This is a genomic window from Nocardia sp. NPDC050412 (assembly GCF_044458825.1).
In the GTDB taxonomy this organism is placed as follows: domain Bacteria; phylum Actinomycetota; class Actinomycetes; order Mycobacteriales; family Mycobacteriaceae; genus Nocardia.
In genome coordinates this window covers 134436-249778 of record NZ_JBITIJ010000007.1, presented here as the reverse complement: position 1 = coordinate 249778, position 115343 = coordinate 134436, and the positions used below count along the sequence as shown (strand labels likewise).

91 protein-coding genes and 1 pseudogene (2 of these 92 cut by a window edge) are annotated in these 115343 nt (G+C 65.9%); 26 read left to right on the top strand and 66 right to left on the bottom strand.

Features of this window, described 5'->3' with window-relative positions:
- On the top strand, positions 1-187 hold the end of the coding sequence (eccE, locus tag ACIBI6_RS21290) for a type VII secretion protein EccE (protein WP_396957451.1). The gene continues 1463 nt to the left of window position 1, outside the view; the window shows 187 of its 1650 coding nt (coding positions 1464-1650); its start codon lies beyond the left edge, outside the window; it ends in the stop codon at positions 185-187.
- 49 nt (positions 188-236) lie between these two features.
- Here the strand turns inward: eccE (ACIBI6_RS21290) and ACIBI6_RS21285 are convergent, their stop codons facing one another.
- The gene (locus ACIBI6_RS21285; RefSeq protein ID WP_364346200.1) at positions 237-797 is read right to left on the bottom strand and encodes an NAD(P)H-dependent oxidoreductase; all 561 of its coding nucleotides are present in this window, start codon (positions 795-797) and stop codon (positions 237-239) included.
- Between the two features lie 132 nt (positions 798-929).
- Here ACIBI6_RS21285 and ACIBI6_RS21280 point away from each other — a divergent pair, with 132 nt between their 5' ends.
- Positions 930-1766 (top strand): NAD(P)H-binding protein, encoded by an 837-nt coding sequence (locus ACIBI6_RS21280; RefSeq protein WP_396957450.1) that lies wholly within the window; start codon positions 930-932, stop codon positions 1764-1766.
- A 473-nt stretch (positions 1767-2239) separates the two neighbouring features.
- Here the strand turns inward: ACIBI6_RS21280 and ACIBI6_RS21275 are convergent.
- Both ACIBI6_RS21275 and ACIBI6_RS21270 read right to left on the bottom strand, forming a co-directional pair.
- Positions 2240-3223, bottom strand: a pseudogene (locus ACIBI6_RS21275) (NAD-dependent epimerase/dehydratase family protein); the annotation flags it as partial.
- 40 nt (positions 3224-3263) lie between these two features.
- The gene (locus ACIBI6_RS21270) at positions 3264-4073 is read right to left on the bottom strand and encodes an S-methyl-5'-thioadenosine phosphorylase (RefSeq protein ID WP_396957449.1); all 810 of its coding nucleotides are present in this window, start codon (positions 4071-4073) and stop codon (positions 3264-3266) included.
- A 74-nt stretch (positions 4074-4147) separates the two neighbouring features.
- On the opposite strand from ACIBI6_RS21270, the gene ACIBI6_RS21265 reads away from it, so the two are divergent.
- Positions 4148-4363 carry a hypothetical protein gene (locus ACIBI6_RS21265; RefSeq protein ID WP_396957448.1) on the top strand — a complete coding sequence of 72 codons (216 nt, stop codon included), beginning with the start codon at positions 4148-4150 and terminating at the stop codon, positions 4361-4363.
- A 98-nt stretch (positions 4364-4461) separates the two neighbouring features.
- The gene (locus tag ACIBI6_RS21260; protein WP_396957615.1) at positions 4462-4815 is read left to right on the top strand and encodes a metal-sensitive transcriptional regulator; all 354 of its coding nucleotides are present in this window, start codon (positions 4462-4464) and stop codon (positions 4813-4815) included.
- Between the two features lie 3 nt (positions 4816-4818).
- Here the strand turns inward: ACIBI6_RS21260 and ACIBI6_RS21255 are convergent, their stop codons facing one another.
- The 5 genes from ACIBI6_RS21255 to ACIBI6_RS21235 form a co-directional block, all read right to left on the bottom strand.
- Positions 4819-5724 (bottom strand): TAXI family TRAP transporter solute-binding subunit, encoded by a 906-nt coding sequence (locus ACIBI6_RS21255; protein WP_396957447.1) that lies wholly within the window; start codon positions 5722-5724, stop codon positions 4819-4821.
- Entirely contained in the window at positions 5724-7148 is a 1425-nt protein-coding gene (locus tag ACIBI6_RS21250; RefSeq protein ID WP_396957446.1) for a sensor histidine kinase, read from the bottom strand. Before ACIBI6_RS21250 ends, ACIBI6_RS21255 begins: the two co-directional genes overlap by 1 nt.
- A gap of 37 nt (positions 7149-7185) precedes the next feature.
- Positions 7186-7845, bottom strand: a complete 660-nt coding sequence (locus ACIBI6_RS21245; RefSeq protein WP_062983355.1) for a response regulator transcription factor — start codon at positions 7843-7845, stop codon at positions 7186-7188.
- A 46-nt stretch (positions 7846-7891) separates the two neighbouring features.
- The gene (locus tag ACIBI6_RS21240) at positions 7892-9313 is read right to left on the bottom strand and encodes an MFS transporter (protein ID WP_396957445.1); all 1422 of its coding nucleotides are present in this window, start codon (positions 9311-9313) and stop codon (positions 7892-7894) included.
- 289 nt (positions 9314-9602) lie between these two features.
- A complete protein-coding gene (locus tag ACIBI6_RS21235; protein WP_396957444.1) occupies positions 9603-10427 on the bottom strand; it encodes an LLM class F420-dependent oxidoreductase in 825 nt (274 codons plus the stop codon).
- A 187-nt stretch (positions 10428-10614) separates the two neighbouring features.
- On the opposite strand from ACIBI6_RS21235, the gene ACIBI6_RS21230 reads away from it, so the two are divergent.
- On the top strand, positions 10615-11061 hold the full coding sequence (locus ACIBI6_RS21230) for an Hsp20/alpha crystallin family protein (RefSeq protein ID WP_364346186.1): 447 nt from the start codon (positions 10615-10617) through the stop codon (positions 11059-11061).
- A gap of 137 nt (positions 11062-11198) precedes the next feature.
- On the opposite strand, the gene truA is transcribed toward ACIBI6_RS21230, so the two are convergent.
- The 8 genes from truA to infA all read right to left on the bottom strand — a co-directional run bounded on the left by truA (position 11199) and on the right by infA (position 16321).
- The gene (truA, locus tag ACIBI6_RS21225; RefSeq protein ID WP_396957613.1) at positions 11199-12065 is read right to left on the bottom strand and encodes a tRNA pseudouridine(38-40) synthase TruA; all 867 of its coding nucleotides are present in this window, start codon (positions 12063-12065) and stop codon (positions 11199-11201) included.
- Positions 12066-12373: 308 nt separating this feature from the next.
- Positions 12374-12901, bottom strand: coding sequence for a 50S ribosomal protein L17 (gene rplQ / locus ACIBI6_RS21220; protein WP_364346184.1), 528 nt, complete (start codon positions 12899-12901; stop codon positions 12374-12376).
- 126 nt (positions 12902-13027) lie between these two features.
- A complete protein-coding gene (locus ACIBI6_RS21215) occupies positions 13028-14086 on the bottom strand; it encodes a DNA-directed RNA polymerase subunit alpha (protein ID WP_040686662.1) in 1059 nt (352 codons plus the stop codon).
- 107 nt (positions 14087-14193) lie between these two features.
- Positions 14194-14799: a 30S ribosomal protein S4 gene (rpsD, locus tag ACIBI6_RS21210; protein WP_327095488.1), complete on the bottom strand. Its 606-nt coding sequence runs from the start codon at positions 14797-14799 to the stop codon at positions 14194-14196.
- Between the two features lie 20 nt (positions 14800-14819).
- Positions 14820-15233: a 30S ribosomal protein S11 gene (gene rpsK, locus ACIBI6_RS21205; protein WP_014349147.1), complete on the bottom strand. Its 414-nt coding sequence runs from the start codon at positions 15231-15233 to the stop codon at positions 14820-14822.
- Positions 15234-15244: 11 nt separating this feature from the next.
- Positions 15245-15616, bottom strand: a complete 372-nt coding sequence (gene rpsM / locus ACIBI6_RS21200; protein WP_040686660.1) for a 30S ribosomal protein S13 — start codon at positions 15614-15616, stop codon at positions 15245-15247.
- Between the two features lie 220 nt (positions 15617-15836).
- Positions 15837-15950 carry a 50S ribosomal protein L36 gene (rpmJ, locus tag ACIBI6_RS21195; RefSeq protein WP_040686659.1) on the bottom strand — a complete coding sequence of 38 codons (114 nt, stop codon included), beginning with the start codon at positions 15948-15950 and terminating at the stop codon, positions 15837-15839.
- Between the two features lie 149 nt (positions 15951-16099).
- Entirely contained in the window at positions 16100-16321 is a 222-nt protein-coding gene (gene infA, locus ACIBI6_RS21190; RefSeq protein WP_003418601.1) for a translation initiation factor IF-1, read from the bottom strand.
- A 905-nt stretch (positions 16322-17226) separates the two neighbouring features.
- Between infA and ACIBI6_RS21185 the strand changes: the two genes are divergently transcribed.
- The gene (locus tag ACIBI6_RS21185; RefSeq protein ID WP_396957443.1) at positions 17227-22221 is read left to right on the top strand and encodes an AAA family ATPase; all 4995 of its coding nucleotides are present in this window, start codon (positions 17227-17229) and stop codon (positions 22219-22221) included.
- Positions 22222-22590: 369 nt separating this feature from the next.
- On the opposite strand, the gene ACIBI6_RS21180 is transcribed toward ACIBI6_RS21185, so the two are convergent.
- Positions 22591-23565 carry a helix-turn-helix domain-containing protein gene (locus tag ACIBI6_RS21180; RefSeq protein WP_364346177.1) on the bottom strand — a complete coding sequence of 325 codons (975 nt, stop codon included), beginning with the start codon at positions 23563-23565 and terminating at the stop codon, positions 22591-22593.
- A gap of 100 nt (positions 23566-23665) precedes the next feature.
- Between ACIBI6_RS21180 and ACIBI6_RS21175 the strand changes: the two genes are divergently transcribed.
- Together ACIBI6_RS21175 and ACIBI6_RS21170 are read left to right on the top strand one after the other, a co-directional pair.
- Positions 23666-24097, top strand: a complete 432-nt coding sequence (locus tag ACIBI6_RS21175) for a VOC family protein (protein ID WP_396957442.1) — start codon at positions 23666-23668, stop codon at positions 24095-24097.
- Positions 24098-24141: 44 nt separating this feature from the next.
- The gene (locus ACIBI6_RS21170; protein ID WP_364346173.1) at positions 24142-24588 is read left to right on the top strand and encodes a DUF4254 domain-containing protein; all 447 of its coding nucleotides are present in this window, start codon (positions 24142-24144) and stop codon (positions 24586-24588) included.
- Between the two features lie 142 nt (positions 24589-24730).
- Here the strand turns inward: ACIBI6_RS21170 and ACIBI6_RS21165 are convergent, their stop codons facing one another.
- Positions 24731-25231: a DUF4254 domain-containing protein gene (locus tag ACIBI6_RS21165; protein WP_364346171.1), complete on the bottom strand. Its 501-nt coding sequence runs from the start codon at positions 25229-25231 to the stop codon at positions 24731-24733.
- 174 nt (positions 25232-25405) lie between these two features.
- Here ACIBI6_RS21165 and ACIBI6_RS21160 point away from each other — a divergent pair, with 174 nt between their 5' ends.
- Entirely contained in the window at positions 25406-26215 is an 810-nt protein-coding gene (locus tag ACIBI6_RS21160) for a GntR family transcriptional regulator (RefSeq protein WP_364346169.1), read from the top strand.
- A gap of 30 nt (positions 26216-26245) precedes the next feature.
- Positions 26246-26851 carry a GNAT family N-acetyltransferase gene (locus ACIBI6_RS21155; RefSeq protein WP_396957441.1) on the top strand — a complete coding sequence of 202 codons (606 nt, stop codon included), beginning with the start codon at positions 26246-26248 and terminating at the stop codon, positions 26849-26851.
- Here the strand turns inward: ACIBI6_RS21155 and eccCa are convergent.
- Genes eccCa through eccD form a run of 3 tightly spaced genes read right to left on the bottom strand, consistent with a single transcriptional unit; the run spans position 26833 to position 33794 of the window.
- Positions 26833-30882, bottom strand: coding sequence for a type VII secretion protein EccCa (gene eccCa / locus ACIBI6_RS21150; RefSeq protein WP_396957440.1), 4050 nt, complete (start codon positions 30880-30882; stop codon positions 26833-26835). The two genes, ACIBI6_RS21155 and eccCa, sit on opposite strands and share 19 nt — an antisense overlap.
- A 15-nt stretch (positions 30883-30897) precedes the next feature.
- On the bottom strand, positions 30898-32322 hold the full coding sequence (gene mycP, locus ACIBI6_RS21145) for a type VII secretion-associated serine protease mycosin (RefSeq protein WP_396957439.1): 1425 nt from the start codon (positions 32320-32322) through the stop codon (positions 30898-30900).
- On the bottom strand, positions 32319-33794 hold the full coding sequence (eccD, locus tag ACIBI6_RS21140) for a type VII secretion integral membrane protein EccD (RefSeq protein WP_396957438.1): 1476 nt from the start codon (positions 33792-33794) through the stop codon (positions 32319-32321). Before eccD ends, mycP begins: the two co-directional genes overlap by 4 nt.
- 272 nt (positions 33795-34066) lie before the next feature.
- Between eccD and eccA the strand changes: the two genes are divergently transcribed.
- Entirely contained in the window at positions 34067-35887 is a 1821-nt protein-coding gene (gene eccA / locus ACIBI6_RS21135; RefSeq protein WP_364346529.1) for a type VII secretion AAA-ATPase EccA, read from the top strand.
- A 5-nt stretch (positions 35888-35892) separates the two neighbouring features.
- Here the strand turns inward: eccA and eccB are convergent, their stop codons facing one another.
- Positions 35893-37398 carry a type VII secretion protein EccB gene (eccB, locus tag ACIBI6_RS21130; protein WP_396957437.1) on the bottom strand — a complete coding sequence of 502 codons (1506 nt, stop codon included), beginning with the start codon at positions 37396-37398 and terminating at the stop codon, positions 35893-35895.
- 259 nt (positions 37399-37657) lie between these two features.
- Between eccB and eccE (ACIBI6_RS21125) the strand changes: the two genes are divergently transcribed.
- Positions 37658-39388: a type VII secretion protein EccE gene (eccE, locus tag ACIBI6_RS21125; RefSeq protein WP_396957436.1), complete on the top strand. Its 1731-nt coding sequence runs from the start codon at positions 37658-37660 to the stop codon at positions 39386-39388.
- 93 nt (positions 39389-39481) lie between these two features.
- Here eccE (ACIBI6_RS21125) and ACIBI6_RS21120 read toward each other — a convergent pair whose 3' ends face one another.
- From ACIBI6_RS21120 to ACIBI6_RS21050, 15 genes are all read right to left on the bottom strand, one after another.
- On the bottom strand, positions 39482-39772 hold the full coding sequence (locus ACIBI6_RS21120; protein ID WP_364346155.1) for a hypothetical protein: 291 nt from the start codon (positions 39770-39772) through the stop codon (positions 39482-39484).
- Between the two features lie 48 nt (positions 39773-39820).
- Positions 39821-40123 carry a WXG100 family type VII secretion target gene (locus tag ACIBI6_RS21115; protein WP_364346153.1) on the bottom strand — a complete coding sequence of 101 codons (303 nt, stop codon included), beginning with the start codon at positions 40121-40123 and terminating at the stop codon, positions 39821-39823.
- Between the two features lie 67 nt (positions 40124-40190).
- Positions 40191-41033, bottom strand: coding sequence for an ESX secretion-associated protein EspG (locus ACIBI6_RS21110; RefSeq protein WP_396957435.1), 843 nt, complete (start codon positions 41031-41033; stop codon positions 40191-40193).
- Positions 41030-42064 (bottom strand): PPE domain-containing protein, encoded by a 1035-nt coding sequence (locus tag ACIBI6_RS21105; RefSeq protein ID WP_396957434.1) that lies wholly within the window; start codon positions 42062-42064, stop codon positions 41030-41032. Before ACIBI6_RS21105 ends, ACIBI6_RS21110 begins: the two co-directional genes overlap by 4 nt.
- A 29-nt stretch (positions 42065-42093) precedes the next feature.
- Positions 42094-42426, bottom strand: a complete 333-nt coding sequence (locus ACIBI6_RS21100; protein ID WP_396957433.1) for a PE family protein — start codon at positions 42424-42426, stop codon at positions 42094-42096.
- 25 nt (positions 42427-42451) lie between these two features.
- Positions 42452-43735, bottom strand: a complete 1284-nt coding sequence (locus ACIBI6_RS21095) for a hypothetical protein (protein ID WP_396957432.1) — start codon at positions 43733-43735, stop codon at positions 42452-42454.
- A gap of 2 nt (positions 43736-43737) precedes the next feature.
- Positions 43738-44049 (bottom strand): type VII secretion target, encoded by a 312-nt coding sequence (locus ACIBI6_RS21090; RefSeq protein WP_396957431.1) that lies wholly within the window; start codon positions 44047-44049, stop codon positions 43738-43740.
- 138 nt (positions 44050-44187) lie between these two features.
- Entirely contained in the window at positions 44188-44487 is a 300-nt protein-coding gene (locus ACIBI6_RS21085; protein ID WP_364346146.1) for a YbaB/EbfC family nucleoid-associated protein, read from the bottom strand.
- 27 nt (positions 44488-44514) lie between these two features.
- The gene (locus ACIBI6_RS21080; protein ID WP_396957430.1) at positions 44515-44856 is read right to left on the bottom strand and encodes a hypothetical protein; all 342 of its coding nucleotides are present in this window, start codon (positions 44854-44856) and stop codon (positions 44515-44517) included.
- Positions 44857-44868: 12 nt separating this feature from the next.
- Positions 44869-45654, bottom strand: a complete 786-nt coding sequence (locus tag ACIBI6_RS21075; protein WP_396957429.1) for an ESX secretion-associated protein EspG — start codon at positions 45652-45654, stop codon at positions 44869-44871.
- Positions 45651-47465, bottom strand: a complete 1815-nt coding sequence (locus tag ACIBI6_RS21070; protein WP_396957428.1) for a hypothetical protein — start codon at positions 47463-47465, stop codon at positions 45651-45653. Before ACIBI6_RS21070 ends, ACIBI6_RS21075 begins: the two co-directional genes overlap by 4 nt.
- Before the next feature lie 88 nt (positions 47466-47553).
- Positions 47554-48132 (bottom strand): hypothetical protein, encoded by a 579-nt coding sequence (locus ACIBI6_RS21065; RefSeq protein WP_396957427.1) that lies wholly within the window; start codon positions 48130-48132, stop codon positions 47554-47556.
- A 377-nt stretch (positions 48133-48509) separates the two neighbouring features.
- Positions 48510-48695 (bottom strand): hypothetical protein, encoded by a 186-nt coding sequence (locus ACIBI6_RS21060; protein WP_396957426.1) that lies wholly within the window; start codon positions 48693-48695, stop codon positions 48510-48512.
- A gap of 62 nt (positions 48696-48757) precedes the next feature.
- Complete coding sequence (locus tag ACIBI6_RS21055; protein WP_396957425.1) at positions 48758-49078, bottom strand: hypothetical protein; 321 nt, start codon at positions 49076-49078, stop codon at positions 48758-48760.
- A gap of 24 nt (positions 49079-49102) precedes the next feature.
- Positions 49103-50410, bottom strand: coding sequence for a hypothetical protein (locus ACIBI6_RS21050; RefSeq protein WP_396957424.1), 1308 nt, complete (start codon positions 50408-50410; stop codon positions 49103-49105).
- 330 nt (positions 50411-50740) lie between these two features.
- Here ACIBI6_RS21050 and ACIBI6_RS21045 point away from each other — a divergent pair, with 330 nt between their 5' ends.
- Positions 50741-52057: an MFS transporter gene (locus ACIBI6_RS21045; RefSeq protein WP_396957423.1), complete on the top strand. Its 1317-nt coding sequence runs from the start codon at positions 50741-50743 to the stop codon at positions 52055-52057.
- 91 nt (positions 52058-52148) lie between these two features.
- Positions 52149-52814 (top strand): response regulator transcription factor, encoded by a 666-nt coding sequence (locus ACIBI6_RS21040; RefSeq protein WP_364346126.1) that lies wholly within the window; start codon positions 52149-52151, stop codon positions 52812-52814.
- On the opposite strand, the gene ACIBI6_RS21035 is transcribed toward ACIBI6_RS21040, so the two are convergent.
- Positions 52811-54418 (bottom strand): hypothetical protein, encoded by a 1608-nt coding sequence (locus ACIBI6_RS21035; RefSeq protein ID WP_396957422.1) that lies wholly within the window; start codon positions 54416-54418, stop codon positions 52811-52813. The two genes, ACIBI6_RS21040 and ACIBI6_RS21035, sit on opposite strands and share 4 nt — an antisense overlap.
- A 257-nt stretch (positions 54419-54675) precedes the next feature.
- Between ACIBI6_RS21035 and ACIBI6_RS21030 the strand changes: the two genes are divergently transcribed.
- A complete protein-coding gene (locus ACIBI6_RS21030; protein ID WP_396957421.1) occupies positions 54676-55572 on the top strand; it encodes an SAM-dependent methyltransferase in 897 nt (298 codons plus the stop codon).
- Positions 55573-55591: 19 nt separating this feature from the next.
- Here ACIBI6_RS21030 and ACIBI6_RS21025 read toward each other — a convergent pair whose 3' ends face one another.
- From ACIBI6_RS21025 to ACIBI6_RS21005, 5 genes are all read right to left on the bottom strand, one after another.
- Complete coding sequence (locus ACIBI6_RS21025; RefSeq protein ID WP_364346120.1) at positions 55592-56245, bottom strand: hypothetical protein; 654 nt, start codon at positions 56243-56245, stop codon at positions 55592-55594.
- A 123-nt stretch (positions 56246-56368) separates the two neighbouring features.
- Complete coding sequence (locus tag ACIBI6_RS21020; protein WP_396957420.1) at positions 56369-79186, bottom strand: hypothetical protein; 22818 nt, start codon at positions 79184-79186, stop codon at positions 56369-56371.
- 16 nt (positions 79187-79202) lie between these two features.
- Positions 79203-79718, bottom strand: a complete 516-nt coding sequence (locus tag ACIBI6_RS21015) for a YbaB/EbfC family nucleoid-associated protein (RefSeq protein ID WP_364355376.1) — start codon at positions 79716-79718, stop codon at positions 79203-79205.
- A gap of 10 nt (positions 79719-79728) precedes the next feature.
- The gene (locus tag ACIBI6_RS21010) at positions 79729-80043 is read right to left on the bottom strand and encodes a hypothetical protein (protein ID WP_364355379.1); all 315 of its coding nucleotides are present in this window, start codon (positions 80041-80043) and stop codon (positions 79729-79731) included.
- Between the two features lie 150 nt (positions 80044-80193).
- Positions 80194-81105, bottom strand: a complete 912-nt coding sequence (locus ACIBI6_RS21005) for a cupin-like domain-containing protein (protein WP_396957419.1) — start codon at positions 81103-81105, stop codon at positions 80194-80196.
- A gap of 237 nt (positions 81106-81342) precedes the next feature.
- Between ACIBI6_RS21005 and ACIBI6_RS21000 the strand changes: the two genes are divergently transcribed.
- The 3 genes from ACIBI6_RS21000 (at position 81343) to ACIBI6_RS20990 (ending at position 85329) form a co-directional block, all read left to right on the top strand.
- Positions 81343-83097 (top strand): hypothetical protein, encoded by a 1755-nt coding sequence (locus ACIBI6_RS21000; protein ID WP_396957418.1) that lies wholly within the window; start codon positions 81343-81345, stop codon positions 83095-83097.
- Positions 83098-83139: 42 nt separating this feature from the next.
- A complete protein-coding gene (dtd, locus tag ACIBI6_RS20995) occupies positions 83140-83571 on the top strand; it encodes a D-aminoacyl-tRNA deacylase (RefSeq protein ID WP_364355388.1) in 432 nt (143 codons plus the stop codon).
- A 255-nt stretch (positions 83572-83826) separates the two neighbouring features.
- Entirely contained in the window at positions 83827-85329 is a 1503-nt protein-coding gene (locus tag ACIBI6_RS20990) for a hypothetical protein (RefSeq protein ID WP_396957417.1), read from the top strand.
- A 51-nt stretch (positions 85330-85380) separates the two neighbouring features.
- Here the strand turns inward: ACIBI6_RS20990 and ACIBI6_RS20985 are convergent, their stop codons facing one another.
- Genes ACIBI6_RS20985 through ACIBI6_RS20975 form a run of 3 tightly spaced genes read right to left on the bottom strand, consistent with a single transcriptional unit; the run spans position 85381 to position 88861 of the window.
- A complete protein-coding gene (locus ACIBI6_RS20985) occupies positions 85381-86673 on the bottom strand; it encodes a glycoside hydrolase family 130 protein (protein ID WP_364355394.1) in 1293 nt (430 codons plus the stop codon).
- Entirely contained in the window at positions 86673-87683 is a 1011-nt protein-coding gene (locus ACIBI6_RS20980; protein ID WP_364355397.1) for a glycosyltransferase, read from the bottom strand. Before ACIBI6_RS20980 ends, ACIBI6_RS20985 begins: the two co-directional genes overlap by 1 nt.
- Positions 87680-88861, bottom strand: a complete 1182-nt coding sequence (locus tag ACIBI6_RS20975; protein WP_364355400.1) for a glycosyltransferase — start codon at positions 88859-88861, stop codon at positions 87680-87682. Before ACIBI6_RS20975 ends, ACIBI6_RS20980 begins: the two co-directional genes overlap by 4 nt.
- 246 nt (positions 88862-89107) lie before the next feature.
- On the opposite strand from ACIBI6_RS20975, the gene ACIBI6_RS20970 reads away from it, so the two are divergent.
- Complete coding sequence (locus ACIBI6_RS20970) at positions 89108-90199, top strand: glycosyltransferase family 4 protein (protein ID WP_364355403.1); 1092 nt, start codon at positions 89108-89110, stop codon at positions 90197-90199.
- 17 nt (positions 90200-90216) lie between these two features.
- Here ACIBI6_RS20970 and ACIBI6_RS20965 read toward each other — a convergent pair whose 3' ends face one another.
- Together ACIBI6_RS20965 and ACIBI6_RS20960 are read right to left on the bottom strand one after the other, a co-directional pair.
- On the bottom strand, positions 90217-90711 hold the full coding sequence (locus tag ACIBI6_RS20965; protein WP_396957416.1) for a DUF5994 family protein: 495 nt from the start codon (positions 90709-90711) through the stop codon (positions 90217-90219).
- On the bottom strand, positions 90708-91091 hold the full coding sequence (locus ACIBI6_RS20960; protein ID WP_364355409.1) for a DUF5994 family protein: 384 nt from the start codon (positions 91089-91091) through the stop codon (positions 90708-90710). Before ACIBI6_RS20960 ends, ACIBI6_RS20965 begins: the two co-directional genes overlap by 4 nt.
- Before the next feature lie 354 nt (positions 91092-91445).
- Here ACIBI6_RS20960 and ACIBI6_RS20955 point away from each other — a divergent pair, with 354 nt between their 5' ends.
- On the top strand, positions 91446-92174 hold the full coding sequence (locus ACIBI6_RS20955) for a TetR/AcrR family transcriptional regulator C-terminal domain-containing protein (RefSeq protein ID WP_364355411.1): 729 nt from the start codon (positions 91446-91448) through the stop codon (positions 92172-92174).
- An 11-nt stretch (positions 92175-92185) separates the two neighbouring features.
- Here the strand turns inward: ACIBI6_RS20955 and ACIBI6_RS20950 are convergent, their stop codons facing one another.
- Both ACIBI6_RS20950 and ACIBI6_RS20945 read right to left on the bottom strand, forming a co-directional pair.
- Positions 92186-92599 carry a DUF5994 family protein gene (locus tag ACIBI6_RS20950; RefSeq protein WP_364355413.1) on the bottom strand — a complete coding sequence of 138 codons (414 nt, stop codon included), beginning with the start codon at positions 92597-92599 and terminating at the stop codon, positions 92186-92188.
- Complete coding sequence (locus tag ACIBI6_RS20945) at positions 92565-93350, bottom strand: TetR/AcrR family transcriptional regulator C-terminal domain-containing protein (protein WP_364355416.1); 786 nt, start codon at positions 93348-93350, stop codon at positions 92565-92567. The genes ACIBI6_RS20950 and ACIBI6_RS20945 overlap by 35 nt, the downstream gene beginning before the upstream one ends.
- Before the next feature lie 368 nt (positions 93351-93718).
- Between ACIBI6_RS20945 and ACIBI6_RS20940 the strand changes: the two genes are divergently transcribed.
- Together ACIBI6_RS20940 and ACIBI6_RS20935 are read left to right on the top strand one after the other, a co-directional pair.
- Positions 93719-94945 (top strand): fatty acid desaturase family protein, encoded by a 1227-nt coding sequence (locus ACIBI6_RS20940; RefSeq protein ID WP_396957415.1) that lies wholly within the window; start codon positions 93719-93721, stop codon positions 94943-94945.
- Positions 94946-95031: 86 nt separating this feature from the next.
- The gene (locus ACIBI6_RS20935; RefSeq protein WP_396957414.1) at positions 95032-95868 is read left to right on the top strand and encodes a class I SAM-dependent methyltransferase; all 837 of its coding nucleotides are present in this window, start codon (positions 95032-95034) and stop codon (positions 95866-95868) included.
- Between the two features lie 535 nt (positions 95869-96403).
- Here the strand turns inward: ACIBI6_RS20935 and map are convergent.
- From map to rpsH, 9 genes are all read right to left on the bottom strand, one after another.
- On the bottom strand, positions 96404-97201 hold the full coding sequence (map, locus tag ACIBI6_RS20930) for a type I methionyl aminopeptidase (RefSeq protein ID WP_364355425.1): 798 nt from the start codon (positions 97199-97201) through the stop codon (positions 96404-96406).
- Positions 97202-97207: 6 nt separating this feature from the next.
- On the bottom strand, positions 97208-97753 hold the full coding sequence (locus tag ACIBI6_RS20925; RefSeq protein WP_364355428.1) for an adenylate kinase: 546 nt from the start codon (positions 97751-97753) through the stop codon (positions 97208-97210).
- Positions 97750-99072 carry a preprotein translocase subunit SecY gene (gene secY / locus ACIBI6_RS20920; RefSeq protein WP_364355431.1) on the bottom strand — a complete coding sequence of 441 codons (1323 nt, stop codon included), beginning with the start codon at positions 99070-99072 and terminating at the stop codon, positions 97750-97752. The genes ACIBI6_RS20925 and secY overlap by 4 nt, the downstream gene beginning before the upstream one ends.
- Before the next feature lie 135 nt (positions 99073-99207).
- A complete protein-coding gene (gene rplO, locus ACIBI6_RS20915) occupies positions 99208-99651 on the bottom strand; it encodes a 50S ribosomal protein L15 (RefSeq protein ID WP_062983140.1) in 444 nt (147 codons plus the stop codon).
- A 1-nt stretch (position 99652) separates the two neighbouring features.
- Positions 99653-99832, bottom strand: coding sequence for a 50S ribosomal protein L30 (gene rpmD, locus ACIBI6_RS20910; RefSeq protein WP_062983142.1), 180 nt, complete (start codon positions 99830-99832; stop codon positions 99653-99655).
- Positions 99832-100497, bottom strand: coding sequence for a 30S ribosomal protein S5 (gene rpsE / locus ACIBI6_RS20905; protein WP_364355436.1), 666 nt, complete (start codon positions 100495-100497; stop codon positions 99832-99834). Before rpsE ends, rpmD begins: the two co-directional genes overlap by 1 nt.
- 31 nt (positions 100498-100528) lie before the next feature.
- Entirely contained in the window at positions 100529-100936 is a 408-nt protein-coding gene (gene rplR / locus ACIBI6_RS20900; protein ID WP_364355439.1) for a 50S ribosomal protein L18, read from the bottom strand.
- A gap of 2 nt (positions 100937-100938) precedes the next feature.
- On the bottom strand, positions 100939-101478 hold the full coding sequence (gene rplF / locus ACIBI6_RS20895; protein ID WP_364355442.1) for a 50S ribosomal protein L6: 540 nt from the start codon (positions 101476-101478) through the stop codon (positions 100939-100941).
- A gap of 14 nt (positions 101479-101492) precedes the next feature.
- The gene (gene rpsH, locus ACIBI6_RS20890; RefSeq protein WP_327095437.1) at positions 101493-101891 is read right to left on the bottom strand and encodes a 30S ribosomal protein S8; all 399 of its coding nucleotides are present in this window, start codon (positions 101889-101891) and stop codon (positions 101493-101495) included.
- A gap of 275 nt (positions 101892-102166) precedes the next feature.
- Between rpsH and ACIBI6_RS20885 the strand changes: the two genes are divergently transcribed.
- The gene (locus ACIBI6_RS20885) at positions 102167-104956 is read left to right on the top strand and encodes an ATP-binding protein (protein ID WP_396957413.1); all 2790 of its coding nucleotides are present in this window, start codon (positions 102167-102169) and stop codon (positions 104954-104956) included.
- A gap of 161 nt (positions 104957-105117) precedes the next feature.
- Here the strand turns inward: ACIBI6_RS20885 and ACIBI6_RS20880 are convergent, their stop codons facing one another.
- The 4 genes from ACIBI6_RS20880 to rplN are packed head-to-tail and all read right to left on the bottom strand — an operon-like array spanning position 105118 to position 106558.
- A complete protein-coding gene (locus ACIBI6_RS20880; RefSeq protein ID WP_188829844.1) occupies positions 105118-105303 on the bottom strand; it encodes a type Z 30S ribosomal protein S14 in 186 nt (61 codons plus the stop codon).
- Between the two features lie 2 nt (positions 105304-105305).
- Positions 105306-105869, bottom strand: a complete 564-nt coding sequence (rplE, locus tag ACIBI6_RS20875; RefSeq protein WP_062983164.1) for a 50S ribosomal protein L5 — start codon at positions 105867-105869, stop codon at positions 105306-105308.
- 1 nt (position 105870) lies between these two features.
- Positions 105871-106188, bottom strand: coding sequence for a 50S ribosomal protein L24 (rplX, locus tag ACIBI6_RS20870; RefSeq protein ID WP_396957412.1), 318 nt, complete (start codon positions 106186-106188; stop codon positions 105871-105873).
- Position 106189: 1 nt separating this feature from the next.
- Positions 106190-106558, bottom strand: a complete 369-nt coding sequence (gene rplN, locus ACIBI6_RS20865; RefSeq protein WP_040686591.1) for a 50S ribosomal protein L14 — start codon at positions 106556-106558, stop codon at positions 106190-106192.
- Between the two features lie 346 nt (positions 106559-106904).
- On the opposite strand from rplN, the gene ACIBI6_RS20860 reads away from it, so the two are divergent.
- Positions 106905-108950 carry a M13 family metallopeptidase gene (locus ACIBI6_RS20860; RefSeq protein WP_396957411.1) on the top strand — a complete coding sequence of 682 codons (2046 nt, stop codon included), beginning with the start codon at positions 106905-106907 and terminating at the stop codon, positions 108948-108950.
- Between the two features lie 98 nt (positions 108951-109048).
- On the top strand, positions 109049-111085 hold the full coding sequence (locus tag ACIBI6_RS20855; protein WP_396957410.1) for a M13 family metallopeptidase: 2037 nt from the start codon (positions 109049-109051) through the stop codon (positions 111083-111085).
- Positions 111086-111178: 93 nt separating this feature from the next.
- Here the strand turns inward: ACIBI6_RS20855 and ACIBI6_RS20850 are convergent, their stop codons facing one another.
- Positions 111179-111529: a hypothetical protein gene (locus tag ACIBI6_RS20850; protein WP_364355458.1), complete on the bottom strand. Its 351-nt coding sequence runs from the start codon at positions 111527-111529 to the stop codon at positions 111179-111181.
- Positions 111530-111802: 273 nt separating this feature from the next.
- On the opposite strand from ACIBI6_RS20850, the gene ACIBI6_RS20845 reads away from it, so the two are divergent.
- Complete coding sequence (locus tag ACIBI6_RS20845) at positions 111803-112786, top strand: ABC transporter substrate-binding protein (RefSeq protein ID WP_396957409.1); 984 nt, start codon at positions 111803-111805, stop codon at positions 112784-112786.
- On the opposite strand, the gene ACIBI6_RS20840 is transcribed toward ACIBI6_RS20845, so the two are convergent.
- Both ACIBI6_RS20840 and ACIBI6_RS20835 read right to left on the bottom strand, forming a co-directional pair.
- Entirely contained in the window at positions 112710-113840 is a 1131-nt protein-coding gene (locus ACIBI6_RS20840; protein ID WP_396957408.1) for an MAB_1171c family putative transporter, read from the bottom strand. The genes ACIBI6_RS20845 and ACIBI6_RS20840 overlap by 77 nt on opposite strands.
- Positions 113841-113884: 44 nt before the next feature.
- A protein-coding gene (locus ACIBI6_RS20835) for an MFS transporter (RefSeq protein WP_396957407.1) crosses the window boundary here: on the bottom strand, positions 113885-115343 show its 3' portion. The gene runs 311 nt beyond the window's last position; the window shows 1459 of its 1770 coding nt (coding positions 312-1770); the start codon falls outside the window, past its right edge — the gene reads right to left on this strand; its stop codon occupies positions 113885-113887.

Below are 115343 nucleotides of genomic sequence, written 5' to 3'. Positions count from 1 at the left end.
AGATCCGATGGGCTGGCCCGCGACTCGGCCGGACCTGTCGATTCACCAGCCGGGGGCCATCGGGAACCATGTGGTGCTGCGAACCGGAACCGCCCAGGTCGACCTGACCCTGGTCTCCATCCCCCGCGAGGCAACATACATCGGCCACCCCCGCGGCCGCCGCGCGATGGCAGACAGCGCGCAGTAGTCCCGTTGCCATGATGCTCGCGACAGATTGTGTCGGGAGAGGTGTGGGTTCAGCCGGGGTAGGGGTTGGTGGTGCGTGCTTCTCGCAAAACGCGTGCCCACCAGGTCAACTGGCGGATCAGGCGGTCGGCGGCGTCGATGGCGGCGCCGTCTTGGGTGTTGCCTGATTTGTCGAATTGCTTTTTGGCCTGGTGGAAGCTGACGGTTTCGCGGATGGAGACCATGTGGATTTCGGCGACCACCTGACGGAGTTGTTCGACGGCCCGCAGGCCGCCGGACAGACCACCGTAGGAGACGAAGCCGATGGGTTTGGCGCGCCATTCGTGTTTCGCGGTGTCGAAGGCGGTCTTCAGGGACGCGGGGTAGCCATGGTTGTACTCGGAAGTAATGGCGACGAAGGCGTCGGCGGCGGCCAGGCGCTGGCGGTAGGCCTCGACCTCGGCGGTGACGGTCAGGTCCGTCGGCAGCGGGGTGGTGAGGAGATCGATGACGCCGGTGTCGAATTCGGGGGTCGCCCGGAGCGTGCGCAGGAACCAGTCCGCGACCACCGGAGCGAATCGCTCCGGGCGCGTGCTGGCCACGATGACCTCTAGCCGTAGCGGAGTATCCACTGCGCGAGCCTAACTCGGTGTGCCGACGGTACGGTCGAGGCGGATGCGGCGATCTCGATTTCATTCGCGGGGATCGGTCGATGATTCCGAATGATGGACGGGGCAACCCGGTGCGACTCTGGAGGAGACGGCATGATCCTGGTGACCGGCGCGACCGGCAATATCGGCACGGAACTGGTTGCGGCACTGAGTGACTCCGGCGCAGACGTGCGCGCGCTGGTCCGCGATCCGGCACGGGCGCAGCTGCGCGCCGGTGTCGAAGCGGTGACGGGTGATCTGAATCGGCCGGAAAGCCTGACCGAAGCCCTGGACGGGGTCACCGGAATGTTCCTGCTGCCGGGCTATGCCGACGCCCCCGACCTGCTCGCCCGCGCGAAAAAGGCGGGCGTCCAGCGCATCGTCCTGCTTTCGGGTGGTTCGGCGGCACTCGAGGATATGAACAATGCGGTCTCCGCGTATATGACGCAGGCCGAGCGGGACGTGCGCGAATCCGGCCTGGCGTGGACCTTTCTGCGCCCGCGCTCGTTCATGTCGAATGCGCTGCGCTGGCTGCCGCAACTCGAACAGGGCGATGTGATCCGCGCCCAATTCCCCGACGTACCCGTCGCCGCAATCGATCCCGCCGATATCGCGGCCGTCGCGGCGGTTGCCCTGACCAGCGACGGGCTGGCCGGGCGTATTCTCGATCTGACCGGCCCGCGAGCGCTCGTGCCCGCCGATCAGATCGCTGTGCTCGCCGAAGTGCTCAACCGGCCGCTGGTCTGCCAAGGCTTGACGAATGCGCAGACGCGGGCCGAACTCGAGGCCTCAATGCCGCAGCACTACGTCGACGCATTCTGGAGCTTCTTCGTCGACGGCACCCTCGACGAATCCCAGGTCTACCCCACCGTCCACGAGGTGACCGGCCGAGAACCGCGCACCTTCGACCAGTGGGCCCGCGCACACGCCGACGCCTTCGCCGAGGCGTGATCGATCGCAGTATTCGACCTGAATACAGTCCGTCCCGAACGACGCGTACCAAATGGGCCGCTCCGGAACCGATGACGTCGTAGCGCCGGGCAGATGCGCGACGCCCAGCGAGTCCGCCCAAGGCAATGCCCGCTTGCTGGACGGTCCAACGCGTCAGTCGCGAACACGGCGCTGAGGCGCAACCGCAATCACATCGGCGAGCCCGCTCCGGCCTCCGGTTTCGCCAACTCAGGCTGGGACGGCGGCGCCGCCACGTCCCGCCCGCCACCCTCTACCGCTGGCTCCGGTCCGGGGGCGGTCGTCTTCGCGTTCGGCACCGGAGCGTCCGGGCGGGCTTCGGGTCGCACGATCGGCGCGGCGGGCCGAGGTTCCGGATGAACCCGATGCTCGGGTGTGGTCGGAGGATTCGGGGCGGCGCGCACGTGTAGTGGGGCGGATTCCCGTTGGGGTGTGGTGGGCTCGACTGCGGGAGCGGCGAGTTCGGCCAGGCCTTGGGTGGGTGAGATCCGGGCGGTGAAACCCAATGTGCGCCTGGCTCGTTCGGGGTCTGCGGCCAGGTGGCGAGCGTCGCCGAGGTGGTAGCGGCCGGTTACTACGGGGGCGGGGCCGCCGCGGGCTTTGGCCATGATCGAGGCGACCTCCCACATGGTGACGGGGTGGCCGGAGGCGATATTCAGGGGGACGAAGCCGGGTGGGCGGCGGTCGACGGCGGCTACGGTGGCGGCCACGATGTCATCGACGTGCACGACGTCCCTGACCTGCCCGCCGTCCTCGCCTACCAAGGGCGGGCGGCCCTGGTCCAGTGCGGTGAGGAAGTTTCCGATGAAGCCGGTGCGCGCGCCCTCGCCGTAACCGTTGTGGTAGCGCAATGCCGTGACGGCCGCGCCCGTGGCCAAACCCCAAGCCAGCGCATAGTTTTCCTGCGCCAACTTGCTCGCACCGTAGAAGCCGCGCGGACGCAGCGGCGCGTCCTCGGTGACCGGCTCCCAGGTGAGCAACTCGCCGGTGCGCGGCGCCAAGTGGTCGAACATGCCGCGGTCCAGATCGGCCCGCCGCCGAAGTCCCGGATAGAACGGCCCGCTGTTCATCCCGCGATAGCGCCCCTCGCCGTACACCACGACGGACGAGGCGAGCACCAGATGACGTATCTTCGCCCGCCCCATCACATCGAGCAGCACCGCCGTCCCGAGATCATTGTTCGCGGCGAACACCGCCGATTCGGGTCCGGATGTGACGGCGGCAAGGTGACAGACCGTATCGATGCCATGCAGCAACGGCTCGAGCGCATCGGCATCGCGCACGTCCACCCGCGAAACGCCCTCCGGCACTTGCACATCCGCCCCGAGTAGATCGACCCCGAGTAGATCGACCCCGACCACCTCGTGCCCGGCGGCGGCCAGCGCCCGCCGCAACCGCGCCCCGACGAACCCGGCTGCCCCGGTGACCAGCACTCTCATCGCATCAGCACCCCGCGTTTCGGCTCCGAACCAACTTGATTCACGGTAGTTCGAACGGTAGTGATACTCCCGCATGGACACGGCAACGTTCGCAGGTATCGGTTCCGGTGACCGCCGAAACCGAGCGCCTGATCAGCTCCTTGAACGGTCCCAGGTTCTTCTTGAACTCGGCGAAGACCTCGACCGCGTGCACACCGCCACCCTCCTCCAGTCCGGCATCCAAATCGGTCACCAAAGCGACTGCGGCATAGCACATTTCGAGTTCACGGGCGAGCACGGCCTCGGGATGTCCGGTCATATTCACCAGCTCCCAGCCCTGTGCGGCGAACCACCGGCTCTCGGCCCGGGTGGAGAAGCGCGGGCCCTGTACCACGACCATGGTGCCCGAAGACTTCATCGGCAGCGCATCCGTGGCGGATTTCGTTGCCGCGGAGCGCAGTTCGTCGCAGTACGGGTCAGCGAAGGAGACGTGCACGCCACCGCCGTCGAAGTAGGTCTGCGAACGGCCGGAGGTCCGGTCGACCAGCTGATCCGGCACCGCCACGGTCCCCGGCCCCCAGTCCGCGCGCAAACTGCCGACCGCGCACGGCGCGAAGATCCGCCGCACCCCGATCGAGCGCAGCGCCCACATATTGGCCAGGTAGGGCAGTGTATGCGGCGCGAATTCGTGCTGTTTGCCGTGTCGGGGCAAGAAGGCCACCGGGCGACCCTCCACTTCGCCGACCGCGATCGGCGCGCTGGGCTTGCCATAGGGTGTCTCGACCTCGACGGTGGTCGCCTCGTTATCGAAGAAATCGTAGAAGCCACTACCGCCGATCACGGCGAGCGCGGGCCGAACATCCAAACTCATGCACCGATTCTCTCGCTCGCCCCGGATTCCCGACCAGACGGGTCCACATCTCACCCACTGAACCTTCGTTCATCATGACCGATCCGAGCGGATTGCGCGGCAGCCCGCGCCACCTGCGCACCGTCGGCGGGGTCGGTGTGATCCCGGTCGCCTGGGGTGCGGGCCGGCTTCTTGCTTTCGCCGCCCTACCCGCAGGTCGGCGTGACCCTGATGATCCAATTCATGGCCCCGATCGCGGTGATCGCATGGAACTGGGCAGTGCGTGGACGACGACCCGACGTGGCGCATAGCGCGGTAACCTGACAACACCCTCGCGACACTGTACCCTAGGGGGGTATTATCGAGGCCGGTCCAGCCGGTGAGCAGCGAGGAGCAGTCGGTGACATCCATCCCGTCGCACAATGACACCGCGCCCGCGCCGGGCAGTGACTCGGCGGGCACCCACGACCACGCCGCGCACGGCCACGGCTACATCACTGCCAAGGACGATTACCTCAAGCGCCTACGCCGGATCGAAGGCCAGGCCCGCGGCCTGCAACGCATGGTCGAGGAAGAGAAGTACTGCATCGATATCCTCACCCAGGTCTCCGCGATGACGAAGGCACTGCAGGCCGTGGCGATGGGCCTGCTGGAGGACCACATCAGCCACTGCGTGGTGGACGCGGCGGTCGCCGGTGGTCCCGAGGCGGACGCCAAGATCAAAGAAGCCACCGACGCCATCGCACGCCTCGTGCGTTCCTGACACTCAACCGTGTCGCCGTCGGTACACCGCCGCCGCACCCGGATGCAAAGGGACGGAATCGGTTCCGATGAGTGAGCGGCTATCCAGGAATTGGGTGCCAGCCGCCTCGGCGGGCACCAGCCGGTCCGCACGCGAAACCAGTAGCTCGACGATCGCCCCGGCCGCCGCGTCGGACATGGTCGGGGCGGCGAGCAGCAGATTCGCGACGCCGACCGTGCGGACCGAACGACCGCTGTCGTAGGCGTCGGCCGGAATCTCGACCAAATCGTAGAGGTGTCCGAAGCGTTCGCGCATCGGCGCGGCCAACTCACCGAGTTCCACCAACCGCAGCCGCTGCGGCACATCGAGAGCGTCGGTGGGCACGCCGCCTGCCCATAGCAGCGCGTCCAGCTCACCGGATTCCACACCCGCCACCGCATCTCGCAGCGGTCGATGCGAAATATCCACATCCGAAACGGGATTCACGCCCGCAGCCCACAGCAGTCGCTCCCCGGTCACCGCCGCGCCGGATCCCGCAGCCCCCAGATTGACTCGGGTCCCGCGCAAATCGGTGACCTGTTGAATCGGCGCATCCGAGCGCACGGCCAACTGCAGATAGTTCTCGTACACCCGACCGAGCGCGACCAACGGAGCCCGTTCACTCTGCACCGAATCTGCAAGCGCCAGTGCGGCATCCACCTGCCCGTTCGCCAACATCCCCAGATTTTCCTGCGATCCAGTTGTCGTCACCGGTTCGATCCCCACCGTGCCCGCCTCCTGGGCCACCGCCGCGAGCAGTTCCGCGAATGCGTGATAGAAGCCGCCGACCTCACCCGAGGCCAGCCGCACCAGCTCAGGCCCCTCACCGCATCCGACAGCACCGGCCGTGACACCGAGGACGGTGAGCGCCAGGAACTTCCGCCGCCGCATCACGACCGCACCACCTGCGGCAGCCGGATCTGGATCGCGAGACCGTGCGGCTCGACGGGCAGCACGGATAAGGTGCCGCCGCGCGCTTGGGCCAATGCCATTGCGATCGGCAGACCGAGACCCGAGCCGCCGGCGGACGCACCGGAGCCGCGGAAGAACCGGGTGGTCAGCTTGTCGATCTCGGCAGGTTCGACGCCAACGCCATTGTCACGCACGGTCACGGTTACCCAGCCCGGCTCGGCGTCGACCACGATGACGGTCTGCGTGCCGGACCCTGCATAGCCGCACGAATTACTCAGTGGCACATCGAGAATCTGAGCGAGAACATCAGCGGACACAGCTATATCGGCCTCGGCAATCTGCGGTTGCGCCCGCAATTCCTGCCCGGCGTTCTCATAGGCGGAGTACCAGGCGTCGACCCGATCAGCAGCCACTTGTACCGCGTCGCAATGGTTTTCGGTATCGAAGGGAGTACGCGCTGCCTCGAAGGCAGCTGGGGTCTCGGCGACCGCCAAACTCAGCAGACCATCGAGCAGCGCGGTCAGCCGCTCGACTTCCGCACCCGCGCTACGGAAGGTGGCCACTGCGCTTTGCGGAATGGCAGCCTCCAAGGAGTCGAGACGGATGGTCAAGGCGGCGAGCGGATTTCGCATCGCATGCGCCGTATCCGCAACGAGCTGACGTTGCGCATCCGCCGAATCGGCGACCGCCAATGCCATAGCATCGAAAGATTCCGCCACCGCCCGCATCTCCGGCGGTCCGCCGTGGTGGCGGGCGATCGAGACGTGCGCGGCGGCCTCCGCGCGCGGCTTCGGCAGGGTCGCGGTCAATTCGGCGACCGCCTGCGATAGCGCCGCCAGTGGGCGCAGCACCCAGCGCGCCAAGCTCAGCGCCAACATGGTGAACACCACCATGGCCAGCACCGCTCCGACCGCGATCACCGCCCACGCGCGGGCGATATCGCGCCGGGCACGCGCGGTGGATGCCTCGATCACTACCGCGCCGTTGACCTGCACCCCGGTGCCGACCGGGCGGGCAATCAACACCGTCGACCCACTCCACGGGGTGAGCCGATAGACCGGCTGGGGACGCTGATTGCGGCGAGCTGCGGCAACGGCGGCCTCGACGGGCGCGGCGGCCGCATCGACGCCCGCATTCACCGTCCGCGCGCCACGCGCATCGACCACGAGCACATTTTCGCCGTACAGATCGTGGTATCGCCCGGCCTCATCGGCCAGTGCCCGACTGTCCCCCTCGGCCACCGCGGCATCGGCGAGGCTGGCGAACCGGTCGGCATCGCCGGACCGATCGGCCACGAACTCCTGGGTGCGGCTGGTCGCGAACGTCAGCGACAGCGGTACCGCGAAGGCGAAGACGGCGATCGCCGCGAATACCGTCAGCGCGACGAGTAGTCGTCTGCGCATGCCGGGCTCCGCTCCTAGGTCCGTCGGGCCGGCACGATCACTGGCCCCAGCGGTAACCGTAGCCGCGAATAGTCGTTATCAGCCCAGGTCGGTCCAATTTCGCCCGCAGTCCGGTCATATGCACATCCAGTGACCGGGATACCGCGACGAACGCGTCACCCCAGATCCGATCCATCAGCTGTTGGCGGCTGACCGCGGCACCGGGCCGCTCCACCAATGCCTCGACCAACTCGAACTCCTTCTGGGTCAATGGGATCGGCCGCCCGGCAACCTCGACCACCCGGGCCGCCAGATCGACCCGCACATCCCCGGTGACCACCTCGGCCCGCTCCGGCTGCGATCCGGCGGCCGCGCGGCGCACCACATTCTCCAGCCGGGCCATCAATTCCGCGATCCGCGGCGGCTTCACCAGATAGTCGTCGGCGCCGCCGCGCAACCCGCGCACAATCGAGCGTTCGTCACTGCGCGCGGTCAGGATCAACACCGGCACCGAGCTCACCTCGCGCAACTGACGCAGCACGTGCAGGCCATCGCCGTCGGGCAGTCCGAGATCCAGGATGACCGCGTCGTAGCCGCGGTGGGCGGTGAGCAGATCCGCGCCGCGGCGTTTGCGCTCGGCCTGATAGCCGCGGGCGTTGAGCGCCTCTACCAGCGCGTCGCCTACGCCGTCATCGTCCTCGACCACCGCCAGCCGCACACGCCGATCCTCCCATAGCGGCGCTGCGGCGTGTGCGGTCGGGCCGTCAGGGTCGAGCCGTCGCGAGGTCACGGTCCGGCTCGGTGGGTGAGGTATCCGCCTTGGTGAGCGAAATACCGTCCGTGGCAGCGGCATCGGCGTCGATGGCCGATCCGCTCGAGGTCTCCCGCATGAACCAGTAGGTCAGCAGCGAGATTCCGATGCATCCGGCGACGTACCAGAAGTACAGCGATTCGTGGTTCGCCTGCTTCAACGACAGTGCGATGGTTTCGGCCGTGCCGCCGAAGATCGCGACGGTCAGTGCGTACGGCAGGCCGACGCCGAGCGCGCGGATCTTGGTCGGGAACAGCTCGGCCTTCACGATGGCATTGATCGAGGTATAGCCGGTGATGATGACCAGTGCGCCCATCATCAGCGCCCAGGCGGCGATCGGGTTCTTGGTGTGCGCGAGCACGGTCATGATCGGCACGGTCAGCAGGGTGCCCGAGACGCCGAAGAAGATCAGCAGCTTGCGTCGTCCGACGCGGTCGGACAGTGCGCCGGCCAGCGGCTGTAGCACCACGAAGACCAGCAGTGCGATGAAGTTGATCCACGAGACCGTCGACTTGGAGATGCCAGAGGTGTTGATCATGAACTTCTGCATGTACGTGGTGTAGGTGTAGAACGCGACGGTTCCGCCGAGCGTCAATCCCATCACCAGCAGGCATTCCCGCGGATACTGCAGCAGCATCCGCAGCGAACCGCGCGCGGGCTGCTTCGCACCGGCGCTGCTCGCAGCGGGATCACGCTCGGCCTCGACCTCTGCCTCGACCTCTGCCTCGAAGTGCTCGGATTCGTCCATGCTGCGTCGTAGCCACATTACGATCAGCGCGGCCGCCGCACCGATCACGAACGGAATGCGCCAGCCCCAGTTGTTCATCTGCGCGTTGTTCAGGAACTGCTGCAGGATGATCTGCACACCGAGCGCCACCAACTGTCCGGCGACCAGCGTGACGTACTGGAAGCTCGAATAGAATCCGCGCTTACCTGTCGAGGCCACCTCCGACAAATACGTTGCACTGGTTGCGTATTCGCCCCCAACCGAGAGGCCCTGCAGCAAGCGGGCCAGCAAAAGCATTATCGGGGCGGCGATTCCGATCGTCTGGTATCCGGGCGTCAGCGCGATCAGCAGCGAACCCGCCGCCATCACCGTCACCGATAGCGTCAGCGCCGAGCGACGTCCGAACTTGTCGGCATAGCGCCCCAGCGCCCAACCGCCGAGCGGCCGCATGAGGAAGCCGACCGCGAAAACCGCTGCGGTGGAAAGCAATTGCGCGGTCGAATCGCCCTTGGGAAAGAACGACTTCGCGAAATACACGCTGAATGCGGCATAGACATACCAGTCGTACCACTCGACGAGATTGCCGATGGAACCACGCAATACATTCGCGACCACCCGGCGCTCGCCGACAGGCTGTGTCGTAGTCACAAGATCTCCTTCTTCGACGCGGCCTTGCGTCGGTCGGAGACCAGTGTGTGCGCAGTCACAGCGCCGATGGAAGCGCGGGGCGCCCTTTCTAACGCAGTCTTAGGACGATTGCCGTCGGTCGGCGATCGCAGGGCTGCGATCTCCCGAACGAATCGGGGGAACCGATGTTCATCCCGTGCCGAACCGACGACGCCCTAGGAAAGCGTCGCGTCCGCCCGAGTTGTTCGACCCGCTTCAACAGACCCTTACGGCGATCGGCCGGTAACGCGGGCCGATCGCCAGCGCAGGACTAGTTCGCGAGCAGCGGGGCGAGGGTGCGCAGAGTGGCGGCTTCGTCGGCGAGGACTTGGAGTACGACGTGGTCGGCGCCCGCGGTCAGGTGGGTCGAGAGGCGATCGACGATCGAATCCGCGTCGCCGTGGGCTACCAGGGCGTCTATGAGGCGGTCGCTACCGGGTTTGGCCAGGTCGTCGTCGGTGAAACCGAGGCGACGGAGGTTGGCGACGTAGTTCTGCAGGTCGAGGTAGAACTCGACGCGCGGGCGGGCAGTGGTGCGGGCCCGGACCGGGTCGTCGTCGAGGACCACCTTGTGTTCGGTGGCCAGTAGGACACCCTCGCCGAGCAGCGCGCGGGCGCGGGCGGTGTGTTCGGGGGTGACGTTGTAGGGCAGCGCGCCCGCGGACCGTTCCGCCGCCAGCCCCAGCACGCGCGGGCCGAGCGCGGCGAGAGCGCGACGCTGCTCGGGTACGCCCGCGGCATCCAATTCGTCGAAGTATTCGACCAGCGCGTCGTAGGGCTTGCGATACTCGCCTTGGTGTTCGGGATGGCCCGCACCCAAGCCGAGCAGGAACCGGCCCGGAAAGCGCGCATCGATCCGGTGGAACGACTCAGCGACCTGCTTCGCGGGTGCCGTCCATATATTCACGATGCTGGTGGCGACGGTGATCGACTCGGTTGCCTCCAGCAGCGATTCGATCACGGGCAATTCGGCGGGCGGGGACCCGCCGAGCCACAGCGTGCCGTAACCGAGTCCTTCCAAGTCCTGCGCGTCCTGCAGGGTGAACCCCCCGTAGTAGCGCCATACGCCGAACTTTCCGAGGTCTCCGATAGCCATGTCCGGAATGAACGAGGCCGCCGCCGTCCATATTCCGTCCGGGGCCGCACTCCGATCCGAGGCGGTCGCCAAATTTCGAGCCGACCGTTAGCACTCTCATAACGCGAGTGCTAACTTGGATAGTGCACAGCTTCCGGCGCCCGCCGCCGTGGCAGGCGTCACCGCTAGTGAAATGGAGGTGATTGCTGTGCTTCGGTTCGATCCATTCCATGACATCGACACCGTTGCCCGCCAGCTGCTCGGCGAATCCATGGGGACATCGCGCGCACCACGATTCATGCCGATGGATCTGTTCAAGGCAGGCGATCATTACGTACTCAATGCCGACCTGCCCGGTGTGGACCCCGGCTCGGTGGATGTGAGTGTCGACAACGGCACCCTCACCCTGCGCGCGCAGCGCAGCCTGCCGAGTGACGAAGGCGTCCAATGGATCGCGTCCGAGCGCTTCGCCGGCACCTATATGCGCCAGCTCAGCCTCGGCGACAATGTCGATGCCGACAAGATCAGCGCGACCTATAACAACGGCGTGCTTTCAGTGACGATTCCGATCGCCGAACGGGCCAAGCCGCGCCGTATCGAAATCTCCGGTTCCAACCAGCCGCGGACGATCGAGGCGGGTTCGTCCAGCAAATAGCTGGTCATGCTCCCGCACCGCACCGCGCCCGCCGAATCGCGGTGCGGGAGCCCCGCCTTCACACGGGGGCACATAGGTTGTGGTCGCCGCGCTCAGGTTAGACCTTCTGTGCGATGTCAAGATGTGATGCGCCGAGCTCAGCTGCCACAGCAGCCTTCATCAACAGTTGGGACCGTACGCATTTCGCGGGTTTCGGCATTGCGCGCGGCGAGGTCGGCAACGTCCGGATAGTCGACGGCGATGAGACTCAGGCCGTGCGCGGGCGCCACGGTGACCGAGCTGGAGCGCTCGGTTTCGTTCAGTAATGCGGCGACCCAGTCGGGCGTGCGACGCCCCTCCCCGACCGCGAGCACCGCGCCGACGAGGCTGCGAACCATGGACCAGCAGAACGCATCCGCGCTCACATAGGCGGTCAGCAGGTCACCGTCACGCTCCCAGTCGAAGCGCTGGAGTTCGCGGACGGTGGTCGCACCATCACGACGGCGGCAGAATGCGGCAAAGTTGTGCAGGCCCAACAGCTTTCGCGAGGCCACGCGCATGGCCTCGAGATCGACGTCGTGACGACAGGCGACAACGCTGCGGGCCCGCAGCGGCTCGGCCCCATAGGGCGCGGTGGTCAGCCGGTACGCATAGTGGCGGCGGATCGCCGAGAAGCGGGCGTCGAATTCGGGCGCGACGACGCGAATATCCTTGATCCGCACGTCTTTCGGCAGGAACCGTGCCATGCGATGGATGAGCTTGGCCGCCTCCGGTTCGGTGCGGGTATCGAAGTGCGCGACCTGCCCCTCGGCGTGCACACCGGCATCGGTGCGCCCCGCGACCGTCAATTGGATCGGCTCGCGGAACACTTTGCTCAGCGACTCTTCGAGCACACCCTGCACCGTGCGCAGTCCGGGCTGTCGCGCCCAACCGATGAAATCGGTGCCGTCATAACTGATATCGAGCCGAATTCGAACCGAGTCGACAGCGGACTCCGGCCGAGCATCGGCTTCGGCGGTTCGCACGACTCCCGTCGAAGCCACCGGCGCAGGCTCGTTCGACGCCGTCGAATGCCGGGTCGAATCCACCGAATCCTCGGTCGCAGCTCCGTCCTCGCCGACGCTCGGCTCCGCGGCGACCGGCGGTGTCGTGCCTTCGGTTCCCTCGCTGCGCTCGGTCACAGACGATCTCCTAGTCGATACGAACGCCGGCAACCCTCCGGCCGGCACCACTCACCACGCGAAACCCGATACCAACGCGGCGATCTCGGATACGAATGAGCCCGCCGACCCACAAGGGGCGGCGGGCTCGTTCGAGAACTCCAACGCGAGCGTCAGGCGTCCTTCTTGTCCTCAGCGGCCTCGTCGGCAGCGGGGGCCTCGGCCTCGACGGTCTCGGCGACTGCCTCTTCGGCCTTCTCCTCGACCACGGTCTCGGCGGCGGGCGCCTCGGCCTTCTTGGACGCGGCAACGCGACGGGCGCGGTCGGCCTCATTGGTCACGGTCTTCTCCCGGACCAGCTCGATAACCGCCATCGGCGCGTTGTCACCCTTGCGGGGCAGCGTCTTGGTGATGCGGGTGTAACCACCCTCGCGGCCCTCGAACGACGGACCGATCGAGGCGAAGAGCTCGTGGACGACATCCTTGTTGCGGATGACCTTGAGCACCTCGCGCCGGTCGGCCAGGGTGCCGGCCTTCGCCTTGGTGACCAGCTTCTCGGCGTAGGGGCGCAGCGCCTTGGCCTTGGACTCGGTGGTCGTGATACGACCGTGCTCGAAGAGCGCCGTGGCCAGATTGGCGAAGATCGCCTTCTGATGCGACGCCGACCCGCCGAAGCGGGCACCCTTCTTGGGCTTGGGCATTGTTTGTTCTCCTGTGTCTTATTGCGGCGCTCCCGGCGCCCTGCGTGTTTACGCTCCGCTACCGCCTCCGGGCGCGTCGCTCACGCCGCGGGTGCGAGGCCGGGCCGGGGTGCCTACCCCGACGACCTAGAGCTGTTCGGTCTCGGCGTAGTCCTGCTCGCCGCCATCGGTGTCACTGAACGTGCCGCTATCGCTCCACGTTCCGGTGCTCGCGTCGTAACCCACCACGGACGAAGGATCGAACGAGGCCGGGCTGTCCTTCAGCGAGAGGCCCAGCGCATGCAGCTTGACCTTGACCTCGTCGATGGACTTCTGGCCGAAGTTGCGGATGTCCAGCAGATCCGATTCGGTGCGGGCAACGAGTTCGCCGACCGTGTGCACGCCCTCGCGCTTGAGGCAGTTGTAGGACCGGACGGTGAGGTCCAGGTCCTCGATCGGCAGACCGAACGAGGCGATGTGATCCGCCTCGGCCGGCGAAGGGCCGATCTCGATGCCTTCGGCTTCGACATTGAGCTCACGGGCCAGGCCGAACAGCTCGACCAGGGTCTTGCCCGCCGAAGCGAGCGCGTCCCGGGCCGTGATGGAGTTCTTGGTCTCCACGTCCAGGATCAGACGGTCGAAGTCGGTGCGCTGCTCGACACGGGTGGCCTCCACCTTGTAGGTCACCTTGAGCACCGGCGAGTAGATCGAATCCACCGGGATCCGGCCGATTTCCGCGCCGGACGCCTTGTTCTGCACCGCCGGGACGTAACCGCGACCGCGCTCGACGACGAGCTCGATCTCCAGCTTCCCCTTGTCGTTCAGGGTGGCGATGTGCATATCCGGGTTGTGCACGACAACACCGGCAGGCGGCACGATGTCACCGGCGGTGACGGTGCCCGGGCCCTGCTTGCGCACGTACATCGTGACCGGCTCGTCCTCCTCCGAGGACACGACCAGACCCTTGAGGTTCAGGATGATGTCGGTGACATCCTCCTTCACGCCGGGAACGGTGGTGAACTCGTGCAGGACGCCGTCGATGCGGATGCTGGTGACCGCGGCCCCCGGAATCGAGGACAGCAGGGTACGCCGAAGCGAGTTGCCGAGGGTGTAACCGAAGCCCGGCTCGAGCGGTTCGATGGTGAACTTCGAGCGGTTCTCGGCGACGACCTCTTCGGTCAGCGTCGGACGCTGTGAAATCAGCATTTTGGATCATCCTCCTGTACGGGCGCCCACTATTTGACGCCCACGTCTTGGGGGTTGTGCGTGGTCGCGGGCAATGCCGACGACCACGCACCAGCAGCGGTGAGCTGTTACTTCGAGTAGTACTCGACGATCAGCTGTTCCGACAGCGGCACATCGATCTGAGCGCGCTCGGGCACCTGGTGCACCAGGATCCGCAGCCGGCCCGGGATCACCTGCAGCCAGCCCGGAACCGGGCGGTCGCCGACGGTCTCACGCGCAACCTGGAACGGCAGCGTGCCGAGCGACTTCTCCTTGACATCGATGATGTCGTACTGGGTCACCTGGAAGCTGGGGACGTTCACGGCCCGGTTGTTCACCAGGAAGTGACCGTGGCTGACCAGCTGGCGAGCCTGCCGACGGGTGCGCGCCAGACCGGCGCGGTACACGACGTTGTCCAAGCGGCACTCGAGCAGACGGAGCAGGTTGTCACCGGTCTTGCCCTTGAGGCGGTTGGCCTCTTCGTAGTACCGGCGGAACTGCTTCTCCATGACGCCGTAGGAGAAGCGCGCCTTCTGCTTCTCCTGCAGCTGGAGCAGGTACTCGCTCTCCTTGATCCGCGCGCGGCCGTGCTGGCCGGGCGGGTACGGACGACGCTCGAACGCCTGGTCGCCTCCGACGAGGTCGACCCGCAGACGACGCGACTTGCGGGTGATAGGGCCTGTGTAACGAGCCATTTTTCGTTATTCCTTTCCCGCTAGACGCGACGCCGCTTGGGCGGACGGCAGCCGTTGTGCGGCTGCGGGGTGACATCGGAGATCGTGCCGACTTCCAGGCCTGCGGCCTGCAGCGAACGGATCGCGGTCTCGCGGCCCGAACCCGGGCCCTTGACGAACACGTCGACCTTCTTGACGCCGTTCTCCTGCGCCTTGCGGGCAGCGTTCTCGGCGGCGAGCTGCGCGGCGAACGGGGTCGACTTGCGCGAACCCTTGAAGCCGACGTGGCCCGAGGACGCCCACGAGATGACGTTGCCGGACGGGTCGGTGATCGACACGATGGTGTTGTTGAACGTGCTCTTGATGTGCGCGTGGCCGTGCGGGACGTTCTTCTTTTCCCGGCGACGCGACTTCTGGGTCTTCTTGGGGCCGGAGGCCCGACTCTTCGGAGGCATCCTTATATCCCCTACTTCTTCTTGCCTGCGACGGTGCGCTTCGGGCCCTTGCGGGTGCGCGCGTTGGTCTTGGTGCGCTGGCCACGCACGGGCAGGCCACGACGGTGGCGCAGACCCTGGTAGCAGCCGATCTCGATCTTGCGTCGAATGTCGGCCTGCACCTCGCGGCGCAGGTCACCCTCGACCTTGAGGGCCGAGCCCTCGATGTAGTCACGCAGCTGCGTGACCTGCTCGTCGCTGAGATCCTTCGAGCGCAGGTCGGGGCTGACGCCCGTTGCCTCGAGGATCTCCTTGGAGCGGGTACGGCCGATGCCGTAGATGTAGGTCAGCGCGATCTCCATGCGCTTTTCGCGCGGGAGATCAACGCCCATGAGACGTGCCATGTGGCAGGTTCCTTAATCGTTGCGGAGGTCTGCTCCCTGTCCGTCCCCTCGTCTGGTGGGGCACCGGCCTCCGTACCGGTGGTTGGCTCGCACACCTTCCGACCTTGCGATTCCGAGGAACCGCGCGATCCGAATATCCGCAGTGTGCGGCTGGAGCTGGGAGTTCTTCTTTAGTTGGCCAAGCCGATCAGTGATCGGTGCCCGGCTGGTGCCGCGAAAATCAGCCCTGGCGCTGCTTGTGGCGCAGGTTCTCGCAGATCACCATGACCCGACCGTGACGGCGGATCACCTTGCACTTCTCGCAGATCTTCTTGACGCTCGGCTGAACCTTCACGTCCGTCCAATCTTGTTCGGTTCACACGGGTGTGAACACAGTTTTTCCCCAGCCGGGAGACTGGGGAAGCCTTTGCCGCCGCACTGGGCGCCGTGCTCGATGGGCAAAGCCCAGGCCCTGATGGGGGTCCGGGGCGAAGCCCACTCGATTCACTTGTAGCGGTAAACGATGCGGCCGCGTGAGAGGTCGTAGGGCGAAAGCTCGACGACCACACGGTCCTCAGGAAGGATGCGAATGTAGTGCTGCCGCATCTTTCCGCTGATGTGCGCGAGAACCTTGTGCCCGTTCTCGAGCTCGATCCGGAACATCGCATTGGGCAGCGGCTCGACAACTCGACCCTCGACCTCGATGGCCCCGTCTTTCTTCGCCATGTCCTCCGCGATCCCGGTTTACGCTCAAACCTGGTTTGATTGCCTTGTATCTGATTCCATGTAACTCATCGGTCGAACCGATCAGTGGCATGCAAACAGTCGGCGCGTAGGTGCACCGCCGACCAAGCTTACCGGTTTAATTGCTGGCAGGCCAATTCGCCCTGGTCACACGGAGCGGGGGATCCTACTGTTTCGCCTCTGGTGCGCGTGTGGCGGTGCGTCGACCCGCAGTTGCCAGCGTAGTCATGCTGCCCGCAGCTGCGTCAGAGCCGTGATCCTCGCACAGCAGCCACTGTCGGTGACGAGACCGGAAGTCGGTGATGCTCTGATTGTCGTGGAGTCGAGTCCAGCGGCTTCTCCGGCGCGGGCATCTCATCTGACACGGTTCCCCATCTTCCTCGGCATGCTTACTCGGCATGGGCACGGCAACGGCATCCAGTTTCGTCGCCATTCCAGCGCGGCCGAACGGGAGGATGGCAAGTACTTCGTGAATAGGTCGCACCGGAAGCGGCGGGCGCACTCGCGGAGGCGACCACCGGTGCCGCTGATGCGATCGAGGGGGTTCGCCACTCCGGCAGGTGCGAGGGGAGCGTTGCGGGAAGACGTTGCTTGCCGGGATGCATGAAGCCATTGCCGGATATAAGAGGCCGTCGGAGGCCGGGTCCGCGGCGGGACGCCGGTGGCGAAGCAGACGCGCGGCAATCGACCGCGCAGTCAGCCCGTACACCCAACGCGGGCCATTTTCGGCCTATCTCATCGAGTGGTGCATGGGGCCCAACAGATCCCGCGAGGGAAGTGCTCGAAAACCCGGCCGTTCGGGCCACTCCCCAACCGTGATGAGGCAGACTCGTCGCGTAAACTGACCACAGCCCAAAAATAAAGGTCGAGCAGATCAAGGGGGACATGTGAGCCGTAATAACGACGGCCTCCCCATGCTGCCCCCGTGGCTATCCGAGAGCGATGTCACCGGCGGCTACGAAGCGCCCGTACAGAACCTGCCACACGACGACCTCATCGATGAAGCGCCTTCGCGGCGTGGACGTTCCAAGCGCGCGCCGGAGACCGAACGTCCCGAAGCCGCGCGCCGGGACAAGCGCCGATTCGGCCGACGCAAAGGTAAGGACGAGCAGCCCGAGGAGCAGAGCCCGCGCCCGGGTTCACCGGGGCGCGAATTGTCCGGGCCCGGTTTCGAACTACACAGCGGACCGGGTGGCTTCCAGGGCCCGAACGCCTTTCGTGGACCCGAGCCCCAACGCGGCCCCGAGCAAGGGGACCCGCGCCAGGGGCCACCGCAGCACGACTCCGGCCCACACGCGCGCCCGGCTGGACCAGCTCAGGGTTCGCCGCATCCGGAAAACGGCTGGCAAGGCAGCAATCCGCTGCCGACCCGCAACCCGCGCCAGCCCTCCGCCGCCTTCGACCCGCTCGGCAGCAGGCCGCCGACGCCACCGTCGCAACCGCTGGTGCCGCCACCCCCTTCCGGCCCGCAACAGCCCGCTGCCGACTACCAGCAGCCGGGCGCTACCCGAACGTCTCCCGCCCAGCAGTTGGGCGCAGGCCAACCGCCTGCTTTCCAGCAGCCGCCCGGTTTCCAGCAGCCAGGTACGGGGCAACCGACTGCCACAGAGCCGCCCGCGTCCGTCGAGGAAACGGTGCGCTACCAGACGTCGCGCCCCGAGCTGACGCCCCCGCCGAACCAGGCCGCGGCACAACCGTATTCGCCTCACGCACCGAAGCCGCCGACGAGCGAGCACCCGGGCATGCCGCCGACCGGCGACTTCGACGCTTCGACGCCATGGCTCGATACGCCACGCCCCGAACAGGGCCGACCGACCCCCGAACCCGCCGGTATAGGCCCACACACACCCGCAGACTCGGCACCCGCGCAATCCGGCCATCCGTCGACGCCCGAAAACCGCTCGGACAATGGCCAACTCACGCCGCCCCCGCCGGTCGGCGCACCACACGCATCGACCTCGCATGGCACCGACCGGCTCGACGAACCGCACGCGCGCGGAATCGACGACCCGTCCGCGCAGCTCACCCCACCGCACTCACGCGGGACCGATGACCCACCTTCGCGACTCGATGAACCGCGCCCACCGGGCGCTCATGGTGTCGACGGACCGCCGACCCGGCACGACGAACCACGGCCGCACGATCCGCGCGGAATCGACAGTCCACCTTCGCGACTCGACGAGTCGCGGCCGGGCTCTCGTACCGACAGCTCAGGCCTGGGACTCGACGAGTCGCACCTTGGCTCGGACGGCGGCCAAGGCTCGGCGCGGCAGATGGACGAGACTGTTCAGCCGGGCGCACAAGGTGACGATGGTCCGCCGCCCTGGCTTACGCCGCAGCAGTCGACTGCGGATCAGACCGCTGATGCACAGGCGGCCGCCCGTACCGGCCAGCGGCCTGAATTGCCGCCGCCACCAGCGGAATTCGATGCGCCGTCGGCTGTGGATTCCAGCGTACCTTCCGACGCCGGCGTCGCAGGTGGTTCCGGCTCGGCAGCCGGGGCAGCGACGGATGAACCAGGGGCAGCAAGCCGTACGGACCAGGACGACTCGGCGCGAGCGCCGGGTGCCGAGCAGGCCGCGAACGACGCAGTCGGTTCCGTCGAAGACACGGGCGATCGCGCGGAATCCCAGGGTGCGACACCGATATTCGATTCCGCCACGGTCGATCCGACGAGGCGACCGGGCAGCTCCCCACGGGTTACCAACACCGGCCACCCCACCGCGAGCGGATCACCTTCGGGCACAACATCGTCCGCGAGTGGCAATGCACCGCACGACTACGGCCAATACGGTCAGGCGCCGCGAACGGCCAACGACGATCCAGCCTCCGCACGGGCACCCAGCTCGGGGGCAGCGCCAAAGACGCCGGGCCAGTTCCATCGCCCCGCGTCCGCACTACAGGCACCCGGCAACGACTTCCAACGACCCCCATCGGCACCACACGCACCCGGTGGCGAGTTCGACGCCCCCGCGGCCGCAGCACAAGCTCCGGGCGGCGACTTGCACCGACCGGCATCGACACCGCAGGCACCGGGCGGCGAGTTCCGCCAGCCGCCGTCAGCTCACGGAGCTGATTTCCAAGGGGCTACCGGCACCGGAGAGTCGGAATCCGATCGGCCGCAAGGTGATAGCGGCTCGGCGGCGCCCGAATGGGTCACCGGCTCCGATCCCGCCGGTTCTGAGCTCCAAGGACCGGCGGCGACACCGCAGGCATCGGACGAGGAGCTCGGACGTCCAGGCTCGGGACCGCCGGGAACGGTAGCCGAATCCCAGCTGCCGATCGGGACCGCCGCGCAGTCGGGATCCGCTGCGGCGCAACGGGAACGTGGCTTGGCCGCGCCTGCCTGGACCGCGCACCCCGTGCCCGGAACGACGGACGCACCGACGCCCATCGGTGGACGACACCGGGTGCCATCGGAAATCGACGCGGCCGCCGCGGCAAGTGAGTTCAGCGGTGATCCCGCAGGGGCGACCGACACCGCTGGCGATCAGCAAGTTCCGACCAGTGAGCGGTCGGCACCGCATGGGCCGCACAACCACGGAAACGCGGCCGGATCGGAACACCCCGACGTAGCCGAAGGGCGGATCAGCGACCGCGATGCGCCTGGGTACGCGCAGCCCCCAGCGGGACCGCAAGCACCGGGTGCCGACCAGCCGAATGGTCAGTGGCACAACGGTCCTGGGTATGCGCAACCGCCCACCGGCCAGGCACCGGTCGGCGATCAGGCAGGCCCACCTCGGCAGAGCGGAGCCGGACCCTCGGGCCGAGCACCCGGCAGCGACCAAGCGCCATGGCAGAACGCACCCAGCCCCACGGCGCAAACGCCCAGCAGCGACCCGGCGGGGCCGTGGCAGAACGGACCCGGGTACGCGCAACCGTCTATCGGGCAGGCACCCGACGGCGATCGCGCACCTTGGCAAGGCGGACCGGCGCCCACGGGGCAAGTCCCCGGCAGCGACCATGCGCCATTGCAGGGCGGACATGGAGCAGCGGGGAACGCATCTGGCGACCAGGCACTGCGGCAGGGCGGTCCGGTGCCCACGGGGCAGGCTCCCGGCGGCGACCAGGCACAGTCCCAGAGCGGCCCCATCGGACGTACACCCGCCGGCAACCAAGACCCCCCGCCGAGCGGCCTCGGCCCTGCGGGGCAAGCCGCTGGCAGTAATCAAGCCGCGCAGTGGCAGAGCGGGCCCGCGTACACGCAACCGCCCATCGGGCAGGCGCCGGTCGGTGATCAGGCTGGCCCACCATGGCAGAGCGGCCCCGTAGGGCAAGCCCCCGGCGACGATCACGCACCATGGCAAGCCGGACCCGCGCCTACGGGCCAAGCACCCGGCGGCGACCAGGCACCGCAGCACGGCGAACTCGGACCGACAGGTCAGCCCCCCGGCGGCGAGGCATCATGGCACGGCGCCGCCGGACCCATGGGACAAGCATCTAGCGATCAGGCGGCGTGGCAAGGCGGCCCCGGGCACACCGGCCAAGCGCCTGACGGCGACCACGCACCATGGCAAGGCGGACCTGCGCGTACGGGCCAAGCACCCGGCAGCGACCAAGCATCGCAGCACGGCGAACGCGGACCGACAGGTCAGCCCCCCGGCGGCGAGGCACCGTGGCACGGCGGCCCCGGGCACACTGGCCAAGCGCCTGACGGCGATTACGCAGCGCGGCAAGGTGCGCCTGGGTATGGGCAGCCGCAGATCAGGCGCGCACCCGAGGGTGAGCAGTGGCAGAATCCGGCGGCGCGGGCATCGGGGCCGCAGTCGCCGACGGGTGAGCCTGCTGACCAATGGCAGCATGGGCCGGGGCCGATGGGACAGCAAGCGCCCGTTGGGGATCCGCAGGGGTACCGCCAACCGCCAGCTGGGCCGCAAGGGCCGGGGTATGGGCAGGGGATGCCGCCCGGGTATCAGCAGGGTGGGCAGTATCAGCCGCAGCATCCGCATGGGCCGCAGCCTTCGCTGGATGACGTGCCGTTGCGGCGGGCGAAGAAGTCGCCGAGCAGTGGGTGGCGCAAGGCCGTGCACCATGTTTCCGGTGGTGCGATCAACCCCGGGTTGTCCGCGGAGGAGCTGCGGCTGCAGGAGTTGGTGGCGCGGATCCGGCAGCCGGTGCGTGGTGATTATCGGATCGCGGTGCTCTCGCTCAAGGGTGGCGTCGGAAAGACGACCACGACAATGGGTCTCGGGTCGATCTTCGCCTCCATTCGTGGTGACCGGGTGATCGCGGTCGATGCCAATCCGGACTTCGGCACGCTGTCGCAGCGGGTGCCGTTGCAGACCCGCTCGACGGTGCGTGATCTCCTGCTCGATCCCGCGATCCAGCGCTATTCGGATGTGCGCAGGCATACCTCGCAGGGCACCAGCCGATTGGAAGTACTTGCCAGCGAACGGGATCCGGCGGCGTCGGAGGCGTTCAACGACGAGGAGTACCGCGCGGTCGCGCGCATCCTGCAGCGGTTCTACAACATCATCCTGACCGACTGCGGTACCGGACTGATGCATTCGGCCATGGGCGGCGTACTCGACCTCGCGCATTCGCTTGTGCTGATCTCTTCGGCCGCGATCGATGGCGCGCGCAGTGCGGCGGCGACGCTCGACTGGTTGTCCCTGCACGGCCACGACCATCTGGTTCGCAATGCGGTCGTGGTGATCAACCTGCCGCGTGAGGGTTCCCCGAATGTCGGCATCCAGCAACTGCGCGAATACTTCCTGTCGCGCTGCCGCGCGGTGCACATCATTCCGTACGACTCACACCTGTCCGAGGGCGCCGAGATCGATCTGCACCGCCTGCACAAAACCACCAAGCGCGCCTACGTCGAACTCGCCGCGACCGTCGCCGACGAATTCGGAATCGACCACCGCCGCTATAGCGTCTGATACGCCGCGCCCGCCGCGCGGCGTATTCCCGGCCCCTGGTGTCTCGCGTCCGACCCGGTCGAGCGACCGCAAGCGTTCGCTAGCGGCTCTTTTCGAGTGACCGCAAGCAGTCCTAGCTGCCCCCCCTTTCGAGCGACCGCAAGCAGTCCTAGCTGCCCCCCTTTCGAGCGACCGCAAGCAGTCCCAGCGGCCCCCTTTCGACCCGCAAGCAGTCCTAGCGGCACAGCCGAGACTCGCACCTGCGGCGATGCGCTTCGGCCACTCGGCTGAGTTCGATGGCCGCGCCTTCGCGCGAACGCGAGACGGGCCGCGAACTTCTCCCTGGTAAGACTCGCTCCGTCGTGGTCACCGACGCCGTGATCACGCCTCTCACCAGGATAATCGGGACGCGCGTACCTCCGCGATGGACCGACCGCGACGACGGCGGAACAGTCCGCGCAGTGTGCCCCCGTTCATGTAGCCGACCTTGTCCGCTATCGCGTCGATGGTCAGGGTCGTGGTGCGCAGCAGTTGGGTGGCGCGTTCCAGCCGGACCTCGTGCACGAAATCCCGTGGTGACATCCCGATTTCGGCTTGGGTGGCGCGCTGCAGGGTGCGTTCGGTGACGCCGAGCAGATGCGCCGCGTCGGCGATGCGGAACTGCTGGGCGATATGGTCGCGCACCCAGCGCTCGAATGCGGCGACCAGGGAGTCGTTGCGGGCGATCACCTCCGGTATCGCGGAATCGATCTGCGTGCGGCGATCGCCGACCACCAAATACCGGGCAGTCAACTCGGCCAGGGTCGGACTCTGCGCGGCGATCAGCGCCAGCGCGAGGTCGATATGCGATAGCGAGGCCGCGGCGGTGGTGAGCCGATCCGCCCGGCACAGGATTCGGCTCTCGTCCAGGTCGATGCGCGGGTACCGGCGTCGAAAGGCCGGGCCGAGCCACCAGCTCGTCGTCGCAACCACGCCGTCCAGCACGCCGGCCTCGGCGAGGTAGAAAGTACCGGTGCAGGCCGCGGCGAGGTGCGCGCCGGATTCATAGGCCCGCGTCATCAGTTGCAGCACCGGCCGATTCGCGGGTGCGGCGACCACGCCGATCAGCCCATCCGCATCCAGGACGCGCGTTGCGGGGACGACGATCAGACCGACATCGTCCGGCAGTTCGGTCATCGGCGTCGTTTGCGCGCGGAAACCGTGCGCCGTACGCACTTGTTCACCATCGGCGACGATGTGCACCCGCCATGGTTCGGGTGCCGTCTCCAGTTCCTCGCGCAGTCCATTGGCGGTCGCGAAGGTCTCCAGTACCGCGGTGAGGCCGAGGTCGGCGACGCCGTCCTGCACGAAGACCGCAACATCCATGTCGCAAACAGTACTGAATATGTCGTTTCCGACACTCGGAACTGCGGAATAAGCGGCTTAGGGTTCGTACTACCTATCCGGCCTGCCCCGCGGAGTTCAAATGACGCTCGTCGAAACCACCGGTATCCACCACATCCGCCTGACCGTGACCGATATCGACCGCTCCAAGGCGTTCTACCGCGACGTGCTCGGTTTCGAGATCGCGGTCGAATCACCGGGTCGACCCGAGGATCCGCAGGTGCGCACCGATCCGGCCCAATTCTACGGCGGCGTCGTATTCCAAACGAACGGAATGCTGTTCGGACTACGCCCGGTGGCCGAACCAACCGATAAATTCGATTCCGAACGCGTCGGTCTGGACCATCTCAGCTTCACCGTGCCCTCGGTCGACGATCTGGCCCGCACCGCCGCCCGGCTGACCGAGGCCGGAATCGAACACGGCGAGGTCACGCCGCTGGACGGACTCGGCATCGCGATCCTGTCCTTCAGCGATCCCGACGGTATCCACCTCGAGCTCACTGCACCGCTGTGAACGCGCCAGCGCACTGTAGTAACCCGACGTTCCGTCGGCCTCCGATGCTGGTGCGGACGAATGCCGGCTCGGCACTGCCGAGCACCAGCGAACTACTGTGCGCGCTGAGCGGAAAACAGGTCCGCGGCCATGTCTGCCGATGGTCGCGCGATCTGGTCCGGTTGCACCGCATAAGACGCGAGCATCCCCAGCGTGCGGCCGTAATCGACTGCCTCCGAGTGGAATTGGTTGCCAATATCAATACCTGGGCAACCGAGCACCTGACGCTGCGCACCGACGACCATCGCGACGCCGCACTCGGTGACATCATCGATCGCATCGCGGCCACCGCCGACCACGCCTTCCACCTGCTGATGACCGACGATCTGACCGGCGAACGTATGCACGTGACATGGACGCGACTAGCCGAATTGTCCAATGCATACAGCGATCTGGTCCGCGAAGCCGAGCACGGCCGCTGGTGCCTGTCCCCCAACACCAGACGCCGGTAGCCTGATCCGCACGCCGACGGTAGTCGAATGGCGGCCCGCTATCCGATGGGCGCCGCCATTGGACTGCGCTCGGCGACTCGCGAAACGGCAAGGGGCCGTGGCTAGCCGGTAGGGAAGCCACGGCCTCTCGTCACCCGGGTCGTCACCACTCCGGGAGTCGGCGTCGGCCCGCGAGGATATCGCGCACCAAATCGTCGTAGGCATCGGCCAATTCGGCCAGATGATGCCATGCGCCGTGTAGTTGTTCGTCGTGCGCGTCCAGCGTCATCAACGCGTGGTGCGCGCGGACCGAGGACTCCGCGATCCGGTCGATAACCGAACCGACGGTTTCGGTGTGTAGTGTCGCGCCGAGCCGATGCTGCGGCACACTGCGCGCCACCCAATCGTCGATCGCCATGACCAATTCGATTCTGCGACGCTCGATTTCGAGGATCGTCGCTGGATCGGTGGATACCGATCCGCCACGACCGACGAGCCGTCTTTCGTGCAGAATCGCTAGGTCACGGGCGAACCAGAGCAGCGGACCACCGACAACTCGGTGACCGCGACACGCCCGTACAAGTAGATCCGACGTGGGAAGTAGTCCATGGGTCAGGGACTGCACCGTCGAATCGACACACTTCGGTGTGCCTGGAAGAGCCATCACAACCGTTGATGAATCCGAACCTGCCACGTTGCCTCGCCGTCATCGCCGCACAACACCTGGATCAGGACGTTCATTACAATAAACCTCTGAAGGCACCTGTCAAGCGTTACCGGGCCGTAGGGAGTCACGAAGAGTACACTTCGTTACCTGCATGACTGACCGAGGAGCAAGATGGCGGACGGTCCGACGTATCTCCGGATCGCAGACCTCCTCCGCGAGGAGATCCGCGCAGGCAAGTGGAATCCGGGCGATCGGTTGCCCAGCCATACCGAGCTGGCCGATCAAATGCAGGTTTCGATCACTACCGCGCGCAACGCCATTCACGTGCTGGTTGCCGAAAATCTGGTCTACACAGCTACTTCCCGCGGCACCATCGTACGAAACCAAGAAGTTCTGGAATCGGTTGTCACCGACCATATTCGTCCGGATCGTCCGCAATCCGCCCACGATATTTTCGAAGAGATCGCGCGCGCCGCACATCGCGAGCCGACCAAGGAGTTCAGCGCGAAGATGGAACCGGCGGATCCGCAGGTGGCGCATTGGCTGGGCGTGTCGGAGAATTCCTGGGTGCTGGCCAGGACGGTCGTCCAGTTCCTGGACAACGAACCATGGTCGTGGGAGGTCAGTTTCTATCCACGGGATTTGGCGGAGGCGACCGGCATCGACTCGCCGCACGATATTCCCGAGGGCACGACACGCCGGCTGGCCGACCGCGGCCACGCCGAGACCGCGCACCGCGACACGCTCGTCGCCCGCCCGGCCAGTGCCGAGGAGGCGATCGTGCTCGGTGTGGCGACCGGCACCATACTGCTGGACCATCTACGCATCGGCGCCAACCACGAGCGCATCACCAGGGCCACCCGGCATCGGTCGATCGCCACCCGCAACCGGCTGGCCTACGAACTCGGCGACGACGCGGGCAGCAACGTCATCCGACATACGCTCGGCATTTCCTACGGGCCGGGTATCTCATTGCCATGAAAAACGTTCCGCCATGAATACGGTGCAGTCATGAATAGCATCCGCCGGGCAACCCTGAGTGATCTCGGCACCATCTGCCGGCTTCGGATCCAGCGCACGGCCTGGCTCACGGCGCGCGGCTCCGATCAGTGGACCGTCGCGGCCCGCGGCCTACCGATCGAGATCTTCGCGCGGGCCGTCGGCGAATCGCTGGACGCGGGCGAAACCTGGATCGCCGAGGTGGCCGGGGAGCCGGCCGGGACGATCACCGTCAACGACCGGTCGGACCCGGGGTTGTGGTCGCCTTGGGAACTGACCGACGCGGTGATCGCACATTTCATGATCGTCGATCTCCGCTTCGCCGGCCAGCGCGTCGGCCATCGCCTATTGGCCCACGCCGCATCGCTTGCGCGCCAACGACAACGCCATTGGGTCCGACTGGACGCCTGGACAACCAATACCGATCTGCATGCCTATTACCACAAGGAAGGCTTCCATCTGGCCAGGATCGCGGGCCCGGCCGCCTCGGGACCGTCCCGTGCGCTGTTCCAACGCCGTTCCGACAGCTGGACCTTCGAGCCGATGACGTCGACGGTGACCAATGTGCCGCAGCCGACGCCAGAGTCGGCGCCCGAGGCTCACAGCGGCGGCAGATAGGCGATCTGCACCATCTCCTGACCGCGGTTGCGCGACACCAGGATGCCGCGCCCGGGCGGCAGCTTCATCGGACGGACATCACCGATCAGCTTGCCCTCATCCTTGGGGCCACTCATGATCAGCGCGTCGACGGAGAGGTTCTTCATACCGCCGAGCACGTTGTCGTAGAGGGCGCGCGAGACGCCGCCGGTGCGGCGGGTGACAACCACGTGCAGACCGATATCGCGAGCCTGCGGCAGGTATTCCAGCAGTGGCAGCAGTGGATTGATGCCCGCCGTGATCATGTCGTAATCGTCGATCAGCAGGTAGATTTCGGGTCCGGTCCACCAGCTGCGCTCGCGCAACTGCTGCGGGGTGATATCGGAGCCCGGGATACGCTTGGACATGTAGCGGGCGAGTTCGTTGACCATCGGTCCGCAGGTCTGCGATGAGGTGGAATAGCCGCCGAGATGGGCCTCGTCGACCACGCCGAGCAGGCTGCGGCGGTAGTCGATCAGGATGATCTTGGCCTGTTCCGGTGTCGCGTTCTCGGTAATGCCCATGGCGATATTGCGCAGCAGCGTCGTCTTGCCGCATTCGACGTCGGCGAAGGCCATGAAATGCGGCTCTTGACCGAAGTCCAAGACGAACGGGTCCAATTCGTTCTCGCCGAGCCCGACGAGGACCTTGGTCGGGCCGAGTTCGACCGCGTGCTTGCGCGCGATCGCCACGACCTCGTCGCGACTGATCTGCAATGGCAGCATCCGCACCTCGGGGGCGCGGCGGCCCGGATAGAGCTGCTGCATTTGATCTCTGGCCTGGGCGGCGCCCTCCGCCAGCGTCTGCGGATCGGAATCGGAATCAAGTCGGGGCAGTGCGATGAGCATATGCAGTTCATCGGGTGTGAGACCACGACCGGGGCGACCGACCGGCACCAGAGCCGCTGTGCGCCTGCCCATTTCGGAATCGGTCGGGTCGCCGAGGCGCAGCTCGACCCGGGTACCGATCTGATCTTTCACATTGGGCCGGATCTCACCCCAGCGCGCGGCGCCGATGATCAGGTGGATGCCGTACGAAAGACCCTGTGCCGCAATGGCGGTGATCTGCGGTTCGATGGTGTCGAACTCCTCGCGCATGGCCGCCCAGCCGTCGATGACCAGGAAAACATCGCCGAACTGGTCCGCGGCGAGCGGATCATTGGGATCGGCCTCGGTCCCGTTGATCAGCCGGGCCTCCATCTGGGAGTACTTGCGGCGCCGGAAATCCACCATGGATTCAATGCCGAGTTCGGCGAAGCGCTCCTCGCGCTGGCGCATCAGCGTGGTCAACTCGGCGACGGTACGGCGCACCCGATCGCCGTCCAGGCGGCCCGCGACCGAACCTACATGCGGCAGACCGGACAGACCGGCGAGGCTGCCGCCACCGAAATCGAGGCAGTAGAACTGGACCTGTTCGGGGCTGTGGGTCGCCGCGGCGGCCATGATGATCGTGCGGATGGTGGTCGACTTGCCCGACTGCGGACCGCCGACGACCGCGACATTGCCTTGGGCACCGGCCAATTGGATGGTCAGCACATCACGGCGCTGTTCGTAGGGTTTGTCGATGATGCCGATCGGCATCCACAGCTGGCCGTGCCGGTTTACCGGGGAACGCCAATCCGGATCGGGCAGCAACATATCCACCGTCGGCGATTCGTCCAGCGGCGGCAACCAGACCTCGTGTGCCGGGCGGCCGTGTCCGGTAAGGCGTTTCACGACGACCTCGAGCAGCGTCTCCGGCACGCCGCCCAGCGACTCCCCTTCCGGCTGGGCACCCGGTGGCGGCGGCAGGTCGGGCAGCTCCATCCGCACCGGCCCCGGTCGCTGCGCCGCCTCGACCGGTCCGGCGGTGAACACCGTCGGCGACTGACCGCCGACCACCCGGCCATCCACCTGTCGGCTGCCGCTCGGTGAGACATACGGCCCGGACACATAGGTTGCGTTGAATCGCAACGGATCGTCGGCATCGCTCTTGAGATAACCCGAGCCCGGAATGCCGGGCAGGTGGTAGGCGTCGGTAATGCCGAGTACGGCGCGGGACTCGTTGGCGGAGAAGGTGCGCAGACCGATCCGGTACGACAGATGCGAATCCAGGCCGCGCAGCTTGTTCTCCTCGAGTCGCTGCGAGGCCAGCAGCAGATGGACGTGCAGTGAGCGACCGAGGCGGCCGATCATCACGAACAGATCCGCGAAATCCGGCTTCTGCGAGAGCAATTCGGAAAACTCGTCGACGATGACGAATAGTGCGGGCAGTGGGTCGAGCGCGACGCCCGCCGCGCGCGCCTTCTCGTAGTCGGTGACATTGGCGAAATTGCCTGCGGCGCGGAGCAATTCCTGGCGGCGGTTCATCTCACCGGCCAGCGCATCCTTCATGCGGTCCACCATCGAGAGTTCTTCCTCGAGGTTGGTGATGACCGCGGCGACATGTGGCAGCGAGTCGAGGCCGAGGAAGGTCGCGCCGCCCTTGAAGTCGACGAGCACCAGGTTCAGGGCATCTGGCGAGTGCGTCGTAACCATGGAAAGCACCAGCGTGCGAAGGAATTCGGACTTACCCGAACCTGTTGCGCCGATACACAATCCGTGCGGTCCCATACCGCTCTCGGCGGATTCCTTGATATCGATTTCGACCGGGGTGCCGTCCGGGGTGACGCCGATCGGCACCCGCAGCCGCTCACGAGCCGTGCGCGGACGCCAGACTTTCGATGGTTCGATCTGCGCGGCATCCGGAATCTTCAGCAGCGCCATAAGTCCCGGATCGGTCCGGGTGTCGTCGCCGAGACTGACGATCTGTGCGGCCGTCGCGATACGGAACCGGGCCAGGCTGCGGGCGAAGGATGCGGATTCGGCCGTGCTCACCTCATCGGCGGCGGCGAATTTCTCTATCCCCGCAGCGCTTTTCGCGCTTACCGCACCGTCACCGACCACCAATTGCAGGCCGCGCCGCGCAGCAAGGCCGTTTTCGGGTGCAGTCAGATCGAGCACGGTGACCGAGTCCAGACCGGATTCGCTGACCAGGCGCTCGGTGCCGTTGACGTAGCCGTCATCGATAATGACCACCAGATGCAAACGGCCCTGTGTCGGTTGCGGATTGCGCATGAAGCGGCCGCGCTCGAGCAGTTCGGAGGCCAGTGCGGTTTCGAGTTCGGCCAGCGAGCCGTACACCATTCTGGCCGAGCCCATGCCGTCGCGGACGGTCGGATGTTGCAGGTGCGGCAGCCATTTCGCCCATTCCCAGTCGGATCCGTCCGGATCAGCGCAGACTATGGCGACCGCGACATGGTCGGGACCGTGAAATGCGGTGAGCTCCATCAGCATCGCGCGCGCCAGCATTCTGGCTTCCTCAGTGTCGCCGCCGATATTGATGGCCGGGAAGGCCCGCAGCGATACCGCGGTCGGCAGCTGGTGCACCACCGAATGGGTTCGTACGAAACGACGCAATGCCACGGTGGAGACCGGCTCCAGATCTTCCAGCGGGCCGGTTTCCGGACGTGCCAACTTGGTCGCCAACCGATGGCTGCCCACCCCGACCCGCACATGTCCGAAGTCCGGATCGTTGGGCCTACGCTCCCACATCCGGCGGGTGCCGACCACCGACGGCAGATCGATCGGTTCCGGATGACTCCAGATCAGCGATTCCAGCTGCTTGTTGCCGGTGCGGCGGACGTCCTTGCGCATCTGGTCCAGATAGCGGAAGTAGTCCTTGCGCTCCTCGTTGAGTTCGCCAGCCCCCTTGGGGCCGTTGCCCCGCATGCCGAGCATCATGCCGCCCATCGACATGATCATCATCATCGGGAACATCATCATGAACGGGTTGGCGAGCAGGTTGCGACCCATCATCACCATCATCGCGATCATGCCGACGACGGCGACCACCATGATCACCGGCATCAACTTCATGATCAGTGGTCCGGGCATGGCCCGCTGGATCTCCGGCGGCGAATTCAACGCCACCTCACCGCCCGGCGCGCGCGGCGGGGCGATGCGGGGGCGGCGCACGAAACCTTCGGTAGCCATGGGTCCCTCTACTGCTTAAGTTACTTCGGACTCGAGGTCGGCGGAACCGCGAGCGCGTCGGAACGGAATCGACAGTGCCGCAACGAGTCCCAGCACGACCAGACAGGTGACCGAGCCGATGATCGCGACACGGCGCGGCAGCGGATCGGGTCGCGCCGGATGTACCGGGGCCGCCATGACACGTGGAATGTCGGCACCGACGCTCACCGGTTTGTCCGGGAGTTGGGCGGTGAGCGCGGCCAGCGGATCGATCAGGCCGTGGCCGACACGGTCGTCGCGACCCTGGCCAGGCGCTTGGGCGGTGCGGGTGATTCGGTCTATGACCTGTCCCGCAGTGAGTTCCGGGAACCGGGACCGGACCAGTGCGGCGAGTCCGGCGACATAGGGTGCGGCGAAACTCGTGCCCTGTATGGTTCCGGTGCCCTCCTGGGTGACCGCGCCATTGACCAGTCCGGTGCCGCCCGGCTTATTGTCGAGCGAGACGATATTGCGCCCGATGGCGGCGGCGCCGACCCACGGCCCGTGCAGCGACAGCGCCGAGGGTGAGCCGTTCGGATCGATGGAGGCCACGGTCAGGACGTAGGGCTGAAACCAGGCCGGACTCGCGATGGTCTGCACGCTGTCCCAGCCCGCACCTTCGTTCTGTTTCTCGCATGCGCCGCCGTTGTCCACATTGCCCGCCGCGGCGACCACCACCACATTGTGGTCGTAGGCGTACTTCACCGCGGCACCGAGCGGGACATCGGCTGTATCGGTTCCGACTGCGCTGCAAGAGACTTCGGAAATATTGATGACCGTGGCACCCATATCGACGGCGCGGACCACCGAGGCGGCGAGGGCGAGCACACTGCCGTAACCGGAGCGCACCATGGCATCCGGCGGCTGGTCGCCCGCGCGATCCTTGCGCTCATAATGTGTGCTCAATTGGCGGATGGTGAGGATCTCGGCATCGGGCGCGACACCGACGAAGGCATCATCCGGGCTGGGGCGCGCGGCGATAATGCCCGCGACCAGGGTGCCGTGGCCGTCGCAGTCGACGGTGCCATCGGAGTCCGAGACGTAGTCACCACCGGCTTGCAGCGCGGACAGTCGCGGATGCCGATTCACGCCGGTATCGATGACCGCAACCTTCTGTCCCGCACCGCGACTGAATTGCCAAGCCGCGGGCAGGTCGAGCACACGCTGCGGCAGCGGCGGTTCCACGGGCGGGCCACCGATGAGCGACAGTTCGGCGCAGACCACCTTCTGTTCGGTCGGCTCCAATGGCGCGGGCCGACCACTGAGCGCCTGCGCGGGCCCGAGTGCACCCGGGTCGACGGTCGGCGGTGGGACCGCACCGGCCGGAGCGGCCCAACCGAGCACCGACCCGCCGAGAACCACTGCGGCGCAGACGATTGCGGTCCTGCGCCGCCCGCCGGGCTGGCTCGCCCGAGCAATCATAGGTTCCTGGCCATCGAATACACTCCCATGATCCACAGCACCAGCGGGATCACCGCGACGATCAGCAGATATTCGGTGATTTCCATGGCCCGGCGGGTCACCGGCGTCACCTCGAGGTGCGGACCGATCACGCCGAAAACCACAACCCCCGCGGCGAAGGCAAGCAGCAGCACACCCGCGAGCAGCAGCAGATCCGAATCGCCCAGGGCCAGTCCGGTAACCAGGCCGACGACTATGACGCAGCCACCCGCGATCAGCGCACCGGCCTGCACAAGATCGGCGAAGGAACGGCCGCGCAAACTGACGATCACCGCTGCGATCACGGCAAGCGTAATCCCTTGCCAGGGTGCGGATCCCAACGGATCCGCGGCACCCAGCGCACCGACCGCCGCGGCAATGGCGCAGGCGACGAGCATGCCGGTCTGGTACTGGTTTGCGGCCCTGGCGCGTTCACCGAGTCCGGCGGCCGAGGGCAGTGCCGTCGCGCCGATCGCGCCGATGCCCTCGATGGTGGGGCGCGGCTCGTGATCGGCCGGATCGATCGCGCCGCCCGCAGTGGGTACCGGCGGGATCGGCAGCCGCGCAGCCACTGCCGCCAGCCGCGGCACCGCGGAGATCAGCGTGATGGCCACCACCAGAATTGCGGCGGAGATCTTGGGCAGATCGAAATCCCAGATCATCCGAACCAATGCGGCGATTCCGCCGAACAGCGCGACGGTCACGATAGCGGCGGCGAGCGCGGCACCGGTCGCGGTGGCGCGATAGATCACAGCCGCGGCCACCAGCGTGACCGAACAGCCGAGCAGCAGATGCGGACTGCCGAGATCGCCCGGCACGAACAGTGCTGCGCCGCCGAAGAACAACAGCAGCGCACACAGTGACAGCCAGGTGGCCGTCAATTGGTCCGCGTACTTACGCGCCGCGATGGCCGCGGCGACGGCGGTGATGATGGCGACGCTGGTCGCGAGGAACGGCGCGGCGAGACCAACTCCGTGCGAACGTCCCGCAGCCAGCAGCAGCAATGCGAGCAGCACCGCCGACACGGCGGCGACCAGAGCGGTCCAGCGCGCCGCAGCGGGCGACCAGCCATGGAAATCGACACTGGTGAGCCGGGATACCGCATCGATGACATCGTCGAAGAGTGCGGGCGATTCCTTCGCGGTGACCGAACGCAGCACCAGCAGTTCGCCGTCGAAGACCTCGGCGTCGGTGAGACTGCGGCTCGGTGCGATGGCGTCACGGCCCAACCGAGCCAGTGTCCAGTGTTCGGTGTGCAGCGGGGCGCCGCCATCGTCGCTTTCCACCACATCGGGATTGCGCGATTCGATCAGGGCGACGAGATCACCGATAAATGTGGCGATCGGCACGGTCGCCGGAAGTCCGACATCGAGCTGGGTATTTCCGCCTATGACGGACACTCGGCACAGTTCGGGTTCGGCGGCGCGGGTGCCGCTGCTCAATGGTTCGGTCAATTGTGCACCGGCCCCAGCTCTTTACGGAACGATCCAAACACTTGCGCCCGGTTTCCTACCTGTCGAACCAACTCTACGACTCGGATCCACTCTCGCACGAACGTTCCCCCCGTCGCATGTGGTTGTCGCACACTTTGCAACCTATCGGTAGCAAAACATAATGTAACGGACGAGCCGAGCCGACGCGATCGCTAAGCTGGTCGGAAGACGTACGCGGACAATCGCGCAGCAAAAAAAGATAGCTCAATCCAACACTTCGGGGTTTGACAGCAATGACCGGCAACCGCCAAGCACAACGGGCCTTCGACGCCGGAATCCTGTCGCTGGGCCTGACGATCGACGGACAGGAATCGGCTCGCGATCTCGAGTACGCGAAACTGGCGTTCCAGCGTGCCACCGAGTGGGATCCGACGATGTGCGATGCCTGGCTGGGCCGGGCCGCCGCCGGTGAGGTCACCACCGAGGTGCTTTACAACCTGTACAAGAACAGTGGGACAACACTTTTCCGCGAGCAACGCCGGTTGGGGCTGGCGCCGCGGGCCTTGGCCGGACGCTTCCTGGCCGGGCTGTACATCGACTACCCGCTGGCCAGCTATACCGAAATCTGGCTGGCCCAAGCGGCACAGCTGATTTCCGAAAAGGAGTACGACGAGGCGGAACGGGTGCTCGACGAACTCGCCACCCACCGCGCCTCGATGCTCTCCGATACAGATCGCGAGATCGACGACCGGATCTGCGCGTATATCCGTGGCGTACTGCACTTCAACACCCAGCGCTGGCCCGATGTGATGTCCGTACTCGCCGGATCCGCCGAATGGGACGACCCGTATCTGGCGGCGGGCGCGCATGTGATGGTCGGTTCGGCCTGTGCCCAGCTCGGCCTGTTCGGCGAGGCCATCCGGCGCATGGAACAGGCCGAGGCGGGTCCGATCCCGGCGGCCCGAACCACCGCCATGTTCTGCCGCGGCCTGTGCCTGCGCGAGACCGGTAAAGAGGCCGAGGCGCAGGCCCTTTTCGAGAAGGTGTATTCGCAGGCACCGGATTTCGCCGCCAATACCGCAGCCATGCGCGATCGCAGCTACCGGCTCACGGTGACGACCAAGGAGTCGATCGACGCGCGCATCGACCGCTGGGATCCGGCCTCGGCGCCTTCGGTGGAGGCGATGCGGCATGCCGACGCCGAGGACCGCGCCAAGAAGATCCTCGCCGACGCGCGCGCCGAGTTGGATAAGCAGATCGGCCTCGAATCGGTGAAAACGCAGGTCGCGAAGTTGCAGGCGACCGCGCAGCTGGCCAAGATCCGGGCCGAGAAGGGTATGGCCAGCATGGCCCGCGGCAACCACCTGGCCTTCACCGGTCCGCCCGGCACCGGTAAGACCACCATCGCCCGGGTGGTTGCCAAAATCTATTGCGGCGTGGGACTTCTCAAGACCGATAAGGTCGTCGAGGCCAAGCGCGTGGACTTCGTCAGCCAGAACCTCGGCGGCACCGCGATCAAGACCGACAAGCTGATCGATACCGCGATGGACGGTGTGCTGTTCATCGACGAGGCATACACGCTGATCCAAACCGGTTTGCAGGGCGGTGACGCCTTCGGCCGCGAGGCGGTGGATACGCTGCTGGCCAGGATGGAAAACGACCGCGACCGCCTGGTGGTCATCATCGCGGGCTATGACGGCGAGATCGACCGGCTGCTCGCCGCGAACGACGGTCTGGCTTCACGTTTCGCCAAACGCCTGCAGTTCCCGTCCTACACCCCGACCGAACTCGGCCAGATCGGTAGCCTGATCGCCCGCTCACGCGATTCCGAGTTGTCCGAGGGGGCAATGGAACTGCTGATCGAGGCGTGCGGACGGCTGTACGAGACCGAGCGGGTCGATCAGAGCGGACAGCCGCGCCGGGGCATCGATCTCGCGGGCAATGGTCGATTCGTGCGCAACATCATCGAATCCGCCGAGGAGGAACGCGAATTCCGCCTGGCCAATGACGAGTCGCTGGATCTGAGCGCGGTGGACGAGACGGTGCTCATGCGCATCGAAGCGCCGGATATGCAGGCCGCGCTCGGCAGTGTGCTGGCTTCGCTCGGAGTCTGAAGACTTCAGTTTCCGACAAGCAAGATATCGTGCTCGACCAGCGCATCGTTCTTCGACAGTGTCGGTCCGGGCACCAGCTGACCGATGATCGACCAGGGGGCCAGGCGCGGTTCGCCGCCGAGTCCGAGCACCTGGGCGGTGGCAATATCCGGGATGCCGTAGCGGATTCCGTTGTCCGCCACATAGAACAGGCCACCGCGGCGCAAACTGCCCGGCTCCGTTCCGGTCACCTGCACGAACTCCCCCGAAGCCGGTGGGATATAGGCGGAATCGACCCGATCGCCGGTGCCGTCGGAGGTGGCAAGGCTCACCGGCTCAGCCGAGCTGGGCAGTGGCACACGGTTGCCCGCGAGCAGGGTGATCGCGGCGCGGTCGGTGGGGCTTTCGGCCGCATCGTCGCCGGATTCGGGCCCCTTTGCCCAGCTCAGACAGGTGACCGGGGCGTCCTCGGCGGAAACTATCTTCGGGGTGTTGACCGGGAAGTGGTCGAGCGCAAGCTGGTGTAGTACCGGCATATTGGTCAGCACATCCGGCGGTTCGGCCTTGATCTCGCGCATGCCCTGGGAATTCGCGGTGCGGATGACCTGCGCGGCGAAATCGGTGACCGGCTGCACACCGTCGGCGAGCACCACATACAGCTGGGACTGATCGGTGCGACCGGTGCCGCCGACCGCGATGACTCCGCCGATCGGCACATCGGAAAGCTTTGCCGGACCGGGCTGTCCGGCCTTCGGCATATCCGGCACGGCCAGCGGCGGAACCGCGACGGCGGCATCCAGCAGGCCGGTGCCGACCGGTCGTGGCTTGTGCGCGGCCAGGTTCAGCGCACGTGCCAGTACCGAGTTGCCGAGGTCGACCTCCGCGCGCTTACCGTCATAGATCAGATAGGTCTTATCGGCGCGTCGCACAAGCAGCGCATCCGACGGCCCCAGAGTCCGAATGCGTTCGTCGAGTTGGGGTTTACCCGCGAAGACCGCGGTTTCCACACCGGTCGCCGCGGCCGCGCTGCCCGTGATCGAAAGCTGCACCGTTTCGCACAGCGACCAGTCCGAGCGGCCGCCCTGCGTCGAACCCGGCAGTGCCGCGGGCGCACCCGGGATTCCGAGCATCGGACCGCGCGGCATCGACGAAAGCTTGGCATCCTTCACCGATTTGGGCGATTCGTTGCTGCCGCTGATCAGCCGGGCCGAGGCCAGGTTGAGCACCGGATGCAGGCGTTTGTCGTCCTTCTTGTCCTCGGATTCGGCCACCACCACATACAGCGCGCCGCTGTCCTTGCCGATCACGATATTCGCGTCGCCGATCGCGCCCTGCGGACGCAGGAAGGCCAGGATGGCCGCGCCGGCCACCATGAGCAGGCCGAGGGTGGCACCGACGAGCATCGAACGCAGCTGAGATCGCATGGGGTCGTGCAGCATCCGCACATCGCGGCGGACCAGTGCGTGATCGAGTCGGCGCAGCAGAAAGCGGTAGCCGTTGACCTGGGCCTTGGTGGTCAGCTGAGCCGGCACATGGTCTCCATCGAACTACGGGGGGAACAGGGTAATTACAGTATCGTTCGGTGCCGCGGTGTCAATTCAGCGACAATCGAGCAAACCAACTCCATCCGTAGCGACTGCTTGCAGGTCGCGCGAAAAGGCCACGGCGCGCACGCGTGTTGCGCGGTACTGTTATCGCAATACTGGTCTGATTATCGGGGACGGGGCTGTGAACAAACGCGATACCGACTCCGGAGCGAACGCGCGTGAATTAACCGGAAACGAAAACTCCGTGAACGCTACGCACACAACGTTACGTGATCCGGAATTCTGGCTGCTGCGTCAAATGCCTTTGCGACTCACGATTCCGCTCGCGCTGATTGCCGCGATCGCGGCCTGGATCGCGACGGCGCTGCATGCGCCGACGGTCGCCGTGATCGCGGTCGCCGCGGCCGTTCTCATTGCCGGCGCGGTACCGGTGCGTCGGCGCGAGCCACGCAATATCGTCGGCATTCTCTCGCGCGCGATCGCCTTTCGCTGGCGGCGGACCCGGCCCGGCCCCGCCGATACCGGCCAAGCCGCCTTCGATGTGCCGCTACCGGAGGGCGGCAGTTACGGCGTGCGCTGGGACGGCAATCTGTTGCTGACCATGTTGCGCATCGATCCGCCACCGGATGCGCTGACATTGCTGCGTCGCGGTTCGCTGTCCACCGACCAGGTGCTTCCGCTCACCGAAATCGGCCGCTGCCTCAGCCAATTCGATATCAACCTGACCTCGATCGATGTGATCAGCACCGGCGCGCGGACCGCGGGCGGCGGTCCGGTCGCACAGCTCTACGACCGCATCCTCGGCCCGCTGCCCGCCATCGCGCATCGCACGGTCTGGTTGGTGCTGCGACTGGATCCGCTCGCGAACGCCGAGGCCGTCGACAACCGCGGCGGTGGCGGCGCGGGTGCGCTGCGGACCGCGATCATCGCGACCCGAAGGGTGGCCAATCGACTCGCCGCCCGTGACATCTCGGTATCGGTGCTGACCGCGGGCGAGATGAACAGCGCGGTGCGCCAACTCACCCGCGGCATACCACTGGACGGATTCGTCGAAACCCCGAAATCGCTGGTACACCATGGCTTGTACCTGACCAGCTATGAGATCGGCCCGGAACTGGTCGGCTCGCCCGGTTTCGCCGATATCTGGGCCACGCCCAGCCTGACCACCACGGTCACCGTGCGCCTGCGGCCCGGTACGCAGCGGCCCGGCGATGGGCGCGAAACCGATTCCCCGCCGATCAGGTTGGGCGCGCTGGTCCGCTTCGATACCGCGTCCGAACCGATCGAGCCGCCGGTGCCCGGTTTGCGCACGCTGCCGGGTGAGCAGTTCCGCGCGCTGCTGGACTGTCTGCCCGCCCGCACCGCTCGTCGCGATGGCGACCACGCGGGTGATTACCGCGGCCCGCTCGCCGCGCTGGACGGAATCGTCGTGCCCACCGCCGGTTGCGGCCAGCTGATCGGTGCCGACAATGCCGGTCAGGGCATCGCGGTACCACTGATCGGTGACGGCACCAGACATCTCGAGGTGATCGGTCGATTGGATCTGGCCCAGCAGGTCATCCTGCGGGCCATCGCCCTCGGTGCGCACACCATCGTGCACACCGACCGGCCCGAGGCCTGGCAGTCCATGGTCGCCAATGTCGATGCGCCGCATTCGCTCTCGCTGGCTCCGCGGTTCGCCGGTGCTGGGCATCACCTCGCACCACCGCAACCCGGCGGGCCCATTCCCACCGCGACCGTGGTGGTCTTCGACGGCATCGCACCCACCGCGCTGACCGGTGGCGCGACCATCGTGCACGTCCGCGCGCCCGAGCAGCCCGATGCGCAGTTCGATGCCGATATCGTTCTGGTGCAGGATATTTCGGCTCCCAACCTGATCACGGTGCGGACCTCGACGGCCAGCGCGACGGTCAATATGGTCACCACCCCGGACGAGATGTGGTACATCGGCGAATCCCTCGCCGCAGCAAGGTAATCGAACGAACACGGCCGGTCCGGAAACGTAACGCTACCGACCGGCCGTGCTGCGCCTTTTCGAGCGACCCGCAAGCGATCGCTACGGTGAGGTTCAGGCCCCGAAGCCGTCACCGATCTTGCTGTCGGTGCCGAGCGCGCGGTGCAGCGAGTTCTCCACCGCCGCGGCGACATTGTCGAGTGAGGTGAGCGTGTCACCGTACTCGGAGTGCCAGGCGTCGTAGACCTGCTTGAAGCTGGCGTGGGCCACGTTGCCCTCCCACGCCACCTTGAGCACGCCGCCCGCGTCCTCCATATCGCTGCCGTATTTGATCAGGTCGCCGTGCAGGGTGACCAGATCGTTGAACAGAGCCATCATCGGGCCCTTGGCGTATGCCATAGTCATGGTGATTACCTCCGAATCGAAGACTGAATAGTGTGTCGGCCCAGGCGATTACAGGCTGATGTGCTCGAAACCCTCGCGGTTCGCCTGCTCCATCTGGATGTACTGCTGGGTGCCGTGACCGACCTGCTCGGTAATGGCGTTGAGCTTCTTGTGCAACTCCTGGGAGTGCTGGGCCCAGTTGGTCGAGGCGGCGACGAACGCCGCCTTCGCATCGCCTTCCCAGTGGGTCGCCGCGGCGACCTCGTCATCGATCTTCTTCAGCGTGCGCTGCATGTTGTCGACCGCGGCGGCCATGAACTCCTCGGCCTTCTTCGCGGTTGCCTCGTCTACGTGTACACCTTCACCACTCATCGTGGACACCCTCTCGTGTTGTGATTCCAATGCCCGGAAACGATGTCGGGTGACATCGCCGGAAGGTTTACTGCGGAAGCCACCTTCCCCCGGGCAATGATTCGATCAGTGCCGAAATCGCCTGCGCGATACGGTGATCGGTGCCCGGTGTCACCGTGGACCAGACCTGCTGATCCGCAGCAATCCCGGGCGCGGCCACAATGCGACCGCGTCCGGTGTCATAGACCGCGACCGCACTGGGCGGCCGGGTGGTCGTACCGTCGAGATGGGCGTAGGCCACGATCTCGGCGAAGGCGTGGCAGGAGGCGAAGGCCAGCCCGTATGCGGTGGCATCGCGATCGGCGACACCCAGGGCATATACGGCGTCCGCGTAGTCCTCGGAGGTTCGCGCCGCATTGTTGTTTCGAGCAACCTGCAAGCAGTCGCTAGCGGTGAGCCGCTGGCTCAATTCGGTCGACAGCGCGCTGAAATTGACCACCTCCGCGGGCGTTGCGGGTCCGAGCGCATCGAGCAGCGGACGCACCAGCGCCTCGCCCGATCCGTCCGCCCAGACGGTCCGCACGTCGAAGCTGTCGCCGGTGCGCACCGCGATGGCATGCTTTTCGCCCCGACGGGCCAGGCAGATTCGGGTCACCGCGGGTGTCCCGTCGGGCGCGGTCGCATAGATCCGTGCGACCAGCTCGCGATCGGGTTGGGCCAGCGTGAACATGGCGTCGGCCAGTTCGGAGTCGACATCGCCATCGGCGTCGAGCACGCCCGCGCCGACCAGCTCGGTCACCGCGCGCTGCTGGGAATCGACCCATGCATCGTATGAATCCTGTTGCGGACCAACCGAAAGCACCAGCGGCAAGGTCTGGACGCCGAGCCGTTCGGCGACCGCGAGCAGACCATCGTTGGTCATGGTCGTCATTCGGCACCTCCCGATGCCGTCCGACCGGTGGCCGTGGGCGCTTCCGGAGCACCCAGTACCGCCGGAGCACCCAGTACCGCCGGAGCACCCAGTACCGCCGGAGCACCCAGTACCGCCGGAGCGGCGGCGATGCCGAGATCGGCGCCGATGGCATCGCCGGTCACGGCGGCCGCGCGCGGGGCGTATTCCTCTTCCTCGGCACCGGCTCCCGCCGTCATCGCGCCGGGAACCATCGGCAGCGCACCGGAACTCGCGGAGGATGTCGGAACCGGTTGTGGTGTAGTCACTTCCACCGGCGTGGGCGCTTCGGTGCAGACCGGCGCCCGATACGGCTGCAACTTCGCGGACGTCGGCGCCGCACCGATTCCGCCCCGCATGAACATGCCCGGCGTGATCGCGGGCAGGGCAGACAGGGCTGATGTCGCTGCCGTCACCGGGGCGCTCGTCTTCTCGGCCGCCAGCGCCGCCGGCGAGGCGATCGCCGGTGGCTCCTGCTGAATCCACGGTGTCGCGAGCGGTTCGGTCGCGGCCTCATAAGTCTGCATCACCCGCGCGGCCGCCGCCTTCGCCATATCCGCGTCGGTATCGGCCTGGGCAGCCACTGCCTCGATCGGTGCGCCGAGCGCGCCGCCGATCGATTCGAGCATCCGCTGCACTGTCTGGATGGCCTGGATCTCGGTGGTATGCGGCATTGTCATCCGTGCCAATTCGTAAGCGGTGGCTTGCGTTTCGGCGCGTACCGCGTTGTTGCCCGCGGCCGTCGCGGCATCGGCGAGCCAATCGCGCAGCCGCGAAATCCGGTCCAGCACCGGGCCGCTCGTGTTGGATTGCCACGCACCGCGCATCGAGGTGACGATCAGTTCGTATTCGGCGACCGCCGCACCGAATCCGGCGGCCAGCCGGGTCCACGCGGCACCGGCCTCGGCCATCGGTATCGCGCCGGGACCGGTGGACAGTTCACGCGCCAGCCGATCCGGCTCGCGCGCGCCCCAGACCACACCGGTGAAACCGGGCTGCGGTGGTTCGATCATGTTGACTCCGTGTCGTATTCGCTGTGGGCTCAGGCGGCGCCGGGGACGCCGAAGTCGGCGACATTGTCGTTTTCGGCGCGACCGAACTGCGCTGCCTGCGCGCGCAAGGTCGCTGCCAGTTTGCGCAATTCCACGATTCCGGCGGTCGCGCTCTGCCCGTAGGAGGCTGCGACATCGTTCATCGTCTGCGCCGCTCGCCCCGAAACCTCGTCGGCAGCGGCCGGCGGCACCGTCAATGCGGGCGAGCCCTCGCGCAGTTCCGCTTCCAGTCGGGCAGCGAGTCCGTCGAGCCGGGCGGCCGCATCCCGGGCCGCCGCCGGATCGAACATGACTCCATCGAAATCTGCACCGCCGCTTGCCATCGCAACCTCCTGAATGACGAAACCCCTACAGGGTGAGTTCCTTATCCGGTGGTGGCTCCGAGATCTGTTCGGCCGCGCCGACCACCGGCAGCGAGACCCCCTCGATCGGTCCAACGACCGCTTCACCGTGTTCGGCATTGACCAGGAAGCTGGGCATATCGCCGCCCGCATCCCCCGCCCCGCGCGCACCTGCCGCGCCCGCCGCACCGTAGGGCATCACGCCCGGGTTGCCCGGCGCGCCGGTGGCGCCACGCACCGCGGCGGCGGGTTCGGCTGCCGCGGAACCGGTCCCGCCGGCATTGAAGCCCGGCATACCGCTGAGTCCGGCGGTGCGCGGTCCGCTCCACGGGCTCAATGGTGTCGATATCGGAGCCGCGCCGATGCCGCCGATAGCGGGACCACCGCCGCCTGCGCCACCACCCGTGGCGTCGTGCTCGGCCTTCTGCGTGGCCTCGCGGTCCTGATGTTCCTCAGCGATGGCGTCGGCCTGACGTTTCTGAGCCTGCGTCGCGTTCTGCGTCGCGACCTGGGTGAGCGTCTGCGCGCCGGTCTGCGCCATGGTCATCAGCGGGTTGAGCAGCTGCATCACCTGCTGCATCGAATCGACGCCCCTGGGCGCGTTGGTGACCTTGACCTTCTTGCCCACCGCGGTCATATTCGCCGAATGCGCCGTCATTTCGACCCGCGTCTTGGTCACCACCGCGATGCCCTCGGTGATCGCCTCCACCGTCGCCGCCGCGATAAATGCTTGTCCACCACCGGTGGCCAGCCACGGCGTCGCCGCGGCCACGGTGGCCATGTACTTGGCGATGACCGAGACCATCAGCGCGCCGCCAGTCGCCACCGAGGTCGCGCCGCCGGCGAGCGACGCCTTCTCCTGCACGCTCTGCGTGGCCAGCTCGGCGCCGTTTTCCGCAGCCTGTCCGGACTTGTTCGCCGCCTGCATCGCGGCCAAGCCCTGCCACAGCGACATCACGGTCTGCAGCGCTTGCGTCCCGAGTTGAATCGCGGTCTGCGCGGCCTGCGCGGTATCGGAGAGCACCTTGGTCGGATCGGGACCGCCGCCCGCGGGCGCGCCGAGATTTCCGGTGCCGAAGCCGCTCGCCATATCGGTGAGCGGCCTGGCCAGTGCGGCCAGATCGATGACCGGCAGCGGCGGCAGTTCGGGCAGCGGCGGCAGCCCGGAGATTTCAGGAAGTGGGCCGAGGCCCATATCGTTCAGGATGTCGTTGACCGGTCGATCGATCAGCGGCGCAAGCGCACTGCCGCGCAGCAGATCCACGATCGACGGGTCGAGCGGCGCAGTCATTGCTAAACGCCGGCGGCGCCGAATTCGGTGCCGGATGCCGCCTCCGCTGCCTCGTAGGCGGCGGCCCCCTGGTGCGCGGTCAGCGCGGTACCCGCGTGCACACCGGCCAATTCGAACATCGAACTCACGTGATTGGACTGCGCGTAGGCGAAGGCCATCAGAAAGTCCTGGCCGATCAAGCCGAATACCGGCGCGGCCGCCGCCACCGTTGCCACCTGGTCGAACGCACCTGCCGTCGCGACACCGGTCGCCATGGCCACTGCAGCGTCCCCATACGCCCGAATCGCATCAGGCGTTGCTATGAGTTCGCTCATCGTGATCCCCCATCCCGTAATGGAATTGACCGACTCTTCATAGAACCTGTCAATCGAACTGCAAAGCCCGAAAGCAAATTTGCACAAACTCAAGGTTCTTGACAAAAGTTCTACGGGGACAGCGTGAACGTCGGGTGTCTACTCGGCAACTTCCTCATTGAAGGCAGTGACCAATTCGCTACGTCGCTCGAATGCCTGCCGCACCGCGGCGGCCGCGGTCGCCACCAGGGTCGACTCGAATTCCGCTGGCGTCATCCGCGAAACTGCTTGGGAGAACCGCAGATCCAGCAACGTACCGTTGCCGTCGACCTCCACCGTGACCGAACCGTCCTGCGCGGTCTCGCGGCCGCGCACCCCGGCCATATCGTCGGTCAGATCCCGGATCCGATACAGCCGCCGCTGCACGCTGGCCATCAGTTCGTCCATGGTCTCGTACACGATGAAAACTCCTCTCGGACAACGGGACTACACCTGGCGCAACCAACTGTCCGGCTCGGTCTCGTACTCCTGCTCCTCGACTAATTCCTGGCGCGCAACATCTTCGGCAGTCGGCAACCCGGTCAGCGCCAACATCTCCGCCGGCACCCCCGCCGCCGCCAACTCCGCCCGACGCGCCATTCCGGCCCGATTGGCCGCCTGCCTGCACAATCGCAACACCTCGGCCGCCAATGCTTGCGGATCGCCCTTCAACTCGGCCGGATCGACCGAAATACCTAGTGGCAGACCCAGTTCCGTGGTGCGCACCGCGATCGCGCCGCTGCGCGAGGTCGCGGTCCATTCGGGAATTCCCGATTGTGCTTCGTCCATGGCGGCCACCTTTCAGACTCGCTCGTCCTTGATCGCACGGACCACCTCGGCGACTCGCGAATTGATCATCGCGGTGAGGTGTTTCGCATCGATGGCACGCGCCACCGGAGGATTCCGATCGTCGATCGCATAGCGGCCGTCGTCGCGAATGTCGCGCCACTGCAGCCGATGTCGAGTGATCCCGCGTGGGCCGAAACGCGACATCCCCTGGATCACATCGATCGTCCCGGAACAGGATGTCGGTAGTGCCAAGAATTCCGCGGAGCGATCGGCGATCGAATCGTCGAAGGAATCGTGCACGACCGATCGGCCGAGCGAGTAATCCAGGCCGTCGCCCGCGTCCTGGGTGGACAGCACCGCGGTGGCGCGGCGTCCCGACTCGACCTCCGGCAGCGCTCGCACGATCGCACCGGCGAGATCGACCGCATCGCATTCGGCAATCGTGAAACCACCGGAATGCCAGTATGTTTCGCCGGGCAGCTCGGAGAAGACATAGCCGCGGTCCCCCCGGCGAACACCGTGCAGCCGAACCGGCACGTCCGGCTTCCACGGCTCCGCCGGGTCGTAGCCTTCCGCGACGATGCGCAGGTCAGGGAAGGCCAGCACATCCAGCACATCGTCGAACGACCGATCTCCGGAGTGCCGCAGCCACACCAGCGCATCCTGTTGTTCCCGGACATAATCCTCGTTCACCCAGGTGCGACAGGTGTACACGAATGGTTCCGGCAGGTAGTCCTGCTTCAACGCCTCCCACTGGACGATGAATTCCAGGTCGGTGAACTTCCAGGTGCGATTCATTGCTCGACAATGGGTTTGACGACGACCGGCGCGTCGCCGAGCGCCTCTTCGATGTGCTCGACCGAATCCAGATACGCGGCCCGCTTATGTTCCTTGTTCTGACCACCGGCGCCGTGGCCCGCGGGTCCCATACCACCGGGCGAACCCGGCTGGCCGGTGCTCGCGATGCCCGCGCGGCTCGCCGTCGCGGCCCCGGCCATCTCGGCAGCCGCCGCCCGCGGAAAAAGCTTCGAATTCTGCAGGCTATTGGGTGAAAGATTCGCTCCCGCGCCGCTACCCGCACCGCCTGCGCCACTACCCTTGCCTGCGCCGCTACCGCCGCCTGCCTTGAGCGCGTCCTTACCCAACGCCGAGAGCGCGGAAGGCAGGCCGGCGAGGCCTGCCGACTGCATATCCTTGGCCGCCGCGGCCTGCGCTTGTTGGGCCGCCGCCTGTGCGGCCTGGTCCATTGCCTGCTTCACGCCATCCATGCCCTGCTGCGCGGACTGACTGGCTTGTTGGGCCGCTTGCTGCGCGGCTTGTTGGGCCGCCTGTTGCTGTGCGGCCTCGCGCTGCGCGGCCTCGCGCTCGGCCTGCTGACGCTGCTGCTCGGCCTGCTGACGCTGCTGTTCGGCCTGCTGGCGTTGCTCGGCCGCGGTCTTTTGGGCCTGCTGGGTCGCCCTGCGCTGATCGGCGAGCGCCTGCTGAGCTTCCTTTGATTGGGCGGCCGAGGTCCCACCTTTTCCGCTGCCGGTCCCGCCGGTGCCACCACCGGGTCCGGTCTGCTGGGTCTGGTTGGGCGACGGCGTCGGCGCGGTCGGCTGCACCACCGGGCTCACCGGCTGAACCATGAGCGGAATCGCATTGCTCGATGCCGCGAGTCCGGGTACGTACCAGTCGTTGAAGATCCGCTTGGCCTTGTCGACTTCATCACGCGCGTACTGGGTGCCGACCGTGTCCGGCGGGATATTGGGGGTATTCGCCTGCACCGCCCACAGCCAGCCCGAGGTGTTCAGCAGGTTGCTGGCGACCGTGCGCATGCCCTCGACCATGTTCTGCACACCGGACACATAAGCCTGGACTGCGCCACCCGCCTTCACGGCGGCGTCACTGTTCCAATCATCCGAGGTCTGCATCGCAGTCATCTGGTTGCCCAGATTCGCGGCCGGTCCCGTTACATGCTCGGCCATATCGCTCCAGACGCCGGAGGCGTCGGAGGTGTGCCCCATCCCGTTGATCAACGATTGATGCCATGAGTAGGCGGTCGGGTAATCCAGGACACTCGCCGGCTCCGGACGAACCGGTTCGGTATCGCGGCCGTCCTTCTCGTTGGCGTATTGCTTCAGGTCGGCCGGTGGTCCGCCGTATTTATCGGTTCGGCCGGTCTTCCCGCCCCAATCCGGGATCTTGGTGGTGCCGTCGGCGGGCAGACTCCAACTTCCGTGGCGTTCGGCGGAGCGGGCATTCCTGAGCCGATCGAATCCGGAGGTATTGGCCTCCTCGGCGGCGGTGTACAGCTTGCCCGCGGTAATGAACTGCTGTGCCAGGTCTTTGAGAATGGTCTTGTGGCTCTTGACCCTGTCGTTCAGATCGCGGCCCGCGCGCTGGAACTTTCCCTGCAGCGCGATGCCGGAGGGGAGATTCCCGAATCCATCGACCTTCTCGACGAAGTGGGTCCAACCCTCGATGGTGTCGAAGACGTCATACAGATCGATCGCGTACTTGGCCAGGGTTTGCAGACTCTTCTGCTTGACCGTCAGATTCTGTGAATCCTTGCCGATATCGTCCCCGGAGAGCTGCCACGGATTGGGCTTGTCATCTGTCGGCGCCATTGGTCAACTCCTGTCCTGCTCGGCGCTGCGTCGACGCGCGGTGTGCGCCCCCTCGCGTCGCCCCTCATCCGCGCACATACGACACCGATCATCCCATGAGCTGCGTGAACGCTCGGTGACCTCGTCGTGAATCATGCTGGTGCTCATGAGCTCTCCGGTTGTCCTGGGATGCCGTGGTCGGTGGAACCGTCACCGACGGGCCTGTCGGATCCGGCTTGTGGGTTTCACCGAGTTCGGGTTGCGTGGCGGGCTCGTCCGGTGGTTTCTCGACTTCGAACCAGACGCACTTGCCGTCCCGTCGCACATCGACGCCCCGGACGGTAGCCGTCTCCTCCAGCAGCCCGAGGCCGCGTTCGTGGGTGCCGACCTCCAGCGGATCGGCTCGCGTCTCGAACCAGTTCCCATGTCGTTCACGCGGGTCCGTTGCGATGAGGTCGGCCAACGCCTCGATCGGGACCGTCCGGTCCTGCTGCCCGGTCCGTTCCAGTTCGCGCAATCCGGTCCGGAAATCCTGATCCCACAGCGGGTAGACGGTGAGTTCGACTCTTTCGTCGCCGAATCGGCATTCGACGAATTCACCTACGACATTGGTTCGGCAGCCATGCAGTCGGCCGCGGTTGATCCGGGCGCGATGGCGCAGGCCGTGGTCGATATTGTCCTGTGCCACCTCCGGGGGCGAATTCAGGTGGTCGAACGCGGCCAGTGCCCGGCGGGTGGCGGGATCTTGCGCGACTCGACCACGATCGCTACCTCACCCGGAACATGTACGCGCACATGGCGTATCGGCGCGATTGCGTCAGCGAGCCAAGTCGGCATGCGGTTCGATTCGGTCAGCGTGAAGCTCGAATCACCGACGGTCGCGTGCAGCTCGCGATCGCCCGGAATCCCCGTTCTCTGCCAGCACAATCCGGACTTCGCCCGCCGGGCTTTCCAGCTCCCGCTCGACCAGGTCGGCGAGTTCGAGTCCCGCATCGTCGATCTTGTCGGCGGGCCCGTCGGGCAGTTGCTCGCCGAGCCAGTTCGGTATAGGTCAAATCCGTTACGTCATCGGCGAATCGGGTCTGAATGACCACATTTTTGGCGTTGACGACCACCGCGACGCGTTTGCCCGCCGAATATCCGGTGGCCGTGAGCAGAGCCTGTTTCTCCTTCGCGCGCAATGGATTCGACCCCCGCCCGCATCATCTCCATGAGATCGGTGAATTGTCCGATCGAAATGTCGTCCGCCATCGAATCCCTCCTAGCTCACCCCGGTACCCCTACAACCAGCTCGGACTTCGACGTCGGTGGCGTCAGATGCTCTCGAAATCGTCGCGACCCGCTTGATCGGTGCCGGTGAGCGCCACTCCTGCGTCGGTGACGCCTTGCGAATAGTTCTGCAGCGTCTCGATTTGCGCGTTCAATACGCTGAGCAGGTTGTCATGCGATGCCTGGTAACCATTTTCGCCACCGGCGAATTCCGGTCCGCGACCGTTGGTCCCCCAACTGCCCCAATTCCGGGCGTTCTCCGCATTCAGCCGGGAGACGATCGCCTGGATTTTGCCGGCGACCTCGGCCAGGTCCGCCGACGGTTTGTGCAACCCGGACGGTGTCGCCCGGAAGCCCTCACTCATCTCGAACCCTCCTCTGACCTCGGGCTATAGCGCAACTCGAGCATCGCATGGACGTCTGTCGTCCAAAAGGTGAAATTCCGGCATACTTCCGGTAACCGGCTCGGATTGCGAAATTCCGGTATGGACTCGATTCGGTTGCGGCGCAAACAATCCGGCTGCGGACAGCTGACGAATCGCGGCTTCGAGATCGGCATCGCGACCGAAGGTGTCCACCAATAGCTCTCGAGTGACCACACCGCACTCTGCGGCAGACAGCAAGTGCGCCACCGCGGTTCGTGTTCGGGTGCCCGGATCCCCCGACAGTAACCGGGCCACCGTCTCGATCACGGTGTGCGACTCCCAGATTTCCGGCATCGCCACACCGCACTGCTGCACCGAAGGCGACTCCCCGCAGTACCACCGCTGGCCGTCCCACCAGAAGCAGAACGAGAGCAAGCCGACGGCCGCGCGCGGACTCAGCACCGCATTGGTCACCCAATCCGGGGCTGCCGCATAAAGATTCGGCAGACCGACGCCGCCGTTATAGGCCGCGTTCAAAGCCGGTGCGTCCCAAACTCCGCCCGAAAGCACGGCTCGGCCGCCCGGCAGGGCGTACAGCGTGGAGCCGCTGCTGCCGTTCCCGCCGCTCTCGAACCAGCCGTTCGACGGCACGACGCGCGGTCCGCGGTCGGACGAGACGGCAACGTGCGCCGCCGAAATCATCGCCCATCGGGCCCACAACTGGGGGAACGACGGCAGTTCCGGATCCACCGGACGCGCGGTCACCCCGTGCGCCCGGTCGACGAGCGCGGCGGCCACGGCACGGCGCGGGCGGCGAGACTGTCGGTCGCGATGACTCATGTAGGCCGCCAACCACACCGGCAGTCGCGGCCGCGGATACGCCGCCACATCGGCGCGATACGCCTCCGGGCGGAAGAGTTGGTCGGCCGGGAACGGCTCGTCGCCGTAGTCGTAGTCGACTTCGATGTCACCATATGCGTTGGCCTGCAACAACAGTCGCCACCATGGCTCGGTACCGGCCGCTGCGACCTCGCCGCGATACTGCCGCACCAATGCGAGCACCGGTTCCGGGACTTCCAGGCGTACCGGCCGATACTCGCCGGTGAATTCGACTCGCGCCGACTCGACGCTCACCGTCAGCGCGAATACCGCGTTCAGACGCTGCCAACCGCGTGGTCCGAGTTCCCCCAACTCGCTCGCGATGCGCGAAACCAGCGTGTCGGCGTACTGGGCGTGGTCGGCGACGGTCCCCGTGCCGCCGATCTGTCCGTCGCGCCCACCCGTCGCCCGACCGCCACCCCGCACGGAATCGCTACGCGATGCTCGAGTCATTGCTCTCGTTCCTGTTCCAACACAATCGATTCACCAGTCAGGTGCTGTTGTTTCGTGTGCGCACCATCGGTGTCTTTTCCGATAGTTGCACGCGGATCGGCCCCGGCATCCCCTTACCGATGGTGACTAGCTAAAGGGATTGTTAAGAATTCGAACCCGCCTCCGACCAGGGCATCTGCGACTGTGACCGCCGAATTATCGAGCACAGAATTCGGCTCCGACTTTTTCCTAAGGGACCGTTAGAACATCGGCGGACCCCTGGCAATGTGCTGTGACTGGGCTCACAGTCGCCTTTGCGGCGGTAGGTGCGGTGCCAGAAGGAGATTCACAATGACTACGACACAACACACGGGCGAGCGTAGGGTCATCGCCAACGTGCTGCGTGGCTCGCTCGGCAATCTCGCCGAGTGGTACGACTGGTATGTCTACGCGGCATTCAGCGTGTACTTCGCGCACAGCTTCTTCCCCAAGGGCGATTCCACCGCACAGCTACTCAATTCGGCCGCCGTCTTCGCGGTGGGCTTCCTGATGCGCCCGATCGGCGGTTGGATGCTCGGCCGCTACGCCGACCGCTTCGGGCGCCGCGCCGCGCTGACCCTCTCGGTGACCGTGATGGCCGCGGGTTCGCTGCTGATCGCGGCCACGCCCGGATACCAGACGATCGGCCTGGCCGCACCGGTGCTGCTGGTGCTTGCGCGCCTGCTGCAGGGACTCTCGCTCGGCGGCGAATACGCTACCAGCGCAACGTATTTGTCCGAGGTGGCCTCGCCGGGTAAGCGCGGGTTCTACTCCAGCTTCCAGTACGTCACACTGGTTGCCGGTCAGCTGGTCGCGCTCGGTGTGCAGATCGTGCTGCAGAACATTCTCAGCGACGCGCAGATGCACAACTGGGGCTGGCGCATTCCGTTCCTGATCGGCGCGGGCGGTGCGCTACTGATCATGTGGTTGCGGCGCAGCATGGACGAATCCGAACAATTCCAGGCCGAATCCGATCGTCCGGCGCGCGGATCGCTGCGAGTATTGCTGCAATATCCGCGCGAATGTCTGATCGTTTGCGGCCTCACCCTCGGCGGCACTGTCGCCTTCTATACGTACACGACGTACATGCAGAAGTTCATGATCAATACCGCGCATATCTCCAAGCCGACCGCGGCCTGGATCAATTTCATCGCGCTGCTGGCTTTCGTGGTGCTGCAGCCGCTGGCCGGGGCACTGTCCGACCGCATCGGCCGACGCACACTGCTCATCTTCTTCGGCATTGCCGGTACCTTGCTGACCGTGCCGATCATGACCGTGCTCGCACATACCCGCAATCCGATCGGCGCATTCGGGCTGATGATGCTGGCTCTGGTGATCATCACCGGCTACACCTCGATCAATGCCATCGTGAAGGCTGAACTCTTCCCGACCCGGATTCGGGCGCTCGGTGTCGGCCTGCCGTATGCGCTGACCGTCGCCATCTTCGGCGGCACCGCGGAGACCATCGCGCTGGCGCTCGAGAAGGCGAATCACGAATCGCTGTACTTCTGGTACGTCGCGATCTGTATCGCGATCTCGTTGACGATCTACTACTTCATGCGCGAGACCTCCAAGAACTCCGCGATCGAGGTGGAGGCGACGGCCGACGCCGAGATGGCCGACCGCTAGCGACTGCTTGCAGGTCGCTCGAAAGGGCCAGCTGAGCATGGCTATCCGCAAACTCCTGCGCGTCGAACCTTCGCTTTGCGAGGATCGGCGCGTGCGGCTTGTGCTGGTGGAAGACGATGACGGAGTCGGTGAAGCGCTGCAGGCCGCGCTCACCGCTCGGGGCTACCTCGTCGACCGCAAGCGGCACGGTGCGGACCTACTACGCACGCACCGCGACTACGACGCGGTGATCCTCGATCTCGGACTACCCGACATGGACGGGCTGGAGGTATTGCGGCGGCTGCGTGAGGTCAGTTCGGTACCCGTGCTGGTCCTCACCGCCCGGGCCGGTGAGCGCACCGTCGTGCTCGCGCTGCGTTCCGGCGCGGACGACTATCTGGTGAAACCGCCGCGCATCGCGGAGCTTGTCGCACGGCTGGAGACGGTCACCCGTCGCGCTGTTATCCATACCTCGCCCGTGGAAGCGGTTGTCTCCCAAGATGTTCTAGTGGACCTGATGGCTCGCCGGGTCGAGGTTGCCGGGGTGCCGATCATGCTCACCCACAAGGAATTCCAGCTGGTTCGGATCCTGGCGGAGCGACCCGATACCGCCGTCAGCAGGCAGGAGCTGATGGACCGCATCTGGGGCGACTCGTCGGCCTCGGTATCGCGCGCGCTCGATGTGCATATGGCCGGATTGCGCGCGAAACTCGACCGGCCCGGTTTGATCACCACCATCCGCGGTTTCGGCTATCGGTGGCGCACCGACGGATCTTAGCTCTGCACCGAACCGTGCCGCTGCTGGAAGCGCTGCTCGAACTCCGCGGCATAGACCGACGGCGCCACCGATGACGAAGATTCTTCCAGCACACCGTCATCCGCGACATAGAAGATCGCGCGGCCGATCGAGATCTCGCCGGGTTCGGTCGGCACGTACACCATCCAGCCGACGCTGATCCGGTCCGCGCGCAGGTTTTCCAGCGGATAGCCGGTGGTATCCATATTCTGATCCAGAATGAACTGGCGGACCTGGGCGATCGCGGCTTCCCGCGAGATCGGCTCCGGCAAGGTGATCGTCACACCGGCGAGCGTGAGTTGGTAGAGGGCACTGTCGATATCGAAGGTGCCGTCGTCGCCGAAGACCTCGACGAGCGTATCCCGTGTTACCACACCGATTTCCGCGGCCGACACCAGATTCGCCACCGCCGCGCGCTGCCCATCGGTCGGCTGCTCCGCGACCAGGCCCGCGATTACACCGGCCACCGTATCGAAGGTCCAGATGCCGGGCACCGCTTCGCTGAGCCGGTCCGCGGTCGGCGACTCCCCGCGATACCACCGACCGCCGTCCCACCAATAGCAGAACGACAACAACCCACTGGCCGCGCGCGGATTCAACACCGGATTAGCGACCCACTCCGGGGCACCGGCATACAGTGCGGGCATCGACGTCCCGCCGTTGTAGACGGCATCGAGTTCAGGCGCGTTCCACACACCACCGGACAGCACTGCGCGACCACCCGGCAAGGCATACAGGGTCGACCCGCTGCGTTTCGAACCTTCGAACCAGCCGAGCGCGGGCAAAACCCTTGGTCCCCATTGTGATCCGGCGGCGACGAAGGCGGCCGCGATAACCGCCCAGCGGGCCGACATCACCGGAAAGGCCGGAAAGTCCCGCTCGGACGGCACCGGACGCACACCGGTTTCCCGGTCCACCCTGGCCTGTGTGGCCGCGGCGGCGGCCGGACGCGACTGCCGGTCACCGTGGCCGATATAGGCCGCGAGCCAAACCGGCAGGCGCGCACGCGGATACGCCTGCAAATCCACGAGATAGACCTCGGGAAGGAATAGGTGATCGTCCGGGAAGGGCTCGTCACCGTAGTCGTAGTCGACCTCGATCTCGCCGGTACTCGCCAAGTCGATCAACAGCCGCCACCAGGGACCGTCGCTCAATTGAGCCGACAGATGCCGCTGTTCGCGAACCAGTTCGAGCACATCATCGCCCGGCTGGACCCGGGCCTCCCGCTGCTGGTCATCGGCGAAGGTCACCAACCCGACTTCGGTGCTCGTGGTCATCGCGAACACGGCCTCCAGGCGACGCCAGCCCGATGGACCACCAGCCGCCAACGTGCGGGCGATCCGGTGCATGAGCTGTTTGGCCTGCTCGGCGACGTCTACCGGTTCGTCGAGGGTGAAGCCGATATCGGGTGCATCCTCTTGCTCGGTGGGGTTGTCGTCGGTGGGGTTGTCGTCGGCTGCCTCGAACGCCTTAATGAACTCGGCCATGAACTCCGTATCGCCGTCCAGTGCCGCCGCGCGCTCGTGATCCGGGATCGACTCTTCATTCGACTTGTCGCCGGGTGCTTGGCCATCAGGTGTGGTCACGTCGCCGCAATCTCCCTCATCCGCGCACCGCGCATCGGAACGCACGCACAGTGCCCGAGCTATTTACCGCCCCTATCCTGGCACAGCGCCGCGACACGCGATTCACGAAAGTCCACGGCTTAACCATCCCTGAGGGAATAGCTGCGCAAACAGCTTCAGCAGTCGCTATGGGCGTTGGACGGGTTCCGATTGCATTCCGCGGCAGGCAGTAATCCGGTGCCGTGATTTCCCGAGGTTCGGCGAGTACGTTGGCGATCATGCGCACCGAGGGAGATAGCTGGGACATCAATACCAGCGTCGGTTCGACTGCGATGTTCGTCGCCGCGGCCCGGGCCCTGGCCGGACGGCGGCCCGGCGCGCTGGCTGTCGACCCGCTCGCAGAGGTCTTCGTGCGCGCCGCCGGCGAAGAGTGGGCGGCGTTGCTGGACGGCGAACTGCCGGACCATCCGCTGTCACAACCCGGATTCGGCCAGGATTTCCAGCAGCATCAGCTCGCCAGGACCAAGTATTTCGACGACTATTTCCGGGCCGCCACGACCGCCGGAGTTCGGCAGGTGGTGATCCTGGCCGCAGGCCTGGATGCCCGCGCGTACCGGCTGTCCTGGCCCGAGGGCACCGTGCTGTTCGAACTCGACCGTCCGCAGGTGCTGGAGTTCAAGCGCGAAGCACTATCAGCCCACGGCGACCAGCCGCACGCCGACCGCCGCGAAGTGCCGGTGGATCTGCGCGCGAACTGGCCGGTGCCCCTGCGCGAGCACGGCTTCGATCCACTGACGCCGACGGCCTGGCTGGCCGAGGGCCTGCTGATCTACCTGCCCGCGGAAGCCCAGAATCGGCTGTTCGAGACCATCGACTCGCTCAGCGCCCCGGGCAGCTGGGTGGCCGTCGAGCAGATGGACCCGCTGCCGGCCGAGGCCGTGGCGGCGATGGCAGCGCACTCCGACGACAACGACCGCGAACGCGCCGAGTGGTTCAGCCTGATCTACAACGATCCACGCACCGACACCGCCGAATGGTTCACCGACCACGACTGGACCGCCGACCGCATCGGACTGCGCGATTACCTGCGTACCCAAGGGCGGCCTGAGCTGAGCACGGACCCGAACGAGGGTCCGTCCGGTCTGATCAGCCTGGTCACCGCCGTTCGCCCCTAGCGGGCCGGCGCGCTGACCATCACTTTCCGTCGGGATGACCGACGGTGGACAGCGCGGTGGTCCAGTCGGCGACGATGGCGTCCTGGGCATCGGTCAGCGCCACCTTGCCCGAGCAGATCAGCGAATGCAGCTGGTTCTCGACGGTGTCCTTCGGGTTGTTGGGTCCGGCACCGGGCTTGTGGCCGGGGGAGGGCGGCTCCACCCACAGGTTGTGCGGATCATTGGGGTCGCCGCCGAGTTCCAGCGAGACCAGGTGGTCGTATTCGGCGTCGTGCAGCGGGCCGGTGTAGCCGTAGGACTTCGCGTTGGCGTCCTTCTCCCGGTTGGTGATGTTGGCCGGCGGGCGGATCGAGGAGGTGTAGCCGCCCGCGCAGATGGTGCTGCCCAACGTATCCGCGGTGACCTTGGGGTTGGTCGCGCCCGGAGTGCACGCCGGATCCGGAAGCGGCTGCCCGCTGGCGGACTTGCCGAAATGGCAGCTGCCCTCGGCCGGTTGGGGCTGCACCGTATAGGTCCCCGACGGGCCCGGACCGGCCGGCACCCGCGCGGCATCGTGCGCGGCGGGCGGATGCGGCACGGCCTGCGAGATCGACTTCGAATTCTGGTGTGAGCAACCGGCTGTCAACAGCGGCACGGACACCAATGACACCAGCAAGAGCTTGCGCGTATTCATGACTTCCTTCGGCAGACCTTCATCTGTACCCAATTGTGCGGTACCGCAGGCGGATTAGCTGGCCCACCTGCGCGAATACACCCCGGACCCAAATATTGGCTGCCACCATCGAATGCGCGTTTGTCAACGGGTGAAGATTTGGGTGCGGCGGGTGAGGGTGGCGCAGACGTCGTGGATCAGGCGGCCCAGGTCGAGTTCGGGTGGGAGGGAGCGGTACAGGAGTTGGCAGACCATGGTGCCGGAAGCTGTGACGGCGAAGCGGGTTCGGCGGTTCTCGACGGGTTCCCATTCGGTGGCGACGACGGGGCCGTCGAGGTCGATGGTGTGGTCGCCGATACGTAAGGCGAGGCCGGAGGAGTCGCGATAGAAGACGACCGGCGTGTCACCGAGATCGCCATAAACGCCGAGTTGTGGGCCGATTCCACCGCCGACGGCTTGGAGTGCACCGGTTTCCGGATCGAAGTGTGCGGGGACACCGAAGCCAGAGAAGGGTTGGACGAAAAGAGTTGTGCTGTTGCCATTCTGGGATGGGCGGTTGCGGTGGCCGTTGGCGCCTTGGCGGTTTCGGGCGGGTGATGACGGTGCGCCGATCGGTGGGGGTGCGCTCGGCGGGAAGGATGTTGGTGCGGTCGGGTCTTGTTGCGGAGCAACGGGGTTGATCGGTTGACGGGCTGCGTCGGGCCAACTGGAGCGTGGCGCGCCAGGTTGGTGCTGGTCGGTTGGCGATGCGGGCATGGGGGTACCCGGGCGGGGCTGGGGATCCGTCTGGTTGTCGGCGGACGGTGGGTGCATCCGGTCGTGCGAAGGTGTCGTTGGGTCGTGGGGTGGAAATGTTGGGGGTTCCGGCGGTTCCAGCGGGAACGGAGGTACCGGTGCGGTTGGCGGCACGGCAGGTTCCAGCGTGGTCGGCGGGAACGGAGGTTCCGGTGTCGTCGGTGGGAACGCAGGCACTGACGTGGTCGGGGGCAGCGGAGATTCCGGCGTCGTGGGCGGGAACGGAGCCACCGGCGTCGGCGGCGGCACCGCAGGTTCCGGCGGAGTCGGCGGCGGCACAGGCGTGGTCGGGGGCACCGGCGGCGGGAACGGAGGCACCGGCGTAGTCGGTGGCACCGGAAGAGTCGGTGGCACCGGTGGTGTGGGCGGAAGCGGAGGCTTCGGGGGTACCGGTGGTTTTGGCGGCATCGGCTGGTGCGGCGGCAACGGAGGCTTCGGCGTGTGCGGCGGTTTCGGCGTGTGCGGCGGCTTCGGGGGTTCGGGCGGGGTCGGCGGGAACGGAGGCACCGGCGCCGGCGGCGGCACAGGCGGAACCGGCTTGGTCGGGGGCACCGGAGGTTCCGGCGTCGGCGGCGGGAACCGAGGCACCGGCGTCGGCGGCGGCACCGGAAGAGTCGGTGGCACCGGTGGTGTAGGCGGAAGCGGAGGCTTCGGGGGTACCGGTGGTTTTGGCGGCATCGGCTGATGCGGCGGCAACGGAGGCTTCGGCGTGTGCGGAGGCTTCGGCGTGTGCGGAGGCTTCGGTGGGTGCGGAGGCTTCGGTGGGTGCGGTGGCTTCGGGGGTTCGGGCGGCTGCTTCGGCAGCGGCCACGTCGGATGGAACGGTGCCCTATTCGGCGGATCAGGCATCTCGTACTCGTGGTTCAGCCTGGGTGGATGCGGAATATGGGACCGCAGCATCGAGCCGGGCAGCGACGGCGGCTCCGAACCACCCGAATCCGACCGCCCCTCCGGAGGCTTCTGCCCACCCCGGTTCGATCGGGCCCCACCCTCGCGCTCGTTGCGACCGCGCCCCCCGCTATCCCCGGCCGACTCCCCATCTCCAACGCGACCACGCGAGGCACCGCCGGATGATTCCTTCTCACCCGTGCGCCCGTCCCGCGCCTGCCCCGCAGACGACTCCTCGCCATTCTCCGATCCCGGACGCATTGCCCCCTCAGAGGATTCCTCGTCGCCTCCCTGCTCGGGACGCGTCGCCCCATCGGAAGATTGCACATCCTGCCCGGGCCGTAGACCCGGGTCGGTGGCCGACTGGTCGTCGACGACCTGTGGCGCAGTGGGCTCCGAATCTTCGTGCACCAGAGGCAACTCGGGTGCGGACGATTCATCGTCACGAACACCGTAGGCCGCGGCATCGGACGAGTCGGCGCGATCGGGTCCGGCCGTGTCCGGCAGATCGTGATCGTGCTGCGGGTCGGGGTCGGTGGTCGAGTGGCCGTCTGTGGTCAACGGCCGTGTCGGGACCGAATCTTCGCTGATCTCAGGCACTTCCGTGGTATGCGATTGCGCTGCGCGGTCGGAAGGTGAGGGCTGTTCGGGGGTTTCGGGCGGTGCCGGTTGCAGGAGTTCGTTGGTTGGGGTCGGGGGGAGGGCGACGGGGGCGTCCGGAGCCGACGGTGGGGGGAGGTGCGGTTGGTGGTCTACTCGGGGTGGGGCGTAGGGGATTTTGGTGCGCCAGTCGGTGCGGGGTGGGCGGTTGGCGTTCCAGTCGAAGCCGATGCGGATGGCGTGTTGGTTGGCGTCGTGCCAGGCGGCGATCGGGTTGTGGTGCAGGTAGTTCGATTCGGCGAGGGCGTCTTGTAGAAGCAGAATGTCTTGTGGCAGTGGGTTACCCGCGATCAGGCGGTTCCAGGCTTCGGCGACATCGGCTACGGCGTCGAGCGATCGGCGACGGAGGATGCCGTCGTTCGGGTCGTGCACCAGATGCGGATCGCGCATGAGGTGGTTCTTGATCTGCTCGATCTCCGCATGGGTAAAGGCGGGGGTCGAGTTGTCGAGTCGGTCGGCAACCAATCCGGTCAATTCGGCGCGGTCGGCACCGAGGTTGCCGAGCCGGTCACAAAGGTCGTCGACCAATCGTCTCGCGTCACCTGACTGTTCGTTTCGCAGGTGCCCGGCGAGCGCATCGGCGATCGGGTCGAGGACGCCGGAGCTGTCGAGTCTGCGGGCGATCTGATCGACGATTTCCGCGGCCCGCACGGCACGCGCCGCACCTTCGGCCTCCGGGTGCGCAGCAAGGTGTTCGACGATGCTGTCGATATCGCTGTCGTCGGCGCGGAATCGCTGGTATTCGGTGTCGGCCCAGTCCTGCACGCGCGCCCACGCCGCTTCTTGATCGCGTTGGCGCTGTTTGTATTCCTCCGACAACTCGCCGCGATCGGGCACCCGATCCTGTGGATCCCATTCCCGCGCCATCGGCTGCACATCGGCCGCGCGCGGACGGAAGTAGGGATGCCCCTTGAATCCCGGACTGATGCGACCCGGATGGTCCTTATCGCTGTACCAGGTGAATCCGGACAGTTTCGCCGATTCGAGGACGATGCGCATGGTGTTGTAGAACACGCCCGCCATCGGCGGTTCGAAGGTGGGCACACCCGGATCGAGTGGGTCCATGCCGGGGATTCGCGGCAGCAGTTCCTCATCGATCGCGCCGTGTGGCGGATCCAGGAAGGGGTCGACAATGGACGACTGGAACGGATCGACCGCCCAACCGCTGACGCCTTCCGGAAGTACGCGCGGCTCGAATGCCTTTGGCACCCGGGCACCTTGGCGGTTGGTCGTCCAATCCGGGCGGGTCGGATCGACCGGATGCCAGTCGCCATTGCCATCCTGCCATCGGGTGAGGTGCAAGCCGGGGTCGCCCTCGCGCCAGCCCGCGGTGAGATAGTCGCGCCGCGGTGGCGCGAGTTCGCCGATGCGCACCGGCATCTCGCGCTCGGCGATGATGTCGCGATATTCGATCCGCGTTTCGGGTCGGGTCATCGCCTGTGCCACTGCGGAATTGCGTCGGACCGCATCGGCGAGTGCAGCGTCGTGACCAGCGCGCGGATGCTCCAACGTGCCGCGCGGAGCTACCACAATGATCCGCGGATGTTCGCCTTCGACGAGGCCGACGCGATCGGTGATCGCCCTGGCACCTTCCGCGGCGAAGACGTCGCGACAGGCTCCGGCCAGTTCGGCCATCTGATCCTGGATGCGTCCGATTCTGTTGTCCGCCTGGTTGACTCGGTCGGCGGCCTCGCGCAGCAGGTGCAGTTGTCTGGTGTTCTCCTCGGTCGGCTCGAGACGGTTCGCGGCATCTCGTAGGGTCTGGTCGATTTCCCCGGGGCCCAATGCGTCTCGGTTCACGCCGAGCCGGTCGGCCAGGTCATCGCACATCCCGCGCCATGGTTTACGCGCGAGCACTTCGGTGGCGCGTTCGGCACCGAGCCGATCGAGCTCGGCGCGTGTCTCCTCCGAAAGTGGCTGGTGTGCGATGACATCCACACCTTCCAGCGCGGCAATGCGCCGATCCAATTCAGCGAGTGCGGAATCGGCTTCGTTGAAGCGTTCGGCCGCGTCTTGCAGCTTGAAGATGTTGTTCTCGCGCTGGGTGCGTTCGGCCGAGCCCACCAATTCCGGCTCTGGCCTCGATGTTTCGTCGCCGGTGCCGGCGATGTCCCTGGTGCCGACGATATCGCCGCTGAGACGCCGCAGGGTCGGCTCCAGGTTGTCCTGATTCAGTGCGTGATCGGGATCGCGAATATCGAATCGTTCGGCGCGGTCATTGCGCTTGGCCCGCCAGAACTCGCATTCGGCGGCCATGGCCGCACGTTCCCGCACCAATGTGGCGTGTACGGCCTCCGGTGTTCCGGATAGTTCGAGCGTCGCGATCGCCTCATCGAGGCGAGCCACTTCGGCCTCGGCGCGGTTGAATTCGTTGGCTGCGCGCTCTAGTGCGTCGATCCGCGCATGGCGCTCGGCCTGCTCATGGACCAGCATGGTCTGGTTGCGCAGGTCTTCGAGGGTCGTCTCCAGCGGTAGACCTGGTCGCAGGTCCTGCGCGATGTCGACTGGCAGTCCTTCGGCGCGAACTCGGCGCAGGTCGCGCAGTTCCTCGCGATGGGCAACGGCCCCGGCCCGTTCCGCGCGCAATCGCTCGAGTTCGGCCCGGACCTCGGAGGTCAGACCGTCCGATCGCTGTGCACCGTCGAGCGTGACTCCGGAATCCTGCTCCGAAGCATCGGCGTCTCGTGTTTCTGGCACAGATCGGGTCGGATCCAAACCACCCGCATTCGCACCCCGCCCTTCCGGCACGGATCGCATCGGTCCATCTGTATCGACGCGTGGTTGCTCGGGCGATGCCTGGTGTGTCGACTCCGACTGCGCAGCCCCATGTTTCGTCGCCGCTGCGGAACCCGAACCTGGTGTCTCGGGTGGACCGGTGGGGCGAGTGGGTGCCGTCCCTTCGTCGGGCGGCCGGATCGGGGCGACGGTGATGACTCCGGATTCGTCGACCACGACGTGCAGGTAGTCGACCTGGACGCCCTGATCGGCCAGCTGTCGGCGGACCTCCGCGGGCATGACCTGCTCGGGTGCCGACGACGGCGACGCGACCACCACACGTTGCCCATCAGGTGCGATTCCGACGCCCTCGGCGACCATATGCGCTTGTTCCCCGGCCAGCACGTCACGGGACGCGAGCACGGCGGCGCGCTGCCGGGCCACGTTCTCCTCCCCCACCGCGTGGAGGTAGCGGCGCAGCTCGGCCTGATACGCGCTGGCCGCATCCCTGACCTCGGCGGCATGTTGTTCGGCGGCCCGAAGATCGGCAAAATACTGCACCATCTCATGGCTCGGGACGTGTTCCCGATCGTGTAGCTCGGCAACGTGATCTTCCGCCGCATCCACCAAATTGTTTACAGCACGCTGTATTTCGTGTGGGCTCAAACCGTCGGGGTTGATTCCGAGCCGCCTGGCACCTTCGGCGACGCCGGGTTCCATGGCCTGGCGGGCCGCCGTGGTCTGCGCGATCCGCGCGGTCGAACCGGGCAGCGCATCACGCAATTCCGACGTGACAGGTTCGTGCACCCGCGAGGGCCCATCCTGCGGCCAACCGCCCGAACCAGGCTCGCCCGGTTCCGGTTGCCCTGGGCTCGGCGGCTCCTGCGGCGGATGCTGTGATCCCCCACCGTCCTGCGGCGCACCCGACTGCCCCGCCTCCTCCGGCACAGCGAGCGGCCACACCCGCACGTCCCCAGGCTCACCACCGGGCCGCTCGCTCGCCTCCTCTCGTCCCTCCTGCACCGAAGCCCGCCGCCGATCAGACGACTCTCCTACCCCTGGGGCCGAATCACCTGGCCGACTCGCCCGCGACTCATCGCCCACCGCCGATGCCGAACCCTGCCGACCCGCTGGGGACTCCCCGATTGGACCCGAGACGGAACCGTCTTGCCGCCCTGCTCGCGACGCCTCATCCACCACCGATGCCGAACCCTGCCGACCCGCTGGGGACTCCCGGCCATCCGCTGGACCCGCTTCGGCCTGGTCAGGCTGCAGCGCAGAACCACTTGCATCGGAGTCATCCGACTCCGAAACAGTCGAATTCAACCATCGGTTGAATTCGTCGAATCTGCGCTGATTCGCCGCTAATGCCTCTTCGTGCCACGTATCGATCCGTTGCTGCAACTCATCCAGAGCGGACTCAGCACGCTGGCGAAGCTCATCGAGCTTGCGCAGCGGATCACCGTGGTCAGCACCATCGTCCGGTCGCGACCGGTCGTCCAGCGCGCGGAGGGCTTCTTCGTGCCGTCGCTGGTTCGCCGCAAGTGCCTGCGCATGCCACGCATCGATGCGCCGCTGCAAATCGTCGAAGCCAGCGGCGGCGCGTTGCTTGATCTCTTCGATCTCGCGTGCCGGATCACCCTGTCGCGCAGCCGGATCCGCGGTCAGCGCATCAGAACGGGGCGGTTGCGGGTCAGCCGAGGCACGCATGGCCTCATCGAATCGACGTGCGTTCGCTGCCAGCGCCTCCGCATGCCATGCGTCGATCCGCCGCTGTAGCTCATCGAATCCGGCCTCGGCGCGCTGCCATGCTTCCTCGATCCGCCGGACCGGATCAGAGTTGCCGTCGTCCGAATATCGCGCGGTCGCTGAATCAGGTTGCTCGACATCATGCGGCTGAGTTCCGCCCTCCTGAGTCGATGAGTCGTCGCGCCATACTGGTGGCTCCGGCTCACTCAGCGAGTCGATGGCCTCCTCATACCGCCGCTGGTTCTCTCGCAACGCATCCTCATGCCAGGCATCGATGCGACGTTGCAATTCATCGAACCCAGCTTCTGCACGCTGGAGTGCCTGTTCGATTCGCTGTACCGGGTCGAGGGCTTCGCCGTCTGCCGGTCGACTCGGGCGATCCGGTCCGACAGCATGGTCCGATATCGGATCGGGTCTGGACGCGTCCGACGGTGGCGGTGGAGCGGAATCCATGAGTGCGCGGAGTGCTTGCTCATGGCGCAGCTCGTTCTGCCGCAGAGCTTCCTCGTGCCAGGCATCGATGCGACGTTGCAGTTCATCGAATCCGGCCTCGGCACGCTGATGGGCCTGTTCGATTCGCTGCACCGGGTCGGTGGGCTCACCGGGCTCCTCCGGAAGCACGGGCTCCACGCCATTCGGATCGTCGTCGAAGCGAACGAGAACAGGCTCATCGGCGGGCGGTGGCTCGGACGACTCCGGGATCGGTTTCGCACCGGACGCCGGACTGTCCGGCGGATCGTGCGGCGGTCCGGACGGCGATGCCGCTGGCTCGGGCCCATCCTCATCCGGCCCATCACCAGACCGCGGCGGTTCTTCCGAACCTCCATCGAGCCGACGCACCAACTCATCGAGTTGATCGATCAACGCTCGATACTCGGCCTCTTCATCCTGTTGGATCGAGTCGTCAGCCCCTTCCGACTCACGGGCTGACGCATCGTCGATGGGCGGTTCGGAATCGGCCGAATCCGGTTCCGGCACAGCCTCTTGCGAATCGTCGACATCCCCAACGCGTTCCTCGAGCCTGTGCAGCAAGTCGTCGAGATGGTCCATCAGCGCCTGATGTTCGGCCTCGGCCTGTTCATCCCGACGACGAAAAGCCTCCTCGGCGGCTGCCGACTCACGAGCCAATGCATCATCGATCAGCGACCCAGCCGAATCCCGCACAGCCTCTTGCGAATCATCGGCATCCCCGAAGCGCTGCTCGAGCCTACGCATCAACTCGTCGAGATGGTCCATCAGCGCCTGATGTTCGGCCTCGGCCTCTTGATCCCGACGACCGAAAGCCTGTTCCGCCGCCGTCGACTCACGCTTGAACGCTTCGTCTATCCGCGACTGCGGATCGCCGGAATTGCTCTGCGGCGCACTCTCTTCCGCGCGCATTTCGGCGACCCACTCGTCGAGCTCCGCGTGCATGCGCGCGTTCCACTCGTCCTGTTCGGCATCCATCTGCCGCTTCCAGTCCGAACGGGTATCCGGCTGGGTGTCTGGATCGGCTGCGCCGCCCGATCCCGGGTCATCAGGGCCGGCAGGCTCGGGTCCCGGCCCGTCATCGTCCGGCCCGCCGACCCTCGGCGCCCGATCGGCAGCGGTGGTGCCGGGCGTGGTCAATTCCTCAGGGGCAGAGTAGAATTCGTCGAGCAAGGCGGCGAGGTCCCTGATTTGCTCAGCGCGCGTTTGGATTTCCGCACGCATGCGGGCGAGCTCCGCGGTCAGCTCGGCCGGACTCAGCCCCTCGTGCTTCTCGATCTTTCCATCGCGGTAGGCCTCGTACACCTTACGGAAGGTCGCATCGTCCGCACCGGCGATATCGACACCGACGAGTCGAGCCCAGTCTCGATTCGGTTCGGGCCGCCCACGCTCCTCCCCGGATGCACCGTCGGCACGGCCTGGATGGTCCGCGAGTACCTTCCCGAGATCGAGCGCATCCCCGGATCGCATTGCTTCGGCGACGATGTCGCGCAACGCCTGCACGCAAGCCAGTTCATGGACAGGCGGTTCGCCAGCTGCTCGCGGATCGGCGGACAGATCACCACGCGGCACATCGGAATACGGATCGACATCGATCAGCGCACGCGCATATTCGGTGAGCGCGTCGACCACCTGATCGTGCTTGCCTTCGCTCTCGAGACCCGCGACCACCTTGCGCAACTTCGCTGGATCCAGCCCGTTCGCATCCAATCCGCGCAGGATCTCCCCGTCCTCGGCGATCCGAATCTTCGGCGGCTGCAACAGTTCCGAGCTGTTCAGGCCGAGCTGTGCCGCCAAGCGATCGCGTGCCGCGTTCACCGCGCCGAGATCGATATCGCGTAACTGCTTGGCGTAATCGGCCAGGTCCTTGAACTGCTGCTCACGCCGTGCGCTGCGCCATTCCGGATCGGCGAGCGCCGCCGCGACCCGCTGCGGCGTCAGCTCCGACTCCGGGATGTCGAGCCGGTGCGCCAGTTGCCCCCGCGCATCACCGATATCGTTGAAGTTCTCGATCTCGCTCATGGTGCGCGCGAAGTCGGCCAGCGCCTCGATCTGACCGGCACGCAATGCATTGGCCAGCTTCAGTTCCGCAATGGTCTGCGCCAACCGATCCGGATGCAGCGCCTCTGGCCCGAGCCCGAATTCCTTTGCCAGATCGACGATTTCGGCGGCTATCTCAGCGCGAGTGCGAGGTGGGGTATCGGCAGGCGAATGGGTGGCCGTCTCCTCGACAGGGGCCTGCACGGCCCGCCAGTGCCCGTCGTTGTCACGCACCATCGTGACGACCAACTCGCGGCCATCGATCGTCTCCCGATGGTGGTATACCTCGGGTGTTTCGACCGGATCCAGATGAATCTGCCCCATGCGATCCGTGCGCGCGTTGCGGTAATCGAGTTCGACCTCGCCACGCTCGAGCGCATCGGCCAATGCCGGATCACTGGCGAGCGCCCTGGCCAGCGCATCCGCCCGGTCCAGCGGCCCGTTGATCACCACCAACCGGTCCGGCGCGCCCTCCCCGACGGGCACGCGCGCGACCTGATCACCATGGATCTCACCGACGGGCTCCTGCTGCGCGGCACGCAGATGCGGTTCCGCGGCCTCGGCGAATTCGGCGACCCCGGCGGCGCGCGCGTCGTGCTCGGCCCACAGCCTGTTCAGGGTGGCATCGAGATTGCGCGGGTTCACATCGTTGAGGTCGAGGCCGAACATCTGCGCCCAGGTGGACGCCTCGTCGCGGAGTTGGTCGCGGCGCAGGGCGTGCTCGAAGAACACCCGCGGTCCCTGGTCGCGACCCAGTTCCTGGCCGTCTCCGATATCGCCCCATTCGCGCAGCGGGTCGGCGCCATTGCCGACCGGCCGGAAGTTCTGTAGCCCGGGATGGCCATCGAAGGCCCTGATCAGCTCCGTCAGGAAGCGGCCCATCGGGTTGTCATCGAAAATGCTCAGCTGATCGGCCGGCGGCACCGGACGGCCCGTGGCATCGGGCACGCCCCACTTGGGGCCGGGCGCGCCGGTCGGATCGTCCTCGTCGTAGTAGTCCTCGTCCTCATCGACCCGCCGAGTATCAGGATCCTCGATTTCGCCCGCCACCGGCTGCCGACCATGCAGCTCGGGACCCGAGTCACCAAACAGATCGGCGTTGACGTACGGGCGCGTGAGCTCCTCGTTGAACCGATCGGCCGCCTCCGCTAGGCCCGCGATCGCGGCCGCCTCACGCATCGTCCGGTATTGCTGCTCGTCGAGAACCCGGCGAATGGTTTCCGGACTTTCGTCGGGCAGATCGAAACCGAGTCGGTGCGCCTTATCGGTGAGCGATTCGTCTTCCGGTGGCGGACCGTCGATTTCGGTGCTCGGCTCCGGATGAGTCGGCTCGTGTTCGAGTGTTCTGGCCTCCTCGTCCGAGATCAGACCGAAGTTCTCCAGGTCATCGATGATCCGCTGCCGCTGTTCCGAATCGGCCACCGCCAGGGCTTCTTCCAGCACCGCTCGAGCCTCTTCCGGTGCGATGGCCTCGACCTCGAGCAGTTCGGTGACGGTCTGACGCACCAGATCCGGATCGGCATCGCTCACCCAGAATCGATATTCCTCGCCATCGGGTGTGCGTGGCACCACGAAATCGCCTGCCACATCCCGAATCCGACCGGAGAGCCTGTTCAGGATCGGCAGATGCTCCCGATTGCGCCACGCGGTCCAGCCCTCCTTGGCGATTCGGGCCATATTGAGTCCCTCGCCTTCACTCTCCGGGGCCGGTCGAGCGACGGTTTCGTGGCCGGGTGTCGCCGGCGGCGGATGAGGCGCGTGTGGATGCGATTCGAAGAGGTCGGGTGCATGTTCGACGCCATCCTTCAGCGCGTTCTGGCCGCGGCGGTCCTCACCCGAACCCGACGGGTATTTCGGGTAGTCGCCCACGTAACCACGCACGCGCATCCTCGCCCGAATCCGCTCCCAGGCTCGGCGCAGCGGCGATTTCTTCTCGGGAAGCTCGGAATCTGCTGGGCGAGCGGGTGTTACGGATGCTTCGGAAGCTTCGACCCGCCAGCTGCCCTCATCGTCGAGCCGTACCTGTAGCGGCACCTGTTCGCCATTCGCATCGATGACGATGCGGCGCGGCTCGTCCCGATTCGACGGAGCGACCGACCGACCCTCGGATCCATTGCCGGAGTTCTCGTTTCGCGAATGATCCGGGTCGTCGGGTGTCCCGGCGGGGACAGGAGGCTCGGACGGCGGCTTCTTACCCCCGCCACCGGCTTCGGCGGGTCGTGCGACCTCATGCTGCGCCGCCGGATCATCGATGCGCAGCACCCGTGTCTCGCCCTGCGCACCGATCCGCAGCTCGCGCACGACCGTGCCGGGTTCGGCCCGCAACTCAGCGAGCTGCGGGTGTTGGGCGGCCGCAGCGTCCAGCACGCGCACCGGATCGCCGTCGCCCCAGCCGACGATGAACACACGCGCGGGCTCACCTGGCACCACACCGACCCGATCGGTCACCGGAATCGCCCCGGCCCGCAGCAACGCATCGCGCTGGCGTGCGATGGCCATCGCCTCGTCGAGTCGCGCGACCCGCTCCTCGGCGCGTGCGATGCGCGCCGGATCGCCTGCGGCCCTTGCTTCATCGCGCTCGCGCACCGCCTGCGTATTCTCGGCCGCCAACCGATCCAGTACGTCTTGTCGCTGCTGCTGGGCCCGCCGCTGCTGCGCGCCGTCGTCCGGATGTGTCGGTGGGAACTCCGGTGCGTCGAACGAATCATCACCGGGCCGTGGCCGATCGATCGGGCGTGGCGCGGAATCGCCTTCGCCCGAGCGGTTTCCGAACGACAGCCGGTCGGTGATCCTGCGCAGCAGGCCCTTCGGCGCGCTGTGATCGTTCAGATCGGCTGAACCGTCGAGAAGTATTCGTTTGATGCGTTCCCCGAGGCGCCCGGGATCGGTATCGGACATGCCCTGGAACTGTCTGGCCAGCACATCGCCCGCACTGCCGTCTCCAGTGGGCGGCGCCACCCGCCAGCCGCCGTTGCCATCGGACTGCAGCGTGACCGGGAAGTCCCAGGCCCGCGTCCGCACCTCGGTTGGATGGAACTGCGGCCAGCGACGTTCCCGCCCCGCCGCATCGGCGGATTCCGGCATCGCCACCTGGCGCGTCAGCAGGCGACGGGCCACCTCCGCCGGATGCGGCTCGCTGATGGATGGATCCGCCTCGGCCAACTCGTAGCCACGTGCCATGAAGTCCAGACGGAGTCTGCCTTCGAGGCTCGGGGACGCGTTCTCTCTGGTGTTGAAGGAATCCGGGCCGAGCTGACGCACCCACGCATCGAAGCCGAGATCCGTCTGTCGGGCGGCGCGGTAGCGCAGGTAGTGCGCGAGTAGTTCGGTGGCCGCCTCGTCTTCGGTCGGGCGACGGTAGGGTCCCTCGGCTGCGTCGGCCGCAATGAACCGGGCATCGTGCAGACCATCGGAACCCGGCCCCACTTGCAGGTATTCGATTCGTTGCGTGCCGTCCCACAGCACACTGGTGTATTCCGGATGCGTCGCGGCCAGTTCGCGCAGCGCGTCCATGTGCTGGCCCTCTGGTGCCGCCACCACCAGACGTCCGCTTCCCACCGGCTGGTGACCCGGAAATTGGGCGACGCGGTCGGTGAGCCGGGTCCCGCCCGGATCCTGGGTGAGTTCATTGTCGAGGGCGCGACGCACACGGTCCGCGGCTTCCTCAATACTCATCGGGCGCGGCGACGGGTTCTCATCAGCCGGATGTCCGGTTTCGGGGTCGGTCGTATCCGACCAGGGGCGATAGTCGTCGAGGTTGTCGTCGGCGTGCCGAGCAACATCGAAAGCGACCTCGGCGGGTTCCAGACCGACCTTGTCGATGTACTTGCGCAGCGCTTCGCGCCCGGCTTCGTAAGCCGCCCGCTCCGGCCGGATCGCCGAATCATTCGACCGAGCCGCGGCCCGCTCCGCACGCTGATAGGCGCGGTCGTAGGCGTCGGTGTAAGCGCGTTCGGCCGGACCGACCGGCACGAATCGACCCGAATCACGCAGCAGGCGAAGGGATTCGATTTCCACCACATACTGGCGGCTGCGCTGGTCCCGGATCGCCGGGGTGTCGGTGTGGTGCGCGGGCGGGCCTTCGCCGGGCGCGCGCGTGATTGCGTGCGCGCTGTCCCACTGGGCGCGATAGAACGCGGCGAGGTCACCGCCGTCGACGCGAGGACCCAACTCCACCAATCGATTTCGCACTTCACGGGTGGCGGCATGGTGGGCGGCCGCATCGATCATGCTGTCGGTGATCTCGCGGTTGTCGCGGTAGGCCCGCAACGCTGGCTGCTCGGCCTGTTCGAAGGCGTCCTTATATGCCTTGGACAGCAGGGTTTCCGGAGCCGGTGACGCCTCGGTCCCGAACTGCCGCCACCGGTCGAATTCGAAGGCTCTGGCCTGTGCCACCGCCTCCCGATCCAGCATCAGATCGACGTATTCGTCGCGCCCGAGGGTGAATCGCTCGAGCGGACCGTTGCCGAGCTGTTCGGCCAGATATGCCGCCCGGATCGCCTCCGCCGCATGCACGGCAGGTGCATCGGTCAGGCCGAGCAGCAGGGTATTCGAGGCCGGGTCGTATCCGACATCGACACCGCGCTGCTGTCTGCCGTCGTACAGACTCGAATCCACGTCGAGTCCGAAGCGGATCTCCACCCCGTGTCCGGCCAGTACCTCGGTCGCCCACCGTCCGAGCTCGTTGCTCCTGAGGATGCGCTGCAGCCGGTCCGACGCCACCTGTGCGGTGTCGACCATCGACTGGTCCGGCAATGCCGCAGCGGGTTCGTCCGGCGGTCGCGGTGCCACCAGGTGCTCTGCCTCCGCGCGCACATCCGCTGCCGCGGCCTCGACCCAGGCGGCGCGCAGATCCACCGGCTCACGCCGCACCTGGACGGCTCCGGAATCGTCCACGCTGACGCGGACCCGCTCGGCAACCGCATCGCCGTAGCGGATGGCGCGGTGCAGATCGCTGCCTCGATCCGCGGCAGCGCGAGATATCGCGGCATGATCACCGCGAGCATCGACCACGATCACCCGCAGCGGCTCACCGGGCAGCACCGCAACGCGGTCGTCAACCCACTGCCCCGCACGGACTTCCGGACCCAGCACTTCCTGGCCGACCTGGGCCGCGATCTCATCGAGCAGACGGTTACGCTGCGCCTCGACCTCCGCATGCTGACGGGTCACCTCGGCCAGCGCGCGCACCTGCGCGGTGCGCACGGAATTCATTCCCGCACTACTCGCATGCCGGATTCTATTGTCCGCCACCGCCTGTCGGCCGCGCTCGAAGAGATCCCGGTCGCCGCGATGCGTTTCGGGATCGAAGGCGCCGAGCCGTCGGACCGCTCGATCCCAATCGCCTTCAACCGTGCGCAGCTCCCGCGTGAGCGCGGCATGTTCGCGGACCAAACGCTGCAGTTCCCGTGCTGATTCCGCCGACGTCGGCACGTGCATTCCGTCCGGATGTTGGTGGGCGTCCCAGACGCCGCCGTGCGTGTCTCGCAGACTCGCACCCTCGCTCGGATAGAGCGGCGAGTCGAACATATCACCGGACAGCAGCGCATCAATGCCCGCCTCGCGGCCGATTCGGCGCAGTTCGTGCTCGCCCAGCGCCGGATCCGCGGCGGCCACGGCAGCATCGCGGGCAGTCAGATATTGCTCGTGCAAGGCGCGGGTGTAGGCCGAATCCGCAACATCGTGCGTCGTCGGGGCGGTTTCCGGATATCCGGCAGCACCCAGCTCACGGCGGAATTCGGCCTGCCTGCCGAGCGCCTCGGCTTCCGTACGCAGCTGTGCGTCAACGTAATCCGTCCGATCGGAGGCGCGAATTCGTGCAGGATCCACCTCGACTCGACCGGACAGCACGGCGTCGGCGAGCACCGCCGCACGTATCAGCGCCTCCGCCTGGGCGGGCTGGCTGCGGTCATGGGTGTCGACGGAGGCGTCCATGGTTCGGCCGTTGAACGAATCCGGCCGGCCATCTTCGAAGCGCACCGCAACACTCGCCGCCCGCAATGCATCGGCCGCCTCGCGTCCGGTTTCGCTGCGTCCCAGCAGTTCCCTTACCGGAGTGCCGGTCATATCCCGCAGCCGGACCTGCCAGGCTCCCGCGTCCGGTTCGGAACCGTCTGTCGTCGGCCGGAGTTCGGGGGAATCTGCCCCATCGCCCGGCGCTTCGGGGCCGGCCGTGGTCTCCGGCCTGCTGAAATGCGCGACGACCTTCTCGTATTCGCCCGGTCGACCGCGCATCGCATCGTGATCGAAACTCACCTCGGTGAAGCCGAGTTCGCCGGCCAGCTTGCCGGTGAATGTGTTGCGCGCCGACTCTTCCGGAGTGAGGTACAGCTCCTGCACACCGGCATTGAAGGTGTCGAGGTTGTCCCGGACCCGATCGTCGGCATTCCATTCGGCGCGAATCTCGGTCACTTGATGGCCGAGCTCGCGCATCATGTCTCGGAACATTTCGCGCCGGGTCGGCGTGCCGTCGCCCACCCGCACCGCCACGCGCAGTATGCCGTCCGCATCGACCCAACCGTGGATGCCGTGCTGGTAGTCGCCGCCGTACCGATTGGTGTACGCGTTCGGGCGGTCGTCGAAGTCTTCGTTGTGCCTGCTCGAATCCTCCGGCCGCACTCCGATATCGACATGTTCTGGCGGCAGATCGCTGGCATGCGCTCGGATTTCGGCCAGGCGTGTCATTACCGTGTCGTGCCACTCGCCGCGACCGTGCTTATCGAACTCCGGTCGCAGTGCGGCGACGCGTGCGGTGATGGCATCGACGACCGCGCGCGGCAGATGGTGGTCGATGACCTCGATTTCCTCGCCGTTACGGCGCAAGAAGTGTTCGGCGAACGGGCTCAAGGCATTTCGTGCTGCGTCGCTCTCCTCGAAACCACGACTGTGGTCGATACCGAACACCTCGCGCTGCGAGCCGATCATCCAGCCCTGTCCATCGCGATCAGGAATCCGGATCAGCGCGTCCAGCAGACCGAGCGCACGACCTGCGACGGTATCGGCGTAACCGAGCTCATGCACATCGGAGAACTGCGGATGCCGTTCGGCCGCAACACGTCCCGCCAGCTTTTCCATGTAGACGACATTGGATTTGGCGTGGAACACCTCGGGCACATTCGCGCCGATGGTGCGGCCGAGCAGCGCCGCCAGCCGCTCGGCGACGGCATGGCGCGGATTCATGACCGTCTTGCGAATCAGTTCGGTGCCATCGTTGAAGGTGACCAGCTCGACCTTCCTGGCGGCATGGACCGAGGAACCCTCACTGAGCACCGTGACCGAACGTTCACCGGAAGCGATGGCAGAGCGGACGATATCGTCGAACGAGCGGATGCCGTGCGCGTCATCCCAAGCATGGCCGTAGAACTCGGCATGGGTTTCGGTCGAATGCTCGGGACGATGCCGAGCCACCTCGGGGCCGATGGCATCCAAGCCCGCGTCATTGGCGATTCGATCGAGTTCTGATGCCGGCGCTTCGAGATTCTCTTCGTGGGCTCGGATGCGGGCTTCGTTGTAGGCCACGGTGTAGGTCCGCTCCAGCGGAGTTTCCGCGAGATCGTGTCCACCGGCCCTGAGTTGTTTCGCGGCAACGATTTCCAGCGCGTGCGCCCGGGTCTCCTCGTCGAGCATGCGCGCGACGTACTCCTCGCGCGGTAGGCGCATGCGTTCCTGCGCACCGCCGGGAGTCTCACGAGTATGCGCCAATTCGACGTGGATGGCGCCGTGCACCAGGGCGGCCATCTGCGCCGCATCGGAGGCGCCGACATCCAGGGCTAGGGTGCGGCGGCTCGGGTAGTAGCGGTCGTCGGCGCCGGACTCGTGCACGATATCGACATCGTGACGGGTGAGCACCCCGTCAGCCCAACGGCCGATTTCGGTTTCGCGCAACTGTTCCCGAATCCGTGCGATTCGTTCCTGAGCCGCCGCGCCCGCACGGTCCAGTGGGGTGAGATCGGTGGCGCGATCGAACTGGTCGGGTGACGGCTCGTCGATGGGCTCGACCCTGATGCGGCCGACCTGGTCGGCGTCCACATTCAGGTGCTCGCGCACGACCTCCGGCCGTTCGAGCAGTTCGCGGATCTCCGAGCGCTGCTGCGCCTCGCGCAGCACGCGCTGGTGGTCATCGGTGCCGGAGGCGATGACGAGACGGTCTGGGACGAGACGGTCTGGTTCCCCAGGAACATGCACGATGTGCTCGCTGAGCATTCGTGCATTGGGGTTGGCGCGCAGGTGTTGGGTGAGGACCTCTCTGATCGCCGCATCTGCCACCTGGTCGGCACGGCGATCGTAGGTTGCCTGCGCGTGCTGACGCTGGTCGGCCAGGTCGGCGAGGGTGCGTAGATCGTGTACTGCGGTACGCAGTTCGGCTTGCCGCTCGAGCGGAACATCATGTCCGGCAAGTTCATTCGTGATGCGCTGCATACGGTCGGTGATCTGACGCTGTAGCGGCTGTCTGGCGAGGGTGGGATCCAGGCCGAGGGCCGCCGCGCGCCTAGCGAGTTCTTCCGAGGTGCTGCGCAGATCGCGGAAGGCCGACTCGCGGGCCAGCGCCGCGGTACGCATGTCTTCGGCGGCATCCGCGGTGGTGTCGTGCATCCGTGCGCCCGAAGGGAGTTCGGCGCTGGACGCATGCACACGATCCCAGGCGTCACCGTAGTAATCGGTGTAGTTCTTGCCGTTTCGCCACTCGTGGGTTGCGATTTCCTGGCGCAGCGCGTCGACTGCGACCTCGTGTGCGGCCCGGCGGATCTCGGCCGGGGTCAGCGACGAATCGCTCGACAGTTCGGCGGCGGCGCGATCGTAGGCGGCGGTGTAGGTCGCTTCGAACGGGTGCACCGCGATGTCGTGACCGAGATCCCGGAATTCCTGGGTCAATTGGAACCGGCGCCCCGTTGCCGCGGCCTCCTCATCGACCATGGTGCGCACGAATTCGTCGCGTGGCATCGCCCGGACGTCACCGGTCCGGCCCTGGACGTACCGTTCGGCGTGCACGGACTCATGGGCCAGCGTGAGTGCCTGCTGGACATGATCGGCACCCGAGGTGTATGCGATAGCCGTCAGTTCGCGCCGCCGGAATTCCCCGGCTCGGCCGTCGCCCGCGGACGGCTCGAATCCGTCGCGCACGGGACTGTTGTCGAAGCTCGCCGCGATACGGCGCCCGGTGTCGGTCTGGCGCAGCAGTTCACGGACCTGATCGGGCTGCGCATCCAGCGAGCGGCCGATGCGTGCCTCAGGATCGGTCGCGAGCGGATGCACGGAAGCGCTGGGATGCAACGGCTTTCCGGCTGGGTCGAAGGCAATCGCGTATGTGCCACGGAGTTCGCGCGGCACCGTCGGCGGGAAGCCTTCGATCCGGCCCGCCCCCGGATCGCGCACCACGATCCCACCGTTCTCGTGCACCAACACATACGCGTGCGCGCCGACGTTGTACCTGTCGACCGGACCGCTGTATTCATCGACAACCAGCGCCGAGGACCCCTCCGGCATGGAAAGCAACAGCCGCGCGATCTCGGCATGATCCCCATACGAACGCAACTGCCCACCCGCAGCCGTCTGCACCTCCGCGGCTGTCATACCGTCCAGCCCGATCACCCGCTCGGGCAAGCTGATCGCCGAACTCCTGGTAAGCGCCTTGATCAACCGCAGCGACAACTCCGCACACCGACCACGATTCCGCTCCGGAATTCGCCGCTCATCACCCCCTCGCCGATGCTGAGTGTCCGCACCTTCACGCGTCCTGTCCGCAGACGAATCCTCCGCGGTCCGATGCGGTTCGGCCACCGGCTGCGGCACGAAAGCCACTGCGGGATCAAGAGATTCAGCCCGCTGCCGCGCCGCCTCCCGTCGCGCCTCGACATCCCGCCGCTCTGCATCCGTGCCATCCGCACGATGTGCCTCGACATCGGCCCCAGTCCGATGCGCTACGTCCCCTGCCGCCGGATCCATCGCATGCCGGACGTCGGATGGAGCGTCTTTGTCGGCGCGGACGGCACCCTCATCACCGGGACGCGCGGCGCTGTCGTCACTCGGACGCGCGGCGCTGTCGTCACTCGGACGCGCGGCGCTGTCGTCACTCGGACGCGCGGCGCTGTCGTCACTCGGACGCGCGGTGCCGTCGTCACTCGGACGCGCGGCGCTGTCGTCACTCGGACGCACAGCGGCCCCATCACTCGGACGCACAGCGGCCCCATCACTCGGACGTACGGCACCCTTGTCGCCAGGGCGCACGACGTCCCCATTTCCGAGGCGCACAGCATCGTCACCGTCCGGACGTACGACGCTCTCGCCCTCGGGCGGTACCGCACTATCCCTCTCGGGGCGCGCCGTCCCGTCCCGCTCAGACCGCACAACACCGTCGCCCTCGTCCCCAGGACGCACAACACCACCATCAGGCCGTACGACACCCTCCCCATCGGGCCGCAGCGCACCGTCTCCCTCAGGGCGCGCCATACCGTCATCATCAGAACGAACGGCATCCGCACCCTCTGGCCGCATAGAACGATCGCCGTCCGGGCGCACCGGGCTATCGCTGTCGGGCCGTACCGCACCATCACCCTCTGGCCGCGCAACGCTGTCGCTCGCGCCTCGCACACCGCCGTCGCCGTCCAGCCGCAGCGGGCTCTCGCCATCTCGCGGGAATCCATTGGTGCTGTCGGGGCGCACGGCATTACCGCTGTCCGAACGCGCCGTGCTATCGCTGTCGGACCGCACGGGAATGTCATTGTCGGGGCGCGCAGCACTATTGCTGCCGGGAGGCACGGTGGGGTCGGTGTCGGGGCGTCCTGTGGCAGCTTCATCAGGTCGCACGGCACTAGCACTGTCCAGACGCGCGGTGGGGTCGCTGTTGGGGCGGACGGGGGTGTTGCTGTCGGCGTGAGCTTCGGCGTGGATGGGGGCTGGTTCTGCTTGTGGGCCCGCTACGGGCTCGGCGGTAGGGGTGTGGGGGACGGATTGGGGTGCGCCTGCGCGGGTTTCGGGGGTGCGGCCCGGTGTGGATCCGGAGTGCGTATCGCTGGTGCCGGTGCGGAATCGGTCCGGGCCCGGGCGGCCATCGGCTGTAGTGCGTGCATCCGCGGTAGAAGGGGCAGCGGTCCGCGGGTCTGTGGTGCGGGGTTCGGTGGTCGACTGTGGGCGGAACAGCTCGCCGCGGGATGTTTCGGTGTTGGGGGTTGCGCCGGGGCGCATGTCGGGCGTTGAGGTCGTGCGCGGTGCGGATGGTGCCGCGTTGCGCGCGTCCGGTGCGGAATGCGCCGCTGGCGTTCCGGAATGTGCAGGAGCAGAGCCGGTTTGGAGCGAGGTCGAGGCTGCGGCAGCGCCAGCCTGCGTAGCCGCATTATCAGCGGAGACGTGCGAACCGTCGGCAGTCGCGTTCGGAGTATGTTCCGCACCCGCCGGGGTCGGGTCGGCCCGGATACCGGTATCGAACCGGTTCTGCCCCTCGTGCGCTCCCACCCCCGTGCGGTCGCCAGCGCTGTTGGACTCGGCAGTCGAATTCGTCTGTACCGCAGAGTGATCCGAATGGCTCGCGGACTCTCCGGCGGGTCGGACGGCACCATCCGATCCGGTTCCCGCCGCCGAATTCCGCGTGCTCGACTGGTCGACTCCACCATCCGCCGAGTGCCCATCCGTCGTTGCATCACCTGCGCGCTGCGTGTTCGTGGAAGCATCCGCGGCGTCGGCCCGCGCAGCCGAGGAACTGTCATCCCCCGCACGCGCGGTCGCACCATCGTCACCCGCACGCGCCGCCGCACCTTCATCACCGGCACGCGCCGCCGCACCGTCATCACCCGCGTGGGCGGTTCCGCCCTCATCCCCCGCACCGTCGTCACCCGCACGCGCGGTCGCACCGTCGTGAGCTGTCGCACCATCGTCCCCCGCATGCCCGGTCGCGCCGCCATCACCGGCATGAGCCATCGCACCGCCATCACCTGCACGCGCCGTCCCGCCATCGGCACCCGCACGCGCGGTCGCACCGTCGTGAGCTGTCGCACCATCGTCCCCCGCATGCCCGGTCGCGCCGCCATCACCGGCATGAGCCGTCGCACCGTCATCACCTGCACGCGCCGTCCCGCCATCGGCACCCGCACGCGCGGTCGCACCGTCGTAAGCTGTCGCACCATCGTCCCCCGCATGCCCGGTCGCGCCGCCATCACCGGCATGAGCCATCGCACCGCCATCACCCGAATGCGCGGTTCCGCCATCATCGCCCGCACGCGCCATCGCGCCATCGTCACCGGCATGAGCCGTCGCACCATCGTCCCCTGCACGCCCGGTCGCGCCGCCATCACCGGCACGCGCCGTCGCACCGTCATCACCCCCACGCGCAGAACCATCACCGGCGGCCCCCGCCTTCGACATACCGTCATCAGCACCATGCGAATGCGCCGAATCATCGCCCGCACCATAACTATTCGAAGAGCCGTCAGCTCTCGCCGTCGAACCGTCGTCCACGGCATGCGCAGTCGACCCGTCTGCCGTACCGTCACCACTGCTACGACTAGGCTCCCCCGTTTGCCCTGCGTTCGGCGCCCCCTCCCCGGTCTGCCCGCTTCCCGGGGCAGCCGCACGCCCACCGGCATCACCATCACCGACCCCACCCGGCCCGGTGTCAGGACGAAAGCCGATGCGGGACAAGCTATCCGGGTCAACCGGCGAACCGTTCGGCCGGTACCAATCTGGATGCCGATCTGTATAGAACTTCTCGGCCATCGCACGATTCGCACCGGACATCGCGCCGTTCGAAGCGCCCGCCGTCAACATACGCAGGTCGAATTCGGTGTCTTTCAGACCTTCGACGGCCTTGTCCCAGCCGCCTTCCGGCCCGGACTTTGCCCAGGTGAACGCGAACTGCGCGCCGACACTGCCGCCGAAGCCGGCGACGGCACCCACCGTGCCCGCGGTCGCGCCGGTGAGGAGGCCGCGCAGCCAGGCCTTCATCTCCGTTTCGGCCAGCTTATGGCCGAGTCGCTCGCCGATCGGACTCGCGACACCGGCGCCAACCGCCGAACTGATCGCGGTGATGCCGACTTGTTCCCAGTTGACCTCCTTGCGATGTCCCGAATTCACCTGATATTGCTGAATTCCCCAGTCCTGGACGGTGCCGAGGACGGTGTCGATGGCGATGTGGCGGACCAGGAATTCCGCCAGTCGACGCCCGAGGAATTTGGCCACGATTTCGACGATCTTGTCCATGATCCGCTTGGCGATAATCCGGATGGCCACCCGCGTTCCGGCAATCGCCAACGCCTCCTCCGCGGGCGCGGTCGGCGGAAAGATCCATGCGATCGCGATCTCGGCCGCCAGCAGCGCCAGGGAGGTGATCAGCATGAGCTGGCCGTATTCGATTTCAGTGCCGACGCTGGTCGCCGAATCGGCCAGCTTCTCGAAATCGCGGGCCAGCATCTCGAGCGATTGCGGACCTTCGAGATAACTGTCGAAGTTGGCGATGATCGCCTCGATGCCGTCGCCGTCCTGATATGCCTTCAGCGACGCCGTTTTCGCATCACGGATGTCGGGCAGGATGTCGCGCAGTCCGGTCGCCGCGGCACGCCAGTCCTCGGCTAACCCCCACATGCCGTCGGGATCGCCCGCAGGCCAGTCGGATCCGGCGACCCATTCCAGCCATTTGAGATATCCCGGCAGCTCAGCCATCTGCGTTCACCCTCGGTCACCAGCTGGAATCGGTGACTCCGCGGTCCGTGGCCGATTGACGCGAGAGGACCTCGACATTGCTGAATTCCATCTGCGCGCCGTCTTTATCGGAAATTAGTTGGCGCTCTTCGGAATTCGGCGGAGCGAGCGAAACCTTCGGCGCCTTCGGCATTTCGGCGCTCAGGTCGGGCATGCCCTCGATCAGATCCGACAGTTTGGGTAGTCGCGCGCGACGATCGTGCAGGGGCATCATCAACTCCTGCGCCTTGCGCGACACCTCGGCGGTCGCCCGCTGCGCCGCTTCGGTCACCGCCTTCGCGATCTCGCCGTAGCTCAATTCCTCAATGCCGGAAGCGAATTTGGTTTCGATGATGGTGCCATCGGCATTCACGGTGACCGTGATCCGCTTGCGCACGGTAGCGCTGGCGGTCAGTTCGGCACGCTGCTGCTGTACCTGCGCGATCGCCCGAAACTGTTGCTGGACCTCATCGAGCACCGCGGCCATCTCGGCCTTGGCGAATTCGTTCGTCATGGGTAACAACTCACCGGAAGCCGTCGCCGTTGGACTGGTCCATCCGCCGCAGTTCCTCGGCGGTCTTGGTCTGACCGGTGTAGAAGTTGTCGAAATTCGTCGCCGTGGTCTTGATATTCCCGGTCATCTTCTCGCGAGCGACCTTGTATCCGTCTGGCCCTTCGGCGAACTGGCGACCCAGCTTGTCGTTCCCCCACGGCGCACCGCGTCCGGCGAGCGCGGCATCCAACGTGCTCAGCACGCTATTGACCCGATCCCGAACCGCGCTGGTCCGCTCGGCGGCCTTCTCGAACAGATCCGCGTCGTGCCTCAACTTGTCCGACATCGCGCACTCCTCGAGCTCCAGCGGTTCCCCGCACCCATCACCATCGGACTCTCTGAGTCGACGATGCCAGCGCTTGGCAACTCATCCGTAGCTCGAACATGAACGGCAAGTGCCGCGCCAGTTACAGCGCCCACCAACCGTGGTTCGCCGCTACTTGCGCTTGCGGAACCTGCCCACGATGCCGTCGACAATGCGCAGCACACCGCGCACCGCCATCGGGAAGAACGCCGCCTTCATGAACTCGAAGTAGCTCGGGTTATAGCGCGCGACATACGAGATCGCCGGATCCACGGATTCGACCTGGTGCCACCAGAACATCGGAATGTAGAGGATGTCACCGGTCTCGAGGACCACGTCGTAGAAGGACGCCTCCCCCAGCTTCTCGAAGCTGCTCACATCCGGGTCGAACTCGTCGGGCAGCCCGGTGTAGGGGTCCGAAACTTTCAGCGGAATCCGGCCGTACACATTGCGGTACTCATTCGGCGGAAACAGCCGGACCCGCTTGCGGCCGTGCAACTGAATCAGCAGGCCGTGCCATGGATCATTGTGCAGCGGTGTCAGATTGCCCTGCTGGCCGATCCACACGCTGCTCGCCGCTGGACTCTGCTGCCGGGTGCCGACGCGCGCGGGCAGCTGATCGGCCAGCGGCTGCGGGTCCGCGGCGGCACGCGAGTAGTAGTTCTTGCCCGGCTTGGGCTCGTCGAAGACGGCTGCCATGACATCGCGGTATTCGAGCACCTCTACCGGCGATGTTTCCTGCGTGAACACATTGGTCGTACTGGTCAGCGCGGCGACCTTCTGGTCGCCATACTTCTCACGCAGCGCTTCCGGCTGAAAATCCTCGAATACGGGCCAAGTTGTTGCGACACCACGGAATACGACCGGAGTCTGCTCATCGAAGACAGCCTCGAGTTGGAAATCCCGATCGGGTACGACCAACCCCTGCCGCCCGCCCCTCGACGGACTCACCACATCCCGTACGCTCCGACCGACCCACAGCGCGAAACTGGCTAGAAAGATAGGAGCCAGCGTGGCCGGCCTCTCATCGTAACCCTTAGTCATATCCCCGTATCTTCTAAGAGAATTGGTGTAGCGCCCTGACTTTCGGTTGCTCTGTGCAACCATCACCCCGTCGTGAGCCGACCCTATCGACACCTCGAGTCTACCGCCGCGAACCGCACCCACAGCTGGGAAGACCGTAACGCAACTCACCGCCGATCAAGCGGACCTCCCACAGACGGCGACAACGGGTGTGTCGGGACGCCTAGGGTCGAAGGGACGCCGATTTCAGGAGATATCGTGGCCGACTTGCCTTCGGACCCGTTGATTTCGCTGGTGACCGTGGCGGCGGAGCAGATGGGGTATTCGTGCCGGGCAACTGAACCCGACGAGCTGCGGTTGGTGGGCCCGCGCGGGGACGGGCCGCATTTCCTGTGGTTGCACAACCTGCGGCGCAGGCTGAACGAGCAACCGTTCGAGCAGTGGCCCGGGCTCATCGCCGATCATGTCGAGACGTTCCTGGCGCGAGTGGATCCGGATTACGCCGATTCACTCGCTACCGACGAATTCCTCACGGTGCGTGGTCTTCTCAGGACACGGTTCGCGTCGTCGGACACCATTGCGGGCATCGACATCGTCGGCCGCTACGTCGCGCCGGGAATCATTCAGGTGATGGTGATCGAGCAACTTCTCACCGCGGAGGCCGTCACTACCGACCAGCTCGACGAGTGGCAGATCGACAGCACTGAACTCTTCGAGCTGGCGGAGGCGAACACCCGCGCCGCCGGACGGCTCCAGATCGAATGGCGGAACTTCAACGATGCGCATTTCGCCATTCTGAGCGGCTCGGACTCCGCGAGTGCCCACTCGAACTGGCTCGGCGACTATCCGGTAATCGGCACCTACGGAGCGCTTTTCGTAGTCTCGCACGAGGGCAATGTCTACGCGCACCCGATTGTCGGACCGAATGCGCTGACGGCGATGATCCTGCTGGGCAAGGTGGCCGCCAATACCTACCGCAGCGAACCGCGGCCCATCAGCCCGGCGGTCTACTGGTGGCGAGACGGAGAGATCAGCCTGGCTGCCATTACCGAGGTCGATCCCGATCACAATGTCGAGGTGCGCCCGACCCCGGAATTCGAGGCGTTGCTGACCAGCCTGGCGGTGACCTGCGAGTTCGCGGTGGTACCCGCCGAAACGGTCGATACCGCGCTCGACGCGCTGGAACAGTACCGACAGATGTGCATCGCGCCGGACAACAGCGCGAACCCGCCCGCCGTCGACGACCTCATCGCTGAGATCGACCGCAACGGCGGCGCAGTCGGATTCGTTGCGGCGGCTGCGGATTCACGTGGAGCCGTACTGCGCACCTGGGGACCGAACCGCGGCCAGCACCTGCTCGCCGTACTGAAACTCACCAAGGACCGCGACCTCGCCGTGCTCGACGTCGAGACGGGCCACCTCTACGACCCCCGCGGGCGGGTCGAGGTCCACGTAACCGTCGGCGATGGCCGGTCACTGCCCTACCTCACCCGCGCACTACTCGACGACTTCGTGGTCGCCGCCGCCGACCCGGATGACCCGTTCCTGGTCGTCACACGCGCGGACGAGACCTATATCCGAACGCGCCGCCACGAGTGGGTCTACGAAATCGAGCACCGGGCCGGATCCGCGTCGGAACATTTTCGCGTGTATACCTTGCGGCACACGGTTGCTCGCGATGTCATCTGGGCGTGGGCCTGTGGTGACCCGTCGTGGATGGTCGCGGTGCAATGGCGGCGGGTCGATCCGACCTCGCCCGGTATCGAGGCGGCATCCGGGCTGGAAATCCTGCAGGACGAACTGTCGTCCGCTGGTTCCGATCTCTCGGCCGACGCCCTCGCGCTCCTCGATACCTTTCTGGCAGTTCGTGATACACCGATCCCGTCGACGGATCTCGCTGCGACGGAGAACCTCGCGATCGACCCGGCGATCTTGCGCGAGCTGGCGTCATCACACACCGAAGAGGCACGCCCGATCGAAACAGAGAAGCCGGACGACCCGGACGAGACCTGAGGGCAGTCCGGTGCAGCCACACCCGGGTGCGAGGATCGCAGCATGCGAGTACTGGTGCAGCGCGTATCCGCCGCGCAAGTGACCGTCGACGGACAGACCGTGGGCCGGATCGAACCGAATCCGCAGGGTCTGGTCGCCCTGGTCGGCGTGACGCATGACGACACCGAAGGCACCGCGAAGGCATTGGCGGACAAGCTGTGGCGATTGCGAATCCTGGAGGGGGAACGCGCCGCCGCGGATCTGAATGCGCCCATTCTCGTGGTCAGCCAGTTCACCCTCTACGCCGATACCGCCAAGGGGCGCCGGCCGTCCTGGTCCGCCGCCGCACCCGGTGCTGTCGCCGAACCGCTGGTCGAGACCTTCGCCCAGGCGCTGCGCGAGCTCGGCGCAACCGTGGCCACCGGACGGTTCGGCGCGCATATGCATGTCGAACTCGTCAACGACGGACCGGTCACATTGCTGCTCGAGGGCTGAACACGACCACCCGAGCGCAACCACCCCTGACAGGTTCGCGAACCACCGGTTGCTCGGCTGAACCCACGAACGTCACGGAACAGCAACACCGTCCGAGACCGCGGTCGCCGCAGCTGTCAACAGGACGATCTCGGCAGCAGCGGTCGCCGGTGGATTGCCTGCTCATTCCGGCCATTTCTATGGCAAACTCGGTCGAGCAGAATGCGGCCGCTCGACGACCGTGGCGCGGAAGGGTAAGCGGGAGTTGAGGTCGCGATGGATCTGAGTGCACTCGAGCGTCGGGTAGCCGAGGATCGCCGGGCAGCCATCGACCGGACGGTCGAGAACGAATTGCGTTTGGCCACGTCACTGTGTGACCTCGCAAAGGGCCTGGTCGCAACCAAGAACGGCCCCGGCAGAGACCGGACGGCCGAGGCGCTGGCGCCATCGCAGGAGTCCGTCGGCATTCGACTGCACTGGCTCGCCGCCGGTCGCGTGACCGCCGAGTTCGCGGGCGAAGTCCAGGATGCGCTGCGCGTCTTCGAGCAGGCGACTCGGCACATCGGTCACCGCGAGCTCGCGGCGAGCACCATCCGCAATGCCTGCCATACCTATCGCCAGGTGTCGCGGACGCATCCGCAGGTGGCCGCGGTCTGCGCGGACGGGCTGTCGAAATGCGGCGTCTGGTTGTGTCGTCTCGACCCGAAGGCCGCCGTCGCCGCCAGCGAGGATGCCGTGCGCATCCGCGGCGCGCTGTTCGCTGCGAATCCGGATCAGTCCGGGAAGTATCTCGCCAGCCTGAACATGCTGCTGCGCACGCTGATGGTCGGCCGCCAGCGCAAACAGGCGGTGGCGATGTACCGCGAGCGGTACGCGGCACTGACGTCGCCGGAGATGACGGCGCGGCTGCGCGAAACCCGGATCGAGGATATCGATCTCACGAATAAGACCTTCACCGCGCTCACCAAACTCGAGGCCCGGACCTTGCAGCGCGCGGGACATCTGACGCAGCAGCAGATTCTGTACCAAACCTCCGGAGATCTCGCCACGATCGAGGAGATCAACTGGAAGCTCGCACTGGTCGGCCTGAAGCCGCTGGCCGCGGGTGCCCTACCCGATCCCCCGTCGCGGCCGGTGGAGATCGGTGCGACCTTCGGCGCATTGAGTGTCCGCTGCAGCGCTCGCGACGCCGTTGCCCAGGTCCGCGCCGCGATCATCGCGGCCTACGCCGCCGATAGCGTACGCCAGGTCGACCGCTCGGCCGTGCGTGGCGCACACGAAACCCACTGGCACACCTTCGATCCCGAACTGAATCCGGCCGAATCCCTGGGCGATGATGTGGTGTTGATCGAACAGCCATACGGCGGTTCGGTTGTCGTCATGAGCTTGAACTGGGAGATGGCTCCGGTCGGCAAACACCCACTGGCACAGCACCTTTCCGCGCGCTGGCCGGTGATCAGCGTTACCGCGAATGAAAAAATGTCCTACGAGCTGTGCCGATACGAGGACGGTGCGGCCACCCAATACGCCGCCCTCGGCCGCCCGAGCGGACAAGCCCCGCTCGATACACCATTGGCGCCCTTGGACTTCGCGGCCCTGGCCGACTACGGCGCGGACTACGCGTCCGAAACCCAAGTGCGTGCCGCCTTCGGCAACACCGATATGTTCGCGAAACTCACCCACCTGCCCGCCAGCGGGATCCGGCAAGCAGCCCTGGCTATTCCGCTAGCGGACTACGGCGACAACGTCCTGTTTTTCCGCAAGTCGAGCGCGGACTGACGAACTTCCCCAACTCCCTGTGCACGTCGAGAACGCCCGGCGCCGCCGGGTCTAAGCGATGAGCTGTCGGCGCAGGGCGGACAAGTCGACGAATGCGAACCTGATGGCGCGGTCGCCGCAGCCGTAGGGCAGGACCAGGGTGTTCCGGTGGACGAGCGCGCCGCATGAGTACACCACGTTGGGCACGTAGCCGTCGCGTTCGTCTTCGTTCGCGGTCAGCAGCGGCTCGCGGAGTGCGCCGATGAGTCGAGTCGGGTCGTCGAGATCGAGCAGAATCGCGCCGATGCCGTACGTGCGCATCGGACCGACGCCGTGGGTCAACACCAGCCAGCCGTCGGGTGTCTCGATCGGTGGACCGCAGTTGCCGAGTTGGATCAGCTCCCAGGGGTGCGTTGGCCGATAGACGGTGACCGGCGCACGCCACACCCGGGTGTCGGAAGAGCTGACCACACTGATGTTTTCCCGGTCCCACCGCGAGAGCATCAGGTAGCGGTTGTCGACACGTCGTGGAAACAGTGCCATCCCTTTGTCTTCAGCGCCGGACCCGGCCAGCCGAGTGCTGACGAAAGTGCCGAAATCGTTGGTGCGCAACAGCCGTGGCGCGATGCGGGCGCCGTCGAAGGCGGTGTAGGTGCCGTAGTAGGTGACAGTCCCATCCGGCTCGATGAACCGGGTCAGCCTCGCGTCCTCGATGCCGCGGCTCTCGTCGGGGCTCTCGGGAAGCAGCACCCGCGCCGATAGCGGAGCATCGGCGGGGAAGTTCACGGTGTAGTCGCCTGCCGCCGAGGCGGCGACCCGGCCGGTGTCCAGAAAGGGCGAAGGCTTGTCGAAGCGAACCGAATCGTGTTGTGCGACTGTGCCGGTCCGGAATTCGATGCTCGAAAGGTGCCCCTCGCCCAGCGCACGTACGCTCATGACGAACCGCAGCTCGCCCGCCGCCAGGCCGGATTGGTCCGGGTGCGCGACCATCGACGGATTGAACAGCGCCGCGGCTTCGACCGCGTACTCCTGGGTGAAGTACGCGCCGATGAGCTGCCTGCGCGCGGTTGTCAGGGTCCCCCGCCGTGGCAGCAGATGTTCGACGAGCGCCGCATGCGTGGCGAATGTCGCGTCGATATCGCGGTGGCGGTCGCCGAACCGACGGCGCACGGAAGCCAGGCTGGCCAGCAGGTCCGCATCGGTGAGTGCAAGCACGCGGTCGATGATGGCCTCGGCGCGTGAAATCCCTTGTCCGAGAATCTCTTGGCCGGGCAGAAATAGCCTCGCCGATACCCTGCGGGCATCCGGCACCAGCACCACGGCACTGCGCCGGACGAGATCGGCGGGATTGGTGGAGTCGGCCACTACCCGGCCAGCGTGAGTCGGCGCGCCTGTTGCTGCGTGGAGATCAGCGCGAGCGTCGACTCGGCGCCCTGGTTCTCGTTTCGGCCGGTGTGCTCGAGTCCGTCGCAGCAGCCCCCGCTGACCGGGTCGATCAGGGGAGTGTCGACGTCGTTCGTGCCGCGGAACCACGCCTCACACAGCAGTACCGCATCCTTCCATCGCTGGTCGCCGGTTTCGTCGTAGGCGCGGGCGCAGGCGTCCGCCAGGGTCGCCACCTCGATGGGTTGCTGGTCGAAGCCGGGCCGGGTTTCGCCGGTCGCCCAGCCGTCGACGGGGGTGACCGATAAGTGATCACCCGAGGTTTCGATCTCGAGTAACCAGCGCAGCATCGCGAGTCCATCGGCAAAGACGCGGCCCTGTCCGGGCAGCAGCGTGCCGACCGCGAGCAGCGCTTCGGCCAGCACCGCGTTGGCATAGTGCAATCGCGGCTCGGGCCAGCGCCAGTCGAGACGGCGGGTCGGCGGGCCGATCCGGGCGGCCGCGTCGGCGAGTAGTTCGCGCGCTTCTGTGTTCCCCGGCTGGACACGCAGCACCTCGGCGGCGCCGAGAGCGGCGAAGGCCATTGCCCGGGGAAATGGGGACCGCCGGTGCGCCCCGAGGGTGAAGTGCGCCAACGCGATCTGCGCCAAGTCGGGTTGGCGGGCGACGACGGAGCCGAGAGCCCACAGGGCACGGCCCCAGTGATCTTCGAGGCTCGGTTCGTCCTGCCAACTCCGGTCCGTGCCCCGACGATTGTGGCAGCTTCCGTCCTCGTTCAGGGCCGCGATAATGAAGTCCAGATACACGCCGGTGTTTTCGAGTAGTCGTTCGGTCGGCTCGGGCTCACGAACGGCCACCACGAGTGCGCGCGCGACATCGTCGACACAGTAACCATTCTCGATGCGGGGCGTGGTGAACTTCGAGTGTTCGAAGATGCCGCACTCGTCGCTGAGTCGGTAGAGGTGCGCGTAGGAGATGCTGATGGTATTCATGCCGTGGCCAGCTTCGTATCGGCTCGCAGCGTTTCCGCGGCAAGGTCACGATACTTTCGGCCTACCGACGTCCAAAACAGTTCGGGCGCGATGCGTTCGGCTTCGGCGCCCATTCTCGCGGCGAGGCCGGGTTCGGTGATCACGCGGCGCAGCGCGGTGGCGATATCGGTCGGTGATTCTCGATCGACAAGCAGGCCCGCGCCGCTCGACAGCAGTTCTTCAGCATGCGGGAAGGCGGTCGATATCACCGGTTTGCCCGCCGCGACCGCCTCGATCAGCACGCCGGATGTCACCTGCTCACGCGAATCGTAGGGCAGCAGAACCACATCGGCCTGTCTGATGAGCCGGTACAGCTCGATGTTGGACAGGTAGCGGGCGTCGAAGTGCACGGCGTTGGCGACGCCGCGGCGCTGGGCGCGCTCGACGAGGCCGGTGCGATAGGACTCACCCTGGCGCGCAAGCACTCTCGGATGTGTCTGTCCCACCACCCGATACTGTGCGGCCGGGCGCAAGTCGGCGAGGTGGGCCATCGCGTCGATGCCCCATTCGATGCCTTTACCCGCACCGAGTAGTCCCCAGGTCAGGATTACCGGCGTGCGGGAGATCGGCTGGTGTTGGTCGCCGGGCTGTCCGGAGCGATTGTCGGTGGCACCGTGCGGAATTACCCGAACCTTGGCCGGGTCGACCGCATAGTGGTCGATGAGTCGTCGGCGAGCCGTGTTCGTCATGGTGACGACGACCGCGCAATTGCGAGCGAGCTGCTCGAGGATCATCCGTTGCTGTGGTGTCGGGGTGACCAGCACTGTATGCAGCACGACAATGGCCGGAACCCGAAGGGCACGAACGATTTCGAGGATATCGACGCCGTCTCGCCCACTGTAGATGCCGTATTCGTGCTGGATGATCGCGATATCGAAGCGGTTGAGTGCGATGGCCGCGGCGGCGGCACCGCGGTGGTCGCTGCGCTCCCACTGATGTGCCACCTCAGGGGCCGGTGCCGGATCCGGACTGTCGACCACGGCGACAATGCCGACGGTTGGACAGCGCCCGAAATCGACCGACACGAAACCGATTTCGCCCGGCGCGGTCAACGCATCGACCAGTGCACCGGTGAAGGTCGCCAGCCCGCACTGGGTCGGTGAATAGGTACTCAGAACGCCATAGGACCGAACCGACACTGCGCCAGCCTTTCTGATTCGAGGCAGCGCCGACGGTGCCGCTGTCTGCAGCCACTCAATTGGCTGATCGTGTTGCGCTGAAGCGCTTGAGAATCCGCTCCGGGAAAAAGACACGGAGGGATCGGCAACCAGGTCTCGATGATAACACCCGGATCGGCGAAAATTAGTGTGATATGATCGCCGCATCATGTTCGCCCACATCTGGGGCGACTCTCGGCGGTCTTGCCGCCAGTAACCGAGGATTATATGAGAATCGGCGTTATCGCGTCGGTCGCACACCGTACACCTCCGAAAAACTATGGCCCGTGGGAGCAAATTGCCTCGACGCTGGCCGAGGGGTTTGTCGCGCGTGGGCACGATGTCACACTGTTCGCAACGGCGGACTCCGCGACCTCGGCACGGCTGGTCTCCGCCGTACCGTCGGGATACGAGGAGACGGTCGATGCGGATGCGAAAGTCTTCGAAGCGCTGCATAATTCGGCGGCATTCGCGCGGGCCGGGGAATTCGACATACTCGCCAACCATTTCGACTTCATGCCGCTGACTTACAGCAGGCTGGTATCCACACCGATGGTGACGACGATTCACGGCTTCGCCTCGCCGAAAATCGTTCCGGTTTATCGAGAATTCGGTGACATCGCCCACTTTGTGGCGATCACCGATGCCGATCGCGACCCGGATCTGCGCTATGCCGCGACTATTCATCATGGTATCGATCTCACTCAGTTCACATTTCGGCCGGAGCACGGCGAATATTTGCTCTTTCTGGGCAGAATTCATCCGGATAAAGGGACGCACCTGGCGATCGAGGTGGCGCGGCAGGCCGGACTGCCATTGAAGATCGCAGGTGTGATCCAAGACGAGGAATACTTCCGCTCGGCGGTCGAACCGCACCTCACCGGCACCGATGTGACCTACCTCGGTCCGGTCGGTCCGGCAGAGCGGGACGCGCTACTCGGGGGTGCCCGCGCACTATTGCATTTGATCGGTTTCGCCGAGCCGTTCGGTTTGTCGGTCGTGGAAGCCATGGCCACCGGGACACCGGTCATCGCAACACCATTGGGCTCGATGCCGGAGATAGTCCGCCACGGTCGCACCGGATTCCTCGTCGCCGATGTCGCGGGTGCGGTCGCGGCCGTATCGGATATCGGCCGGCTCGACCGTTCCGCCTGCCGGGACGACGTCTTCGAACGGTTCACAGCTGATCGCATGATCGATGCCTACCTAGCTCTATTCGAGCGGGTCGTGCGAGATTGCGGACATCGCAACGAATCCGCCGAGCCGGTACCGCAACAGGCCATCGGCTCGCCTGGACTGTTCTCACACGCCGGACTGTAATCGACAGTGCCCCAGTGCTATTGGGTCTCAGACCGGGTGCCGAGGTGGTGCGGCGTCTCGGTTCGTGACGCCGACCGCATCAGACTGTTCGCTTGATCGGGCGGGGTGTCGGCGGGGATAACCAGCAGGGCCAGATGAGTTCCGCCGACGCCTGCCAGATGCATGACATCCTGTGATTGGGCAGCGCCCGGCCCGTAGAGTCGGATGCCGTCGTCGTGGTCGATACGGCGTTGGGCGAGATTGACCGCGTTCCAGGCGAAGCCGATTCGCACGGTCGAGCCGAGGCGTGGGGTGAGGACGCTGATCAGATCGTGCAGTTCGGCGGTGAGGTTAGCCGTCCACGGCCACCATGCACCGTCGACCTGTCCCGAACGGGAGCCGCTTGTGCGCAGTAGCAGGCGTGGCGTGCGGGTGGGTGTCCGGAACGGTTGCAGGTTGCGTAGCGGCGGGCCGATGTTTCCGGTCATGTCCCGGTGATTGGTTATCGGGCGGTGCGCCTTGATGTGAGTCATGATCTGGTCTCGATTCCACTGGCGGCCAGGGTCGCCGGTTCGGGTTTGACGGCAGCCATCAGGGCCGCATGCGCGGTGTCCTCGGCGGTGGCCGACGGGATTACGCGGAGCACGATCAAGCCGCTGTCGCGGCCGAAGACGAACATCGTGTTCCACCGCTCGAAGCGATAGGGATCGAGCCGGACCGTGCGGTTGTCGACGGTCATTTGCTGGGGTGCGCGTGACCAGCACGCGGGGTCGTAGACGACCCGCCAGACCGGTCCGAGCCCCACCGATAGGACCGCCAGCAGATCTGGCAGTTCGGCGGTGAGTTCGCCGGATCGGGGCCACCAGGCGCCATCGATATATCCGTCGCGTTCGGTCTTCGGCTTCAGTCTCAATCGAGGCGTGTACTCCGGCGGGACGCGATGTCGAGCGGCCGGTGAGCGGATCTTTTTCGGTGACATGATGGTGCTCCTGTTTTCGGCTGTAGTGCCCGTCGATTGATGGGTATCGCGGGAATGCGCGACGGTGCCCGCGTGCCGTCTGGACGGTCAGTAGCAGTGGCGGCGACCGCGGATGGGTGGCCGCTGGTGCCCGCGAGCATGAGCACCAATCCGGTGACGACGACGATGACGCAGATCCTCAGATCTGTTGATGCTTCCAGTAGACGCCGGTTATGCCGTAATGTCAACGCTGTAGGTCTACGATACTGACCTACAGCGAAGATGCTGAGGACTGGAGAATGCTTCGAAATGACCGAACCACCGACCGCTCACACGAACTCCCGATCCGGGCGGCCCGCCCCGGCCACCGCAGGACGGAGCCGCGGTCCGGTGACCAGGGCGACGGTGCTGCACGCGGCGCTCGAGATCGTCGATCGGGACGGGGTCGACGGGCTCTCGATGCGGCGGCTGGCCGAGGCGGTAGGCCGGGATCCGATGGTGGTCTACCGGCATGTGGCCAATAAAGCCGCGGTGCTCGACGGCGTCGCCGAGGTCGTCTTCGCGCAGTTGTCGGTCGATGCCTTCGCCGCGGACTGGGCCGCTCAATTGCGAGTGGTCGCACGCGATTTCCGACGCTTGGCACTGGCCCACCCGAAGGCGGTACCACTGCTGGTGACCCGGCCGTTGGCGACTCCGTTGGGGCTGCGCCCCCAGGCGGTGGTCCGTCCGCTCGAGGACATCCTCGCGCTGCTCACTCGCGCCGGGTTTTCCGGTGCGGATGCCCTGCACATCTACCGTGCACTGTTCGGCTTTCTCTACGGTCACGTGCTCAACGAGTTGCAGGAGATCGTGGAGCATCCCGAGGAAACCGACGAGGTGCTGCGCCTCGGGCTGCATCGGCTGCCCATCGCGAAATTCCCATTGCTGCGCGAGCTCGCCCCGGTGCTGGCGGCCTATGACGGCGCCACCGAACTCGAACGAGGTCTCGATATTCTGCTCACCGGACTCGCGGCGACGCTGCCGGGCCACCGGCAATGATCGTTGGCCACTCAGGCCCCCGCCCCGCCTTCGGAGTCCCAACGTTGCTGTGCCGCAATCGTTTCAATGTCAGCAGGGGTAACCACCGCTAGCGTGAGCTGAGCACCACTGACGCCGAGAATACTGAGCGTATGCCGGGCCTTGTGCCGGTAGCCGTCGAGCCGCACCAGGCGCCCGCCACTGGCGAGTTTCCTTGGTGCTGCGGCCCATTCGTCGAGGTGATAGATCACTCGATGGATCGGGCCGAGTCGGGTCGCAACCGCGGTGAGCAGTTCCGGCAGTTCGGCCACCAGGTCATTGCCGCGCGGACGCCACACTCCGTCGACCGAACCGGTTGCGTCCATTGTGAATTCGAGTTCCTGTCGCAGCGGACGAGGATTCGGCGGGTGTCTACCCGATTCGGTTCGGGTCAATTGGTGCGTCATGGTCGACGCTCCTCTCTCGGCCGCGTGGCGACCGGGTCATGGTGGCGGCGAGGCCGGTGAGCAGAATGTCCAGGCCCTGTTCGAGTTCGGCGACGCCGTCGTAGGCGGCCAAGTCGGTGGCGAGGCTGCGCAGCAGTGGGAATTCGCCGATCGGCAGGCGGTACAAGCCCAGGCGCAGCAGGTCGGTTGTCTCTTCGGGGCGTTCGACGAGTTCCTGTCGCTCATTGAGAATGTGGCCGTAGAGAAAGCCGAACAGCGCACGATAGATGTGCAGCGCATCGGTGCCGGTGAATTCGGCGCGGGTGAGCAGCATGAGGATGTCCTCGAGCGGACGCAGTGTGCCTGCCGGTCGGCGCCCGAGCGGGGTGGCCAGCGGGTGAGTTACCAGCAACGGAACGACATTCGGGTGCTCGACCGCTAGACGGCGGAAGTTCCGCGCGATACTGCGCAGTTGGTGGCGCCAGTCGCGGTCGGTGGTGTCGACGGTCAGCTGCTCGAAAACGATCTCGGCGACACCGTCGAGGAGCGCCGCCTTATTCGCGGCATGCCGGTAGAGCACCATGGGGTCCCGGCCGAGGGCTGCGCCGAGACGTCGCATAGATAGCCGGTCGACGCTATCGCGGTCGATGATCTCGAGCGCGGCCGCCAGCATCACGGCCCTGGTCAATGGCGGATTCCCCCCGTTGGCGCGGTGCGCGCGACCTTCCGGATTCTTGGGGGAACCGATGGGTCCTTCCCTGATTCCGTTCATCCCATTCAGCACCTCTCGATAAACAGCACAACTGTTAACGATGTAAGCCTACGCCGTAGACAGCCGGCGTAGATAGGGCCTAAGCTGTGGATATACCGAATCGTATAGCGGCTGGTCAGCCGGTTTGGGCTGTCCGAGACCGACACCGCGCAATCCCGAGACAGGAACATTGCGATGACGATCGTAGACAAGATCGCGCAGCGGGTTCGGGTGGTTCGCGCAAGCTTGCGGAAGCTGTTCGCCAGACCGAACGAAGACAGTCGGCGTCGAACCGATATTGGTGGCAAACCTCCCCACGGCATGGTCGACCGCTTCTCGAATTCGCTGAGAGACATGTTCAAACGCTGACCGAATCAGGGGCATGACGAATGGCAATCACACAGGTCGCTGCCTACGCGCATCTGAGCGCGGCCGATATCGAGGCATTCGGCGATGAGCTGGATGCGATTCGCCGCGATATCACCGATCAGCGCGGTGCGCGGGACGCCGCCTACATCCGCCGCACGATCGTCTTCCAGCGTGCACTCGACGCCGCGTCGCGACTGATCATCGGTCTCAGTCGCAAGCGAACCGGTTGGATCCTCGGGACTGCCGGCTTGGCTGTAGCGAAGAGCATCGAGAACATGGAGATCGGCCACAATGTCTGCCACGGCCAATGGGATTGGATGAACGACCCGGAAATCCATTCCAGCAGTTGGGAATGGGATATGGCGGGGCTGTCATCGCAATGGCGTTATTCGCACAACTATCGCCATCACGTCTTCACGAATGTGCTCGGCATGGACGAGGACATCGGATTCGGTGTCATACGCGTGACCCGCGATGACCGTTGGCGCCCAGGGAATCTGCTGCAGCCGTTGCTGAACCTGGTGCTGGCGGCCGGCTTCGAGTGGGGTATCGCGCTGCACGGTCTCGACTCCGAACGCCTGCGCGCGGCGACCCCGGCCCAGCAGGCGATGCAGACAAGAGCGCTCCTCGGCAAGATCGCCAGGCAAGCCGGCAAGGACTACCTGGTGTTCCCCGCGTTCAGCGGGCGACACTGGCGGCGCACCTTGGCCGCGGACACCAGCGCCAATGTCCTGCGTAACCTATGGGCCTATCTGGTGATCTTCTGCGGGCATTTCCCCGACGGCGCAGAGAAATTCGCGGCGACCGTCCTGGAACACGAGACCAAACCGGAGTGGTATCTGCGCCAGATGCTCGGCACGGCCAATTTCGACGCGGGCCGGGTGCTGGCCTTCCTCAGCGGCAACCTCTGCTACCAGATCGAACACCACCTGTTCCCCGACCTACCGAGCAACCGCTACGCCGAGATCGCCCTGCGCGTGCGGGCACTGTGCGACAAGTACGACCTGCCGTACACCACCGGTCCACTACTGCACCAATATCTGCTGACGCTGCGTACCATCCACAAACTGGCGCTGCCCGACAGCCTCCTGATCGCCACCTCGGACGACGCACCCGAAACCGCATCCGAACATAGGTTCAAGGGCATCGATTCGTCCACAGTCGTCGACACCGACCGGAGGCCGGGACGTCGCGGGTTGCGCACGGCGTTGCGACGACTAGCGATCAATCGTGCGCTCGTCCGCTAACTGGCACCCTTGGCTCCCACCAATTTCCCAGCATCCGCGCAGTAAATGGCCCGCGTCGGCGAGGGCGGTCGCGGTACCGTCGTCGCGTGTCGGACTTCGCGCAATCTGCTGACGAACCAACGAATCGGGCCCAACTCCGGGCCGAGCGCGCCTCCTCATTCGGCGCACATGCCGCGGCATATGCGGAGCATCGCCCCGACTATCCCACCGAAAGCATTCGCTGGGCGTTGGGGCCGGTTGACACCAAGACACCGGTCGTCCTCGATTTGGGCGCGGGCACCGGCAAACTCACCGAGGGGCTGCTCGCCGTCGGCGCGGAAGTGATCGCCGTCGAACCCGATGCCGCGATGCGCGCCGAACTGGCCCGTCGCTTTCCCGAGGTGATCGCGTCGGCCGGTGCGGCAGAGGCGATTCCATTAGCCGACGGCTCGGTGGACGCGGTAGTGGCCGGGCAGGCATTCCACTGGTTCGACAAGGAGCGAGCATTTCCGGAGATCGCGCGGGTACTGCGTGAGAACGGAGTCTTCGCCGCGCTGTGGAATGAGGATGACCTCGGCGTCGAATGGGTTGCGGAGTTGCACAAGGTAACTCGGTCGGCCGCGTCCTTACCGCCGCAGGAGCTGCTGCCCGCGCGACTGCCCGAACATCCGTTGTTCGAGAACTTCGAGCGGGCCGACTTTCCACACCGCCAGCGCCGCACCGCCGAATCCCTCACCGCGACAATCGGAACGCATTCGCACACGCTGGTCATCCCCGCACAGGCACGCAACGAGCTGCTCGAACGAATCTCCGACTACCTGCGTGGCAGGCCAGAGACCGCGGCGGGCGAATTCGACCTGCCCATCCGCACCGACGTCATCCGCGCCGTACGCCGCCCGGATACCCAGCACCGCAGCCGAATTGAGCCGGGACGCGTCGTCTAGCGGAAGCCGCTACCTACTCGACACGTCGCGAACCCCGCAGCACCGCCCCTGAGCTGTGCACAGACCTCTATCGCCGCTCCTGAAGCGCCCATCGAACGACCGCTGTTCGCCGCGGAACTACGCAATCCCACAAGGGAATTCGAGTAGCTACCTACTCGGGTGAGCACCCCTCCGTCGGCCATACGCTTCTTCCATCGCCGGAGTTCAGTACGAATCGGAGGAGAAATAATCGCCACAGTGGTTGCGGTCGAGTCCCCAGGATGACCCCCGAAGTGCGGTAAGACGCACGAGCGCGGGTGCAAGGAACGACGTCACCGATCCAGCGCGAGCTGGGTAATGTCAGGTCATGCGGCGGACGCATTGTGTCCGAAGCCGTTGAGTACCAGACATTTACGACCTGCGGGCGTCGGTGCGACTCGGTTCCTCGCCGCGCCACGTCACCGATCTCGGTGTGTCGGACAGGTGACCGCTCCGCGACACGTCAAAGCTTCATACCACCAACGCTACCGGGGCAGGAATGTGCGGTATACCGCTCTTAGTCCGGACGCACCGTAAGAATCCGCGGCCCATCCTCGGTAACCGCAACCGAATGTTCCCAGTGCGCGGCCCGACTACCGTCCAGCGTCACCACGGTCCAGTCGTCGTCGAGCACCTTCGTCTGCGTAGTGCCCAACGTCAGCATCGGCTCGATCGCGAGCACCGATCCGACAACGAGTTTCGGCCCCTTACCCGGCGCACCCTCGTTGGCCAGGAACGGATCCATATGCATCTCCCGGCCGATGGCGTGCCCACCGTATCCGTCGACGATGCCGTAGGCCCGGCCGTGCTGCTTTTCGGCCGCGCGCGTCCCCATCTCGATGGCATGGGAGACATCGGTCAACCGATTGCCGGGCAGCATGGCCGCGATCCCCGCCTCCATCGACATCTTGGTGGCATCGCTGAGCAGCTGATCGGCCTCGATGATCGTGCCGACACCGAAGGTCCAGGCCGAATCACCGTGCCAGCCTTCGAGAATCGCGCCACAGTCGATCGAGACCAGATCACCTTCGCTCAGAATTTCCGACGATGTCGGAATCCCATGCACCACACGGTCGTTCACCGATGCGCAGATCGAACCCGGAAAGCCGTGATAACCCTTGAACGATGGCACAGCGCCCGCATCGCGGATCACCTGCTCGGCGATCTCGTCCAGCTCCAGCGTGGAAACACCGGGCTCGGCCGCCTTGCGCACCGCGACGAGCGCGCGGCCGACAATCGCGCCAGCCGCCGCCATCGCATCCAGTTCGCCTGCCGTCCGGAACGGCACGACCTTCTTCTTGCGGTTGAAGACCATCCGGCCTCAGTGTCCCAGGGCGCGCAGTGCGCGTGCGTTGACCTCGTCGATCTCACCGACACCGTCGACCGAGACGACCAGACCGTCATAATGCTCCAGCAGCGGCTCGGTCTCCTCGCGGTACACCCGGAGCCGGTTGCGGATCACATCCTCGTTGTCGTCCTTGCGACCGCGTGCCATCATCCGGGCGACCACGGTGTCCTCGGGCACGACGAAACAGAGCACCGCGTCGAGCTTCTTATCCATATCCGCGAGGATCTTCTCCAGCGCGTCGGCCTGATCGACAGTGCGCGGGTAGCCGTCCAGCACAAAGCCGTTCGCGGCATCCGGCTCGGCGACCCGAGCCTCGACCATGCGGTTGGTCACATCGCTCGGCACCAGATCGCCCGCGTCGATGTACTTCTGCGCCTCCCGACCCAGCGGCGTCTGGGCGGAGATATTGGTGCGGAACAGGTCCCCGGTGGAGATGTGCGGGACGCCCAGCTTGTCCGACAGGAGATCGGCCTGGGTACCCTTGCCGGCTCCCGGCGGTCCGAGCAGTACAAGTCTCACTTGAGGAACCCTTCGTAATTTCGATTCATCAGCTGGCTTTCGATCTGCTTCACGGTGTCCAAGCCGACACTCACCATGATCAGCACCGAGGTGCCACCGAACGGAAGGTTCTGGGTGCCACCGGACGCGCCGATATCGAGGAAAAGGTTCGGCAGGACGGCTACGAGACCGAGGTAGATCGAGCCGGGGAGGGTGATGCGGCTCAATACGAAATTGAGGTAGTCGGCGGTGGGCCGACCGGGACGATATCCCGGAATGAACCCACCGAACTTCTTCATCTCGTCCGCGCGTTCCTCCGGGTTGAAGGTGATCGCGACATAGAAGTAGGTGAAAAACACGATCAAACCGAAGTAGATCGCGATGTAAACGGGGTTGCCCGGGTTCACCAGGTATTTCTGGATGATCTCCTGCCACCAACTCTTATCGGTGGCGGCCTTCGAGGAGGTCAGTTGCGCGACCAGGTTCGGCAGGTACAACAGTGAGGACGCGAAGATCACCGGAATGACACCGGCCTGGTTGACCTTCAGCGGCAGATAGGTCGAGGAACCGCCGTACATCTTGCGGCCGACCACACGCTTGGCGTACTGCACCGGAATTCGGCGCTGGCCCTGCTCGACGAAGATGACCGCGGTGACAATGGCGAACGCGGCGACACAGACCAGACCGAAGACCAGTCCACCGCGGTTCTGCAGAATGTTGTTGCCCTCGTTCGGGATGCGTGCGGCGATACCACCGAAGATCAGCAGTGACATGCCGTTGCCGATGCCGCGCTCGGTGATCTGCTCGCCGAACCACATGACCAGTGCGGCACCGGCGGTCATCACCAGCACGATGATCACCATGCCGAAGATGCTGGTGTCGGCCAGGATGTCCTTCTGGCAGCCCTGCAGTAGCTGGCCGCGGGCCGCAAGCGCGACCAGACCGGTGGCCTGCAGGATCGCCAGCGCGATCGAGAGGTAGCGGGTGTACTGCGTCATCTTGTTCTGGCCCGATTGGCCTTCTTTGCGCAGTTCCTCGAAGCGCGGGATGACGACGGTGAGCAGCTGGATGATGATGCTCGCGGTGATGTAGGGCATGATGCCGATCGCGAAGACCGACAACTGCAGCAGCGCACCACCGGAGAACAGGTTGATCAACTGATAGATACCGGCGGAATCACCGCCGGAGACCAGGTCTATACATTCCTGGACGCTCTTGTAATCGACACCGGGGGACGGCAGCGACGCACCCAAGCGGTACAGCGCGATCAACCCCAGCGTGAAGAGAATCTTCCGCCGTAAGTCCGGAGTCCGGAAGGCCGATACGAAGGCGGAAAGCACAGATCCTCCTGGCGAACGACATGGTCATGCCATGGAAATAACCCATGACGAGGCTTTGGCAGACAACAATTGAACTCTAACAGTGGCACCGGACGAGCCTTCACTCGTCCGGTGCCACTTAGTGTCAGAGTACCGTCAGCCCAGCTCGGTGACAGTGCCACCGGCCGCGGTGATCTTCTCCTTGGCGGCGCCGGTCACCTTGTCGACGGTCACCTGGACCGCGACGCCGATCTCGCCATCGCCGAGAACCTTGACCAGCTGGTTCTTGCGAACCGCGCCGGCAGCCACCAGCTCCGCCTTGCCGACCGCGCCGCCCTCGGGGAACAGCTTGGCGATCGAGCCGACATTCACGACCTGGTATTCCACGCGGAACCGGTTCGTGAAGCCCTTGAGCTTGGGCAGCCGCATGTGAATCGGCATCTGCCCACCCTCGAAGGCGGCCGGGACGTTCTTGCGAGCCTTGGTGCCCTTGGTACCGCGGCCCGCGGTCTTGCCCTTGGAGCCCTCACCGCGACCCACGCGGGTCTTCTCGGTCTTGGCGCCGGGAGCCGGACGCAGGTGATGCAACTTGATGGTCATGTCAGACCTCCTCAACTGTTACGAGGTGGCGCACGACGTTGATCAGCCCACGGTTCTGAGGGTTGTCCTCACGAACCACGGTCTGGCGGATCTTGCGCAGGCCGAGCGTACGAAGGCTCTCCCGCTGGTTCGCCTTGGCGCCGATCGACGACTTGATCTGAGTAACTTTGAGATCTGCCATTACCTGCCACCTCCCGCTGCCTGAGCGCGTGCGCGCAGCATGCCCGCGGGGGCAACATCCTCGAGGGGCAGACCACGACGGGCCGCGACCTCTTCCGGACGCTGCAGCATCTTGAGTGCCGCAACCGTCGCGTGCACGACGTTGATGGCGTTGTCGCTACCCAGCGACTTCGCCAGAATGTCATGGATACCAGCGCATTCCAGCACCGCACGCGCCGCACCACCGGCGATCACACCGGTACCGGGCGAGGCCGGACGCAGCATGACCACACCGGCCGCCGCCTCACCCTGCACCGGGTGGGTGATGGTCGAGCCGATCATCGGAACGCGGAAGAAGCCCTTGCGAGCCTCCTCGACACCCTTCTGGATGGCCGCGGGAACTTCCTTGGCCTTGCCGTAGCCGACGCCGACCAGACCGTTGCCGTCACCGACGATCACCAGGGCGGTGAAGCTGAAGCGACGACCACCCTTCACGACCTTGGAGACGCGGTTGATCGCGACGACGCGCTCGAGCTGGTTCTTGTCGGCCTGCTGGTCACGACGGTCACCACCGCCACGACGATCGCGGCCACCGCCGCGGCCGTCCCGGCTGTCGCCGCCACCGGCGGCACCGTTCTGCTGTCCGGCGGGTCCGTTGCCGCCGTCACGCCTCTGACGTCCCGGCATCAGACGTTCCTTCCGTAATTGTTTGCAGTCATCAGAACTTCAACCCACCTTCGCGAGCGGCATCGGCGAGCGCCGCGATGCGGCCGTGGTAGTCGTGACCACCACGGTCGAACACGACGGCCTCGATGCCCGCGGCCTTGGCACGCTCGGCGATCAACTGACCGACCTTCTTGCCCTTGGCCGACTTGTCGCCATCCAGTGCGCGCACATCGGCCTCGATCGAGGACGCGGCGGCAATGGTCTTGCCGTTCGAGTCGTCGATGAGCTGTGCGTGCAAGTGACGCGAGGAGCGGTTGACCACCAGACGCGGACGCACGGTGGTGCCGACGACCTTCTTGCGCAGACGGAAGTGACGGCGGGTCTTCGACAGACGACGCGTCGTCGACACGTCCTTGCCACGCGGAATGCGCTTGGCCTTCTGATTTTCGGTTTGCGCCATGATCACTTACCCGTCTTTCCGACCTTGCGGCGAACGACCTCGCCGGCGTAGCGGATGCCCTTGCCCTTGTAGGGATCGGGCTTACGCAGTCCGTGGATGACAGCGGAGATCTGGCCGACCTTCTGCTTGTCGATACCGGACACGGAGAACTTGGTGGGCGATTCCACCGCGAAGGTGATGCCCTCCGGGGCCTCGATCGGCACCGGGTGCGAGTAGCCGAGGGCGAACTCCAGATTGGAGCCCTTGGCCGCCACACGGTAACCGACGCCGAAGATTTCCATCTTCTTCTCGTAACCCTTGGTGACGCCCTCGATCATGTTGGCGACCAGGGTACGGGTCAGGCCGTGTAGCGAGCGGTTCTGGCGCTGGTCATCCGGGCGGACAACCTCGAGCTGGCCGTCCTCACCCTTGGTGACGGTGATCGGCTCGGCGACAACGTGGGTCAGGGTGCCCTTGGGACCCTTCACCGCCACGCTCTGGCCGTCGATGGCGACCTCGACACCGGCAGGAATAGCGATGGGCTTCTTACCAATACGCGACATTTGTCCTACCTCCCTTACCAGACGTAGGCGAGGACTTCGCCGCCCACGCCCTGCTTGGCCGCCTGACGATCGGTGAGCAGACCGGTCGACGTGGAGATGATCGCCACGCCGAGGCCGCCCAGGACCTTGGGCAGGTTGGTGGACTTCGCGTACACACGCAGACCCGGCTTCGACACGCGGCGCAGACCCTGCAGGCTGCGCTCACGGCTCTGGCCGTACTTGAGGTCGACGACCAGGGTCTTACCCACGGGCGCGTCCTCGGTCCGGTAGTCGGCGATGTAACCCTCGCGCTTGAGAATCTCGGCGATATTCGCCTTGAGCTTCGAGTGCGGAGCCTTCACCTGATCGTGGTACGCCGAGTTGGCGTTGCGCAGACGCGTCAGGAAGTCTGCGATCGGATCAGTCATGGTCATAGTTCGACCTTGACACCTTTCTCGCTACGGTTCCCATACAACACCGGCGTACACATCGGCACGCCAGCCGTGGGCCTATAGCAATTCGGCGGTCCGGCCGACACTTGCCGACCGGATTGAGTTCTCATATGAGCTCTCGGTGCGCGGGCCGTCCACACGTCGATGCAGCATCGCATCAAGGACATGCGGACACAGAAGTGCCCAAGCAACCGGTCTAGTGTAGGCAAGGTCGCTACCAGGACAAAATCCGGGTCCGGCCCCTTACACTCACCCGCGTGCAGGAATCCCTCGCGACCGCGTTCGTGGGTCGCGAAGCCGAAATGGCAACTCTAGCGACACTCGGACGGCGCGTGGTCGCCGGTAACGGGTGCGTCGTTTTGATCGAGGGCGAGCCGGGAATCGGCAAATCGGCACTGCTGGAAGCGGCGCGAAATCCATTGGCGGCAGCGGGCCTTCATATCCGTATCGGTGCTGCCGAGGAGTTGCGTCAGGGCGTGCCGTTCGCCGCGGCGTGCTCGTGGCTGGACGACACCGGCACCACCGCCCCGATCGACGCGCTGCGCAGCGGAAATCGCGCGGGCGATGTGGCAGCCACCCATGAACTCGCCATTGCCGAGGCGATCGTGGACCAGATCGACACCTGGTGCGCGGCGGGCCCGACTGCGCTGGTCATGGACGATGCGCATTGGGCGGATCGGTCGAGCCTGACCCTGCTGCACCGACTCTGCGCGCTCGTCGACGAGCTGCCGCTGCTGCTGGTGCTCGCGGCCCGGCCGCTGCCGCGCGATCCGGACTTCGCCGCACTATCGGCCGAACTCATGGCACGGCACGCCTCGGTGCTGCGGCTCGGCGCTCTACCCGCCACGGATGCCGCGCAACTGGTACGCCATCTGGTCGGTGCCGAACCGGGACCTCGGTTGCTGGAAAAGGTGGCCGAGGCCAGTGGGAATCCGCTGCATGTCACGGAATTGGTGGCCGCTTTGGTGCGAGACGGGGCGATCAAGGTGTTCGCCGACACAGCCGATCCCGCAAGCGCTGTCGTCGCGAACACGTCCGCGTCCTTGGCCGAAGCGATTACGCAGCGACTGGACTTCCTATCCCGTCCGACCCGGGATGTGCTGCCGATGGCCGCGGCCCTCGGTCCGACCATTGATGTCGCGGACCTGGCGGTGGTGTTGAAGATCCCAATCCTGGATGCCTGGAGCGCCGTGACGGAAGCGCTGGATGGCGGGCTGCTCGTCCGCGTCGACTCCGAGTTGGCGTTTCGACACGATCTGATCCGGCATGCGCTGGCGGATCGGCTGCCTGCTTCATTGCGGTCGGACCTGCTCCAGCAAGCCGGACAAGCGCTCCAGTCGACCGATGCGCCGATCGAGCGGGTTGCCTATTACTTATCGGTCGCCGACCGCGAATTGGACCGGGCCAGCATCGGTTGGCTGATCGGTATCGCCGACAAGCTGATCGTTCGCGCGCCCGAACTGGCGAAGCAATTGTTGAGCCGGGTTGCCGCGACGCCGGATCTCGATCCGGCAATGCGTTCAGTATTGATCCGCCTGAGAATTCACGCCTTGCTCTGGGAGGGGAGCGTCGCCGAGGCCGAATCGGTGGTGCGTGAGGCGCTGCTCACCCAACCGCAGGACGGCGACGATATCGAACTGCGCTGGCTGCTCGCCCAGATCTATCAAGCCCAGGCCCGATTGGCCGATGCGGTCGCAGTGGCCGAGGAGGTGCTGTCCACCAGGCAGCTCGACGCCGAGAACGCCGCCCGGTTTCTCGGCATGTCCGGACTCGGCAATTTCTTCCTCGAGCGGTTCGCTGCGGCCGAGCAGGCCGGTCGGCAGGCCGTGGCGCTGGGCGAGAGCACCGGGAACCCGCTGGCCACCGGATACGGACTCACGGCGGTGGGCGGGGTGCGCTATACCCAGGGCCATCTCGATGAGGCGCTGGATCTGAGCGCGCGTATCCCGGCCCTCTTCGAAGACGGGACCGGGCCCGACCAATTCGATCCATACGCGCTCTACGCCCACTGCTTGATCGAACTCGATCGGCTGGGCGACGCCGAGGAGATACTGAAAACGGCCATCGGTCGCAACCGCCGATTCCGCGGCGTCTATCTGACCTCGAACCTGGTCGCCAAGGCGCGGATGTATCTGGTGGGCGGGCGCTGGGACGATGCGCTGGCCGAATGCGCGGCGAGTATGCAGACGCCCGATGTGCTCGGATATCCGACGGTCGCGCACACCGTCGCGACGCTCATCGGAATTCGCCGCGGCACCTTCCTGCCGGACCCCGACGGCCTGCCCGCACCGGACAATCGCCCGGCAAATATCGGATACGCGCATTTCCATCCGTGGGTCAAGGCGTTGACTGCCGAGGCGCGCGGCCGCCCCGACCTGGCACTGCGACTACTCGTCGAAACGCACAACCGACTCGCCGACGGATTGGCCTCCGCCACACTGCATTACATCTTCCCGGATATCGCGCGCTTGGCCGCGGAGACCGGTGACGCGCACGCGGCCCGATCGGTGGCGGCGAGCGCCGATCTGCTGCTGAGCCGACAGTCGACCGCATCACGAACCGGAACGGCCCTGCTGTGCCGCGGCCTCGCGGACTCCGATCCTGAGCGTCTCCTCGCCGCAGCGAGCGCCTTTCAACAATCGGGCCGCCCACTGTTCGAGGCCCAAGCGCACGAAAACGCCGCCGTCCTACTGGCCGCAGCAGGGCGCGGACCCGAGTCCCGCACCGCCCTGGACGCGGCGGTCGAACTGTATTCCGGCCTAGGCGCATCCTGGGACTCCGCTCGCGCGGTGGCCCGGGTGCGACCATACGGAATCCGCCGCGGCGCCCGCGGCCCACGCAACCGCCCTAAATCTGGTTGGGCCGCCCTCACCGACACTGAACGCAAAGTCGCCGCACAGGTGTCCGAGGGCCTGTCCAATGCGGATATCGCCGCCCAAATGTACCTGTCCCGCCGGACAATCCAGTCCCACGTGTCGAACATCCTGGCCAAACTCGACCTCCGCTCACGCCGCGAAATAACCACCGCCACGCCGCACGCTCGCTGAATCCGGTTCGGTCGCCGGCTCGACAAATCGCCGCATACTTTCCAAGCCCGCCGTACCTGGACGCTCGGTGAGAGCACAAGGAAACAGCCGAAGGCACGGACTCGGGTGAGTCCGTGCCTTCGGTTGGTATTCAGTGCTGGGCGCTCACGAGGAGCGCGGGCTCACCAGGAGCTCTTGTGCACGCCCGGGAGCTCACCGCGGTGCGCCATTTCGCGCAGGCACACGCGGCAAAGGCCGAACTTGCGGTACACCGCGTGCGGGCGACCGCAGCGCTGGCAGCGGGTGTAGGCGCGAACGCCGAACTTCGGCTTGGCCTCGGCCTTGATTCGCAGTGCTTTCTTGGCCATCGTCAGTTCTCCTTGAACGGGAAGCCGAGGTGCTTGAGCAGGGCACGGCCTTCTTCGTTGTTGGTCGCGGTGGTCACCACGGTGATATCCATACCGCGCGGGCGGTCGATGGAGTCCACGTCGATCTCGTGGAACATCGACTGCTCGCTCAGGCCGAACGTGTAGTTGCCGTTGCCGTCGAACTGCTTCGGCGACAGACCGCGGAAGTCGCGGATACGCGGCAGCGCGATGGAGACCAGGCGGTCCAGGAACTCCCACATGCGGTCGCCGCGCAGGGTGACCTTCGCGCCGATCGGCATGCCCTCACGCAGCTTGAACTGCGCGATCGACTTGGTGGCCTTGCGGATCTCGGGCTTCTGACCGGTGATCAGTTCCAGATCCCGGACCGCACCGTTGATGAGCTTGGCGTCGCGCGCAGCGTCACCGACACCCATGTTCACGACGACCTTGACCACGCCCGGAATCTGCATCACGTTGGCGTAGTTGAACTCGCTGTTCAGCGCGTCCTTGATCTCGGCACGGTAGCGCGCCTTCAGACGGGGCTGAGTCTTTTCGGAGGTGGTCATGTCAGATGTCCTTCCCGTTCTTACGGGAGATCCGGACCCGCTTGCCGCTCTCCTCGTCCGTCCGGTAGCCGACGCGGGTCGGCTTGCCGTCGGAGTCGACGACCATCACGTTGGACACGTGGATCGGAGCTTCCTGGGTCACGATGCCGCCCGAGGAGGCACCACGCTGGTTGGTGGAGTTGGCAACGTGCTTCCTGATGCGGTTCACGCCCTCGACCAGGACCCGGTTCTCCTTCGGGTAGGCCTGGATGACCTTGCCCTTGGCGCCCTTGTCCTTACCCGAGATGACCAGCACCGTGTCGCCCTTGTGCACCTTCATGTCAGAGCACCTCCGGAGCCAGCGAAACGATCTTCATGAACTTCTTCTCGCGCAGCTCGCGGCCGACCGGGCCGAAGATACGAGTGCCACGCGGGTCGTTGTCCGCCTTGATCAGCACGGCCGCGTTCTCGTCGAACTTGATGTACGAACCGTCCGGGCGACGACGCTCCTTGACGGTGCGCACGACGACGGCCTTGACGACCTCGCCCTTCTTGACGTTGCCGCCAGGGACAGCGTCCTTGACGGTGGCGACGATGATGTCGCCGATGCCGGCATAGCGACGCGACGAACCACCGAGAACGCGGATGCAGAGGATTTCCTTCGCACCCGTGTTGTCGGCGACGCGCAGTCGCGACTCCTGCTGAATCACTTCAGCCTCCTTGACCTGGATGTATACGCACGCCGGATTGCCGACCCGACGGGCATGGTCGTGTCACCACCCGAACGCGCGCCTGCCAGCGGTTTTCTCGATCGGATGGATCAACCACTGGGGGTTCGCGGCCGGATTGCGGGCACAGCTCCCGCAGGCAACCGGTTCAGTGTAGGTGAATGCCAGGTCGGACCCAAATCAGGGTCCCGCGAGCGCAGCCTGAACTTCCGCTGTGAAACCCGCGCGGATAAGTGCTCGCGGGCTGTCCCGTTACTACCCTCGAGACGAGCAAGATCACCAGATGAACTTTGCACATTCCGCATCTCGCTGAATATGGGGGTCCCTTTTGAGTTCGTCCGCGCGTTCCGCCCGGCTCGGTCGTCGCACCTTCCTGGTCGCGCTGGGGGTGATTCCGACCACCACGGCGCTGGTCTCCTGCGCCCGGGAGCAGTCGGTGCAACTCACCGGGGCCGATATGCGGGGCGAGGACCCGGCGGTTCGCCCGCAGGACGATCTTTTCCGATTCGTCAACGGCGGCTGGCTGCGCGATTATCAGCTGCCGCCGGATAAGCCGTCCTACACCACCTTCGACGAAGTCGGCGACCGGGTGGAACAGCAGCTGCGCGAGATCATCGATGGCATCCACGAGCCGACGGCCGGGACCGCCGAGCAGCAGATCCACGATCTCTACGACGCCCGCGTCGATCTGGCCGAAATCGAGCGGCTCGGCGTGACCCCGCTGGCGGATCTGTTCGCGGCGATCGACGGCGCGGCGACCAAACCGGATCTTGCGAAGGTGATGGGCGGGCTGCCGATAGGCGGGCTCATGGGTTTGTCCGTCGGGGTCGATGAGAAGAACTCGGCCGAATACATCGCGAACATCGCCCAGTCCGGTATCGACCCGAATATGGGCGAGAAGTATTACCGCAAGCCCGAATACGCCGAGCAGCGTGCCGCCTATCAAACCTATCTGCAACGAGTCGCTGCGAGCGCGGGCTTTCCCGATCCGGCGGGCACCGCCCAGCGGGTATTCGAGCTGGAGACCAAGATCGCCGCCGGTTACTGGGACGATGTTCGGCTGCGCAATCCCGATGCTGTCTATAACCCGATGAGCTGGGCCCAATTGACCGCGCTCGCACCGCAATTCGATTGGGAGCCGTGGCTGGCGGGCAATACCGACCGACCGCGCGCACTGTTCGATCGCGTGGTAGTCGGTCAGCCGTCGTTCGTGACGACGACCGGAGAGCTCTGGGCCGAGGTCGATATCGCGGCCTGGCGGGAGTATCTGCGCATGGCGGTGGTCAAACAGTTCGCGGCACTGCTACCCAAGGCCATTGCCGATGCCGAATTCGATTTCGTCGGCAAGGTGCTGCAAGGGTCGCAGGAGCGTCCGGAACTGTGGAAGGACGGCATCGCCACCGTGAATGAGAACCTGAGCCAGCAGCTCGGGAAACTCTATGTGCGCAAATACTTTCCGCCCGCGGCCAAAGGGCGCGCTCTGGCGATGGTCGCCGATCTCATATCCGCCTACCGGGCCGACTTCACCGATTCGACCTGGATGTCGCCACCGACCAGACAGGCCGCCATCGCGAAACTCGACAAGATCGTCACCAAGATCGGCTATCCGGACAACTGGATCGACTACTCGGGATTGACGATCACGCGCGGCAAGTTGATCGAATCCGTCCGCGCCGCACAGCGTTTCGAAACCAAGCGCGGTTTCGCGCGCCTGGGCACCCCGGTCGACAAGTCCGAATGGCGAATGCCGCCGCAGCTCGTGAATGCCATGTACAACCCGAATGCCAATTCGATCACGTTTCCGGCCGCTATTCTGCAGCCGCCATTCTTCGACTCGGATGCTGCGACCGCGGTCAATTACGGCGCGATCGGAGCGGTTATCGGTCATGAGATCGGACACGGGTTCGACGATCAGGGTTCACGCTACGACGGTGACGGCAATCTGCGCGACTGGTGGACCCCTGCGGACCGGGCCGCATTCGATGCCAAGACCGAGCAGCTCATCGAGCAGTACAACGCGCTGGTCCCGACGGGTCTCGACCCGAGCAGGCACGTCGACGGCGCGCTCACGGTCGGGGAGAATCTCGCGGATCTGCGCGGTCTCGGTATCGCCCTGGCCGCCCTCGGCATCGCCGATAAACGCGACGGCAAGGGCAACCCGGACAACCGCACGCTGTTCTTGTCATGGGCCCGGATCTGGCGGGAGAAATCGACGAAGCAGCATATGGAATTGCGACTGGCCATGGATCCGCACGCACCCAACGAGTTCCGCTGCAACCAGGTGGTCCGCAATATCGACGAGTTCTACACCACCTTCGCCGTCGAACCGAGCGACAAGCTGTACCTGGCCCAGGACCAGCGAGTCTCGCTCTGATCCGACGGGCTGGCAACGCCGGAGGCGGGTAGCCTCGGGCCAGCACTATCGCGCCTGACGAGGATGCGGCCGGGACCGCATCGGGAGAGGAAATCCTCGTGACATCAACCGGTCGTCTCGGTCGAATGGACCGTCGTGCCTTCCTGGTCGCGCTCGGGGTGGTGCCCGCGGCCGTCGCTCTCGTCTCCTGCTCGAAGGATGAGCAGCCGGTGCGGCTCACCGGGGTCGATATGGGCGGCGCGGACGAGCCGATCCGTCCGCAGGACGATCTGTACCGGCATGTCAACGGCAAGTGGCTGCGGGAGTACCAGCTGCCGCCGGATAAGGCCGCGGTCGGCGCGATCAGCGATGCGAGCGACCGGACACTGGATCAGCTGCGCGAGATCATCGAGGGCATCAAGGATCCGAAGCCGGGTTCGGAGGCGCAGCAGATTCGCGATCTCTACGACGCGCGCCTGGATGAGGCCGCCTTCGAAACGCTCGGCCTGACACCGCTGACCGATCTGTTCGCCAAGATCGACGGCGCGGCGACCAAACCGGATCTGGCCAAGGTGATGGCGGAGCTGCCGATCGCCGGGCTGATCGGCATCGGAGTCGGCATCGATCGCAAGGACTCCAACGCCTACATCCCCACCGTCAGTCAGTCGGGTATCACGCTGAGCGAGCAGTACTACCGCAAGCCGGAATACGCCAAACAGCTCGCGGGCTACAAGACCTACCTCGAGAAGATGTCCGCGGGCGCGGGCCTCGCCGATCCGGCGGGGATCGCGCAGCGCATGCTCGATCTGGAGACCAAGATCGCGGCGGCGCATTGGGACAGCGTGCGCAATCGCAATACCGATGCCACCTACAACGTGATGAGCTGGCATGATCTGGTCGCGCTCGGACCGCAATTCGATTGGGATCCGTGGATGGCGGGCAATACCGATCGGCCGCGCTCGCTGTTCGACAAGCTCGTGGTGGCGCAGCCGTCGTTCGTGACCGCCGCCGCGCAACTATGGGCCGACACCGATATCGCGTTGTGGCGAGAGTTCCTGCGGGTCAATGTGATTGCGGAGTTCGCCCGATTCCTGCCCAAGGCGATTCGCGACGCGCGGTTCGAATTCGTCGGCAAGGTGCTCAGCGGAATCGAGGAGCGGCCCGAGACCTGGAAGTCCGGTGTCGGGGTCGTCAACGACAATCTCGGTGACCAACTCGGCAAACTGTATGTGGACAAGTACTTTCCGCCGACTGCCAAGGATCGGGCCAAGGAGATGGTGGCCGACCTCATGGCCGCCTACCGGGAGAACTTCACCAATTCGACCTGGATGTCCAAGCCGACCAGGGATGCTTCGATCGTCAAGCTGGACAAGATCGAGGCCAGGATCGGATATCCGGATAAGTGGGACGACTACTCCGCGCTGAAGATCACCAGGGGCAAGCTGATCGAATCCCTGCGCGCCGTCAATGCTTTCGAATCCAAGAAGGCGTTCAACCGGCTCGGCACTCCGGTCGACAAGTCCGAATGGGGTATGTCGCCGCAGACCGTCAATGCCTACTACTCACCCACCAGCAACCAGATCACCTTCCCGGCCGCCTATCTGCAGCCCCCGTTCTTCGACAAGGACGCGACGACCGCGGTCAATTACGGTGCCGTCGGTGCGACCATCGGCCACGAAATCGGCCACGGCTTCGACGACCAGGGCCGCAAATACGACGCCAGCGGTAACCGCAGCGACTGGTGGACGCCCGAAGACTTGGCCGCATTCGAGGCGAAGACCAAACAGCTGATCGACCAATTCGACGTGCTGGTCCCTGAGGGCCTCGATCCCAAATACCACGTCGACGGCGCGCTCACCGTGGGCGAAAACCTCGCCGACCTGCGCGGCCTGCAAATCGCCGTCGAGGCCTACCGCATCGCCGCCAAACGCGAGGGCATCGACCCCGACTACCAGCAGATGTTCTTCTCCCACGCGCGCAGCTGGCGCGAAAAGCAGACCGAGGAATCCACCATCAGCCTGCTCCAGGATGTCCACGCCCCCAACGAATTCCGCTGCAACCAGATCGTGCGCAATATCGCCCAGTTCTACAACACCTTCGCAGTCAAGGAAGGCGACAAACTCTTCCTCCCGGAAAACCAGCGCATCACCCTCTGACAATCGCCTCCCATGAAGCCCGGCCCCTACGCCGGGCTTCATTCGCGGAGAAACGCTCGCGAGCGAATAGGGTTCGCCGCCGAGGCGAGCGGGTCAGAAGGCGCTGCCGGTGGAGGGGCGGGGGAAGTAGCCGGGCCAGCCGAACAAGTAGCCGGGGTAGCTGGGGTAGCCGGGGTAGCTGTGCTGGCCCCAGCCGCCGTGACCGCCCCAGCCGCCGTTGCCGCCCCAGCCACCGTGGCCGCCCCAGCCACCATGACCCCAGCCGCCGTGACCGTGGATGTCGTCAGCCTGGTCCACCTGCACGATCGCCGGGCCCTGGGTGTCGGTCGTATCGGCGAGCGCCGGGCCCGCGACCGCGGCGATCGGGGCCAGGGCAAGCACGGAGGTGATGGCGATGCGGGCGACCATGGGGCGGACGCGTCGGGCGGAACTCTTTTGGTTCATCGGAACTAACCTCAATTCGGTATGCGTCAGTCGTGCGAAGACCCGTGTGCTCACGGGTTCGACGTCGATGCCTCCCGGACGAGAGGATCATTATTGACGTCATTTAACGTACCGCTAGATAGCGGCACGTTCAATAGGTTCACAACAAATGACATGACAGCGATCGGCAAGTCAGGGAGAGCGCCGTGAGCAATGTAGGTTAGGCTGGCCTTTGCTATTGCGGGCTCGAAGGGAGCCGAGTCGGGGAATTCCTCGATGAAGGAGAGGGTGACGATGGAGCCTGTTCGGACGTCTCGTGGCTGGAAGCGGGCGGCGGTTGCCGTGCTGGCCGGTGCGCTGACCCTGGGTATCGCCGCCTGCGGGTCGTCGAGCGATGACGCGGAATCCGACGGTGGCGCACCCGTCACCATCAACCACGCCCGCGGCACGACAACGGTGCAGGGCACCCCGAAAAAGATTGTCACGCTGGGGAATCAGTGGCTGGATTCGACGCTGGCGCTCGGCGTCACCCCGGTCGGCTATGTCGACAATGTCGCCTCGGTATCCAAGAGCACGCCGGCGTGGGAGCCGAAGTCGCTCGAATCGGCGAAGGCCTTGAATACCAGCGGCAATATCGCCGAACAGGTCGCGGCGCTGGAGCCGGATCTGATTCTGGTGGACGGATTCCTGGCCGACCAGAAGACCTACGACGAGCTGTCCAAGGTCGCCCCGACGCTGCCCGCACTCACCTCGTCGTCGATCCAACCGTGGCAGGACCTGGTGACCGCGCTCGGCAAGGTACTGCACAGGGAAGACGACGCGACGCGGGTGATCACCGATGTGGACAAGAAGGTGGAATCCATCGGCCAGGCCAATCCGGGCCTGAAGGGCAAGACCTTCGCGAGCACCTGGTTGGCGAGCCCGGCCCAGCTGATGGTGCTGACCGATCCGAACGACGGGTCGAGCAAGATCTTCACCCAGCTCGGACTGACCATTCCGAAGAACCTCACCGACCGGCCGTCGAATCAGGGCCGGCTGGCGCTGTCCCCGGAGCGGGTCGACGAGCTCACCGCCGATCTGCTGCTCGCGGGCTACTCCCCCGGTATGGACGACAAGTACCGACAGTTGCCCGGATACGCCGATCTGCCCGCGGTGCAGAAGGGTTCGGTGGTCTTCCTCACGGTGCAGGAGATCAGCGCTGTTAACCAGCCGACCGCGCTATCGGTGCCCTATCTGCTGAACAAGCTGGAGCCCGCCTTCGCCAATGCGGCGAAATAGCTTCAGCGCGCCGGAGATCGAGGCGCACCAGTGCGTGGGCCTTCGGCCATTCCGCGGCCATGTCCAGCAGGTACCTGAGTTCATCGGTTCGATCGCGTAGGGCTGGAGTAGCGCGGCCGGAGGACATCGCCGGGGACTCACCAGCAGCTTTTGCCTGCACGGCATGCGCGATACACCGCGCGTATTCGCGAATATCGGTGTGCGCCTCGGCATCCGGTGCGTACGGCCGCAATCGCACCAGCGCATCCCGGATTTCGACCGTCATCCGATATAGCCGCGACGCGGAACCGCCGCTCGGCCGGGCCAGCACTACCTCGGGTACAGCATCCGTGAGCGCCTGCCACAGCGGACGCAGTCGGCGACAGCGGCGCCCGGCCCGGTCCAGTTCCGCCCGAGCCAGCAACGCATTCCACAGCGGGATCGCGATCAGGGCGGTGAGCAGGAACAATGTCGCGTAGGTTCCGATAGACCAGATCAACCCCTGCTCATCTGGTCGAGTTCCGTTGGTCATCCGCACGAGCGAGACCACTGTCGAGATCGCGGCATACACGGCGACGATCAGCAGTGCGCCGTAGGTCAGTCGCTCCTGCACGGTGAGGCCGGCGGCGCGCAACTCTCGCACGCAGGCCCGCGTCATCAGCATGCCGGACAAGGCGGTCGGCACCGTGGTCAGCGACCAAATGGTCAGCCCCCAGTCCAGGTGCGAAACCACAATGCCGACCAGCACAACACATCCGGACGCAAGGGCGGTCCTGTCGTAGGTGCGCTGCCGGCGTACCGCGGTGCGCGCGTCCCCGCCATCGAGCAATCGTGCGAATCCGAAGACATTCGCCACCGCCAGCGCACCGAAGATCGTGAACAGATCGAGCGCTAGATCAGCCCGACCGAGCCGACCGACGCAGATGAAGATGAGCAGACCGACCAGATCCCAGGCCAGTGCGCGATTGATGAGCTGGTCGCTGAGGGTGTCGGCGACCAGGAACCACCGGCCGATGGTGATCGCCGCGACGAATCCGAGGACCGCCACCACGGGAGCGACGGGCAGCGAGTTCATGGCCCAGACAGTAGAGTCCGGGCGCGGCAGACACCAGCCGTGCGTCAGCGCGCGGCGACGAGTTCGTCGGCCTCGGCGATTTCGGCCAGTTCCTCCTCGACGTACTTATCGCCCGCGAAGTACGAGGCCGCGGCGGCCAGGAACATCATCACGGCGGCCGAGACGAATACCACGATCAGACCGGAGTGGAACGGCCCGGTGAGCAGATTCGGGAAGAACTCCTGACCGGTGAGGGTGTCCGCATTGACGCCCGGCTTGGCCAATTCACCACTGGGTCCGAGCAATTCCTGGATCGGGTTGTATCCGAGGAAGGCGGCGAACATGCTCGCGACGGGCGGCAGGTCGGCGAGTTGGGATGCGGCGCCCGCGGACACGCCCTGGGCACGCAGCCCGCTGTCGAGGGCCGAGGGCAGGCCGGCAGCCAGGCCGACGACCATGAGCGAGAAGAAGATTCCCATCGACAGCGCATTGCCGCCGTTGAACAGGGTGCCGCGCATACCGGATGCCGCACCGCGCTGGGACGCGGGCACGCTCGACATGATGGCGGCGGTATTCGGCGAGAAGAACAGCCCGCAGCCGACGCCGTTGAGCAGCACGATCGCGGCGAATACCCAGTAGTTGAAGTCGACCGGGATAACGAGCAGCAGCAGGAAGGTGAGCCCGGCCAGCGCCGCGCCGCCGGTGGTGAACGCGCGCGATCCGTAGCGGTCCGACAGCCAACCCGAAACCGGTCCGGCGGCAAGGAATCCCACGGTCAGCGGCAAAAGATAGATACCGGCCCACAGCGGCGTCGATTCGTAGTCGTAGCCGTGCAGTGGCAACCAGATGCCCTGCAACCAGATGATCAGCATGAACTGCAGGCCGCCGCGGCCGATCGAGACCATCAGATTGGCGAAATTGCCCAGACCGAATGCGCGGTTGCCGAACAGCGACAGCTGGAACATCGGCTCGGCGACCTTGGTCTCCACCACGCAGAACGCCGCGAGCAGGGCGGTGCCGCCGATCACCGCGCCGAGCACCCAGGGGTTGGACCAACCGGTGGGATGTCCGCCATAGGGCTGGATGCCGTAGGTGATGCCGGTGAGCAGTGCGGTCAGGCCGAGGCCGAAAGTGATGGTGCCCGCCCAGTCGACCTTGCCCTTGGTTCGCGTGCCTACCTCGTGCAGTGAGCGGTAGGACCAGATCGAGCCGATCACCGCGATCGGCACGCTGACCCAGAACACCGCGCGCCAATCCCATTCCGACAGCACGCCACCGATGATCAGGCCGAGGAAGGAGCCCGCCACCGCGGCAACCATATTGATGCCGAGTGCGGTACCGCGCTGTTTGGCCGGGAAGGCGTCGGTGAGGATGGCCGTCGAATTGGCCGTCAGCATTGCGCCGCCGATGCCCTGCAGCACGCGCCAGACGATGATCCACATCGCGCCCGACCCACCGTGGGATGGATCGAACGACAGCGCGACCGAAGTAACCGCGAAGACCGCGAAGCCGAGGTTGTAGATC

Bases quoted from the DNA above. Each gene is read 5' to 3' on its own strand.
- ACIBI6_RS21155 (WP_396957441.1), top strand. From the start codon at position 26,246: ATGAATAGCATCCGCCGGGCAACCCTGAGTGATCTCGGCACCATCTGC.
- rplO (WP_062983140.1), bottom strand. From the start codon at position 99,651: ATGACCATCAAGTTGCATCACCTGCGTCCGGCTCCCGGCGCCAAGACC.
- ACIBI6_RS21235 (WP_396957444.1), bottom strand. From the start codon at position 10,427: ATGGCTATCGGAGACCTCGGAAAGTTCGGCGTATGGCGCTACTACGGG.
- ACIBI6_RS21270 (WP_396957449.1), bottom strand. From the start codon at position 4,073: ATGAGTTTGGATGTTCGGCCCGCGCTCGCCGTGATCGGCGGTAGTGGC.
- rplX (WP_396957412.1), bottom strand. From the start codon at position 106,188: ATGAAGGTGCACAAGGGCGACACGGTGCTGGTCATCTCGGGTAAGGAC.
- ACIBI6_RS21280 (WP_396957450.1), top strand. From the start codon at position 930: ATGATCCTGGTGACCGGCGCGACCGGCAATATCGGCACGGAACTGGTT.
- rplF (WP_364355442.1), bottom strand. From the start codon at position 101,478: ATGTCGCGTATTGGTAAGAAGCCCATCGCTATTCCTGCCGGTGTCGAG.
- ACIBI6_RS21025 (WP_364346120.1), bottom strand. From the start codon at position 56,245: ATGAATACGCGCAAGCTCTTGCTGGTGTCATTGGTGTCCGTGCCGCTG.
- ACIBI6_RS21115 (WP_364346153.1), bottom strand. From the start codon at position 40,123: ATGAGTGGTGAAGGTGTACACGTAGACGAGGCAACCGCGAAGAAGGCC.
- ACIBI6_RS21060 (WP_396957426.1), bottom strand. From the start codon at position 48,695: ATGGCGGACGACATTTCGATCGGACAATTCACCGATCTCATGGAGATG.
- ACIBI6_RS21055 (WP_396957425.1), bottom strand. From the start codon at position 49,078: ATGAGTGAGGGCTTCCGGGCGACACCGTCCGGGTTGCACAAACCGTCG.
- ACIBI6_RS21050 (WP_396957424.1), bottom strand. From the start codon at position 50,410: ATGACTCGAGCATCGCGTAGCGATTCCGTGCGGGGTGGCGGTCGGGCG.
- ACIBI6_RS21080 (WP_396957430.1), bottom strand. From the start codon at position 44,856: ATGGACGAAGCACAATCGGGAATTCCCGAATGGACCGCGACCTCGCGC.
- ACIBI6_RS20990 (WP_396957417.1), top strand. From the start codon at position 83,827: ATGGATCTGAGTGCACTCGAGCGTCGGGTAGCCGAGGATCGCCGGGCA.
- ACIBI6_RS20955 (WP_364355411.1), top strand. From the start codon at position 91,446: ATGACCGAACCACCGACCGCTCACACGAACTCCCGATCCGGGCGGCCC.
- eccCa (WP_396957440.1), bottom strand. From the start codon at position 30,882: ATGGCTACCGAAGGTTTCGTGCGCCGCCCCCGCATCGCCCCGCCGCGC.
- ACIBI6_RS21070 (WP_396957428.1), bottom strand. From the start codon at position 47,465: ATGGCGCCGACAGATGACAAGCCCAATCCGTGGCAGCTCTCCGGGGAC.
- rpsD (WP_327095488.1), bottom strand. From the start codon at position 14,799: ATGGCTCGTTACACAGGCCCTATCACCCGCAAGTCGCGTCGTCTGCGG.
- rpsK (WP_014349147.1), bottom strand. From the start codon at position 15,233: ATGCCTCCGAAGAGTCGGGCCTCCGGCCCCAAGAAGACCCAGAAGTCG.
- ACIBI6_RS21005 (WP_396957419.1), bottom strand. From the start codon at position 81,105: ATGACTAAGGGTTACGATGAGAGGCCGGCCACGCTGGCTCCTATCTTT.
- rplQ (WP_364346184.1), bottom strand. From the start codon at position 12,901: ATGCCCAAGCCCAAGAAGGGTGCCCGCTTCGGCGGGTCGGCGTCGCAT.
- ACIBI6_RS21010 (WP_364355379.1), bottom strand. From the start codon at position 80,043: ATGTCGGACAAGTTGAGGCACGACGCGGATCTGTTCGAGAAGGCCGCC.
- map (WP_364355425.1), bottom strand. From the start codon at position 97,201: ATGGTCTTCAACCGCAAGAAGAAGGTCGTGCCGTTCCGGACGGCAGGC.
- ACIBI6_RS20980 (WP_364355397.1), bottom strand. From the start codon at position 87,683: ATGAATACCATCAGCATCTCCTACGCGCACCTCTACCGACTCAGCGAC.
- ACIBI6_RS21255 (WP_396957447.1), bottom strand. From the start codon at position 5,724: ATGCGGCGGCGGAAGTTCCTGGCGCTCACCGTCCTCGGTGTCACGGCC.
- ACIBI6_RS21105 (WP_396957434.1), bottom strand. From the start codon at position 42,064: ATGATCGAACCACCGCAGCCCGGTTTCACCGGTGTGGTCTGGGGCGCG.
- ACIBI6_RS20965 (WP_396957416.1), bottom strand. From the start codon at position 90,711: ATGACTCACATCAAGGCGCACCGCCCGATAACCAATCACCGGGACATG.
- ACIBI6_RS21265 (WP_396957448.1), top strand. From the start codon at position 4,148: ATGACCGATCCGAGCGGATTGCGCGGCAGCCCGCGCCACCTGCGCACC.
- ACIBI6_RS21015 (WP_364355376.1), bottom strand. From the start codon at position 79,718: ATGACGAACGAATTCGCCAAGGCCGAGATGGCCGCGGTGCTCGATGAG.
- ACIBI6_RS21120 (WP_364346155.1), bottom strand. From the start codon at position 39,772: ATGACTATGGCATACGCCAAGGGCCCGATGATGGCTCTGTTCAACGAT.
- rplR (WP_364355439.1), bottom strand. From the start codon at position 100,936: ATGGCGCAAACCGAAAATCAGAAGGCCAAGCGCATTCCGCGTGGCAAG.
- ACIBI6_RS20840 (WP_396957408.1), bottom strand. From the start codon at position 113,840: ATGAACTCGCTGCCCGTCGCTCCCGTGGTGGCGGTCCTCGGATTCGTC.
- rpsM (WP_040686660.1), bottom strand. From the start codon at position 15,616: ATGGCACGTCTCATGGGCGTTGATCTCCCGCGCGAAAAGCGCATGGAG.
- ACIBI6_RS21215 (WP_040686662.1), bottom strand. From the start codon at position 14,086: ATGCTGATTTCACAGCGTCCGACGCTGACCGAAGAGGTCGTCGCCGAG.
- mycP (WP_396957439.1), bottom strand. From the start codon at position 32,322: ATGATTGCTCGGGCGAGCCAGCCCGGCGGGCGGCGCAGGACCGCAATC.
- ACIBI6_RS21160 (WP_364346169.1), top strand. From the start codon at position 25,406: ATGGCGGACGGTCCGACGTATCTCCGGATCGCAGACCTCCTCCGCGAG.
- ACIBI6_RS21100 (WP_396957433.1), bottom strand. From the start codon at position 42,426: ATGGCAAGCGGCGGTGCAGATTTCGATGGAGTCATGTTCGATCCGGCG.
- rpsE (WP_364355436.1), bottom strand. From the start codon at position 100,497: ATGCCGGGACGTCAGAGGCGTGACGGCGGCAACGGACCCGCCGGACAG.
- ACIBI6_RS20845 (WP_396957409.1), top strand. From the start codon at position 111,803: ATGGAGCCTGTTCGGACGTCTCGTGGCTGGAAGCGGGCGGCGGTTGCC.
- infA (WP_003418601.1), bottom strand. From the start codon at position 16,321: ATGGCGAAGAAAGACGGGGCCATCGAGGTCGAGGGTCGAGTTGTCGAG.
- ACIBI6_RS21095 (WP_396957432.1), bottom strand. From the start codon at position 43,735: ATGACTGCGCCGCTCGACCCGTCGATCGTGGATCTGCTGCGCGGCAGT.
- ACIBI6_RS21180 (WP_364346177.1), bottom strand. From the start codon at position 23,565: ATGGATGTTGCGGTCTTCGTGCAGGACGGCGTCGCCGACCTCGGCCTC.
- ACIBI6_RS20880 (WP_188829844.1), bottom strand. From the start codon at position 105,303: ATGGCCAAGAAAGCACTGCGAATCAAGGCCGAGGCCAAGCCGAAGTTC.
- ACIBI6_RS21020 (WP_396957420.1), bottom strand. From the start codon at position 79,186: ATGGCTGAGCTGCCGGGATATCTCAAATGGCTGGAATGGGTCGCCGGA.
- ACIBI6_RS21250 (WP_396957446.1), bottom strand. From the start codon at position 7,148: ATGCGCAGACGACTACTCGTCGCGCTGACGGTATTCGCGGCGATCGCC.
- rpsH (WP_327095437.1), bottom strand. From the start codon at position 101,891: ATGACCATGACTGATCCGATCGCAGACTTCCTGACGCGTCTGCGCAAC.
- ACIBI6_RS20945 (WP_364355416.1), bottom strand. From the start codon at position 93,350: ATGAACGGAATCAGGGAAGGACCCATCGGTTCCCCCAAGAATCCGGAA.
- ACIBI6_RS21165 (WP_364346171.1), bottom strand. From the start codon at position 25,231: ATGGCTCTTCCAGGCACACCGAAGTGTGTCGATTCGACGGTGCAGTCC.
- ACIBI6_RS21110 (WP_396957435.1), bottom strand. From the start codon at position 41,033: ATGACGACCATGACCAACGATGGTCTGCTCGCGGTCGCCGAACGGCTC.
- eccA (WP_364346529.1), top strand. From the start codon at position 34,067: ATGACCGGCAACCGCCAAGCACAACGGGCCTTCGACGCCGGAATCCTG.
- ACIBI6_RS21090 (WP_396957431.1), bottom strand. From the start codon at position 44,049: ATGAGCGAACTCATAGCAACGCCTGATGCGATTCGGGCGTATGGGGAC.
- ACIBI6_RS21170 (WP_364346173.1), top strand. From the start codon at position 24,142: ATGCTGGTGCGGACGAATGCCGGCTCGGCACTGCCGAGCACCAGCGAA.
- ACIBI6_RS20850 (WP_364355458.1), bottom strand. From the start codon at position 111,529: ATGAACCAAAAGAGTTCCGCCCGACGCGTCCGCCCCATGGTCGCCCGC.
- ACIBI6_RS20970 (WP_364355403.1), top strand. From the start codon at position 89,108: ATGAGAATCGGCGTTATCGCGTCGGTCGCACACCGTACACCTCCGAAA.
- ACIBI6_RS21030 (WP_396957421.1), top strand. From the start codon at position 54,676: ATGCGCACCGAGGGAGATAGCTGGGACATCAATACCAGCGTCGGTTCG.
- ACIBI6_RS20940 (WP_396957415.1), top strand. From the start codon at position 93,719: ATGGCAATCACACAGGTCGCTGCCTACGCGCATCTGAGCGCGGCCGAT.
- rpmD (WP_062983142.1), bottom strand. From the start codon at position 99,832: ATGGCAGATCTCAAAGTTACTCAGATCAAGTCGTCGATCGGCGCCAAG.
- ACIBI6_RS21175 (WP_396957442.1), top strand. From the start codon at position 23,666: ATGACGCTCGTCGAAACCACCGGTATCCACCACATCCGCCTGACCGTG.
- ACIBI6_RS20950 (WP_364355413.1), bottom strand. From the start codon at position 92,599: ATGACGCACCAATTGACCCGAACCGAATCGGGTAGACACCCGCCGAAT.
- ACIBI6_RS21045 (WP_396957423.1), top strand. From the start codon at position 50,741: ATGACTACGACACAACACACGGGCGAGCGTAGGGTCATCGCCAACGTG.
- rplE (WP_062983164.1), bottom strand. From the start codon at position 105,869: ATGACCACCTCCGAAAAGACTCAGCCCCGTCTGAAGGCGCGCTACCGT.
- ACIBI6_RS21075 (WP_396957429.1), bottom strand. From the start codon at position 45,654: ATGAATCGCACCTGGAAGTTCACCGACCTGGAATTCATCGTCCAGTGG.
- dtd (WP_364355388.1), top strand. From the start codon at position 83,140: ATGCGAGTACTGGTGCAGCGCGTATCCGCCGCGCAAGTGACCGTCGAC.